Consider the following 115343-nt stretch of genomic DNA (forward strand, 5'->3'; position numbering starts at 1 on the left):
ACAACTCCCCAGCCTCATCCACAGGGCGCCACCCTGTGGTTGTCCACATCTGTGGATAATCGTGTGGAATTCGGACCGAGAGAACTGGGGAGGACGCGACGTGACCGACGAGCCGAACGCGCTGGCCGACGTGTGGCCGGACGTCGTCGCGGAGCTGACCGCCGACGGCGAGGGCCTCAGCAAGGGCCAGAAGGCGTGGCTCGCCCTGGTCAAGCCGATCACACTGGCACAGGGATTCGCACTGTTGTCGGTTCCGTCCTCGTTTGCGCAGGAAGCCATCGAGCGGGATCTGCGCGAGCCGATCCTTCGTGCACTCCACCGCACCCTCGGGCATCGTGTGGAAGGACTAGGCGTCCGTATCGAGCCGTCCGCGACCGTCGACGATCCCGCCGAGGACCCGTACGCCGTGCCGCGGGACACGCTGCCTCTCGAGGGTCTGCCGCCGGACCCCCGTTCGCCCGAGCCGCACTCGTTCGACACGCGGCCCATCGTCGCCGGCCCGCCCGAGTCCCGCCCGCGCGAGTCCGAGCGCCACGACATGGCGCACCCGTTCCGGCGCCGCCGCCCGTCCTCCCTCGACCACGGCATGCTCGAGGTCGACACGGGGGAACTCGAGGAGGTCGACGACGACCGGGAGGCGATGACCGCGGTCCGCGAGTCGTGGCCGTCCTACTTCACGCAGCCGCCGCCCCCGGCCACCGCGTCCCCGACCGGCAGCAGCAGCCTCAATGCGAAGTACACGTTCGACACGTTCGTGATCGGAGCGTCCAACCGGTTCGCCCATGCGGCCGCGGTGGCGATCGCCGAGGCCCCCGCCCGCGCATACAACCCGCTGTTCATCTGGGGCGCCTCCGGATTGGGCAAGACGCACCTGCTGCACGCTGCCGGGCACTATGCACAACGACTGTTCCCGGGGATGCGGGTCAAGTACGTCTCCACCGAGGAGTTCACGAACGACTTCATCAACAGCCTGCGCGACGACCGCAAGGTGGCGTTCAAGCGCAGGTACCGCGAGACGGACATCCTCCTCGTCGACGACATCCAGTTCATCGAGGGCAAGGAAGGTATCCAGGAGGAGTTCTTCCACACCTTCAACACCCTGCACAACGCGAACAAGCAGATCGTGGTGTCGTCCGATCGTCCCCCGAAGCAGCTCGCGACGCTCGAGGAGCGCCTGCGGACCCGGTTCGAGTGGGGCCTGATCACCGACGTCCAGCCGCCCGAACTCGAGACCCGCATCGCGATCCTCAGCAAGAAGGCCCGCATGGATCGGCTGGACGTACCCCACGACGTCCTCGAGTTGATCGCCAGCAGGATCGAACGCAACATCCGGGAACTCGAGGGTGCGTTGATCCGGGTGACGGCCTTCGCGTCGCTCAACCGGCAGCCGCTGGACCTGACGCTGGCCGAGGTGGTGCTCCGGGACCTCATCCCGGACTCGACGGCTCTCGAGATCAACTCCGCCACCATCATGGCGGTGACAGCCGAGTACTTCGGTACCTCGATCGACGACCTGTGCGGGCCCGGCAAAGCGCGACCGCTGGCCCAGGCCCGGCAGATCGCGATGTATCTGTGCCGGGAGCTCACGGACCTGTCCCTGCCCAAGATCGGGCAGACCTTCGGCCGGGACCACACGACGGTCATGTACGCGGACAAGAAGATTCGCAAGGAGATGACCGAGCGGCGAAAGGTCTACGACCAGGTCCAGGAGCTGACCGCGCGCATCAAGCAACGCTCCAAGCGCTGAGTCCCGCCGAACTGGCGCACAGGGCCCGGACGATCGTGTCCGGGCCCTTCTTCGTATCCGGAACCCAGCCGGCGGCCGGCGGCGCGCGTGATTCTCGAGACGAATCGACGGTGACTCACACCTGTGGACAACGGTGTGTACAACGTGGGATCTTTGTGGACGGACGGTGTACCGATGTTGAACACTCTCGAGCTGTCCACATCCGTCCTCGAGAATTCCTCGAGTTCATCCTCGAGAGTCCGGGTCTCGAGAAGCCCGCCCCACCAGCGTAGACGGTCGTCCGTCCACAGATTCCACAACCCCTATTACTACTTCTGTGTTTTCTCTCTGAGACTTCTCTTTCAAAACAGGGTTGTGGAGGACTCGAGTGCACAGGGTCTCGAGAGCCATGTCCCCCTCGAGGCTCCGGCTTTCCAACTGATCGACGAGCGCATACCGTGGAGCGACGTCCCCGCTGCCGACGTCGGTGTCGGGGCCTTGTGCCAGACTTCGTTGAATCGATCGACAGCCAGGAACAGCGAAAGGATCCGCGGGGCGATGGAGCTTGGAAGCATGAAGTTTCGTGTCGCTCGCGAGGACTTCGCCGACTCCGTCGCGTGGGTTGCGCGCAGTCTTCCGTCGCGACCGCCGGTGCCGGTGCTCGGTGGCGTCCTCCTCGGCGCGGACGACCAGGGACTGACCGTCTCCGGATTCGACTACGAGGTCTCCGCGCAGGTCCACGTCTCCGCCGAGGTCATCACGTCCGGGCAGGTGCTCGTCTCGGGCCGCCTGCTCGCCGACATCACCCGCGCGCTGCCCAACAAGCCCGTCGACGTGGTGCTCGACGGAACGCGAGTGCTCATCAACTGCGGCAGCGCGAAGTTCTCCCTGCCGACGATGCCGGTCGAGGACTACCCGCAGCTGCCCGAGTTGCCGCAGCAGACCGGTTCGCTGCCCGTCGAGATGTTCGCCGAGGCGATCAGCCAGGTCGCCGTCGCGGCGGGCAAGGACGACACACTGCCGATGCTGACCGGCATCCGGGTCGAGATCGACGGCACCCACATGGTCCTCGCGGCCACCGACCGGTTCCGTCTCGCGGTCCGCAAGATCGAGTGGATGCCCACCGTCGAGTCGGCGAGCGCCGCGGTGCTCGTGCCGGCCAAGACACTCTCCGAGTCTGCGAAAACCGTTGGCGGATCCTCCAATTCGCCTGTCCAGCTCGCACTGGGCGCCGGCTCGTCGGTCGGCGCGGAGGGCCTGCTCGGTATCGTCGCGGACGGCCGTCGTACCACCACCCGTCTCCTCGACGCCGAGTTCCCCAAGTTCCGTCAGTTGCTGCCCACCGAGCACACCGCGATGGCGACCGTCGAGATCGCGCCGCTCGTGGACGCGATCAAGCGCGTCGCGCTCGTCGCCGAGCGTGGGGCGCAGGTGCGTCTCGAGTTCACCGAGGGCGGCCTGCTGTTGTCGGCCGGGGGTGACGACGCCGGCCGGGCGGAGGAGTCGCTCGCGGCGGAGTTCCAGGGCGAGCCGCTGATCATCGCGTTCAACCCCGGGTACCTGCTCGACGGCCTCGGTTCGCTGCACAGCGAGAAGGTGTCGTTCGGCTTCACTACGCCGAGCCGTCCCGCCGTACTGCGACCGGCGCTCGAGGAGGCGCCCGAGCCCGACGCCTCCGGCACGTTCGCCGCCCCGGACAGCGACTACACCTACCTGCTGATGCCGGTGCGCCTGCCGGGCTGACCCGGGGGAGGAAACGGTGGGCCCGTGTACGTTCGCACCTTTTCGCTACGCGATTTCCGTTCCTGGGAAGCCGTTTCGCTGAATCTCGCACCCGGACCGACGGTGTTCCTCGGCCGCAACGGACACGGCAAGACCAACCTGCTCGAGGCGCTGGGCTATCTGTCGACCCTGACCTCGCACCGGGTCTCCGGTGATGCGCCGCTGCTGCGGACCGGGACGTCGCGCGCCCTGGTGGGCGCCGTCGTCGTCAACGGTGGCCGGGAACTGGGCATCGACGTCGAGATCAACGAGGGCCGGCCCAACCGCGGCCGGATCAACCAGTCACCGACCCGGCGCCCACGGGAGATTCTCGGCATTCTGCGGACCGTGTTGTTCGCGCCGGAGGATCTGTCCCTGGTGCGGGGTGATCCGGGGGACCGGCGCCGGTTCCTCGACGAACTGCTCGCCACCCGCATCCCCCGGATGAGCGGCGTGCGTGCCGACTACGACAAGGTGTTGCGCCAGCGTTCCGCGCTGCTCAAGACGGCCGGAGGTGCGTTGCGCCGCGGCAGCCGGTCCGGCGACGGAGCGAACGCACTCGCGACGCTCGACGTGTGGGACGGTCATCTCGCGGCGCACGGTTCCGAGCTGCTCGCCGCACGCGTCGCCCTGCTGCACGAACTCGCCCCCCATGTTGCCGAGGCATACCGGTCGATCGCCCCCGAGTCGCGGCCGGCGCTGCTGCGTTACCGCAGCACGGTGGGCGAGGCGTTGCCGCCGGAGTTCGCCGACCCGGACCGCGCGCCGCTGTCCGATGACCGGGAGGTGATCGAGGCCGCGTTCCTGACCCGGCTGGCGCAGGCGCGGACGAAGGAGATCGAGCGGGGCGTGTGCCTGGTGGGTCCCCATCGCGACGAGCTCGACCTGATTCTGGGGGACCAGCCGGCCAAGGGTTTCGCCAGCCATGGGGAGTCCTGGTCGTTCGCGCTGGCGCTGCGCCTGGGCGCGTTCTCGCTCCTGCGGGCGGACGGCACCGACCCGGTCCTCATGCTCGACGACGTGTTCGCCGAGCTGGATCGCCGGCGCCGCACGGCGCTCGCCTCCGTCGCGGCCTCGGCCGAGCAGGTCCTCATTACCGCCGCGGTCCCGGAGGACGTGCCGGCCGAGCTGGCCGCGGTCCGGTTCGGGGTGCGGGCCGAGGACACCGACCGGGGACGGCTCTCGGCGCTGACCGCGCTCGACGGCGACGATCCCGCACAGCCGGATCTGGACGGAACCGTGGACGGAGCACTGCGATGAGCATCGAGAACCCGGACGAACAGCCGTCTCAGCCGCCGTTGCGCGGGATCGACCTGGCTCGTCGCGCACTGGAGGAGGCCCGGGCGGCAGCGCAGGCGAGCGGCAAGTCGGTGGGGCAGGGACGCGCCTCGCGCGGGGCGCTGCGACCACGGCGTCGCCGCCGCGGATGGTCCGGTCCGGGCCCCGATGATCGGGATCCGCAGCCGCTCGGCGCATTGACGAACGCGATAGCCAAGCAGCGGGGATGGGCAGGCCGCGTGTCGGAGGGCACCGTGCTCGGGAGTTGGGCACGCGTGGTCGGCGACGACATCGCCTCGCACGCGACGCCGACGACGCTGCGCGACAAGGTGCTGCACGTCTCGGCCGAGTCGACCGCGTGGGCGACCCAGCTGCGCATGATGCAGGCGCAGATCCTCGCGAAGATCGCTGCCGCGGTCGGGCACGGGGTGGTCGAGGAACTGCGGATCACGGGGCCGACGGCGCCGAGCTGGCGCAAGGGGGAGCGGCACGTCCGCGGCCGCGGCCCGCGGGACACGTACGGCTGAACCCACCCTGGATTTATCTGTAACCCGATGTTACGTTCAAACGCGTCGATTGTGCGCTGTTCCGCACTCCGCATCGGGAGGTTCGTCCATGTCCACATCGCTCACCGAACCGGACCGGGTGCTGCTCCAGGCCCGCGACGTCGAGTTCGACTGGAGCGCCCTGCCCCTGCACTGGGTGCCCGGTGATCCGTTCAGCACCCACGTGCTCAACGTCCTGCATCTGTTGCTGCCGGCGGGGGAGGAGTGGTTCGTCGAGACGTTCAAGGAGGCGCTGCCGCTCATCCGCGACGAACAACTGCGCGAGGACGTCGTGGGATTCATCGGTCAGGAATCGGTGCACGCCGACGCGCACCGGAGGGTACTCGAGCAACTCGAGGCGAAGGGTCTCGATCCCACCCCCTTCACGGACCAGATGCGGTGGCTGTTCGGCCGGCTGCTCGGCCGACGACCGCTCACAGGACTGCGGGCGGAGAACTACCTCGTCGAACGGCTCGCCATCATTGCCGCCGTCGAGCACGTCACCGCATTCCTGGGGGACTGGGTTCTCAACGCGAAGGGTCTCGACGCGGCGGGCACCGATCCGACCATGCTCGACCTGCTGCGCTGGCACGGTGCGGAGGAGGTCGAGCATCGCAGCGTCGCCTACGACGTGATGCGCTACTTCGACCCCGGGGAGGCGCGCCGGATCCGCACGCAGCTCATCGTCGCCCCGGTCCTGTTGTGGCTGTGGATCCGCGGTGCCCGCTTCCTGATGGCTCACGACCCCGTGCTGGCGGCTGCGCCCGGACATGCTCGCGCACCTCATCTTTCGGACTGGTCGGCGGCCAGTCGACGCGGTACGATGCCGGGGCCCGTGGACCTCGGCCGACGCATGTCGCGATACTTCCGCCGTTCGTACCACCCCAGCCAGGAGGGTTCGACCGCCCAGGCGGTCCGCTACCTGGCGTCCTCGCCCGCGGCCCGGGCGGCAGCCCGATGACCGGACTGCTGCCGCGGCACGGTCGCCCGTCGGACCTGCGGGGCCGGAACCGCCCCGATCGGGCGATGGGCGTGCTCGGATCCGTCGTGGACAGATACCTGAGCCTCGTCACGACGCTCGACTACGCCGGTGCCGCCGGCGCCGCGGACATCGATCGGCAGGTGGATCTGCTTGTGGCGGAGAAGATTCCCGTGACGGCCGACGGCGATGTGGTGCGGTTGACGCTGCGCGCCCCGGACGGTGCCGAGTTGCCGGCGTGGCACCCGGGCGCCCATCTCGACTTCCATCTGCCGTCCGGGCGGCGGCGACAGTACTCGCTGTGCGGGGATCACGAGGACCGCAGCCGTTACACCGTCGCGGTGCGCCGGATCCCCGGCGGTGGGGGAGGGTCGCTCGAGATGCATGCTCTCGAACCGGGTGACCTCGTGGCCGTGCGCGGTCCGCGCAACGGGTTCCCCTTCGTCGCCGAGGGGGCGGCCCTGTTCGTCGCCGGCGGGATCGGCATCACCCCCGTCCTGGCGATGACCCGTGCCGCACACCGAGCCGGGATGGACTGGCGGCTCGTCTACACCGGCCGTACCCGGTCCGCGATGCCGTTCCTCGACGAAATCGGAACATGGGATTCGTCAAGGGTTTTCGTGCGACCGGACGACGAGTTCGGCACGCCGACGGGGTCCGATCTGCTCGCCGGCGCACCCGCCGGCGGAGCCGTCTACTGTTGCGGGCCCACCCCGATGCTGGACGCCGTGCGGGCCGGCATCGACGCCACACCGGCGTCGGCCCTGCACTTCGAACGGTTCGGTGCCCCGCCCGTCGTCGCCGGCCGGGCGTTCGAGGTCCAACTGGCAAGCACCGGGGAGGTGCTCGCCGTCCCGGCCGACGAGTCGGCGCTCGAGATCATCCGCCGGCGTCTGCCCGGCATCGGCTACTCCTGCCGCCAGGGTTTCTGCGGAACCTGCCGGGTGCGAGTCCTGTCCGGCACCCCCGACCACCGCGAGAACCGGCTCACCCCCGAGGAACGTCGCGAGGAGATGCTCGTCTGCGTCTCCCGCGCCGACGGTGGCCGGCTCGTACTCGATCTCTGAGGAGAACGCATGACCACTCGCACCGTCACGAACGGACCCGTCCGGCTCCACGTCGTCGAGGAGGGCAACCCGGCGGGGCCGACACTGCTGCTGGTCCACGGCTGGCCCGACACCCACGCCCTGTGGGACCGCGTGGTACCCGAGTTGGCCCGCGACTTCCGGATCGTCCGGTTCGACAACCGCGGTGCCGGTGCCTCGACCGTGCCGCGCGACGTCGCGGACTACCGGCTCGAGCTGCTCGCCGGGGACCTGTTCGCGGTGATCGACGCGGTGAGCCCGGACGTGCCCGTCCACCTGCTCGGACACGACTGGGGGGCGGTGCTGTGCTGGGAGGCCGTATGCGAACCCGGGGCGGCCGAGCGGATCGCGTCCTACACCTCGGTGTCCGGGCCGAACCTCGACCATCTCGCCTCGTGGATGCGCCGTCGGCTGCGGGATCGGCGCCCGCTCGGTCCGCTCGAGCAGGCTGTGGCGTCGGCCTACACGGTGCTGTTCCAGACCCCCGGCCTGCCCGTGCCGGCGCTCCGGTGGTGGTTCTCGCGGCACTGGCCCGCATTCGTCGGATTCTTCGATCGCTCCGATCCGGCGCTGATCGGACCGGTCGCGCCCACGCTGGCCGACGACATGGTGCACGGACTGAAGCTGTACCGGGCGAACCTGCGCCGGCGTCTGCGTGCACCGCGCGAGCGGCACACCGACGTGCCCGTGCAACTGATCCAGGGGCTGCGGGACCGGGCGGTGCGGCCGGTCGGGTACGAGGACACCGAGAAGTGGGTGACCGATCTGCGCCGGGAACCACTCGACGCCGGACACTGGTCGCCCCGCTCGCACGCCGGGGAGCTCGCGGCCGCGGCCGCGCGCTTCGTGCGCGACGTCGAAGCGCGGCACACTGCCCGAACCCCTGCGCTCTAGACCCCCGCGCTCTAGCGATTCACCTTCCCGCCCTCGCGACGCCGCGCCTGCGGGCCGGTGAGCGGCGTCGACGGCCCGTTCTGTGTCGGACGGGGCAAGTACGGTCCCGGGCAGTAGGATGAATCCGAATGCGCGCGTGTGCGCGAGGCCCAGGCGGAAGAAGGAGAGCTACCAACCCGTGGCTGCCCAGAAGTCGAACAAGAGCAACAGTGACTACGGTGCTTCCTCCATCACCGTCCTCGAGGGGCTCGAGGCGGTGCGCAAGCGCCCCGGCATGTACATCGGTTCCACCGGTGAGCGCGGTCTGCACCACCTGATCTGGGAGGTCGTCGACAACTCGGTCGACGAGGCGATGGCCGGCCACGCCACCAAGGTCGAGGTGACCCTCCTCGAGGACGGCGGCGTGCAGGTCGTCGACGACGGCCGCGGCATCCCCGTCGGGATGCACGCCTCCGGTGTCCCGACCGTCGAGGTCGTGCTGACCCAGCTGCACGCGGGCGGCAAGTTCGATTCCGATGCCTACGCGGTCTCGGGTGGTCTGCACGGCGTCGGCATCTCGGTGGTCAATGCGCTGTCCACCCAGCTCCAGGTAGAGATCGACCGCGACGGCTACCACTGGGAGCAGACCTACCAGTCCTCCAAGCCCGCGAAGCTGGTCAAGGGCGAGCCCACGAGGGCCACCGGCACCACCGTCCGGTTCTGGGCGGACCCGGACATCTTCGAAACCACGACCTACAACTTCGAGACGGTCGCGCGGCGACTGCAGGAGATGGCCTTCCTCAACAAGGGCCTGACGATCACGCTGACCGACGAGCGGGTCGCACCGGAGGAGGTCACGGACGAGGTCGTCAGTGAGCTCGCCGAGGCGCCGAAGAAGGCCGAGGAGCAGGAACAGGCCGAGATCGAGCAGCAGCACAAGGTCAAGGTCCGCGTCTATCACTACCCGGGCGGCCTCGAGGACTACGTGCGGCACATCAACCGCACCAAGCAGCCGATCCACAACTCGGTCGTCGGCTTCACCGCGAAGGGCACCGGCCACGAACTCGAGGTCGCGATGCAGTGGAACTCGGGCTACTCCGAGTCCGTCCACACCTTCGCCAACACGATCAACACCCACGAGGGCGGTACCCACGAGGAGGGCTTCCGCGCGGCGCTGACCTCGGTGGTCAACAAGTACGCGAAGGACAAGAAGCTCCTCAAGGACAAGGATCCGAACCTCACCGGCGACGACATCCGTGAGGGACTGGCCGCGATCATCTCGGTCAAGGTCGGCGAACCGCAGTTCGAAGGCCAGACCAAGACCAAGCTCGGCAACACCGAAGTCAAGTCGTTCGTGCAGAAGGCCTGCAACGAGCACCTGTCGCACTGGCTCGAAGCCAACCCGGCCGACGCGAAGACCATTGTGACGAAGGCGGTCTCGTCCGCGCAGGCTCGCGTCGCCGCTCGTAAGGCGCGGGAACTGGTCCGCCGTAAGTCCGCCACCGACCTCGGGGGCCTGCCCGGCAAGCTGGCGGACTGCCGCTCCAACGATCCGAGCAAGTCCGAGATCTACATCGTCGAGGGTGACTCGGCCGGCGGCTCCGCCAAGTCGGGCCGGGACTCGATGTATCAGGCGATCCTGCCGCTGCGCGGCAAGATCATCAATGTCGAGAAGGCGCGCATCGACAGGGTCCTCAAGAACAACGAGGTCCAGGCGATCATCACCGCCTTCGGCACCGGTATCCACGACGAGTTCGACATCTCGAAGCTGCGCTATCACAAGATCGTGTTGATGGCCGATGCCGACGTGGACGGCCAGCACATCGCGACTCTGCTGCTGACGCTGCTGTTCCGCTTCATGCGCCCGCTGGTCGAGCACGGCCACGTCTACCTGGCGCAGCCCCCGCTGTACAAGCTCAAGTGGCAGCGTTCCGAGCCGGAGTTCGCGTACTCCGACCGCGAGCGCGACGGTCTGCTCGAGCGTGGGCTCGCGTCCGGCAAGAAGATCAACAAGGACGACGGCATCCAGCGGTACAAGGGCCTCGGCGAGATGAATGCCAAGGAACTGTGGGAGACCACCATGGATCCCAGCGTGCGCGTGCTGCGTCAGGTCACGCTCGACGACGCGGCCGCCGCCGACGAACTGTTCAGCGTGCTGATGGGTGAGGACGTGGAGGCGCGTCGCAGCTTCATCACCCGTAACGCGAAGGACGTCCGCTTCCTGGACGTCTGACTCGGTCTCGCGGACGCCGGAAGGGCGGTGCGAGTGGCGGTGTGACGAGGTTCACACTGTCGCTTTCGCCGCCCTTCGGCGCGTCGGCGGCGCGGGGTGGTCCCGCGAATGTTACTGGTCGGTATCGTTTTCGGCTCGGTGACCGGTTCGATACACGACTGCCGCCGGTCGGGGGAGTGATCGTGCTCCTTTCGTGATCTACGCTCGGGCGGATATGGTGCGTGCACTCAGGAACGTCTCTTCCGACCACTCCACCCGCAGACGCACCTCCTCGACGCCGAGCGGTGTGGCGCGGGTGTGGGTCGGCGGCGGAAACCGGGTGGAAAGTGAGCTGGAAAGATGAGTGACGAATCGCCACCTCGGCAGCGGTGGTGGAACATCGAAGGGTGGGGCCTTCGCTGGAAGGTGACCGCCGTTCTCGCAGTTCCCGTGACCGTGGCCATGGTGCTGGGCGGCCTGCGCGTGCAGCAGGAGCTCTCCAACGCCGTCCACTTCTCGTCCGCTGCCGACCAGGTGGCCGTCGTGCCCGACCTCGTCGACTTCGGTACCGCCTTCGGTACCGCCTCCGCGACGCTGGCGGCCGGGACCGGCGTCACGAACGAGATCGAGAACCTCGACACGGCACTGGAACGCGTCCGGGCGGTGTCGCAGAATCCGGAGCTGGATCCGGTCATCGCCGCCGACCTCACCCGCACGGTGGCTGCCGCCGAGTCGTTGCGAGACCGCATCGCGGCCGGCGACATCCCGCTGCCCGAGCTCAACGAGCAGACCAACACCATCCGCAAGGACCTGATCCGCATCGTCGAAGCCATCGTCGAGCCGATCGAGGATCCGTCCGTGCTCGCCGAGGGCACCCGACTCGTCGATGCGTGGGCTTCCCAGCGCTATCTGTTCGACCAGGTGATGGGCATCGTGGCGATCCTGCGGGACCCGGACCAGCCCGGTACCGCACTGGTGTCCGCGTCCGGCTCCGAGCTCGCCATGCTCGAGACGCTCGCCCGGTCGTACCCGGCCTCCGATGCGCAGATCCAGGAGCTGCGCAGCGGCGTCGCCGAGCGCACCGCGATGATCGACGCCGCCGGCGACGGCCCGCTGCCCATCCTGAACCTGCGCTCGTCGCTGCTGGAGAGTGTCGAGGTCTACGGCACCCTCATCGACGAAGCGTCCGACGCGATCAGCAGCACCGTTCTCGCCCGCGCCTCCGACACCCGCTCCGCCGCCCTGCGTGACACCGCGATCGTGCTCGGCGCCCTGCTCGCCGCGCTGGTCCTGGCGCTTCTGGTGTCGCGGTCGCTCGTCGGCCCGATCCGGCGCCTGCGCTACGGCGCTCTCAAGGTCGCCCGGCAGGAACTCCCCGACGCGATCGACCGCATCAAGGTGGGCGACAACGTAGAGGACATCGAGTTCACCCGGGTCCCGGTGCACACCACCGAGGAGATCGGCCAGCTCGCCCGCGCCGTCGACGACATGCACGGGCAGGCCCTGCGCCTCGCCGGCGAGCAGGCCCACCTCCGCCTGCAGATCAACGACATGTTCGAAACCCTCGCCCGGCGCAGCAAGTCGCTCGTCGAGCAGCAGCTCGGCCTCATCGAACGGCTCGAGTACGAGGAAAAGGATCCGGCCCGGCTCGAGAGCCTGTTCCGGCTCGACCACCTGGCCGCGCGCATGCGCCGTAACGGTGACAACCTGCTGATTCTCTCCGGAACCCGGATGCGGCGCGGCCATTCGGCACCCGTGCAGCTCGGTGACGTCCTCCGTGCCGCGATGTCCGAGGTCGAGGACTACCAGCGGGTCCAGATCGGCTCGACGCCGGAAGGCGCCCTCAGCGGTACGGTCGCCACGGACATCGTGCATCTGCTCGCCGAGCTCGTCGACAATTCGCTGCGGGCGTCGCCGCCGGACAGCACCGTGACGTTCAGCTTCGCGCGCGCCGTCGACGGTGGCCTGCTCGTCGAGATCGCCGACCGCGGTATCGGTATCCCGGCCGAGGAACTCGACGCGATCAACGAGCGTCTCGCCCTCGGTGGCGAGGTCGGTCCCGACACCGCCCGTCACATGGGTCTGTTCGTGGTCTCGCGCCTCGCGGCCCGGCACGGCCTCACCGTGCGGCTGCGGCCGACGTTCGACACCGCGCGCAACCCGGGCATCACCGCCAGCGTCCACATCCCCGACGTGCTCCTCGTCTCGCCGCTCGCCCTGTCGCAGACCGGGCCGCAGCCGCGTACAGGCGAGGACGGACGTCCGGCCGAGACGCTCGCGCCGCGGCCGCCCCGCGATGTCACGGCCCCGGCCGCGTCGGACCATGCTTCTGCACCGGCACTGCCGCAGCGGCAGCCGGCGTCTGCACTGCCGCAGCGGCAGCCGGCACCCGTGGCTTCGGAGTCGGCTGCGGGTCTGCCGCAGCGCCAGCCGGGTGCCACGCCGGGTCTGCCGCAGCGCCGGCCCGGCTCCACTCCAGGTCTGCCGCAGCGTCAGCCGGGTGCCGCCGCGGAGCGCCAGCCCACGCCGCTGTCCGACCTGCCCCGGCGCCAACCCGGCCCGACGCCGGTCCTGCCGCCGCGTCGCACGGAGACGGTCTCGTCCGCTTCTGCTCCCGCCCCGACGGCGCCACGGCCCCCGGGCAACGGGCTGCCGCAGCGACGGCCGGGCGCCACGCCGGGCATCGCGCCCCAGCCGACGACGGCCGCACCGAACAACGGTGCTTCGGGCAACGGTGCTTCGGGCAACGGTGCTTCGGGCAACGGTGCTTCGGGCAACGGTCTGCCGCAGCGCCGGCCGGGGAGCACCCCCGGTCTGCCGACACCGCCGGCCGCATCGGAATCCGCGCTTCCGCAACGGAATTCCGAGCCGGCCGCCGTTCGGGACGAGGCGGCTGCGGCCGACGGGCAGGCGGGCCGCGCCGCCCGGCACCGGTACCGGACGAACCCGGCCAAGACGGCGTCGTTCTTCCAGCCGCGTACCGAAGCCAACGCCTTGCGCCCGCATCCGGGTGCCGGCACGCCGATCTTCGCCGACATGATGTCGAGCTGGCTCGTCGATCCGACGACTCAGCCCGAGGACCGCCGTCCGGAGTGGAACTCACGGGCGGATGCCGGGTGGAGGGCCGCGCAGGAGGCCGCACAGGCTCCGGTGGAGCAACTCACCACCGCGGGTCTTCCGCGGCGTGCACCCGGTCATAGGCTGGTGCCCGGTGCGGTCGCCTCGCCGGCGACCGGATCCGTGCCGGCTGTCCGGCGGCGCGACCCGGAGACCATCCGGGCCAACCTGAGCCGTCACCAGCAAGGGGTTCGCAACGGGCGGGCCTCCGCGCACGCGTCCACCCAGACCGACGAACAGGGAGTTCGATGAACATTGACCATGGATCCGACGTGACTCGTCCTCTGGACTGGTTGGTGTCGAACTTCGCGCGCGAGGTTCCCGGCGTCTCCCACGCCGTGCTCGTGTCCGCGGACGGCCTCCTCATGGCGGCCAGCGCACACCTGCCCGTCGACCGTGCCGAGCAGCTCGCTGCCGTCACGTCCGGACTCGCCAGCCTGTCCAACGGCGTGTCCCAGCTCTTCGAGGGCGGCGGAGTGCTCCAGTCCGTCGTCGAGATGCAGCACGGCTACCTGCTGCTGATGAGTGTGGGCGACGGATCGCACCTGGCGGCCCTGACCGCCTCGGAGTGCGACATCGGGCAGGTCGGTTACGAGATGGCACTCCTGGTCGATCGTGTGGGGGCATCGGTCGAGGCCACTCCGCGCATCGGTCTGGGGTCCTGACGTCGAGGTGGCCATGGAAGAACGCAAGGCGGAGTCGCCGCCGGCCCAGCCCAGTCTGGTCCGGCCGTACTCACTGACCTCGGGGCGGACCAGCCCCGCGGTCGAGCTGGCGTTGGAGGCACTGATCCAGGTCCTCCCGGGCACGGACGACCGTGCCCGGGACCTGGACAACATCAACGCCACGATCGTGGCGTTGTGCAGGGAGTCCCCGTCGGTCGCCGAGATCGCGGCGCGGGTGGGTGTGCCGATCGGGGTGGCGCGCGTACTCGTGGCGGATCTCGTCGAAGCCGGGCACGTACGGATCCTGGCCACCCTGAAAGACGATTCGAGCGACGCGGAGCGTCGTGAGCTGATTGAAAGGGTCCTCAGTGGACTTCGCGAACTCTAACTCCCCGAAGCGGGTGACCTCGACGAAGATCGTGATCGCCGGGGGCTTCGGCGTCGGCAAGACCACGTTGGTGGGGGCGGTCTCGGAGATCGTGCCGCTGCGCACGGAAGCGTTGGTCACCAACGCCAGCGACGGCGTCGACAACCTGAGCGCGACACCGCAGAAGGCCACCACGACCGTCGCGATGGACTTCGGCCGGATCAGCCTCGCCGAGGATCTCGTGCTGTACCTGTTCGGCACGCCGGGTCAGCACCGGTTCTGGTTCATGTGGGACGACCTGATCCGAGGTGCGATCGGGGCCATCGTGCTCATCGACACCCGGCGGCTGGACGAGAGTTTCGCGGCGGTCGACTTCTTCGAGGCCCGGAACCTGCCGTTCATCGTCGCGATCAACGAGTTCGACGACGCCCCGCGCTACCCGACCGAGGACATTCGCCAGGCCCTCGCGGTCTCGGCGGACGTGCCGATCGTCTCGATCGACGCGCGCGATCGCGAGTCCGCCAAGTCGGCCCTCGTGACGGTGACCGAGTACGCGCTGCGCAAGCTGCACCAGCCGGTAGCGCCCTGATGGACACACACGTGCACCTGTTCGGCATGGGCACGTGGGTGCTCGTCCTGGCGTACGTGACGGCGACGATCGGGTTGCTCGTGGGGCTGGCCAGTGCCCGCAAATCGTTGACTGCCGGATCCGAACGGTCACGGTTGTACTGGCTGATGCGGGCCGCGCTCTCGACCGGTGGCGTCGGGGTGTGGCTGGCGCACTTCCTGCCGATGGCCGGGTTCACGGTGGACGGCAGCATCATTCGATACGACCTGCCCGGGATCGTCTTCTCGATGGCGGTGGCGCTGGTGTCCGCCTTCGTCGCCATGGTGGTCGTGCAGCCGAAGCGGATGTCGCGCCGTGCCCGGCCCTCGCGTGATGCCGGGGCGGTACGGCTGCTGGGCGGCTCGCTGGTCCTCGGTGCCGGGATCGCCGGCGTGCACTACTCGATCATGTGGGCGATGGAACTGCAGGGCACCGTCGCATACGACACGACCTACGTGGCGGCCTCCGTGGTGGCGGCCTGGCTCACCGCGGTGGTGATCCTGTGGCTGGTGACGGTCGCCGACCGCCGGTGGATGCGGATCGTCGGCAGCATCGTCGCCGGGGCGGCGGTGATCGGCGTGCACTTCCTCGCGATGGCGGCGGTGCGGGTGACGGTGGATCCGTCGACGGCGGCGCCTTCGGGCGTCGAGGTGTTCGCGGTCCTCTTCCCCGTGTTCGTGCTCGGCATGCTGATCCTGACGGTTCCGATCATGGCGTTGCTCATGGCTCCCGATCGGGTGGCGGCCGCCCTCGAGGCCGAGGCCGAGGCGTGGGCGCAGGAACACCGTCCGATCGACCCGCGGAGCCCGGTCGCCTGATCCGACGGCTGCGGGACCGGGACCCTCCCGAATTACATCGATGCGATACGCTCCGATGGCTGTCGAGGGGGGCGGAGTCGCAGCCCGTATCGATTCGGTGAGGCGCGCCACCACGAGCACGGACCGCTTCGCGCGCCGTGCTCGGAAGGTCACGATGTCCCACGAAATGCACCACTTCTCCATGGGGATGTGGGTGTTCTTCCTCGCCTGTGCCACCTCCGTCGTCGGATCGTTCGTCGGTCTCTCCTGTGCCCGTCAGTCGCTGACCGCGCCCACTGCCCGCGGCCATCGCCGCTGGATGGCCATGGCCGCCCTGTCGGTGGGCGGTGTGGCCGTCTGGCTCATGCACTTCATCGGGATGATGGGCTTCGACATCCCCGGTACCGCAATTCGGTACGCGCTGGGACCGACCGCCTTCTCCGTCGCGCTGTCGGTGGCCGCTACCTGGTTCGGGCTCTGGCTCGTCAGCTCACGTGCCTCGTGGGTGAATCGCGTGCCGTCCCTCGCCCGCCTGCTCGTCGGCGGCCTCGGGATGGGTCTCGCGGTCAGCCTCATGCACTACAGCGGCATGTGGGCCATCCGGATCCAGGGCTCGCTCGAGCACGACCCGAGCTTCGTCGTCGCCTCGGTGGCCATCGGTGTCGTCGCGGCCACGGCCGCCCTGTGGCTCGCGCAGACCGCGGACCGATGGGTGCTCCGCGTTCCTGCCGCCCTGCTCATGGGCTGCGCGGTCGTCGCACTGCACTACACCGGCATGGCCGGCGTACGCGTCGAGGTCGATCCGACCGTCCCGCTGCCGTCGGGCTGGACCGTCACCGCTCTGCTGTTCCCCTCGTTCGTGCTCGGCATCGCCGTTCTCGCCGTGCCGATCGCGGCGCTGCTGCTCGCCCCCAGCCGGGGCGACATGGCACTGGAGGAGGAGTTCGCCCGCTGGGCCACCGACGACGATGCCTCCGTTCCGGGGCGGTCGTGACGGAAATTTCGGGCGCCGGGACGGACCGGCCGAGCGGAATCGCCGCATCGGTCGCTGTGCGAGCTGACCTGCACCTATAGACTCGGGTGGTTGCGAGACGCGCGCCGGACGGAAGTCCGCGGCGTTCGAGCCGAGTAGAAGAAGGAGCTCATGACCGACACCACGTTGCCGCCGGAGGGGCCGGGGCACGACCGCATCGAGCCCGTCGACATCCAGCAGGAGATGCAGAGCAGCTACATCGATTACGCGATGAGCGTGATCGTGGGCCGCGCCCTGCCCGATGTGCGGGACGGTCTCAAGCCGGTGCACCGCCGCGTCCTGTACGCAATGTACGACAACGGGTTCCGCCCGGACCGCGGCTACGTGAAGTCGGCACGTGCCGTCGCCGAGACGATGGGCAACTACCATCCGCACGGCGATGCCTCGATCTACGACACCCTCGTGCGGCTCGCGCAGCCGTGGTCGATGCGCTACCCGCTCGTCGACGGCCAGGGCAACTTCGGGTCCCGCGGTAACGACGGCGCAGCCGCGATGAGGTACACCGAGTGCCGGCTCACCCCGCTCGCGATGGAGATGCTGCGCGAAATCGACCACGAGACAGTCGATTTCCAGCCGAACTACGACGGCCGCACGCTCGAGCCGGTGGTTCTCCCCAGCCGTATCCCCAACCTGTTGATCAACGGTTCGGGCGGTATCGCGGTCGGCATGGCCACCAACATCCCGCCGCACAACCTCCGTGAGGTGGCCGACGCGATCTACTGGGCGCTCGAGAACTTCGAGGCCGACGAGGAAGCCACCCTGGCGGCCGTCATGGAGCGCATCAAAGGCCCGGACTTCCCGACCGCGGGCCTGATCGTCGGCGGCCAGGGCATCAAGGACGCGTACACCACCGGCCGCGGGTCGGTGCGGATGCGCGGTGTCGTGGAGATCGAGGAGGACGCCCGGGGCAAGACCTCGATCGTCATCACCGAACTGCCGTACCAGGTCAACCCGGACAATTTGATCACCTCGATCGCCGAGCAGGTCCGGGACGGCAAGATCGCCGGCATCTCCGACATCCACGACGAGTCGTCGGACCGTGTGGGCATGCGCATCGTCGTGACCGTCCGCCGGGACGCCGTCGCGAAGGTCGTCCTCAACAACCTCTACAAGCACACGCAGCTGCAGACCGGCTTCGGCTGCAACATGCTCTCGATCGTCGACGGCGTGCCGCGCACCCTGCGGCTCGACCAGATGATCCGGTTGTACGTCACCCACCAGATCGAAGTCATCGTCCGCCGGACCCGGTACCTGCTGCGCAAGGCGGAGGAGCGGGCCCACATCCTGCGCGGTCTCGTGAAGGCGCTCGACGCGCTCGACGAGGTCATCGCGCTGATCCGCGCCTCGGCGACGGTGGAGGACGCACGCACCGGCCTCATCGGACTGCTCGACGTCGACGAGATCCAGGCCGACGCGATCCTGGCGATGCAGCTGCGTCGCCTCGCGGCTCTGGAGCGGCAGAAGATCGTCGACGAACTCGCCGAGATCGAGCGCGAGATCGACAACCTCAAGGACATCCTCGCCAAGCCCGAGCGTCAGCGCGCGATCGTGCGGGACGAGCTGAAGGAGATCGTCGACAAGTACGGCGACGACCGTCGCACCCGCATCGTCGCGGCCGACGGGGACGTCTCCGACGAGGACCTCATCGCCCGCGAGGACGTCGTCGTCACCATCACCGAGACCGGGTACGCCAAGCGCACCAAGACCGACCTGTACCGGTCCCAGAAGCGCGGCGGCAAGGGCGTCAAGGGCGCGGATCTCAAGCAGGACGACATCGTCAAGCACTTCTTCGTGACGTCCACGCACGACTGGCTGCTGTTCTTCACCACCAAGGGCCGGGTGTACCGGGCGAAGGCCTACGAGCTGCCGGAAGCCAACCGCACCGCGCGCGGCCAGCACGTGGCCAACCTGCTGGCCTTCCAGCCGGACGAGCGGATCCAGGGCGTCATCCGGCTCAAGACCTACGAGGACGCCCCCTACCTGGTGCTCGCGACCCGCAACGGCCTGGTCAAGAAGTCGCGGCTGTCGGACTTCGACTCCAATCGGTCCGGCGGCATCGTCGCGATCAACCTGCGCGGCGACGACGAACTGGTCGGTGCGGTGCTGTGCTCGTCGGACGACGATCTGCTGCTGGTCTCCGCCAAGGGACAGTCGATCCGTTTCGTGGCGAGCGACGAGGTGCTGCGGCCGATGGGCCGGGCGACCTCGGGCGTCCAGGGCATGCGGTTCAACGAGGACGACGCCCTGCTCTCGCTGAACGTGGTCCGTGAGGGCACGTACCTGCTGGTCGCGACGTCCGGTGGGTACGCCAAGCGCACTCCGATCGAGGACTACATGGCGCAGGGACGCGGCGGCAAGGGCGTGCTGACCATCCAGTACGACCGCAAGCGTGGCACTCTGGTCGGAGCGCTCATCGTGGACGACGACGACGAGCTGTACGCGATCACCTCGGGCGGTGGCGTCATCCGGACCCCCGCGAAGCAGGTGCGCAAGGCCGGCCGACAGACGAAGGGTGTGCGGTTGATGAACCTGGGGGAGGGGGACACGTTGCTGGCGATCGCACGCAACGCCGACGAGCCCGAGGAGAGCGCCGCACTCGAAGCGAAGGAGTCGTAAGTGAGCACTCCCCAGGGCCCGAACGGCGCCGAGCAGCCGCCGAAGGGGCAGAACGGACGAGAGGTGCCCGGCAAGCCGGCCGGCGGTGCGACGCCGTCGGACGGTGCTGCCCGGAACCCCGGCGCGGGAGCGAATCCCGGCGCGCCGGCCGACGGCACGGCGAAGCCCCAGACGGCGGAGGGCGGGACGTCGCGTCCCGGGCAGCAGCGTCCGGGCGGGCCCCCCACACCGCCGTGGCAGCGGGGGAACCAGCAGGAGACACCGCAGAACGTGCCGCAGACGAACTTGGCCCGACCCGGCCAGGCATCGCCCTCGACCGGACGTCCCGCGGTGCCCACACCGAGCGACACCCCCGGTGACAAGCCCGCTGCGCGCCCCGGGACGGATCCGGCCGGATCGGCGCAGCCGGGCGGGCAGACACCGGGCGGGCAGAAGCAGGGTGGACAGCAGCCGGGCCCGGCGAAGCAGGCGGCGGCACGTTCCGGCGGAAACCCGGCCGGGAACCGGCCCGGCGCCGCGACGCCCCCGACGCGGCCGGTGGTCACCGGCACCGCGGCCGCCTCGATGAACGCGCCCACAGCAGGTGCGGACCGGTCGGCGGCCAAGACGAAGGCCGCCGTCATCGACGGCCCGACGCGGCACATCGAACGCAAGGACCTGGCGAAGGACCTGCCGGACCTGTCCACCGTCAAGCATCCGCTGCCGTCCGCGCCGGCCGAGGAAGCCCCGGCCGCGCAACCGGCCGCCGCAGTCGCGACCGCGGCTCCGGTCGCAGGCGAGCCGTTGCGTGCGACGGTGCAGGTGCGCCGTATCGATCCGTGGTCGATGCTGAAGATCTCCTCGGTGATCTCCGTCTCGTTGTTCTTCGTGTGGATGGTCGCCGTGGGCCTGCTGTACGGCGTGCTCGAAGGCATGGGCGTGTGGGAACGGCTCAACAGCGCGTTCACCGACATGGTGTCCGACACCGGTGGGGGCGGCCTCATCACCGCCGGTCAGGTCTTCGGATACGCGACGGTGATCGGGCTGGTCAATACGATCCTCTTCACCGCCCTGGCCACTCTCGGGGCCTTCATCTACAACCTGTGCACCGACCTCGTCGGGGGCGTGCAGGTGACCCTCGCGGACCCGGACTGAGCTGGGAAAACGAGTCCCCACCGGGCCGATTTTGGACTTCGCGGCTCGGTGGGGTAGTGTTCCAACTCGGTTCGAGGGCCTATAGCTCAGGCGGTTAGAGCGCTTCGCTGATAACGAAGAGGTCGGAGGTTCAAGTCCTCCTAGGCCCACTCCCCGTGCCGAAAGGGCAGCGAGCATGAAGGTTCTTCTCTTTGTGGGAACCGTGGTGCTGGTGACCGTCGGACTCGCCCGGATGTTGCGGAGCGAGGACGAATGGCACGAGGTCACCGCCCGCTGAGGCGGCAGACGGGGCCTTAGCTCAGTTGGTAGAGCGCTGCCTTTGCAAGGCAGATGTCAGGAGTTCGAATCTCCTAGGCTCCACAACGATTCGACGACAGGCCCGGACAGCATCGATGTCCGGGCCTGTCGGCGTCTGCGCTCACTTCTGTTCGGCGAGTTCGTCGAGGACCGCCGAGAGCTGCCGCATCGCGGCCAGCGTGGCGGCCAGGCCTTCCGCACCCCCGGCGTCGGTCAGGCGCCGGGCGAAGGCGGCGTGCGCCGGATCGATCCCGGACACCGCGGCACGGCCCGCCGGGGTCGGCGCGACGAGCTTCGCGCGCCGATGGGCGGGGTTGGGTAGGTACTCGGCGAGGCCGCGCTCGACCAGCAGGTCGGCGATCCGCTGCACGCTCTGACGGGTGATCCCCATCGCCCGGGCGATGCCGGCGACCGGCAGGGGATCGCGCAGCACGGCACCGAGGACCTGCCACCACGCCCCCGTGAGACCCGCCGGGCGGGCCAGCGTCTCGGCGACCTCGAGGAACTGGCCGTTGAGGCGGAACGACGCCAGGGCGAGGTCGCTGAGCAGTTCCTGTTCCGGGCGCGCGCTCATCCGGCCATGAGTTCGTGGAAGCCGGCGGGGTCGCGTCGGCCGTAGAGCTTGAACCAGGACTCGAGGACGTGCGGTTCGAACACCTCCAGGCGTTCGAGGATCGCGCGGGCGAACTCGACCGGGGCCGTGGCACTCGCGGTGATCAGATTTCGATCGGTGACGGCCGGTTCGTCGCGATAGAGGCCGCCGCCGGCGTACCCCAGCCCGGCCAGGAACTCGGCGGCGTTGCTCGTGTGCGCGCGATCGTCGAGGAGGCCGGCGAGGGCGAGTCCGCCCGTGGCCCCGCAGATCGCGGCCACCGGAACACCGGCCTCGAGGAAGTCGCGCGCCCGGTCGGCGAAGGGGCTGAACTGCTCGGTGTTCCAGATGTCGTTGCCCGCCAGGATCAGCATCGCGCTGTTGTCGGGCCGCACCTCGTCCAGGGTGGTATCGGGGAGGATGCGGATTCCGCCCATGGTGGTGACAGGTTCGCGCGTGGTGCCGACGGTGGCGACGGTGTAGCGGCCGGGGTGCTTGTGCCAGAGCGGCTTGTTGATGTGGGCGATCGCATGCCCGACCTCCCAGTCGGCGAGGGTGTCGTACACGGCGACATGCACTGTCTCAGTCATGACAATATACTGTCGATTTGACAGTTTGTTGTCAATGCGCGGCTCCTGGTTTCACGTGAAACGACGCGCCGCGAATGCTGCCGCGGTCGGGTTCTTCACGATGCGGGCCGAACTGCCGGAGTATCGCTTGTGAGAGTTGTTACTACTCTCCGTAGTAACGGGCGCGTATCCTGGCTGCATGTCTGCCGAGGAGGATGTCGTCGCGCGCGTACGCGGTGCCTTCGTCGGCGGTATGTCGGGGGCGGTGAGCGTCGCCGCCCATGCCCTCGCCGGTGGTTCCGTGCCGGGGCAGGCGCCGGCGGTACTGCTGCTCGCGGCCGCCGTGACGGTGGGCCTGCTTGCCGCGGGCACTCGCGTGCCGATCGTCGGCGTGCTCGCCGCCGGTCAGGTGATCGGCCACGGCGCCCTCTCCCTCGATGCGGGACACCTCCACGTCCCCGGCCCGGGCATGCTTGCCGCGCACGCCGGGGCGATCGTGGTCGCGGCGTTGCTCGTCCGCGGTGCCGAACACGGTTGCCGGGTCGGGCTGGCCGCCCTCGTCCGCGCGGTACCCGCCTCGTTCGCGCCGGCGCCCGTCGCCGTCCCCACGTGGACCCCGGTCGCCCACCGACCCCGGCTCCGCCGGGGCCTGCTCGTCGCCGCCGGTCTCGGCACTCGCGGCCCTCCCGTCACGGTCTGAACCCATCCTTCTCGGTCGCCGCGCCCCTGCGGTGACCGCGCGCACCCGTGCGCATTCGGACCGATTTCGGAGAATCCCCATGAAGAAGACTCTGTTCCTCGCTGCCGCCGCGGCCGCGACCCTGTTTGCCGCCGGATGCTCGTCCGACGAGCCCGCCGCCGCGTCCGCGGACTCGCTCACCGTCTCCTCGGCGTGGGCGAAGACCGCCGAATCCGGCATGACCGGCGCATTCGCCGAGCTCGAGAACACCGGCGACACCGACATCCACATCGTCTCCGCTGCCAGCCCCAGCTCGGCCCGGACCGAGATCCACGAGATGGCGGCCGGCGACGGCGGCGCCATGGTGATGCGCGAGAAGGCGGACGGACTGGTCATCCCCGCGCACAGCACCCACTCGCTCGCCCCCGGCAAAGACCACCTGATGCTCATGGATCTCGTGGAGCCGGTCCTGCCCGGCACCGAAGTGACCTTCGAGCTGACCTTCGAGGACGGCTCGACGACCGAGTTCACCGCACAGGTCCGCGACTTCTCCGGCGCGCAGGAGAACTACCAGCCGAGCGCGGACGCGGGGGCGAACCACGGTGGCTGAGCTGAGCCGGCGGCGTCTCCTCGGTGGCGGCGCCGCCGTCCTGGGCGTCGCCGGCATCGGCGCGGCCGGCGTCGGGACGGGTCTCGGGTACGCCGCCACGCGGGAGCCCGAACCTACCGGTGGGCGCACGGTTGCCTTCCACGGCGTGCACCAGGCCGGCATCGACACCGAGCCGCAGGCCTTCGCCGCCTTCGTCGCCCTGGATCTGCGTCCGGGACTCGACCGTCGCGCGCTGGTCGGGATCATGAAGGTGTGGGCCGAGGACGGTCGCCGGCTGGCCGGGGGCAGTCCTGCCCTCGGCGACACCGAGCCCGAACTAGCCCTCGATCCCGCCCGGCTGACCGTGACGGTCGGCTTCGGTCCTGCCGTGTTCGATGTGGCCGGTCTCGCGGCGCAGCGACCCGAGTGGTTGCGGCCGTTGCCGGCGTTCTCGATCGATCGCCTCGAGGAACGCTGGTCGGGCGGTGATCTGCTGCTGCAGGTAGGTGCCGACGACCCGGTCACCGTCTCGCACGCGACTCGCACGCTCTCCAAGAGCGTGCGATCGCTGGCCACCGTGCGCTGGACCCAGCGCGGATTCCGCAACGCGGTGGGCACCAAGCCCACCGGCACCACGATGCGCAATCTCATGGGTCAGGTCGACGGCACCGTCAACCCGGCTGCGGGAAGCACCGACTTCGACCGGCAGGTGTGGAATCCCGGTACCCCGGCCTGGTTGGCCGGGGGCACGTCCCTGGTGTTGCGGCGAATCCGTATGGAACTCGACACGTGGGACGAACTCGACCGGCCGGCCCGGGAACTCGCGGTGGGCCGGGACCTGGCCGCCGGGGCGCCGCTGACCGGCAGCCGGGAGCACGACGATCCGGACTTCGCCGCCACCGACGTCCACGGCATTCCGGTGATCCCTCCGGAATCGCACGTCGCCCGGGCGCGGCCCCGGAACGCGAACGAGCAGTTCCTGCGCCGCGGCTACAACTACGACGATCCGGACGGTGCCGGACTGTTGTTCGCGGCGTACCAGGCCGACGTGGACGCGCAGTTCGTCCCGGTGCAGCAGCGGCTCGCCGAGCACGACGCGCTGAACCCGTGGATCACCCCGGTCGGGTCGGCGGTGTTCGCCGTCCCACCCGGATTCGGTCCCGGCGGATACCCGGGCGACACCCTGTTCGAGGGCTGACGGGCCGCGCCCCCGGCCGGGATCCGTGTGGAATCCCGGCCGGGGGAACCGCCGTACCTACAGTTTGTATGGTTCCCGTCACACCCCAGGGAAATAGGGCTACCGTCAGGACACGCGTCCATCCGCGTCGAGGAAAGGCGGCACGCTCATGACCACTGCACTGCCGGAACGTCAGGGCTTCGGGACCCTGCGCGCGGGGGGTCTGCACTGGGACGCCTTCCCTCTGCGGCTGTTCGCGAAGGGCAACGCGAAGTTCTGGGATCCGCTCGATCTGGACTTCAGCCGCGAGGCCGCCGACTGGAACGAACTCAACAGCGAACAGCACCGCAGCGCCACCTACCTCGTCGCGCAGTTCGTGGCCGGTGAGGAGGCCGTCACCCAGGACATCCAGCCGTTCCTGCGGGCGATGGCCGCCGAGGGCCGTCTCGGCGACGAGATGTACCTGACCCAGTTCTGCTTCGAGGAGGCCAAGCACACCCAGGTCTTCCGGCTGTGGATGGACGAGGTGGGCCTGACCGCGGACCTGCACCCCTACGTCGCGGACAACCCGTACTACCGGCAGCTGTTCTACGAGGAGCTGCCCCACTCGCTGCGCGTCCTCGAGACCGACCCGAGCCCCGCCAACCAGGTCCGCGCCAGCGTCACCTACAACCACGTCATCGAGGGCAGCCTCGCCCTCACCGGGTACTACGCTTGGCAGAAGGTGTGCACGAAACGCGGAATCCTGCCCGGGATGCAGGAACTCGTGCGCCGGATCGGCGACGACGAACGCCGGCACATGGCATGGGGAACGTTCACGTGCCGCCGCCACGTCGCCGCCGTCGACTCGAACTGGGATGTCGTGCAGCAACGCATGGGAGAGTTGCTGCCGCTCGCGCTCGGCATGATCCAGTGGGTCAACGACCAGTTCGAGGAACAACCCTTCGGTCTCGATCCCGACGAGTTCGTCTCCTACGCCGCCGACCGCGCCCAGCGACGGCTCGGGGCCATCGAATCCGCCCGCGGCCGGCCCGTCGAGGAGATCGATCTCGACTACAGCCCGGAAGTGCTCGAGGACAAGTTCGGTGCGGAGGATGCCGCGGAGCTGACCAGCCTCGCGGGGAACTGAACCGGGCGGTCAGAGCAGCGCGACGACCGCGAAGACCAGCAACAGGACCACCGCGACCACCGCTCCGATCGCCGAGTAGTTGCGGCTCGGCGGCGTCGCGGTGGTGGTGAGCGTCGTGCCCGCGGTGTCGTCGGCGTCGCTGTCCTCGGGCCGGGCGCCGCCGGATCGCACGTCGGCGGCGGTCGTCGCGGGAACAGGTGCGGGGCTCGCGGGTGCGCCCGCTGCCCGGTCTCGTTCCGCCGCCGCTTCGGCCCGGGCACGTTCGGCCGCTTCGAGTTCACGGATACGCGGAATGCCACCGGTGAGAACGTCGGTGACGTCGTACGACGGGGGCAGGCCGATCCGCGCCTTGACCACGCGCGCGGGTGTGAAACCGGCCGCGAGGATGGCGGCACCGAGGGCGGCGGTCTGCTCGGGACCGGGTCCGACGAGGGTGCGTACCCCGAGTTTCGCGGCGAGGCTGTCCGCGATGGACTGCACGTGCGAGCGGTCGCGCGCGACGAACCCGTCACCCATCACCACGACGGCGTCGAGGTTGTGCGAAAGCCAGCCGAAGGCGCCGAGGGCGGTGGCCAGCTGGGCCGCGGGGGACGGGGCGCTCTTGGCGCCGAACCGGAACGCCTTGCCGGCCGAGACGCCGGACCGCACGAGGTTGACGGTCGAGCCGCCGTCGTCGACGTGGAAGATGCCGACGAGCTGTCCCGGAGTTTCCGAGATCTCCGAGGCGTACCACGTCGCGGCCGCCTCGGCGTCCGAGACGAGGGCGATGTGCCGCAGATCCGCATAGTCGAGCGCGGCCCGCAGTGCGGCCACGGTGGGCTGGTCCCACCGTGACGGGTAGGTGGCGGTGACACTCGGCAGGCCGCCGTCGGGCCCGCTGTCCGGTGGCAGGGGGTGGCATTCGTGCAGCAGGCAGGCGATCGCCGTGGCCATCGAGTCCTCGGCTCGGTAGATGCGTCCGTCACTGGCGGTGACGCCGGCGGGATCGCCGACCCGGCCGAGGAATCCCGACAGGTAGCGGGCCTCACCGGCAGGATGCGGGGCGCCGCCGAGGACGGTGGTGCCGTCGGAATCGATGTGCAGGACGGTGTCCCGGGCTATGACCACGGGATCGGGACTGCCGGGGTCGTTGGAAGCGAGGACCGCGGTGGACACCACGCTCCCGATCCGGAGACCGACTCCCACAGCCATGTCAAACCTCCTGTAGACAACGATCGGCGTACATCTTGCTACCGACTCGGCCACAGCCGGGGAAGCCGCGCCGTAGCACCGCGCGGGAGATTGCCGTGACCACTAGGATTCGCGCGCCGCATCGGCACAGCCCGTGCGCGTCGCCGGGCCCGAGGCGTGCAGTCGTGGGCGGATGTCCGCGTACCCGGTGCCGTCAGGTTCTCGGCCGGATCGTCCGCCGGGGCGGGAACGCCTGCCGGGCATGGGTCAGCAGGAACAGGCTGATCACGGCCACCCACGCCGGGAAGACGAGGGTGAGCCACAGCGCCTCCGTCACCGCGAACAGCAGGATCAGGGCGATCAGGTAGGTGGGGGCGACCAGCCATCGTGGCATCAGCCCGGTGCGCATCCAGATGGTGCCCAGCGAGATCATGAAGACCGCAGCCATACGGATCGAGTAGACATTGCTGATCTGCAGGATCAGCGCATGCGCGAACGCGGCCGACTCCTGGGCGGGGACGGCCTCCGCCTGGTCCGTCAGGAGCAGGCCGCCGGCACTGGCCATCGTGACGAGGATGAGCGCCAGGAACAACAGACCACTGCCGACGAAGACCGTCGAGAAGAACTGGTCCTCGAGGTCGCCCAGCCGATGCCGGAGCACACCGATGAACCACAGGAACGCGATGCAGGCGAACTGGGACAGCGTCAGCGCGACGGTGAGCCGTGAGCGGCCGGCCTCCAGCCACTCGGTCGTGCCGAAGGGATCCGCCGGGATCGCCTGACGGACCAGGACGATGCTCGCCGTGAACAGGACCGCGAACACGATCCCGACGGCGGCGGTGTGCGGGGTGGTCAGCCGGTGCAGGTGCGGCTCGCTGCGCTCCGCGGTCATGCTCGGATTGTCCTCGACCAGCGGTGATGCGGTGGCACGAACGACGGATCGTGACCTCGAGTGCGGGTCACAAGAGGCGGACAGCGCACTTACGCGTCGGTAAGTTAGCTGTTACAGTGCGTACCGCCTGTGTCGTCCGACACACAGGCACCGACCTGTGAAGGGACCGTGGGATGGGGATACGGATGGGGCGCGCCAGAAGATGGACCGGCGCCGCGGTAGCGACCGCGGCGCTGACGGGAACGATGCTCGCGATGCCGGCGACGGCGAGCGCGGACGCGTCCTTCTACGATCCTCCGTTCGATCTGGCCGGCACCTCCGGCGCCGTACTCCGTAGCGGGCCGTCCGATCTCGCCGTCCGCGTCCCGACGCCGCAGGGCGTGTTCCCGGCACAGGGCACCCGGCTGCTCTACCGCAGCCTCGACGCGAATGGCGAGCCCAACGCCGTCGGCGGCACCTACCTCGAGCCGTCGCTGCCCTGGAACGGTCCCGGCCCGCGGCCGCTCGTCGCGATCGCGCCGGGCACCCAGGGGCAGGGCGACCAGTGTGCGCCGTCCAAGCAGTTGAACTCGATCGTCTCCTACACCCCGCCGCTCGACCTGTTCACCGAGTACGAACTGCTGTCGATCAACACCATGCTGCTGCAGGGCATCGCCGTCGTCGTCACCGACTACGACGGTCTCGGCACGCCGGGCCACCACACCTACGTCAACCGGCTGGCCGAGGCGCACGCGGTGCTCGACGCGGTCCGGGCGGCCCAGAGCCTGCCCGCCGCGTCCGTCACCCCCGACGGGCCGGTCGGCCTGTGGGGGTACTCCCAAGGCGGTGGCGCCGTGTCGGCGGCCGCCGAACTGCAGCCGACCTACGCACCCGAGTTGAACCTGGTGGGTGTCTATGCCGGTGCGCCGCCCGCGGACCTCGAGGCCACGCTGAACCAGGTCGACGGGACGGCGCTGACCGGCGTGATCGGCTACACGATCAACGGCCTCGGTGAGGCCTACCCAGAGCTCCGGGATCTCATCGATGCCGAGATCAACGACCGGGGACGCGAGATGCTGCAGTCGGTGGCGAACCAGTGCGCCCCGGAGACGATCTTCCGCTACGGCTTCCAGCGCACGAACGACTACACCCGCACGGGCGAGCCGCTGAGCGCCGTCGTCGATCGGTTGCCGGAGGCGAAGGAAGCCATCGCCGCGCAGCGGATCGGACGTCTGCAGCCGTCGGCGCCGGTGCTCGTGCAGCACGGAACGATGGACGACATCGTGCCGTTCGGTCAGGGTCGCCGGCTCGCGACGGACTGGTGCGCCCTCGGCGCCACCGTCCAGTTCTCCACGAACACCACCCCGCCCATCCTGCCGGGCCTGGCCGTCAATCACGCGCTGCCGCTGGTCGCCGGCATGCCCGAAGCGGTCGCCTACCTGAACGACCGGTTCGCCGGGCGGCCCGCACCGTCCAACTGCGGCGCCTTCTGATCGACGGCGGCGTGGGATCCACGGACAGGACGGTCAGCCGCGACAGCGATTGCTGTCGCGGCTGACCAGAGCGCGCGCCGCCGCCGGGCCGTTCACACCACCGGATGGTCGGCGCCGAGGAATCTGCGGGCGAGGTTCTGCTCCACCGACGGCCCGGGCGACCATTCGGCGATCCATGGGCCCGTGCCCTCGCTGGGATCGATCACGCCCTTCTCCAGCCAGGTGTAGCGGCCGTCGAGGACGTCGGCCGTGAGTTGCCGGTCGGCATCGTCGGTGTGCGTCCACAACGCGGCGAACAGCGAGTCCACGCGGAGCTTCGCCTGGAGACAGTAGACGTCGGCGAGTTCGTAGGCCGCATCCGTCTCGGGGTGACCGTCGGTGTGGTACATCTGCGCCCGTACGCAACTTGCCGACATCGCGAACAGTTCCGCGCCGATATCGACGAGCCGCCCCAGGAAATTCTGCCGCTTCTCCAGACCACCCTGCCACCGGGCCATGCCGTAGAACGTGGACCGAGCGAGCTTGCGCGAACACCGCTCCACGTAGCGCAGATGGTGTGCCAGGGGACCGAATTCGCCGTACGAGGTGGGCAGCTGGCCCTTGCCCGCCACCAACTGGGGCAGCCACTTGGCGTAGAAGCCGCTCGCCTTGGCGGCGGCCCGGGCCTTCGTGTCCAGAGTGGCTTTCGGATCGGCCAACTCACCCGCCACCCGCAGATGGGCATCCACGGCTTCGCGGGCGACGAAGAGCCGCATGATCTCGCTCGAGCCCTCGAAGATCCGGTTGATCCGCAAGTCCCGCAGGAGCTGTTCGGCGGGTACCATCCGCTCCCCCCGGGCCGCGAGCGACGCCGCCGTCTCGTAGCCGCGTCCCCCTCGGATCTGCATCAACTCGTCGGCGATCTCGCAGGCCACCTCGCTCGACCACAGCTTGGCGAGAGCCGCCTCGATGCGGATGTCGTTGCGGTCCTCGTCGCACATCTGGCCGGTCAGTTCCACCACGGCCTCGAGGGCGAACGTGGTGGCCGCGATATATCCGATCTTGCCGGCAATCGCATCGTGCCGACCCACCGGGCGACCCCACTGGACGCGGGCGCCGGACCATTCCCGGGCGATCTTGAGCGCCCACTTGCCGGCACCGGCACACATCGACGGGATCGCGAGCCGGCCCGCGTTGAGGGTGGTCAGGGCGATCTTCAGGCCGTCGCCCTCGCGGCCGATGAGATTCTCCTTCGGCACCCGCACCTTGTACAGCCGGGTGAGGCCGTTCTCGATCCCCTTCAGGCCCAGGAACGAGTTGCGGCGTTCGACGGTGATGCCCGGGGTGTTCGCTTCGACGACGAACGCCGAGATGCCACCGCGGTGGCCCTCGCTGCGCGGCACCCGCGCCATCACCACCAGCAGTTCGGCGACCACTCCGTTGGTGGTCCACAGTTTCAAGCCGTCGAGTTCGTACGCGTCGCCGTTCTCCACCGGCACCGCCGTCGAGGCGAGACGGGCGGGATCGGAACCCACGTCGGGCTCGGTCAGCAGGAAGGCCGAGATCGCCCCCCGCGCACACCGCGGGAGGAAAGCGCGCTTCTGTTCGGGTGTCCCGGCCAACTTCAAGGGTTCGGGCACTCCGATGGACTGATGCGCCGACAACAGGACGCCGAGGCTCGGGTGGGCGCTGGCCACGAGCATCAGCGCGCGGTTGTAGGCCACCTGCGACAGTCCCAGGCCGCCGTACTCCTGGGAGATCTTCATGCCGAAGCAGCCGAGCTCGGCCAATCCGGCGACGTATTCGTCGGGAATCCGGGCCTCGCGCTCGATGCGGCTGCCGTCCACACCCTCGCAGAAGCGGCGAAGCTCTGCCAGGAACCCTTCGGTCCGGGCCTCCTCGTCGGGAGTGGGCCGCGGGAACGGATGGATGAGGTCGAGGGTCAGACGTCCGAGAAACAACTCCTTTGCGAACGACGGCTTGTGCCAGCTGGTCTCGCGGGATTCCTCTGCGAGAGCGCGCGACTGTTCCTCGCTGGCGTGTATCTGTTGTGCCATGTGATGCCTCCCCGATAGGACTGCTACCGGCGAGTATCCACCTGTTAAGTGATGTACATCACTTGATTCGGCGGATCGGTACCCATGAGTAACCAAGGGCACGGGTGTGGGGCGGATCATGGCGCCGGGGGCCTGCCGTCGCGACAGAGCCCCCGCCCGTGTCCGTACGCTGGAGTGGTCACTGACGACGCACCCGAGCACCTCCACCTTCCCGCCCGCGCGGACCACCGCTGGAGGCCGACATGGAATTTCTTGCGTCCGTACCTGTCGTACTACTGCTGACCGTCCTGATCTACGTTGTCGCCGGCCGCATCGTCGACCTGGAACTACGCGTCATCGAACGCCGACTTCTCGAAGAAGGGCAGGCCGCGCACGACGCGACCTGCCCCGGATCCGACTCCGTCCCGTGATCCCGGGCGGACCTCAGTTCTGCTTCTTCGGTCCCCCGGCAGGACCGCTCGGCGGCTGCGGCTTCGCGGAGGTTCCCTTGCCACCGGCAGCCGCGTTCTTCGACGCGGGGGTCGGCTTGCGAGCCGGTTCCTCCTTGGCCGCGTGCTTCCCGGTCGGGGCCGCATCGGCCGTGCCCTTCGGTGCCGCGTCTGTGCTCTTCGACGCCGTGTCGGCCGCCGGGGCCGGCTTCGGGGCCGGTGTGGGCTTCGGGGCCACAGCCTCGGGTGTCGCGGTCGGCTCGGGCTTCGCCTGTGCTGCGGCTGCCGGCTTCGGTGCTGCAGTCTCGGGCTTCGGTGCTGCGGCTTCGGGCTTCGGTGCTGCGGCTTCGGGTGTCGCGGCGGGCGCGGGCTTCGCGTTTGTCGTGGCCGCCGGTTTCGGTGCGGGTGCTTCGGCCTTCGGTGCTTCGGCCTTCGGTGCGGCAGCCTCGGGCGCTGCGACCGGCGCGGGCGGAGTCGACTCGATCCGCGGCGGTTCCGGCGCGACGGGCGGGTGATCCCCGAGCCGGCTGCGGTAGAACACCACTCCGCCCGCGGCGACGACGCCGAGCGCGCCGACCGTCACCAGGAGCTTGCGGCCCCGTCCCCGGGAACCGGACTCGATCGTCGCTGCGGCCTGTGCGCGGCGGCACTCTCGGTTGCCGGCCATGTTCCGGGCGACGTCGAGACCCTTTCGGGCGACGAACAGGCCGGTGACGAGCGGCCCCCGCGCCAGGGCCGTCGCGCCTTGACCTGCAAGCTTCAGGTAGCCACCGGCACCCTTGGATTCCTTCGGGGGGCACACGAGTTCGCTACCGGTGCCGGACCCGCTCTTGGTTCTGGACTCGCTCACACTCGTCATGTACCCACTTTTGCACAGCGAACCCCCGCGTCCGTGCACAGAGGACGCTCGCGTCCGTGCACAGAGGACGCTCGCGTCCGTGCACAGAGGACGCTCGCGTCCGTGCACAGAGGACGCTCGCGTCCGGGTTCGCGAGACGGACCGCTCCGGTGTCGCAGACCCGGATGGCACGATGGAGGGGTGACTTCACCTCAAAAGACTGCAACCGCGACTCTGCACACCAACCGCGGCGACATCGTGATCGAGCTCTTCGGCAACCATGCCCCGAAGACCGTCGAGAACTTCGTCGGCCTCGCGAACGGCACCAAGGAGTACAAGACCGAGAACGCCAAGGGCGAGACCAGCGGCCCGTTCTACGACGGTGCGGTCTTCCACCGCGTCATCGACGGCTTCATGATCCAGGGCGGCGACCCGACCGGCACCGGCCGCGGCGGCCCGGGTTACCAGTTCGGCGACGAATTCCATCCCGAGCTGCAGTTCGACCGCGGCTACCTGCTCGCCATGGCCAATGCCGGACCGGGCACCAACGGTTCGCAGTTCTTCATCACCGTCGGGCCGACCCCGCACCTGAACCGGCGCCACACGATCTTCGGTGAGGTCACCGACGAGGCGTCGAAGAAGGTCGTCGACGCGATCGCCACGACGGCGACGGACCGTGCGGACCGCCCGGTCGAGCCGGTCGTCATCGACAGCATCACCATTTCCTGAGAGAGACCGAACATGACGAACCCCGGCTGGGGCCACGCGGCCGGCGGGGGCGGCCACCCGCCCCAGCCGCGGTGCGTCCGGCATCCCGATCGCCCGACGCTGCTCGCGTGCAGCCGATGCGGACGACCGGCCTGCCCCGACTGCCTGCGGTCCGCCGCGGTGGGTCAGCAGTGCGTCGACTGCGTCGCGGCCGCGCAGCGTGACGTCCCGCAGGCCCGCACCGTCGCGGGCGCACCCGCCCGGTCGCAGGCGAACACCCCGCTCGTGACGTACATCCTGATCGCGCTGAACACCGCAATCTTCGCGATCACCGCCGCCCAGTCCGGCAGCGTGATGAACAACGAGCGCTCGTCGAGCCTGTTCTTCGAGTGGGCGCTGTGGCCGCCGATGATCGCCGCTCGTGACGAGTACATCCGGGTGCTGGGCAGCGGATTCCTGCACTTCGGGGTGCTGCACCTCGCGGTCAACATGTTCGCGCTGTACGTGATCGGCCGAGACACCGAACTCGTCCTCGGCCGACTCCGGTACCTGGCCGTCTACCTGGTGTCGATTCTCGGCGGGTCCGCTGCGGTGATGCTGCTCGAGACCGACGCCGTGACCGCCGGCGCCTCCGGCGCCGTGTTCGGCCTGCTGGGAGCGCAGGCGGTGATCCTGATGCGGCTGCGGCGCAGCCCCGCGCCCGTGCTGGCGATCGTTGTCCTCAACGTCGTCATCAGCATCACCATCCCCGGCATCTCCCTGTGGGGACACCTCGGCGGCCTGGCCGCGGGTGCGGCGGCGACGGCGGCGCTGTTGTTCGCCCCGCGCGCACTGGGTGCGGGCGACGACCGCGCCCGCTTCGTCCGGACGGGATGGCTCGCGCTGGGCGGCGTCACGGTGGTCACCGTGCTGGTCCTCGCCCTGGCCGTCCTGCGCCTGCGGGCTCAGCTCGGGGTCTGATCCGGCGCCAGTCCCCGCACCGCGAGTGCGTCGTACACCGTGCGGGGATCGGTACCCAGGTCCCAGCGCCCGAAGATGAGCAGTTGCTCGTCGCCGTGGGGGTCGCGCACGTCGATCTCCAGCATCGGGACCCGCCGGCCGAGCCGCGGATACGCGACGATCCGTACCCGCGTCAGGGCTGCGCGGGGCAGCTCACGCCGTCCCGTCAGGCGGGTGACGGCCAGTCCGGCGTCGTCGGGAAGCACCTCGAGCCGCGGGCGTTGCCGGGCCGCGAGAGCCGCGACGACGAGTGCGACCGCGGCCGCGAGCCCGACGAGGGTGCGGCCGGCAGGATCGGGAGTCGTCGCCGCGGCCACCGCGAGCACGATGCCGCCCACCACCAGCGCGACGATCGCGAGCGGGGGTGTGGACCAGCGCAGGGGTTGTTCACCGGACACGGGGAGCTTTCCCCAGTTCGTCCACAGGTTTGTCCACAGGTGGGGATGAACTACACTCCTGTAACCTCACCGCCACCTCATGGTCATGATCAGGCCGACGATCATGAACCCGAAACCGATGAGGAAGTTGTACGCGCCGAGGTCGTTCATCCACGAGATCTGCTCGGCCGCGAGGTAGTAGACCACCAGCCAGGCCAGACCGATCAGCATGAAGCCGAGCATCACCGCGACGTACCAGGTGCTCGACGGTCCCGCCTTCACCTTCACGGGGGTGCGGCTCACCGGGTTGATCGTGTAGTCGGTCTTCTTCCGGACCTTCGACTTGGGCATGACGTCCTCGTTCGTGCGGTACCGCGCGGGGCGGACAGGTAGGTTGGGCAGCTACCTGGCGTGTACTACCAGTGCGTGTACTACCAGTGTGAGTACACGCTAACGCAGAATCCGGAACGGAGGGTCCACGTGTCGGACGGCCGGGCCCGCGCGCTCGGGTGGACTGCCGCCGCGCTGGCCGTGTGCCTGCTCGCCGGGTTGCTGCTCGGCACTACCCGCGGGGTCTCCGACGGCGAGGAACTGCGCGTGAGCGACTCCGCGCGGCTGTCCGACCTCGTGCGGGCAGCGCAGGCCAAGGCGGACGAGCTCGCCGCCACCCGCGACGACCTCGCGGGACGCGTCGCCGAGTTGCAGGCCCAGGCCGCGGCCACCGACGACGACGTCGCCGCGGTGCTCGCCGACATCTCCGGCCTCGAGGACCCGGCCGGGCTCACCGCACGACGGGGCCCGGGGGTCACCGTCAGCCTCACCGATGCGCCGCGCGGCGCCGACGGCAGGTATCCGACGGAGGCGTCGCCCGACGATCTCGTGGTGCACCAGCAGGACGTGCAGAGCGTGCTCAACGCGATGTGGGCCGGCGGGGCCGAGGCGATCGCGATGCAGGATCAGCGGCTCGTGGCGACCTCGGCGCCGCGGTGCATCGGCAACACCCTGCTGCTGCACGGCCGTACCTACTCTCCGCCGTACGTGATCACCGCGCTGGGCGACCCGGCGCGACTCGAGGCCGCCCTTGCGGCCGAGCCGGGCATCCGCGTGTACAAGCAGTACGCGGCGCGCTACGGGCTGGGCTACACGCAGCAGTCGTCGGAGTCGTTGTCGGTTCCGGCCTACACGGGCGGAGCAACGCTGCGCTGACGGGTCGGTACCCTTTCCGCATGCGCATCCTCGTCGTCGACAACTACGACAGCTTCGTCTTCAATCTCGTGCAGTACCTGGGGCAGCTCGGGACCCGGGCCGAAGTCTGGCGCAACGACGACGAGCGGCTCACCGGCGCAGCGGACCGGATCGCGGCCGAGTTCGACGGCATCCTCCTGAGCCCCGGGCCGGGCACGCCGCAGCGCGCCGGTGCGAGCATGGACCTCGTCCGGGCCTGCGCCGACGCGGGCACGCCGCTGCTCGGGGTCTGCCTCGGTCATCAGGCGATCGGTGCCGCCTTCGGGGCGACCGTGGACCGGGCCCCCGAGCTGCTGCACGGCAAGACCAGTTCGGTCTGGCACGACGGCACCGGCGTGCTGGCCGGCCTGCCGGATCCGTTCACCGCGACGCGCTACCACTCACTCACGGTGCTGCCCAACACGCTGCCGGACGAACTCGTCCCCACCGGATTCACCGAGAGCGGCATCGTCATGGCCCTGCGGCACCGCGAGCTGCCCGTCCACGGCGTCCAGTTCCACCCGGAATCGGTCCTCACGCAGGGCGGCCACCGGATGCTGGCGAACTGGCTCGGCGTGTGCGGTGAGGCACCGGACGAACCGCTGGTCGCCCGTCTCGAGGCGGAAGTGGCTCAGGCGCTCGCCGGGGGCGTCGCCTGAGCCGTCCGCACGGCATCCGAGCGCAGCTCAGCGGATACCCAGCACGCCCACACCCACGGTGATGGTCTCCGACTTGGAGATCTCCGACCCCGGCGGCTGCTGCTGGGCGATGACCTTGCCCACCAGCTCCGGGTCGAGGGTGGCCTCGCGGTTCTGCACGAGCTGTGCCGGCGAGCCCGTCCAGCCGGCCGCCCGCAGTTCCGCGAGTGCCTCGGACACCGTCCTGTTCGTCAACGCGGGCATCTCGATGCGGTTGCCGTTGGACACCTGGATGGTGACCGTGTCGCCCTCCGTCGCGCTGGTACCGCCCGCCGGGCTGCTCGACACCACCGTCCCGGTCGGCTGGCTGGAGTCGATCTCGTCGACCACGACGGTGAAACCGGCAGCCTCGATGTTGTCACGCGCCACCTCGGTGGCCTGACCCACGACGTTGGGCACTCGGATCTGCTCGGGTCCGCTGCCGAGCGTCACCCGCACCGCGCTGTCGCGGTCGGCGTCGGCTCCCGGGGCGGGGCTCTGGTCGACGACGGTGTCGCGTTCGGCCGCCGCCGACGGTGCGCGGGCCACGTTCGGATCGAGGCGCAGTCCGGCGTCGGTCAGGGCCTGCAGCGCCTCCTGCTGGTTCATGCCCGCCAGCCGCGGGATCTCCACCTGTTCGGGGCCGCTCGAGACCTCGAGGGTGACGGTGCTGCCCTCCTCGGCCTGGACCCCGGCGACCGGCCGGGTGTTGACGACGTTGCCGGTGGCGACCACGGCGTCGGGTTTCATCTGCACCGAGACTTCGAACCCGGCATCCTGCAGCCTGCTCTCCGCGATCTCCGCGGCGAGGTTGCGCACGTCGGGGACGGGGATCTGCGCGGCGGTCGATCCCGGGCCCGAGGTCCACAGGAACACCCCGACGATGCCGACGATCACGACCGCCGCCAGGCCCAGCAGCGTGTTGCGCAGCACCCGGGAGCGCTGGGGCGTCGCCACGGTCCCGCCGGCAGCGGCTGCGGCGGCCCCGCGGTCCGCGCCGTTGCGAGGTGTCCCGGCACCGTCGACGGCCCCGAGGATGGTGGTGCGGTCCTCGTCGGTCATCACCATGGGTGCGCTGGGCTTCTGGCCGCTCAGCACGCGGATCAGGTCGCTGCGCATCTCGGCGGCGCTCTGATACCGGTTGGCGGGGTTCTTCGCCATCGCCTTGAGGATCACCGAGTCCAGCTCCGGCGGGACGGCGGAGTTCACCGACGACGGCAGCGGCGGATCCTCCCGGACGTGCTGGTACGCGACGGCCACGGGGGAATCGCCCTGGAACGGCGGCTTACCGGTGAGGATCTCGAACAGGACGCAGCCCACCGAGTACACGTCGGAGCGGGCGTCGACCTGCTCACCGCGGGCCTGCTCCGGCGACAGGTACTGGGCGGTGCCGATCACCGCGGCGGTCTGCGTCATCGGGCTCGCGGCGTCCGAGATGGCCCGGGCGATGCCGAAGTCCATGACCTTCACCGCGCCGGAACGGGTGATCATGACGTTGGCAGGCTTGACGTCGCGGTGGACGATCATGTTGCGGTGGCTGAAGTCCAGGGCGGCGCACACGTCCGCCACGACCTCCATGGCCCGCTTCGGGGTCATCGGCCCCTGGGAGCGCACGATGTCGCGCAGCGTGTCGCCCTCGACGAACTCCATGACGATGTACGGCAGCGGGCCGGACTCGGTCTCCGCCTCACCGGTGTCGTACACGGCGACGATCGCCGGATGGTTCAACGCCGCGGCGTTCTGGGCTTCGCGGCGGAACCGGAGATAGAACGTGGGGTCGCGCGCGAGATCCGCGCGCAGCACCTTGATCGCCACCTCGCGGTCGAGCCGCAGATCCCGGGCCAGGTGCACCTCCGACATGCCACCGAAGCCGAGGATCTCACCCAACTCGTAGCGGGAAGAGAGCTTGCGGGGTGTGGTCATGACTGTCCTCGGGTGACTGGCTCGATCGGGGTGAACGGGTTGTCTATGGCTCCGGGTTCGAGACCACCCTCACCGTCACCTGGCAGGGAGACGGTGGTGGTGGTCGTCTCGGCCGTCGTCGTGGTGGCGGCTGTCGTCGTGGCCGTCGTCGTGGTGGGCGCCGTGGTGGTGGTCGGCGCCTCCGTCGTCGTCGGCGGTGGGGTGGTCGTCGTCGGCTCGGGGGTGGTCGTGGGGGCCTGCGTCGTGGTGGGGGGTGCCGTCGTGGTCGGCTCCACCGTCGTGGTGGTGGTCCGCGGCGGCCTCGTGGTGGTCGTCGTGGCACGGGTGGTGGTCGTCGGTGCCTGCGTGGTCGTGGACCGTGCGGGTCCCGCGTCCCCGGAATTGTCGCCGCCCAGCAGCACCAGCGCCAGCGCAACGAGTGCGAGGGCCACAGCCGCCCCGGCCGCCCAGGCGATGGCCTTCGGGCTCGGTGAGCGTTTGTCCCCGGACGGGGCGGAGCCGGTGGGGGGCTGGTCCCCGCCGTTCGCGTACGCCGGGGCGTAGTACGGCCGCGACGGCGGTGGCGGCGGGGTGGGCCCGAGCGCGCGGGTCGCGGCCGGGGACGTGGTGCCCGGCACGCCGGGCGGCAGGATCCGCGTGGCACCGGTGACCGGCGGCACGTTGCCCGGCGGCGGCACCGATCGGCCGGACCGCACGGCGGCGACGGCGTCGGCGAACTCGCCGCCGCTGGTGTACCGGTGCGCCGGGTCCTTCGTCATGGCGATCTCGATGAGCTCACGCACCCCCGCCGGCAGATCGGTGGGCAGCGGAGCGGGCGTCTCCTGCACATGCTTCATCGCGACGGTGACGACGCTGTCGCCGAGGAACGGCCGCCGGCCCGCGAGGGCCTCGTATCCGACGACGCCGAGCGAGTACACGTCGCTCGCCGACGTCGCCTCCTGGCCGAGGGCCTGCTCGGGGGCGATGTACTGGGCGGTGCCCATGACCATCCCGGTGCGCGTCACCGGTGACGCGTCGACGGCCTTGGCGATGCCGAAGTCGGTGATCTTGACCTGGCCGGTGGGGGTGATGAGGATGTTCCCGGGCTTGACGTCGCGGTGCACGACTCCGGCGTCGTGCGCCGCCTGCAGCGCCCGTCCGGTCTGTTCGAGCATGTCCAGGGTGTGCGGCAGCGACAGGCGGCCCACCCGGGCGAGCACGGCATTGAGGGGTTCGCCGTGCACCAGTTCCATCACCAGGTACGCGATGGACTGTCCCTCGGCGTCGGTGGTCTCGCCGTAGTCGAACACACCCGCGATGCCGGGGTGGTTGAGCTGTGCAGTGGTGCGCGCCTCGAACCGGAATCGGGTCAGGAAGTCCGCGTCGCCGGAAAGTTCGGCCTTGAGGACCTTCACCGCCACCCGGCGGTCGAGGCGGGTGTCGAGCCCTTCCCACACCTGTCCCATGCCACCGGTGGCGATGAGCCGTTGCAGCCGGTAACGGTCGGCGATCATGGCGCCGCTGTGCAAAGCCATAATCAGCCTCTCTGCATTCCCGCCGCGATCACGGCACGTCCGATCGGCGCGGCAACCGAGCCTCCCGTGGCGGCGAGAGCGCGGTCGCCGCCGTCCTCCACGATGACCGCCACGGCAACAGTGGGCTGCTGGGCAGGCGCAAAGGCGATATACCACGTGTGCGGGGGAGTGTTACGGGGGTCGTCGCCGTGCTCGGCGGTGCCGGTCTTCGACGCGATCTGGACCCCCGGGATCTTCCCCTCGCCGCCGGAGAAGTTCTCGGATCCGATCATCAGGTCGGTCAGGGTGGCCGCGACCTGCGGCGACATCGCCTGCCCGGCCGAGACCGGTGAGGTCTCCGCCAGCACCGACAGGTCCGGCGACTGCAACTGGGACACCAGGTGCGGCTGCATCCGGACGCCGCCGTTGGCGACGGTGGCGGCGATCACGGCGTTCTCCAGCGGGGTGAGTGCGACGTCACGCTGACCGATGCTGGACTGGCCCAGCGCGGCGCCGTCGGGGATCGGCCCGATCGTGCTCGCCGCGACGGGGACGGGGATGTCCACGGACTCCCCGATGCCGAGCGCCTCGGCCTGCTCGGCGAGGGCCTCCTTGCCGGTCTCGATGCCCATCTCGACGAAGGCGGTGTTGCAGGAGCGGGCGAAGGCTTCGCGCAGGGAGGCCGTGGGGCCGCCACCGCATGTCGCGCCGCCGTAGTTCTCCAGCGTGGTCGCGGTGTCGGGCAGCGTGATGTTGGGTGCGGCGGTGAACTGGTCGTCGGGGGTGGTACCCGCGGCGAGCGCCGCGGCGGTCACGACCACCTTGAAGGTCGAGCCCGGCGGGTAGGTCTGCGAGATGGCACGGTTGAGCATCGGTTTGTCGGGGTCGGCGTTGAGTTCCTCCCAGGCCTGCGAGGTGGCTGCGCCGTCGTGGCCGGAGAGCCGGTTGGGGTCGTAGCTCGGGGTGCTCACCATCGCCAGGATGCGACCGGTGCTCGGTTCGATGGCGACGACCGAGCCGGTGTAGCCCTTGGCGGTGAGTTCGTCGTACGCCACCTGCTGCATGACGGGGTCGATGGTGGTGACCACGTTGCCGCCGCGCGGGTCCCGTCCGGAGACCAGATCGAAGAAGCGCCGGCCGAACAGCCGGTTGTCGGACCCGTTGAGCACCTCGTCCTCGGTGCGCTCGAGCCCGGTGCTGCCGTACTGCATCGAGTAGAACCCGGTCACGGGTGCGTAGGCGAGCGGACTCGCCGGCTGCTCGGGGGCGGCCGGGTAGGTGCGCAGGTACTTGTAGCGGCTGTCGGTGGGGACCGACACCGCCAGGACCTGTCCGCTCGCGGAGATCTGTCCGCGCTGACGCGAGTACTCGTCGATGAGCACCCGCGAGTTACGCGGGTCGGTGCGCAGGTCGTCGGCTTTGATGACCTGGACGTAGGTGGCGTTGGCAAGCAGCGCGACGACCATGAACATCACCGCCATCGCGACTTTGCGGAGCGGTGTGTTCATCCGCGCCCCAGCATTTCCGTCGGCGCGTCCGCAATCGGTGGCGGTGCCTTCTTGCGTGGGGCGGCGGGCTCGCGGGCCGCGTTGGAGATCTTCACCAGCAGTGCCAGCAGGAGGTAGTTCGCCAGCAGCGACGAACCACCGTAGGACATGAACGGCGTGGTGAGACCGGTGAGCGGGATCAGCTTGGTGACGCCGCCGACGACGACGAACAGCTGGATCGCGATGGTGAACGACAGGCCGGCGGCCAGCAGCTTGCCGAAGCTGTCGCGGACGGCGAGCGCGGTGCGCAATCCCCTCGTGATCAGGATCAGGAAGAGGACGAGAATGGCACTGAGGCCGATGAGCCCGAGTTCCTCACCGATCGTGGCGACGATGAAGTCGGTCTTGGCGAACGGCACCTGCGCGGGACGTCCGCTGCCGAGTCCGGTGCCGGCGACACCGCCGGTGGCGAGACCGAACAACGACTGCGAGATCTGGTAGCCGGTGTTGTTGTAGTCGGCCAGCGGGTCGAGCCAGGTTTCCACGCGCACCCGCACGTGACCGAACATCTGGTACGCGAAGTAGAAGCCGACGACGAGCAAAGCGCCACCGATGAGCAGCCAGCCCACCCGTTCGGTCGCGATGTACAGCATCACCAGCACTGTGCCGAACAGCAGCAGCGACGTGCCGAGGTCCTTCTCGAACACCATGACGCCGATCGAGAGGATCCATGCCGCGAGGATCGGGCCCAGGTCGCGGGCGCGGGGGAAGTCCATGCCGAGCACGTGTTTGCCGGCGGTGGTGAACAGGTCGCGCTTGGCCACCAGCACGGACGCGAAGAAGATGATGAGCAGGATCTTGGCGAACTCGCCGGGCTGGATGCTGAATCCGGGCAGCCTGATCCAGATCTTGGCGCCGTTGACCTCGGAGAAGCGGGACGGCAGCAGGGCCGGTACGGCGAGCGCGACGAGGCCGATCAGGCCCAGGGTGTAGCTGAACCGGGCGAGGAGCCGGTAGTCGTGCAGCAGCGCCAGCACCGCGACGAAGCCGGCGATGGCGAGCGCCGTCCACAGCACCTGCTGGTTGGCGTCGGGGGAGGGGATCGGCTGACCGAGGTAGCGCGCGTTCTCCTCGTCGGCGAGGTCGAGCCGGTGGATCAGGACCAGGCCCAGGCCGTTGAGCAGCGCGACGATCGGCAGCAGCAGCGGGTCGGCGTAGGGCGCGAACCGGCGCACCGCCAGATGCGCGGCGAGGAACAGCACCGCGTACGTCAGCCCGTACTTGGCCAGGTCCATGGTCAGGGTCTGTTCCTGGCTGGCTTCGACCAGCATCAGCGACACCGTGGTGATCGCGATGGCGGCGACGATGAGCAGCAGCTCCGTGTTCCACCGCGTGGACACGGCGGGAGCCGGGGCGAAGCCTCCGGGAGGACTGGGGAAGGAGGCTCCGGGTGCGTGGGACACCGACATCAGGCGCCCACCCGGCAGTTCTGGCCCGGCACCTGCGGGACCGCCGGCTCGGGCGCCGGGGCCGGTGCGGGGGCGGGTGTCTCGGCGGATGCGGGTTCCGACGCGGGAGCCGCCGGAGGGGCCGGGGCGGGGGCCGGCTCGGGCGCCGGAGCCGGGGCGGGCAACGGAGCCGCCTGTTCCTCGACGCACACCGGGAGCAGGTCGTTTTCCGCGAGCCGGTTCATCTGCGTGCGCGCGTCGTCGAGAGACCCGGACGGCAGGCCCGCCCGCACCTGCTCACGGGCCGCCGGCTGCAGATCGTCGACCAGCATGACGCGGCAGTCCGCCTCCTGCGGAGAGGTCAGGGTCAACGTTCCGTCGTCGGCGAGACAGCCGACGAGGGACTGTTCCTGCAGGGAGTAGCCGAGGATGTTGCCGGGCACGCCGCGCAGCACCGTGACACGGCCGTCGTCGTCGCCGACGTAGTAGTAGCTGCGGATCATCGTCCGGCCCACGGCCGCACCGGCGACGAGCAGTCCGAGCACCACGATCGCGACGAGCGGCCACCACATCCGGCTGCGCTTGCGCGCGGGCTCGGGATCCTTCTGCACGACGACACGCTTGGGCGTGGCGCGGGGCGGACGCATCGCGGCGGCACGGCCCGCGGCGGTGTTGGGCGGCGGGGTGTCCTCGTCGTCCCCCGAGGCGGCACCGGCGACGATCGGATGGCTCTGTCCGTAGTCGAGATCGATGACGTCGGCGACGACGACGGTGACGTTGTCGGGTCCGCCGCTGCGCAGGGCGAGTTCGATGAGCCGATCGGCGCACTCGTCGTGCGTGCCTTCGCTCATGGTGTTGGCGATGGTCTCGTCGCTGACGACGTCGGACAGGCCGTCGGAGCAGATGAGGTAGCGGTCGCCGGCGCGTGCCTCGCGCACGGTGAGGGTCGGTTCGACCTCGCTGCCGGTGAGAGCGCGCATGATGAGCGAGCGCTGCGGGTGGCTGTGTGCCTGCTCGGGCGTGATGCGTCCCTCGTCGACGAGGGACTGCACGAAGGTGTCGTCGCGGGTGATCTGGGTGAGCTGGCCCTCGCGCAGCAGGTAGGCACGCGAATCGCCGATGTGGGCGAGGCCGAGTTTGCTGCCGGCGAAGAGGATGGCGGTGAGCGTGGTGCCCATGCCGTCGAGTTCGGGTTCCTCCTCGACCTGATCCGCGATGGCGGCGTTGCCCTCGCGCACGGCGGCGGCGAGCTTGCCGAGCAGGTCCCCGCCGGGTTCGTCGTCGTCGAGGTGGGCGAGAGCCGCGATCATCAGTTGCGAGGCGACCTCGCCGGCGGCGTGGCCGCCCATGCCGTCGGCGAGGGCGAGCAGGCGAGCCCCCGCGTACACGGAATCTTCGTTGTTGGAACGCACCAGGCCACGGTCGCTCCGGGCGGCGTATCGCAGTACAAGGGTCACGGGCGGAGCTCGATCACGGTCTTCCCGACCCGGACAGGAGTGCCCAGGGGTACGCGGACGGCGGTGGTGACCTTGGCACGGTCCAGATACGTGCCGTTGGTCGAGCCCAGATCCTCGACGTACCAGTCCGACCCGCGCTGCGACAGGCGGGCGTGCCGGGTGGATGCGTAGTCGTCGGTGAGGACCAGGGTCGAGTCGTCGGCCCGGCCGATCAGGACCGGTTGGGAACCGAGCGTGATGCGGGTGCCTGCGAGAGCGCCCTGGGTCACCACCAGGTACTTCGCCGACTTGCCGCGGCCCAGCGACGGCAGCACCGACTGGTTGCGCGGCGAGTAGCGCGGGACCGGACGTGCGGCACCGGCGTAGATGTCCGATCGCAGCGTGCGCAGGATCGCCCAGATGAACAACCACAGCAGGAGCAGGAACCCCGCCCGGGTCAGCTGCAGAATCAGCCCCTGCACGGCTCGCCCTCCTTCTGCGTATCGGCCCGGTGCGGTGTCGTCCGGTGCACTGCGGTCACCCACAATACGGACCCCGGGCGACGAGACGCATCGTCCGGCGCGTCGCCGACGCGTCGGATGGGTCTCGGGCCGGTTCCGATCGGGTCTCGGTCCTCGGCGCTCAGAGAATGCGCACCAGGATCTCCGAGTGACCCGCCCGGATCACATCGCCGTCGGCGAGCTGCCAGTCCTGCACGGACGCACCGTTGACGGTGGTGCCGTTGGTCGAGCCGAGATCCGAGAGCATGGCCACCTGTCCGTCCCAGCGGATGTCGATGTGGCGGCGGGAGACGCCGGTGTCCGGCAGCCGGAACTGGGCGTCCTGCCCACGTCCGACGATGTTGCTGCCCTCCCGGAGCTGGTAGTAGCGTCCGCTGCCGTCCTCGAGCTGGAGCGTCGCGGTCAGCACCCGGCCGGCCTGCGGAGGCTGGTACGCACCGGCGCCGTAGCCCTGGTCTGCGTATCCCTGCTCGGGGTAGCCCGGCTGTCCGTAACCCGGGTCCGCGTACCCCTGGTCGGGGTAGCCCTGTCCGGCATATCCCTGCTGGCCGTAGCCCTGATCCGGGTAGCCCTGGTCGTAACCACCGGGCTGGGCGTATCCGCCCTGGTAGCGGTCGTCGCCGTAGGCCTGCTGGGACGGGTACTGCGGTGAGTAGTCACGGCCGTAGTCCTGGCTGTACGCCTGTCCGGAGTAGCCGCCGTAACCCCGGTCTTCGCCGTAGCCCTGCTGGTCGTGCCCGCCGGGCGCGCCGTAGCCCTGCTGGTCGTACCCGCCGGCGTCGTAACCGCCCTGCTGCTCGCCGCCGTACGGTGCCTGCGCGGAGGGATACCCCCCGCCGTTCCGCTGGCCCTGCTGGTAGCGCTGATCCTGGCCTACGTGTGCGTGACCGTTCCGCGCGTACTGCGGCTCGGCGCTCTCGGCGGGGTCACGGCTTGGGTCGTAGCCTGGATTCTGCGTCATCGAGCCAACTCCTGGGTCGGGGGTCACGGTTGAACGGTGGTGCGGTGTCCGTGAGGCCGGGGCGCGCCCGACGTCGGGGTCGACCGACCCGTGCGTGCGGAACTGCCCGGTGTGCAGCGCCGCCGACGATTCGAATCCGACCTGGATCTGACCGTAGGTCTGCCACCCCTGCTCGCGGATGAAGTCCTCAAGGTGACGCGCGAACGCCTTCACCGTCAAGTCCCGATCCGCGGCGAGGGCTTCGTGATCGGATTCGCTGATCGTGATCACGTACCGGTTGGGGGCCAGCATGTGGCCCCGGTCGAGCTGCTGGACGCCGTCGGTGGCCTCGCGCTGGAGCGCGGCCTCCACCTCCTGCGGGACGACGCCGCCACCGAAGACGCGCGCGAACACGTCGCTGACGGCAGCCTGCAGCTTGCGTTCGAATCGCTGCGCGATACCCACGACGACCCCCTTTCCGGTCTGCGTGTCGCAATGCAGAGCTCGCTTCTGAATGGTATCGACTTTTCGTCCGATCCGGCCGGGTGGTGGTGGCGGCCCCGCTCCCACGGCCCGGCGCAGCGTCCGGAAAGGCCTCTGTGCAGGCGAATCGTTGTTCGCCGAGGGGGTGTGTTACTGTTTTCCAGTCGCTCGGGCGAGTGGCGGAATGGCAGACGCGCTGGCTTCAGGTGCCAGTGTCCTTCGGGACGTGGGGGTTCAAGTCCCCCTTCGCCCACCACATCGGGCCCCCGATCCTCGCGGATCGGGGGCCCGAGTCGTTGTCGGGCCGCTCGGTGTGTCCGCTCAGGATCCGGACGTCGCGAAGCGCGCCCGCAGGTTCGCGATCATGCAGTGCAGCTCTCGTTGGGTCTCGCGTAACCGCCGGACCTCCGACTCGTATCGCTGTGCGGCGGCGACGGAGCCGCTGCCGCGTTCGATCCGTGCGCAGGTCTCGGCGGTCGTGAGTGCCGCGCTGACGCTGTCGTTCTCGCGATGGAGGATGCCGAGGAACACCTGCCCCTGGTGGACGTCGGCGACGGTGTGCTCGTCGGCGGCGGCCGCGAGATCCGTCAGGCTCGTCGCGCCGTGGCGTGGGTTCGGGACTGCGGTGCGGGTCGTGCTCATGGCGAGCAGTCTGGCATCTCGGATCGCATTACATGCAGGATGCACGGTCTGTTCTGCCCGATTCGGGACGTTTTCCCAGATAGTTGAGTGTTCAATCAGTCGTTACGTGACGGACGTCTCCGCGCAACTGTCCACGGGACGGTTCCCGGTGTCGGCCAGGGTCAAACCTGCTGTGACTCACTTCACGGAACTTTTGTTTCCGTACCCTAACAACTGCCTGTTACCCTTTCGATACCGCTGACCGCAGCTGATTTACTCGCTGCGGTCAGTTGTTATTTGTGGGGTTGTCACTTTCCCGTGGGGACGGGGATGTCGACGGATCCGCGAGACGCCCCGCAGCCTGCTGTGAGCCGAGAGGGAGGATCTCGCGGCATCGGCCGAGTGGGTTCGACGACAACCTCCCGCTGGACGCGGAATCCGTCCGCTCACCGCCGCTGTGGCCGACCTCGAAGTTGTCCACAGCCCGGCCCACAGGTTTCGCCCGCGCTCAGATTCCGGTGGTGCCCCGCGGATACGCCGCAGCGACGTCCGTCAGCACGTTCACCAGGTACGGCACCCCGGACGCGAATGCCCGGTCCAGCGCCGGACCGAGCTCCCGCGGATCCGTCACCAGCTCGCCGCCCGCGCCCAGCGCCGTCGCCACCAGGTCGTACCGCGTGCCGGGTGCCAGGTCGGCGGCCACGTCGTAGCCGTACAGCAGCTGCATCGGGCCCTTCTCCAGCCCCCACGCCGAGTTGTTGCCCACCACGATCACCACGGGCAGTTCGTGCCGCACCAGGGTGTCGAGGTCCATCAGGGACAGCCCGGCCGCGCCGTCGCCGAGCAACAGCACCACCTGACTCGCCGGCCGTGCCACGCGCGCCGCGACGGCCGCGCCGAGCCCGGCGCCCAGACATCCGTACGGCCCGGGATCGAGCCACTGGCCGGGCCGCTTCGGTTCGACGAACTTGCCCGCGAACGACACGAAGTCGCCACCGTCCCCGATGACCACGGCGTCGTCGGCCAGCCGCGGCAGCAGTTCCCCGTAGATCCGGGCCGGGTGGATCGGGTCGGTGTCGGCAGCCAGAAGGGTCGCGTCGCGCTGAGCGGCGGCCGTCGCTTCCTCGCGCAGGCCCCGCACCCAGGCGTCCGTGTCCGGACGCGAGGGCAGCGCCGAGAGGATGCCGTCGAGGCAGGCCGTGAGATCGCCGGATACCGAGGCGGCGAGTTCGGCGTGTGCCGACACCTGCCCCGGTGAGTCGGCCACGTGCACCACCCGGGCCGCGGGCGCGCCGTCGCGTCCACCGAACCGGCCGTAGCCGAGGCGGAAGTCCAGCGGCGTGCCCACGACGATCGCCAGATCGCAGGTCCCCACCGCGGTGCCGCGGGCCTTGGTGACGAGTAGTGGGTGCCCACCGGGGACCACGCCCCGGCCCATGCCGTTGGTGATCACCGGGATCCCGACCTCGTCGACGAACCGCAGCGCCGCCTCCTCGGCGTGATCGGCCCACACGTCGGTGCCCAGCACGAGCAACGGCCGCTGCGCCCCGGCGAGCAGGGCGGCGATCTCCGCCTGTGCCTCGGAATCGGGCTCGAGCCGGACCACGGTCGGCGGCGACGGCGACGGCAGCGTGGCACGTCCGAACAGTTCGTCCATCGGCACGTCCACGAATGCCGGCCCCCGGTGCGACGCGCGGGCCGTACCGAACGCCTCGTCGACCAGTGGACCCACGCGGTCCAGCGTCCTCGCCGTCTCGGACAGCTTGGTGACGGTGGACAGCAGCGGCGGCTGGTCGAGTTCCTGCAGGCTGCCCGTGCCCCAGCGGGCGTTGGGTGCGCGGCCGCCGAGCACGACCAGCGGTGAACCCGCGAAGTACGCCTGGGTGACGGCACTGACACCGTTCGTCACTCCGGGCCCGGCGGTGAGCACGGCCAGTCCGGGGTGCCGGAGGAGCTTGCCCGTGGCCTCCGCGGCGAACACCGCGGTCTGCTCGTGTCGCACGTCGATCAACCGCATGCGTGCCGCGCCTTTGACGGCGGCGTCGTACAGGGGGAACACGTGCGCGCCGGAAAGGGTGAACATCGTCTCGACACCGTGGGCGCGGGCCACCGCAGCGGCGTGGTCGCCGCCGTGGCCCTCGAGGTCCGGGCTCATGGCGCGAAGGGTACGGGTGCGGGCAGTGCCGTGGGGCGGGTTCGGTGAACTCCGTCCGCGCCGGACCGCGAACACGTATCGAAAAGCGTTGTAGTACAGGTGGATACAATGACGCCGACGGAGTGTCACGTCCGCGGCGGCGCGAGTCGCAGCACGGCGTCGCGCAGGGCCGTCCCGCGTTCGGCGGTCGCCACCCGGCTCGCGGCGTACGACGCCCGCACGAGGAGCCGGGTGGTGCGGCGCCGCGCCCGGTCGTAGCGGACGAGCGCTTCGGGCACCTCGAACCGGGCGAGCAGCTCCGCGAGGGTGGCCGCGTCGACGATCGCCTCGCAGGCGCCGCGGCCGAGATTGGGCGTCATGGCATGGGCGGCGTCGCCGAGCAGCGCGACGTTGCCGCGCACGTACGACGGCAGCGGCGGGGACTGGTAGATCTCGTGGTGGAGCACGGTTGCGGGGTCCAGACGGTCGAGTACGTCGCGCACGGCCGGATGCCACTCGCCGAACCGGGCGGCGAGGTCGTCGGCGCCGCCGGTGGTGCCGACGGGCGCGCGGACCGCGGCGAACCAGTTGATCAGGCCGCCCTCGCGGGGAGTGATCCCGAAGAGTGCGCCCGCGCCCCATGTTTCGGTCGCGGTGTCCGCGGTGCCGTCGACCCAGCCGCGCCAGGCCGCGAGGCCCGCGTGGACGGGCCGGTGACCCGGGCCGAAGAGTGTGTCGCGGGTCTGGCTGCCCAGGCCGTCCGCGCCGATCACGACGTCGTAGCCGCCGAGCTCGGTCAGTGGCGGGGCGGGCCGGCCGAGCCGCAGCACCTCGCCGGGCAGACTCGCGGCGAGCAGACCCAGCAGTGCCGGTCGCGAGAGCAGTACGGCCGGCCGCCGGGTGCGCATCGTCGCGAGCGGGCGTCCGTCGGGCCGGACGATCGCGCCGCGGTCCAGGGCGACGCCACGGAGCTCGACGGCGCCGGCGAGCCCTGCCGAAGCGAGAGCGTCGAGTGCGGCCGGCCACATCCCCAGTGCTGTCCCGGTGGCCGGCAACGCGGGGGAGCGCTCGAACACGTCGACGTGCCAGCCCCGCCGGACGAGTGCGTTCGCTGCGGTGAGCCCACCGATGCCTCCGCCGAGGACCGCGGCCTTTCCGCTGTTGCTGCTGGTCATGATGTCAATCTACTACGGATGTAGTGCCGTGTCACTACTGTTGTAGTGTCGAGAGGTGACCGACAAACGTGCCGCGGTCCTCGACGCCGCGATCGAGCTGCTCGGCCGGGAGGGGTTGCGCGGGCTCACCCATCGCGGCGTCGACGCGGTCGCCGGCGCGCCGGCCGGTTCCACCTCGAACTACTTCCGCACGCGCCGCGCCCTGCTCGAGGGCGTCCTCGACCGTCTCGTCGAGCGCGACCGGTCCGACATCGCCGCCCTGGGGGGTGGAAACCTCCCGCGCACCGAGGACGAACTCGTCGACGTGCTCGCGGGATACGTGATGTTCGCGACAGGTCCCGATGCACTGCGTACCCGGGCCCGGTTCGCCCTGTTCGTCGAGGCCACCGCCTCGCCGTCGCTGCGACGGTCCGTGCAGCGACGGCGCGACGAACTGCAGGGCATGGGGCTCACGGTGCTCGCCGCTCTCGGCTCCGCGGATCCCGCCGGCGGGTCACGCATCCTCGCCGACCACCTCGACGGGATGATCCTGCACCGGCTGACCTCGGAGAATGCGGATTCCGACCCGCGCGACGACCTCCGCCGGCTGGTGCGCGCGCTGCGGTGACGCCGGGTGCCGCATGGGCCTGCGTCAACCGCGTGTTAACGGGCGGTCACCGGGTCGTTAGGGATGGATAGGATAGCCTTGGTTGCGTCGTCCCCCAGCGGCTGACATATCGTTGTATGCAACACGGTGGACACACGACGTCCAAGCCGACCGGGAGATCCGGCCCGAGCTGCCTAAAAATGGCACCCGCATCGTCGCGGAAGGGCGGATACTGAACGGTGATCGGTGCCGATCCACCAGGTGTCGGTACTTGCTCACGCAAGTAGATGGCCATCAGCGCTGCTGGTCGTCGCTGCAGTCAAACGCAACGAAGGCTAGGTATGAAGCATCTTCCCGGGCCGCAAGGGCTCTACCACCCGGCGAACGAGCACGACGCCTGTGGTGTCGCATTCGTCGTCGACATGCATGGTCGCCGCAGCCGGGACATCGTGGAGAAAGCGATCACCGCGCTGGTGAACCTCGAGCACCGCGGTGCCGCGGGTTCCGAGTCGAACACCGGCGACGGTGCCGGCATCCTCATCCAGGTTCCGGACCGCTACCTCCGTGAGGTCGTCGACTTCGACCTGCCGCCGGCCGGCTTCTACGCCACCGGTATCGCGTTCCTGCCCCAGGACGAGAAGGCTGCCGACGAAGCCGTCGCCGCCGTCGACGCGATCGTCGCCGAGGAGGGCCTGCAGGTCCTCGGCTGGCGCGAGGTTCCCGTCGATCCCTCCGACCTGGGCACGCTGGCGAAGCAGGCCATGCCGAGCTTCCGTCAGATCTTCCTCACCTCGCCCGACCGCACCCTCGGCGGACTCGACCTCGAGCGCCGGGCCTACGTGGTCCGCAAGCGCACCGAGCACGAGCTCGGCAGCAAGGGCGCCGGCCAGGACGGCCCCGGCAGCGAGACCGTGTACTTCCCCAGCCTCTCGGCGTCGACCTTCGTGTACAAGGGCATGCTCACCACGCCGCAGCTCGAGGGCTTCTACCGCGATCTGCAGGACGAGCGCGTCGAGTCGGCACTGGGCCTGGTGCACTCGCGCTTCTCCACCAACACCTTCCCGTCGTGGCCGCTGGCGCACCCGTTCCGCCGCGTCGCCCACAACGGCGAGATCAACACCGTCACCGGCAACGCCAACTGGATGCGTGCCCGCGAGGCGCTCATCGATTCCGACGTGTTCGGCGGCCGGGAGAAGCTCGACAAGATCTTCCCGGTCTGCACCGAGGGCGCGTCCGACACCGCCCGCTTCGACGAGGTGCTCGAGCTCCTGCACCTCGGCGGCCGCAGCCTGCCGCACGCCGTGCTCATGATGATCCCCGAGGCGTGGGAGCGGCACGAGTCCATGGACCCGGCCCGCCGCGCGTTCTACGAGTACCACGCGGCACTGATGGAGCCGTGGGACGGCCCGGCGTCGGTGTGCTTCACCGACGGCACCGTCGTCGGCGCCGTCCTCGACCGCAACGGCCTGCGCCCGTCGCGGGTGTGGGTCACCGAGGACGGCCTCGTCGTCATGGCCTCCGAGGTGGGCGTGCTCGACATCGAGCCGCAGAAGGTCGTGCGCAAGCTGCGCATGCAGCCCGGCCGCATGTTCCTCGTCGACACCTCGCAGGGCCGCATCATCGACGACGAGGAGATCAAGAGCGCCCTCGCCGCCGAGCACCCCTACCAGGAGTGGATCGACCAGGGCATCGCCCGGCTCGAGGATCTGCCCGAGAGCAAGTACACCTACATGTCGCACGAGCGGGTCGTGCTGCGGCAGCAGGTGTTCGGGTACACCAGCGAAGAGGTCAACCTGCTCGTCAAGCCGATGGCGGCGACGGGTGGTGAGGCGCTCGGTTCGATGGGCACCGACACTCCCATCGCGGTGCTCTCCTCGCGTCCGCGCATGCTCTTCGACTACTTCTCGCAGTTGTTCGCGCAGGTCACCAACCCGCCGCTCGACGCGATCCGCGAAGAGGTCGTCACCAGCCTCGGCGGCATGCTCGGCCCCGAGGGCGACCTGCTGAATCCCACCGCCGAATCGTGCCGGCAGATCCTGATCTCGGCCCCGGTCATCGACAACGACGACCTGCAGAAGCTGATCCACGTCAACGACGACGGAAAGTTCCCCGGCTTCAACAGCGTCATCGTCCGCGGTCTGTACCCCGTCGCCGAGGGCGGCGAGGGTCTGCGCCGCGCGCTCGAGAACATCCGCGCCCAGGTCTCCGAGGCCATCGACAAGGGCGCTCGCCTGATCGTGCTCTCGGACCGGGAGTCCGACGAGAACCTCGCCCCGATCCCGTCGCTGCTGCTCACCTCGGCGGTGCACCACCACCTCGTCCGCGAGAAGACCCGCACCAAGGTGGGGCTGCTGGTCGAGGCCGGCGACGCCCGCGAGGTGCACCACATCGCCGCGCTGTGCGGTTTCGGTGCGGCCGTGGTGAATCCGTACATGGCCTTCGAGACCATCGACGAGCTGCTGCAGAACGGCGACCTGCCGGACGGCATCACCCTCGACAAAGCCCTCGCGAACTACATCAAGGCCGCGTCCAAGGGCGTGCTCAAGGTGATGTCCAAGATGGGCATCTCCACCCTCGCCTCCTACACCGGTGCGCAGCTGTTCCAGGTGATCGGCCTGTCGCAGGAGATCGTCGACGAGTACTTCACCGGGATGCAGTCGCAGCTCGGCGGCATCGGCCTCGACGAGATCGCCCAGGACGTCGCCGCCCGGCACTCGCTCGCCTTCATGGACCGTCCCTCCGAGCACGCCCACCGCGAGCTCGAGGTCGGCGGCGAGTACCAGTGGCGCCGGGAGGGCGAGTACCACCTGTTCAACCCGGACACGGTGTTCAAGCTCCAGCACGCCACCCGCACCGGGCAGTACTCGATCTTCAAGGAGTACACCAAGCTCGTCGACGACCAGTCGGAGCGGCTCGCGTCGCTGCGCGGCCTGTTCCAGTTCCGTACGGGAGAGCGCCCGGCGGTGCCGCTCGAGGAGGTCGAGCCGGCCAGCGAGATCGTCAAGCGGTTCTCGACGGGCGCGATGAGCTACGGCTCGATCTCCGCGGAGGCACACGAGACCCTCGCGATCGCGATGAACCGTCTCGGCGGCCGCTCGAACTCCGGTGAGGGCGGCGAACATCCGGACCGCTTCACCCCCGACGAGAACGGTGACTGGCGGCGCTCGGCGATCAAGCAGGTCGCCTCCGGCCGGTTCGGTGTCACCGCGCACTACCTGACCAACTGCACCGACATCCAGATCAAGATGGCGCAGGGCGCCAAGCCGGGTGAGGGTGGCCAGCTGCCGCCGCACAAGGTGTACCCGTGGGTCGCCGAGGTGCGTGGCTCGACGCCGGGTGTGGGTCTGATCTCGCCCCCGCCGCACCACGACATCTACTCGATCGAGGATCTCGCGCAGCTGATCCACGACCTGAAGAACGCCAACCCGCAGGCCCGCATCCACGTGAAGCTGGTCTCCGAGATCGGCGTCGGCACCGTCGCCGCGGGCGTGTCGAAGGCGCATGCCGACGTGGTGCTGATCTCCGGTCACGACGGCGGCACCGGCGCGTCCCCGCTGACCTCGCTCAAGCACGCGGGTGCGCCGTGGGAGCTCGGTCTCGCCGAGACGCAGCAGACGCTGCTGCTCAACGGTCTGCGCGACCGCATCGTCGTGCAGGTGGACGGGCAGATGAAGACCGGCCGCGACGTCGTCGTCGCCGCCCTGCTCGGCGGTGAGGAATTCGGTTTCGCCACCGCTCCGCTGGTGGTGTCCGGTTGCATCATGATGCGCGTGTGCCATCTCGACACCTGCCCGGTGGGTGTGGCAACGCAGAATCCGGTGCTGCGCAAGCGATTCACCGGCAAGCCGGAGTTCGTCGAGAACTTCATGCTCTACGTCGCCGAAGAGGTGCGCGAGTACCTGGCCGAGATGGGCTTCCGCACCCTCGACGAGGCGATCGGGCGTGTCGACATGCTCGACACCACCAAGGCCGTCGACCACTACCGTGCCTCGAAGCTGGACCTGTCGCCGCTGCTCGAGCAGACTCGTTCGCCGATCTTCTGCGAGCAGGACCTGCACTGCACCAAGGAACAGGACCACGCGCTGGACAAGGCGCTCGACAACGAGCTCATCACCCAGGCTCGGCCGGCTCTCGAGTCGGGTACGCCGGTGACGATCGAGACCAAGATCGCCAACGTCAACCGCACCGTCGGCACCATGCTCGGTCACGAGCTCACCAAGGTGTACGGCGGGGAAGGTTTGCCGGACAATACGATCGACATCACGTTCACCGGTTCGGCCGGCAACAGCTTCGGCGCGTTCGTGCCCAAGGGCATCACGCTGCGGCTGTTCGGCGACGCCAACGACTTCGTCGGCAAGGGCCTGTCCGGCGGTCGGATCGTCGTCCGCCCGCCGCTCAACGCGGCGCTGGGCTTCGTCGCCGAGGACAACATCGTCGCCGGCAACGTGATCCTGTTCGGTGCCACCAGTGGCGAGGCCCTCATCCGCGGCGTGGCGGGTGAGCGGTTCGCGGTACGTAACTCGGGTGCCACGGCCGTCGTCGAGGGTGTCGGCGACCACGGCTGCGAGTACATGACCGGTGGCAAGGTCGTCATCCTGGGCAAGACCGGCCGCAACTTCGGCGCCGGCATGTCGGGCGGCGTCGCGTTCGTGTACAACCCGGACCGCGACTTCGAGGCGAACCTGAACACCGAGCTGGTCGACCTCGAGGACCTCGAGGGCGAGGACTTCCTCTGGCTCAAGGGCGCCATCGAGCGCCATCGTGACGAAACGGGCTCCGAGGTTGCAGCCCGCATCCTGGCCGACTGGTCGCAGCAGGTCAGCCACTTCGCGAAGGTCATGCCTCGCGATTACAAGAAGGTACTCATGGCTATCAAGGACGCCGAGATTCGAGGCGCGAACGTGGACGAGGCGATCATGGAGGCCGCTCGTGGGTGATCCAAGCGGCTTCCTCAAGCACGGCTCGCGGGAGACGCCGGTTCGCCGGCCCGTTCCGCTGCGGCTGCTCGACTGGAAGGAGGTGTACGAGCCGTTCCCGCTCGACACCCTCCAGGTCCAGGCCAGCCGCTGCATGGACTGCGGTATCCCGTTCTGCCACAACGGTTGTCCTCTCGGAAACCTGATTCCCGAGTGGAACGACCTTGCCTACAAGGGCAAATGGGACGACGGCATCGAACGTCTGCACGCCACCAACAACTTCCCGGAGTTCACCGGCCGGCTGTGCCCCGCGCCGTGTGAGGCCTCCTGCGTCCTGGGCATCAATCAGGATCCGGTGACCATCAAGCAGGTCGAGGTCGAGCTCATCGAGAAGGCCTTCGACGAGGGCTGGGTCGCACCGGTCATGCCGTCGAAGCTGACGGGCCGGAAGGTCGCGGTCGTCGGCTCCGGTCCAGCGGGTCTGGCTGCGGCGCAGCAGCTCACCCGCGCCGGCCACGCGGTGACCGTGTTCGAGCGCGAGGACCGCATCGGTGGTCTCCTGCGCTACGGCATCCCCGAGTTCAAGATGGAGAAGGCCGTCATCGATCGCCGTCTGGCGCAGATGGAGGCCGAGGGAACCGTCTTCGAGACGGGCGTGAACGTCGGTGTCGACATCACCGCCGATCAGCTGCGCGAGCAGTTCGACGCGGTCGTGCTCGCCGGTGGTGCCACCGAGGCTCGTGACCTGCCGATTCCGGGGCGTGAGCTCGACGGCATCCACCAGGCGATGGAGTTCCTGCCGATCGCCAACCGGGTGCAGCTCGGCGACCTGCCGGAGCCGACCATCACGGCGAAGGGCAAGAAGGTCGTCATCATCGGTGGCGGTGACACCGGCGCCGACTGCCTCGGTACCTCGCACCGTCAGGGCGCGGCCAGCGTGCACCAGTTCGAGATCATGCCGCGCCCGCCGGAGGAGCGCGCCGAATCGACGCCGTGGCCGACCTACCCGCTGATGTACCGGGTGTCCTCCGCGCACGAGGAGGGCGGCGAGCGCGTGTTCTCCGTCAACACCGAGGAATTCGTCGGCAAGGACGGCAAGGTTGCCGCCCTGAAGGCGCACGAGGTGCAGATGGTGAACGGCCGCTTCGAGAAGGTCGACGGGACCGACTTCGAGCTCGAAGCCGACCTGGTGCTCCTGGCCATGGGCTTCGTCGGCCCCGAGAAGCCGGGCCTGCTCACCGACCTCGGCGTGGACCTCAACGAGCGCGGCAACGTCGCCCGCTCGACGGAGTGGGCCACCAACGTCGACGGCGTCTTCGTCGCCGGTGACATGGGCCGTGGTCAGTCGCTCATCGTGTGGGCCATCGCGGAGGGTCGTTCCTGCGCGGCGGCGGTCGATCGGTACCTCGAGGGCGCAACGGTGCTCCCTTCGCCGATCACCACCACCACGATGCCGCAGCGCTGAGCGCTCGAGTGTGGCAGCGCTGAGCGCTCGATTGCGGCAGCGCTGAGCGCTCGGGGCGCGTCCGCCGGAAATCCGGTGGGCGCGCCCTTCCCGTTTCGTCCGTTCGGGACGGTTCGCGCGTTATGGTCGTGCGCATGGGTCACCGCATCACGAGACGATCACTTGCGGCGGGCATCCTCGGCGCCGGCACCGTGGCGGCCCTGGGTGCCGCCCCTGCCGGCGCGCAGGTCCCCGGCGAGTGTGTGCGCAACGTCGGCGGTGCCGTGACCGTCGACGGCGTTCCGCAGGCGCCGCCCGTGGTCGGGTACGACGGCCTTCGGGTCCTCGGAGTCGATGGGGGAGCGGGTAATTCGTGCATCACCAACCTGGGGCCTGGGGGCGTGACCGTGTCCGTGCCGCCGCGCCCGGCCGCCGCTGCGACGCCGTCCGGAGCACCGGTCGAGATGCGCGTGGAGGGCGGTAACGGCAACGTCGCGGTCACCAACCTCGGCGTCGGTACGGTGACTGTCGACCGTGACCGGGTCCTGGCGGGTCCGCCCCCGGCTGCGCCGAGTCCGGCGGCCTCACCGCTCGCGGATCTCACCCCGGAACTCACGCTCGACGCCGGGACGGACGGTGTCTACGTGACGAACATCGGTGCCGGACAAGTGACGATCGCGGACCACGATGCGGCGGCCGGTCCGCTGCCGCCGGAGGTGCTGCCTCCCGGTGTCGTGGTCACGGATCCGTTGACCGGCAACGTCTTCGTCACCAACATCGGGGATTCGGCGGTGACCGTCGTGGACCGTCCGGGGCAGCTGCAACGGGTCGTCGATCGCGGCACCGTGGGGACGGCAGTCGACTACGGGGCGGGGAACGTGTTCGTCACCAACATCGGTGGGGGAGCGGTGACCGTCCTGCGGGAGTAAAGAAGGTCTCCCGTCTCGTTCATCTCTGTGTCATATTGCATGTGCATCATTTCGTGACGACGTCGAGATCGGCAGGAGACCTCAGGGGGCTGCGGTGAGGCTGAGAAGTGCATTGACGCTGGTGGCGGTCGCCGCGGCCACCGTAGTGGGGTCGGTGGTGTCGGCTCCTGCGGTCCAGGCAGATCCGGCCGGGTGCCCGTCGCTCCAGGTCGTCGCCGTGCCGGGCACGTGGGAAACCTCGAACACGCCCGCACCGCAGCGAGGCAACGGCATGCTTGCGGCGGTCACCTCCGGACTTCCCGCCGGGACCCGGGTCGACTACGTCCGGTACGCCGCGACGGCCTTCCCGTGGGAGGGCGACGTCTACGGCGTGTCGCGGCAGCAGGCCGTCGACAATGCCCGCGGGATCATTGCCGCCACCGCGGCCGCGTGTCCCGAGGCACGGTTCGCGCTCGTCGGCTACAGCCAGGGCGCCGACGCGGCCGGCGATCTCGCTGCCGAGATCGGCACCGGTTTCGGTGTGGTCCCGCCGCATCGGCTCGCCGCGGTCGGCCTGCTCTCCGACCCCCGTCGGTCCGAGGCGGACATCCTGATCGGACCGCCCGTCGCGGGTAACGGCGCCGGCGGTCCCCGCATCGGCGGATTCGGGTTCGTCAGCGGCGACGTCCGCACCTTCTGCGCCGTGGGCGACCTGTACTGCTCGACACCCAAGGACGATTTCGTCACCCGCGCTGCGGGTTTCCTCGCGATGGCCTCCGGGGGCGACCCGTCCGCCATCGACCGGTACCGTGCCGAGGCCGACGCGATCTACCTGGACCTGATGAGCGCGGGCGGGCTGCCCATCCTGCAGTCCCAGCTCACCGAGCAGGCCAACGACGAGCGCGAGATCAAGATCCGACAGTTCTACGAGTCGCAGATCCACCAGGACTACACGAATTACGCCGTCGAGCCGAACGGCATCTCGGCGACGACGTGGCTGCGGAACTGGCTGGCGTCCAAGGTCTGACGGTGCGTCGCGAGCCGGGACGCACGGTCACGCGCGAGGCTCAGGTGTTCGGTTCGAAGCGAGCACCGAATCGCATCGCCTCCGGGGCGAGCCGGCTCACCCACCGCAGGGTCTTCGCTTCCGGCGTCACGGTCACCAGCGCGCGGTTGTGCCGCACCGCGGCGACGATCGCCTCGCCGACCTTGTACGGCGGGTAGCTGCGCGTGCGGTACAGCGCCGTGACCCGCTCGCGGAGCGTGCGCTGCTCCGGTACGCCGAGGCCCACCATCTCGGCACCGGGAACCAGGTTCGTGCCCACGAGCCCCGGACAGATCGCGCTCACGCCGATCCCGTGGACCATCAGTTCGGCCCGCAGGCACTCGGTGAACATCAGGACCGCGGCCTTGCTCGTCGAGTAGGCGACGAGTCTCTTCTGCGGGGTGAACGCCGCCGCCGAGGCGACATTGACGATGTGACCCCCGGTGCCGCGCTCGAGCATCTGGTCTCCGAACGCCCGGCACCCGTACACCACGCCCCAGAAGTTGACGTCCATGACGTGCTCGAATGTCTGCTGCGGTGTGGCGGTGAACGTGCCGATCACGCCGATCCCGGCGTTGTTGACGACCACGTCCGGCACGCCGTGCTGGGAACGGACCGTCGCGGCGAACCGCCGCACCTGCTCCTCGTCGGCGACGTCGAGTTCGTAGGCGTGCGCGCCGCCACCGAAGACCGCTCGCGAGCCGCCGCCGCCGGGGACGGGCGCGTTGAGCATCTCGGCGGTCTCGCGGGCGGTGTCGACGTTGCGGTCGGCGACCACGACGATCGCTCCCGCGTCGGAGAACGCCCGGGCCGTCGCGCGGCCGATGCCGCTGCCCGCCCCGGTGACCACGACGAGCGTCCCGGTCAGGTCGTGCAGACGCTGATGTACCACCGTCCCTGCGCGCCATCGACGCATCTCCGCGAGCCGCGATCTCATGGGCTACATCTTCCTCGTCCGAGCCGCTCGTGCACGGCAACCGCACGCGGTACCGTCGAGCAATGACGGAACTGCGTGTGGTGGCAACCATTCCGGCGAAGCCCGGTTCGGAGGACGCGGTGCGCGGCGCGCTGGTGGCGCTGGCCGCGGCGAGCCGCGACGAGGACGGCTGCGTCTCGTACGAGCTGTTCGAATCCGGCTCGGCGCCCGGCACATTCGTGACGGTCGAGGTCTGGTCGGGTCAGGAGGCGCTCGACGCACACATGACCTCCCGACATGTCACGTCCGCCCTGGCGACGGTGGGGGAGCATCTCGCGTCCGCTCCGGTGATCCATCCGCTCACGGCCGTCGCGTAGCCGCGCCGGCCGGTCATCGCTCCCCGGATTCCTGGCCCGACACGTCGCGGGCCGGTACGACGACGGTGCTCAGCAGTCGTCGGCGCCGGCCCGGACCGGGCCCCAGCTCGAGGTAGCGCGTCAGCAACTGCCGCATCTCGGTGACCAGGGCGAGAGCCTCCTCGTCGCTCAGATCGAGGGCTGCCTGCCGGTATCCGACGACGTCCTCGGCCAAATCCCGCCGCGCCGGGTCGTCGAGGTACGCGTCGAAGTCGGCGAGCAGCTGCGCGGTGAAGGCGAGAAAGGCGCGCCGATGGTCCTCGGTGCTCATCGCCGCCGCCTCCTGTCCGTCTATGTGCGCGCGTTCGGCAACGAGACGGTAGGTGCGTTCGACCGCGCCGCGGACGCGGCGCTGCGCGACGACTTCGAGGACTCCGGCACCGGTGAGGGTCGCGATCTGCCGGTAGAGGGTGGCGGCGGGGACGTCGTCGACGAGGGCACGTAGCTGCGCGGTGGTGGCGGTGCGGTCGCCGAGCAGTGCCTGGACGATCCGCAGGCGCACAGGATGCAACAACAGTTCCGCGGTGGTCATGTCTCCTCCCACGCGTCAATGCTCTCATGATTGACATTGTTCTCAACAATGAGAACAATGAGAGTCATGACGACGCTCAGCATCGACCACGGAACCCTGACACTGCGCTTCACGCGCTTCGAGAAGATCGCGGGACTGATCCGCGACGTCGACGTCCCCCTGGATGCCGTCCGAGACGTCGAGGTCCACGTCGACGGTCTCGCCGCGACGCGAGGAATGCGCGCTCCCGGGCTCGGGCTGCCGGGCGTCCGCAAGATCGGCACCTGGCGCGCGCGGGGTCGCAACGAACTCGTCGCCGTGCGGCGCGGGCAGCCCGCCCTGCGCATCGAACTATCGGGGCACAAGCGCGACGCCCTGGTCATCGGCGTGGACGACGCCGAGCGGTGGGCCGAGCGGCTGCGAACCCGCGCGGCGCGCGCCTGATCTCACCCGTTCTCGACGTCGGTGGACGGGCCCTCGTCGGTGGCACCGCCTTCCCCGGCCCACTCGGCCGGATCGGACAGGACGTCGTCGTCGGCACCTCGGGAGCCGCTGTCGGTGTCTGCGGTGGCAGGGTCGCCGTCGCCGTCGGGTCGGGTCATGTCGCCTCCTGAATCGATGGTGTAAGGCGGGCCGGTCGCCCCGCCTGCGTGGGCTCGGTGTGCCCGTACGCGAGTACACCCGGCGGTGCCGCACCGGAACTCACCCGATGCGGCCCCGGACCGGTATGCGTCCGGGCGCTAGAGGGAGTGCTTGCCCTCGGTCGGAGGCGGGACGATCGGTGCGCCCGCGGCCGGGGGAGTCACAGCCGGTCCGCCCCCGGCGGCGTCGGGAGCCATGTTGCCGCCACCCGAGATGTTCGCCTTCTCGGCGGCCTTCTTCGCCAGGTCACCGGCCTTCTCCTGTACCTGGGGCGCCTTCTCCTGCACGGTCTCCTTCGCTTCGGTGACCTTCTGCTGCACCTCGGGCTTGTTCCACAGCTGAACGGACTGATCGCGCATCTTCTCGTAGGTCTCACGCCCGGCCCTGGTGCCCAGCACGAAGCCCAAGGCGGCACCGGCGGCGAAGGTCAGAGCTCTCATCATGGCAATCTCCTGCTCGTCGAATCTCGGGGCCCGGCGTCGTCGACGCCGGGCGGTGGTCGCGGCCCGACGGCTACCTACCGCCCGGCTGCTACGCCCTCGCGGCGGCCGCCTCGTCGCGGTTCCGCCCACGTCGTACCGATACCCGGATCCGAGCCGGTTCACACCGGTTACAGCGAACGGATCAGACGCGCAGCATGTCGCGCACGTGCCCGGTCTCGTTGACCGAGGCCGCCCGCCGGGCACCGGTGCGGGAGACGAGGATGCGGGTCACCGACGTGTACTCGATGGGGAACATCAGCGGCCGGTCGAGTCCGAGCAGGTCCTGGAGCAGAACGTTGACGACACCGCCGTGAACGAACACGGCGACGGTGTCGTCGTGCGCGCAGGTGTCGACAATGTGCTCGGTGGCGGCGAGCACGCGGGTGCGGAATTCGTCCGCATCCACGAAGTCGGGTAGGTGACCTGCGCGGATGCGTGCTACGGCATCCGGGGCGAGTTCCTGCGCGAGGTGGAACGGAATGTAGTGGTCGAGGTGGTAGTCGTACTCCGCCAGGCCCTCGAGCTGGGTGACGGGGAGCCCACGGGCCTCGGCGAGTGGCGCGGCGGTCTCCAGGGCGCGGCGTTGCGGGCTGCTGAACACCCGCGCGATCCGGTAGGGCTCGAGTGCGGCGGGCAGCCGCGCGGCCTGCGCGCGGCCCTCGTCGGTCAGCGACGGGTCGGCGCGTCCCTCGCTGACCCGGGAGATCTCGGGTAGGGCGTGTCGAATCAGGAGAAGCTGCACGTCACCACGATCGCACGGCGACCGATCGCGCGCTCGGTCGGCCCGGTGTTTCACGTGAAACCGGCACTCACCGCCGTGCGCGGGGCTTGGCGAGGGGGAAGGCGAGGGACTCGCGGATGCTGCCGCCCGTGATCAGCATGACGATCCGGTCGACCCCCATCCCGAGACCCCCGGTGGGCGGCATGGCGTGCTCGAGCGCCTGCAGGAAGTCCTCGTCGAGTTCCATCGCCTCCTCGTCGCCCCCCGCGGCGAGCAGCGACTGCTCGGTGAGCCGCGCCCGCTGATCGATCGGGTCGGTCAGTTCGCTGTACGCCGTCCCCAGCTCGATTCCCCACGCGACGAGGTCCCACTTGGCGGCGACGAGCTCTTTGGTGGGGTGCGGGCGGGTGAGCGGGGAGACCGACGTGGGGAAGTCGGTGTAGAAGGTGGGGAACTCGGTGCGGGATTCGACGAGGTGCTCGTACATCTCCTGCGCCGTCGCACCGGCATCCCACTCGGGGTTGTACGGGATCTCGTGCTCGTCGCACAGCCGGCGCAACTCCTCGACGGGGGTCTGCGCGTCGATCTCGGTGCCGAGCGCCTCCGAGACCGCCCCGTGGAACGTCTTCACCGGCCACTCGCCGGAGATGTCGACCTCGACGGGCGTCCCGTCGGGGCCGGGCCGGACGATCACCTCACGTCCGTGTGCCGCGACGGCCGCGGCCTGGATCAGCTCGCGGGCCAGCACCCGCATGACCTCGTAGTTCGCGTGTGCCTCGTAGGCCTCGAGAATGGTGAACTCCGGGTTGTGCTTGAAGTCCGCACCCTCGTTGCGGAACACCCGGCCGATTTCGAAGACCCGTTCCATGCCTGCCACACACAGACGTTTGAGGTACAGCTCGGGTGCGATCCGCAGGTACAGGTCGAGGTCGTAGGCGTTGATGTGGGTGGTGAAGGGGGCCGCGTTGGCGCCGCCGTGCACGGGCTGCAGGATCGGGGTCTCCACCTCGAGGTAGCCCCGCGCCTGCAGCTCATCGCGCAGCGACCGCACCACCGCGCTGCGGGCCGCGAGCAACCGGCGCGCGGTGCGGTTGATCGCGAGGTCGACGTACCGCTGCCGCACCCGGGCCTCCGGATCGGTCAGGCCGCGCCACTTGTCGGGCAGCGGGTGCAGGCACTTGCCGTCGAGCCGCCAGTCCTCCGCGAGCACCGAGAGCTCGCCGCTGCGGCTGCGGCCCGTCACCCCACTCACCTCGACGAGGTCGCCGAGGTCGAACACGAACCGACGCCTGCCGACGCGGCTGCGGTCGACCAGGATCTGCACGTCCCCCGACCAGTCCCGCACCACCGCGAACAGCACGCCGCCGAAGTCGCGGAGCCGCAGGATACGACCGGCGATCCGCACTGCGGTGCCCTCGGGGGCGGCCAGGGCCGCCGCGCAGGTGTGCGACGGCGGGTTCGCCACCGGATACGGGTCGACGCCCATCTCGACGAGCCGTTCGAGCTTCGCCATCCGCACCCGCACCTGCTCCGGACGGCGGGGGCCGGTGCGCGACTCCGGCGCCGGCAGGGCGGCGGGGGTGCTGCCGTCCTCCCGCAGCATGCCGGTCTCGACGAGCGCCGGAGGAGCGGACGTCTGGGTTCCGGTGTGGCGGCGGGCGCTCCGCTCCCGGCCGAAGCTGGGCAACGTGAGGAAGCCCTCGGCGATCGCCGACGCGATCCCGACCCGGGGCAGCACCCGGTTGTCCGCGAAGCACAGGAACCGGGGCACCCACTCGGGCTGGTACTTCACGTTCGATCGGTACAGCGCCTCGAGTTGCCACCAGCGGGAGAAGAACACCAGTACCGAACGCCACAGCCGCAGCACCGGACCGGCGCCGATCCGTGCGCCCTCCTCGAACACCGAGCGGAACACCGCGAAGTTCAACGAGATCCGGGTGATCCCGAATTCGCCGCCGTGGGCGGCGAGTTCCGAGACCATCATCTCCACGACGCCGTTGGGGGCCTGCGGATTCCGCCGCATCAGGTCGAGCGACACGCCGTCGGCTCCCCACGGGACGAGGGACAGCAACGCCACCACCTCGCCGTGGACCGTCGCCTCCACGAGCAGGCACTGCCCGTCGAGCGGATCACCGAGCCGCCCGAGCGCCATCGAGAATCCGCGTTCGGTCTCGGTGTCGCGCCAGTCGTCGGAAAGGCGTATCGCCTGCGCCATTTCGGCCTCCGGAACATCCCGGTGCCGGCGGATGCGCACCGTCACGCCCTGCTTGTGCGCACGCGTCACCGCTTGGCGTACGGGCCGCATCTCCCGGCCGGACAGCGAGAACCCCGTGGTGTGGAGAACGGCCTCGTCACCCAGTTGCAGGACCGTCAGACCGGCCCGGCGATAGGCGGTGGCACCGGCCTCGCTCGCCCCCATCACCGCCGGAGCCCAGCCGTATCCCCGGGCGAGCGCGAGCCACTCGTCGATTGCGTGCGGCCACGCCTCCGGATTTCCGATGGGATCGCCACTGGCGAGACACACGCCGACCTCCACGCGGTAGGTCACCGCGGCCTTACCGCTGGGCGCGAAGACCACCGCCTTGTCGCGGCGGGTCGCGAAGTAGCCCAGCGAATCGTCGCCGTTCCGCTCGAGCAGCCCCCGGATGGCGGACTCGTCGTTCCCGGTCAGCGCGTTGGTCGCCCGTTGCGACCGGAACAGCACGATCACGGCCGCGATCAGCGCCAGCGCCCCCAGCAGGCCGAGCAGGGTGTTGACCAATCCGTGTGGGCGCCCGCTGAACTGATCGTTGTCGAGCAGGGACAGGGCGGTGACCCGGTTGACCGCCCACAGCAACCGCTCGTCGGGCGGCAGGGTGCCGGGAAACAGTTCCACCAGGCCCCACCCGATCAGGGTCCCGGCGGCCAGGCCGGCGACGAGGACACCCAGCGATTTCCACACCGCGCCGCGCCGGACCCGCGTGTAGAACTCCGGGTACGCCGCGAGCAGGATCCCCACCACCGCGACCTGTACCACGAGAGCGATCGCCGCGTCGATGTCGCGCTCCGACACCGCCACGTACCCGTTGTAGATCGCGAATCCGGCCAGGTACACGGTGAGGATCCACCATGCGATCCGCTTGCGGCTGGCCAGGGCCGCCGCGAGCAGACCGAGCACCAGTGCATACGACAGGCTGGTGTCGGGAGCGTCGAACAGGTAGGTGTCGACGTATTCGCGTGGGGTGTGGACGAAGTAGCGCAGGGTGGGGGAGATGGACCACAGTGCCACCGCGAAGGCGAAGATCCCGAGGGTCAGGCCCGCCACGTGCGGGACCGAGTTCAGGCGGCCGCGGGGCCGGGCAGACAGGTGGGGGTGCGCCGCAGGTGCCGCAGCAACGTCCGCTGACATGCGTCGACGGTAGCGCCGCACAGGACCTCGTGCTGCTCGGAACCGACAATTCGGTGTGAATCCGTCGTGCTACCCGCCCTGGCGCTCGGACCGTCGGCGTCGTCTCGTGCAGTCTGTCTCAAGGTTCGAAGCGGTATCCCATCCCCGGTTCGGTGAGCAGATGCCGGGGATGGGCAGGGTCCGGCTCGAGTTTGCGCCGCAGCTGCGTGAGATACACCCGTAGGTAATGGGTCTGGGTGGTGTAGGACGGTCCCCACACCTCTTCGAGCAGTTCTCGCTGACCGACGAGCTTTCCGCGGTTGCGCACCAGTACCTCGAGCATCCCCCACTCGGTGGGAGTCAGGTGAACCGGTGCGCCGTCGCGAGTGACCTTCTTCGCGGCGAGGTCGACGGTGAAGTCGTCGGTGTCGATCGTCGGTTCGGTCGTGCCCGAGATGGTGCCGGCTCGGCGGGCCGCGGCGCGGATGCGGGCAAGGAACTCCTCCATCCCGAACGGCTTCGTGACGTAGTCGTCGGCCCCGGCATCGAGTGCGGCGACCTTGTCGAGGGCATCGGTGCGTGCCGAGAGGACGATGACCGGGGCCGTGCACCAGCCGTGCAGCCCGGCGAGCACCTCGATCCCGTCGAGGTCGGGCAGTCCGAGGTCGAGGACGATCACATCGGGACGCTGCTGGGCGGCGGCCCGCAGGGCGGAGCGTCCGTCGCCGGCGGTGATCACCTCGTACCCCCGGGCGGTGAGGTTGATGCGCAATGCACGCAGGATCTGAGGTTCGTCGTCGACGACGAGTATGCGGGTCATCGCGGCACCCGCGGCCGAGCGGACGCGAGTTCGACGACCATGGTCGTCCCGCCGCCGGGCGTCTCGGTGGTGGTGACGGTTCCGCCCATCGCTTCGGCGAATCCTCGCGCGACGCTCATCCCGAGCCCGGCCCCGCCGCTGCTGCGGTGGTCCCCGGTTCGGGGGAAGACGTTGCCGGCGTCTCCGAATCCGGGGCCGCAGTCCGCGATGGTGACGGTGGTGCGGTCGCCGGAAGTGACGGCACCGACCCGGATCGGACCGGTGGGTGCGTAACGCAGGGCATTGTCGAGAAGGTTGGCCAGGACTCGTTCGAGCAGTCCGCTGTCCGCCTCGATCATCGTGTCGCCGACGTCGACCTCGAGTCGTTCCCGCACCCGGCGGGCGGCGTCGGACCCGCCGCTCGTGAGTGTGACCACGGCCCGGTGCAGCACCTCGTCGAGGTAGAGCGGCTGCAGGACGGGCGTGACGACCCCGGCGGCGAGCCGGGAGGAGTCGAGCAGGTTCGATACGAGGGCGGTGAGCTGGTCGGTGGATTCCTCGATCGTCGCGAGCAGTTCCGCGGTGTCCTCGGGGGAGAATTGGACGTCGGTGCTGCGCAGACTGGACACGGCGGCCTTGACGGCGGCGAGCGGGGTGCGCAGGTCGTGGCCCACCGCCGACAGCAACAGCCGCCGCAGACGGTCGGTTTCGGCCAGGGCCGCAGCTTTCCCCGCTTCGGCGGTGAGTTCGTCCTGGCGGATCAGCCCGGCGATCTGCCCGGTGACCGCGGTGAGGATCCGGCGGTCGCGGGGTCGCAATCCTGGGCCGGACAGCAGCAGCGCGAATCGGCCGTCGTCGATCTCGCACACGGTATCGGCCTCGTCGACGGAGCCGGGCGGGGTGGTTCCGGTGCGGTCGACGACGTGGCGGTGGCCGTTCTCGGAACGCAGGATCGCGACGCCGGACTGCCCGTAGGTTTCGCGGACCTTGTCGAGCAGGCCATGGACGTTCGCGCCGCGCAGCACAGCGCCGGCGAACAGGGCGAGCAGTTCGGCCTCCTGGGCGGCGAGCCGCGCCTCGCGGGCCCGGGCCGCGGCGGCGTCGACCAGCGCGGCGACCGCCACGGCGACGACGAGCAGCACGACGGTGGTGACGAAGTTGTCCGGTTCGGCAATGGTGAAGCTGTACCGCGGTTCGGTGAAGAAGAAGTTGAGCAGCAGGCCGGACAGCAGGGCTGCGACGACGGCCGGACCGATTCCGCCGAACAGCGCGACGGCCAGCACGACGACGAAGAACAACGCGTTCTGGCCGGCTACCCCGGTGAGGCGGTCGATCACGGCCATCAGCGCGGTCGCGACGAGGGGGATGACGACTGCCGCGATCCAGGACTGCAGTCGCCGATCGTGGCGGCCCAGCAGCGCCATCTTCGGCCCCCGGGCCGTGTGCTCGTGGGTCACCATGTGCACGTCGATCTTGCCGGAGTCGCGGACGACCGCCGCCCCGATGCCCTCGTCGAGGATGCGTGCCCACCGCGCGCGCCGCGACGTGCCGAGCACGAGCTGGGTTGCGTTCACCTCCCGCGCGAAGTCGAGCAGCGTGGTGGGCACGTCGTCGCCGACGACGCTGTGCAGGCTGGCGCCCAGACTCGCGGCGAGGGTCCGGACCTTCCCCATCTGCGGCGCCGAGACACCGGTGAGGCCGTCGCCGCGGACGACGTGCACGACCATCAGCTCCGCGCTCGCCTTGGCGGCGATGCGGCTGGCCCGGCGCACCAGGGTCTCCGATTCGGGCCCGCCGGTGACGGCGACGACGACCCGCTCGCGGGCCTCCCACGTGTCGGTGATGGCGTGTTCGCCGCGGTACTTCGCGAGCGCGAGGTCGACCTGATCGGCAAGCCACAGCAGGGCGATCTCGCGCAGGGCGGTCAGGTTGCCTTCGCGGAAGTAGTTGCGCAGCGCGGCGTCGACCTTCTCCGGCGCGTAGACGTTGCCGTGCGCGAGACGCCGCTGCAGCGCCTGCGGGGTGATGTCGACGAGCTCGACCTGGTCGGCACTCCGTACGACGTCGTCGGGCACGGTCTCGCGTTGTACCACGCCGGTGATCTGTTCGACGACGTCGTTGAGGGACTCGAGGTGCTGGATGTTGACCGTGGACAGGACGTCGATACCCGCGTCGAGCAGTTCCTCGACATCCTGCCAGCGCTTGGGGTTTCGGCTGCCCGGCACGTTGGTGTGGGCGAGCTCGTCGACGAGGGCGACCGCCGGCCGGCGGGCCAGCACGGCGTCGAGGTCGAGTTCGTCGAACACGGTGTCGCGGTATGTCATCCGCCGTGGCGGGACGATCTCGAGGCCGGCCAGCTGCTCGGTGGTGCGTGCACGCCCGTGCGTGTTCACGATCGCCACCACCACGTCGGTACCTCGGGCGATCCGCCGATGGGCCTCGCCCAGCATGGCGAAGGTCTTGCCGGCCCCGGGGGCGGCGCCGAGATAGATCCGGAGCCGTCCCCGCCGTGGCGAGGCGGGGACGGCTGCGTCCGAGGTCGAGTTCACGGGGCCATCATCCGCCGATCGGTCCTCCGGTGCAGCCCGGTGCCGTGAGCCCGAGAGCGACGTTCAATTCAGGCACGTTCACCCGTTCGGTGCCGAGGAATCCGAACTGTCGGCCGTCGGTGTGTTCGGCAACCAATTCCCGCACCCGCTCTTCACCGAGTCCCGTCACCCGTGCGACCCGCGACACCTGTATCGCCGCGTAGGCAGGGGAGATGTGGGGGTCGACACCGGAACCGGGCCCGGTGATCGCGTCGACCGGCACATCCCGTACAGACACCCCCTCGCGGGCGGCGATCACCGCCCGTCGCTCCTCGACGAAGCGCGCGAGCACCTCACTGCTCGGGCCCTGGTTGGACGGCAGCGCGGCGGCCGGATCGCCCGGGGTGAAGGCATCACCGTCGGCGACGGATCCCACCACGCGCAGGTGGAAGAAGGGGTCGGGCTCACCGCGTGGTACCTGCGGATCCACGCCGATCAGACGGCTGCCGACCACGCAACCGTTCGCATCGGTCAGCGACGAGCCCTCGGCGCCGGACGCGCCGAGACGGCTGATCGCCCACACCGCCGCCGGATAGGCGACACCGACGACGGCGGTGAGAAGGAGCAGTACCACCATCCCTACCCGGAGTTGCCGCAGAAAGGTCATCACATGCATGGCGTCATCCCATTCCAGGTACGAGTCGGATCACCAGGTCGATCAGCCAGATCCCGACGAACGGGGTGATCACCCCGCCGAGACCGTAGACGAGGAGGTTCCGCCCCAGCAGCGACGACGCGTTCGCCGGCCGGTACCGCACACCCTTCAGGGCCAGCGGTATCAGCGCCACGATCACCAGGGCATTGAAGATCACTGCCGACAGGATCGCGGACTGGGGGGTGGCCAGTCCCATGATGTTCAGCCCCGCCAGCTGCGGATAGATCCCGCTGAAGAGCGCGGGCAGGATCGCGAAGTACTTCGCCAGGTCGTTGGCCAGGGAGAACGTGGTCAGTGCCCCGCGCGTGATGAGCAACTGCTTGCCGATCTCGACCACTTCGATCAGCTTCGTCGGATCGGAGTCGAGGTCGACCATGTTCCCCGCCTCCTTGGCTGCGGAGGTGCCGGTGTTCATCGCCACCCCGACGTCCGCCTGCGCCAGGGCGGGCGCGTCGTTGGTTCCGTCGCCGGTCATCGCGACCAGCCGTCCGCCCTGCTGTTCCGAGCGGATCAGCGCCAGCTTGTCTTCGGGAGTCGCCTCGGCCAGGTAGTCGTCGACCCCCGCTTCGGCCGCGATCGCGCGCGCGGTGAGCGGATTGTCCCCGGTGATCATCACCGTGCGGATGCCCATCGCCCGCAGTTGTGCGAACCGCTGCGCCATACCCGGCTTGACGACGTCGGACAGTTCGACGACGCCCACCACCGACGCGCCCCGAGCGTCGCACCGGGCCACCATCAGAGGCGTTCCGCCCACACGGGCGATGTCGTCGACGACGGCGCTCACCGCGTCGGGCGTCTGTCCGCCCTGCTCGGCCACCCAGCGGCTCACCGCGTCGGCGGCCCCCTTGCGGATACGGACCGGAGCGTCCGCGTCGGCGACGGTGTCGAGGCCGCTCATCCGGGTGTGCGCGGTGAAGGCGACGAACTCGGCGGAGCGCTCGGCGTCCGACGGGCTCGGATCGAGGTGGTACCGCTCGGCGCAGAGCTCGACGATGCTGCGTCCCTCGGGGGTGCCGTCGGACAGGCTCGACATCCTTGCGGCGGAGGCCATCTCGGCATCCGTGACGCCGGGGGCGGGGTGCAGTGCGGTGGCGCGCCGGTTGCCGTAGGTGATGGTGCCGGTCTTGTCCAGCAGCAGGGTGTCGATGTCCCCGGCAGCTTCCACAGCACGGCCGGACATGGCCAGCACGTTGCGCTGCACCAGCCGGTCCATGCCGGCGATGCCGATCGCGGACAGCAGCGCTCCGATCGTGGTGGGTATCAGGCACACCAGCAGCGCGATCAGTTCGACCGGTCCCTGCTCGACACCGGCATATGCACTCATCGGAGCGATCGCGACCACCGCGAGCAGGAACACGATCGTCAACGCCGCGAGGAGGATGTTCAGGGCGATCTCGTTGGGAGTCTTCTGCCGGGCGGCGCCTTCGACCAGAGCGATCATCCGGTCGACGAAGGTCTGCCCGGGTGGTGCGGTGATCCGCACGACGATGCGGTCGGAGAGCACGGTGGTGCCGCCGGTGACGGCGCACCGGTCACCCCCGGACTCGCGAATCACCGGCGCCGATTCCCCGGTGATCGCCGACTCGTCGACCGTAGCGATGCCTTCGATCACGTCGCCGTCGCCGGGGACGGTCTCGCCGGCCTCGACTACGACGAGATCGCCGACGTGCAGCTCGGTGGCCGCCACGGACTGCTCGCTCCCCGACTCCGCCAGGCGACGGGCGACCATGTCGTGCTTCGTTTTCCGCAGGCTCGCCGCCTGCGCCTTGCCGCGCCCCTCGGCGACCGACTCGGCGAGGTTGGCGAACAGCACGGTGAACCACAGCCATGCCGCGACGGACCAGGCGAACAGCGTAGGTTCGGCGACAGCCGCGACGGTGGCGACCATCGATCCGACCAGAACGACGAACATCACCGGGTTCCGCGCGACGTGTCGGGGGTCGAGCTTGCGCACCGCCCCCGGCAGCGACGTCACCAATTGCCGAGAATCGAACACCCCGCCGCCGACGCGCCGTGGGTGGGCGGGTGCGTTTTTCCGGGGTGGACGAACATCGACGCTCATTGGAGTGCCTCCGCGATCGGGCCCAGGGCGAGGGCGGGGAAGAATGTCAGAGCCGCGACGAGCACGGTGGTTCCGGTGAGCAGCCCGGCGAAGGCCTTACCGGTGGTGGGCAGCGTGCCCGCACCCGGCGGGGTGCGACGCTGGGCGGCCAGCGAGCCGGCCAGGGCCAGGACGAACACGATCGGCAGGAACCGCCCGAGCAGCATGCACATGCCCAGCGAGGACTGGAACCAATCGCTCGTGACGGTCAGTCCGCCGAACGCGCTGCCGTTGTTGTTCGACGCCGAGGCATACGCGTAGAGCACCTCGGTGAAACCGTGGATCGCCCCGGGCGTTCCCGGATCCCCGGAATTGCCGAGATATCCGGTCGTGGACGAGAGGACCACCGTGATTCCGGTGCCGACGAGCACCAGCGCAGGCATGACCAGGACCGTCAGCGCCGCCAGCGTGATCTCCCGTCGGCGCAGTTTCTTGCCGAGGAATTCGGGGGTCCGGCCGACGAGCAGGCCGCCGACGAACACGGCGACGATTGCAAGCACCAGCATGCCGTAGAGACCGGAGCCGACGCCGCCCGGCGCGATCTCGCCGAGCAACATGTTCAGCAGCACCGCGCCGCCTCCGAGCGGGGACATGCTGTCGTGCGCAGAGTTCACCGCACCCGTGCTCGTTCCGGTGGTCGAGACCGCGAACAGTACCGAGCCGGGGATGCCGAATCGGACTTCCTTGCCCTCCATCATCGCGCCCGCGGCGTTCGCGGCCACCCCGCGGGTGCCGGATTCGGCGGCCAGCGTGACCGTCAGGACGGTGGCGTACAGCAATGCCATCACGGCGAGAACGGTCAGCCCCTGACGCCGATTGCCGACCATGGTGCCGAACGTGCGCGTCAGCGCGACCGGGATCAGCAGGATCGCGACGATCTCGACGATGTTGCTGACCGGGGTGGGATTCTCGAACGGGTGCGCCGAGTTCGCGGCGAGGACGCCGCCGCCGTTGGTGCCGAGTTCCTTGATCGCCTCCTGCGAAGCGACCGGTGCCAGCGCGGTGGTAACCGAGTTCCCGTCCAGGCCGGTTGCGGTGAAGCCACTTCGGTAGGACTGGATCACACCCTGAGACAACAGGATCAGGGCGATCACGAAGGCCAGGGGCAGTAGGATGCGCAGCGTGCCGCGGGTCAGGTCCACCCAGAAGTTGCCGATCTCACCGCCGCGGCCGACGCGCACCAGTCCGCGGATCAGCGCCACGGCGACGGCCATCCCGACCGCTGCCGAGACGAAGTTCTGGACCGCGAGGCCGGCGGACTGGGTGAGCGGGCTCATCGTCGTCTCGGGGACGTAGGATTGCCAGTTGGTGTTGGTGACGAACGAGACGGCCGTGTTGAACGCGACGGCCGGGCTCACCCCCGCCAGCTCGTTGCTCAGCGGCAGGATTCCTTGAAGGCGTTGCAGGAGGAACAGGAAGAGCACGCTCGCCAGGGAGAAGCCGAGCACACTTGCGGCGTATCCGTACCAGGTCTGCTCGGCGCGGGGATCGATCCGGCACACCCGGTAGATCAGCGACTCGGTCCGCAGGTCCTTCCACCGCAGGTCGGTGTCGGTCGTGTAGACCTTCGCCATGTAGTCACCGAGCGGAACATAGGCCAGCGCGAGGATCACAGCGACGAGAGCGATCTGTAATCCGGCGGCAACAGCAGGACTCATCGGATCGTCAGAACCTTTCCGGATCGAGCAGCGCAATCAGCAGGTAGACCACGAGCGCCACCGCGATCACGACGAGGGCGACGCTCGTTACACCCGCCCAGGTCATCGGCTCTCACCCCGGGTGTGCAGAGCGCGTAGGACCAGAGCGCATACCAGGAACCCTGCCAGGATCAGCACCACGTACGCGGTGTCGGCCATGTCGTCTTCCCTTGTCGTAGAATCGAAACGGCGTCGATCGGCGCCCCGCACCACACTGTCGCACCGCGCCCGTCCGTGGACCGCGATCCATACGGAATCTTGACGCCCGCGGCCGATGTCCTGACGAATTCTTTACACCCCGGGTCCGGCATCACCGCAGCGCCACGTCGACCAGGCGCGCACGCACGTCGGCCACCTCGTCGAGCGCGGGGGGAGCTGCTCACGGTCGTACGAGTAGCGGGTGCGCAGGTGCCCGAGCAGCCGGCGCCGATCGGTGTGCAGGTGCGCCCGGGCGCCCACCCAGCAGATCAACACGTTCGTGCGGACACCGCACCGCTGCACCGACCGCGGCTACCGCGACCGAATCGCGGAGTGCTGCTTCGAACATGTTGTCGCAGAAGGTGATCTGAACCTGCTGCTCTACGACGTGACTACCTTGTACTTCGAGGCCGAGAAGGAATACGACCTGTTCAGGCTCCTCGCCGCCTCAGTTCCATGCGGTACGAGTACCGACGTGGATTGAAATGAGAGGATGTGAACTCGACGAACTTGCCGTCCGCGTCGTAATAAAGACGCTCGATCAGCAGTATGGCGTCTCCAGCTTGACATCCGATCAGCTCAGCCTCGTGCTCGGGGGCGTTCATGGCGGTGATCTCCTGGCGCGCGCCCATGATCGGCTTGGTGAGGAGTCTTTCGGCCGCCCCGATCACGGTTCCTTCGCCGACCGACGGGACCCCGTCCGCGGCCAGTTTCGCACCGAGTTCGGGTTCGACGTAGTGACGTGTCAGGACGAAGGGGAGTCCCTCATAGGAACGTCGAACGGTGGCCTTGCTGACCTCGATGTACGGCAATTCCAATCGGGCCGCGATGGAGGGCTCGACGACGACGGTGAATGGTTCGATCACCTCGGTGTTCGTATCGGGCCAGACGATAATTTCGTCGAGGGAGCCGATCGAGCGGATATAGCGGCCCCGGGTGTCCTGTTGACGCCCGCTCACATAGGTTCCGCTGCCTTGGACGCGGTAGATCAGCCCGTCCGAGAGCAGTATCTGGAGCGCCTCACGCACCGTGTGGCGGCTGACGTTGTGGACCGACTGCAACACGCTTTCGGTGGGCATTTTCCGTCCCACCGAGTAGACACCTGCCTCGATGTCGGCCCGCAACTTCTCGGCCAACTCTCGGTACGCTGGGACACCACGCTCCGCGGGAGCGGCCTTCTTCGTCATCACGGGCTCCTCCTTCTCCCTGATGCGATCGGCAGGGTGTCATCCACCACACTAGCGCTCGTACGGATGAATCTTCAACGTGGGAGACTCGGTAACGGGAATTTACTGCAACAAAAGCATATTCGTGGCATCAGATTGCATACTACTTCTGCTACCTCGCAAATTGATACTGATGAATCGAGTGTGGAGGTGTGACCGTCTGCGATCACACCTCCACACTCGGTCCTTCCGGCGCCGGAGTTGGCCGACCGATGGACATCTGTCACCGCAGCACGACGGACCCGATACGGATGGGGGCCCTGTCGCGGTGGTGCTGGTGTCCCCGCCATCCATGTCGGCGGGCGCCTCAGGCCGTGGTCGGTTCCACCTCAGCAAGCAGTTCGTCGTTGTGGGCGCCGAGCTGGGGCGCCGAGTCGGTGCGCGGCTCCTCGTAGGTGTCGGTCAGGAACGGTGTCCGGATCATCCTTCGGCGCCCGGCATACGGATCGTCGATCTCGAGGAACATGCGACGCGCGTCAAGGTGAGGGCACCGGTAGAGCTCGTCCACGGTCTGGGTTTCCCCGGCGGGAAGCCCATGGGCGGCGAAGCGTTCGACGATCTCGCGGCGGGTGCGCGACCGTGTCCACCGTTCGACTTCGGGGCGGATCACCGATGCAAAGTTCTCGGCCCGGTGAACGACGGTGTCCAACAGTGGATGGTCGAGCAGGTCGGTCCGCGCGATTGCCACACACAGCCGCCGCCACATTTCGTGGGTGGGCAGAATCAGTGCAACATAACCATCCTCGGCCTCGAGGGCACCGAGTGGGGAGTAGCGATCCACCCCGCGCACTCGATGCTCGCCCGTGAAATCCCACAGCATCAGTTCGCGTTCGAGCAGGGACGCCACGGAGTCGTACATGCTCTGATCGACGAACGCGCCCACACCGGTATTCTGACGTCCCTGTAGAGCGGCGAGCACGCTGACGGTGGCGTGGACCGCGGTGAAGACGTCCGCGAAACCGGTCACCGTCGGCAGCGGCGGGCCCCCGGGTTCTCCGGTCACCGCCATCAATCCGCCGACTGCCTGGATGGCGGTGTCGAAGGCCGGCCGTTCGGCAAATTCGCCTCGATGCGTCGGCAACCGTCCGTAGCCGCTGATGGCGCAGTAGATCAGGCGTGGATTGGCCTCCTTGAGCGCTTCGTATCCGACTCCCATACGGTCGACGGCACCGGGACGGAGGTTTTCCACGACTACGTCCGCGGTCGCCGCAAGGGTCCGGTATCGGGCTCGGTCGCCTTCCGTGCTCAAGTCCAGCGTGACGGACTTCTTGTTGCGGTTGTAGCTCAGGAACCCGCCGCTCATAGATCCGGTCTCGGTCTGCTCGAGCGGATCGTAGATTCTGCGCGGATCGCCGCCGTCGGGCTTCTCGATCTTGATGACCTCCGCGCCCAGGTCGGCCAGCATCATCGCACAGTAGGGGGCGGCGATGTACTGGCCCATCTCGAGCACCCGAATGCCGTCGAGGGGCCTCACGTCAGATTCCTTCGGTTGCGTGCGGGACGAGCATCGGCTTGATGTCCTCCTGTGCCCGCATCCGCGTCAGTGCCTCGGTCGCTTGGTCGAGCCGGTACCGGTTCGGGACCAGTGCGCCGAAGTCGTACTTACCATGTGTGTTCTTCATGAAGTCGAGAGCCTTGCGATATTCGGCGATGTGCCCGGACCAGGTTCCCATGATGGTCAGCTGCTGTCGGGTGATGAAGCCGGGCCGGACCGGGACTTCCTTGCCTGGACCGTCGATCTGGCCGGTGACCATGTAGCGGCCGCCTTCCTTGATCATTCCCAGACCCTCTGGGAACGCGGTGCGTGCGCCGGAGAACTCGAAGACGACTTCGGCGCCGTGCCCGCCGAGCAATTCGCGGACCGCGGCGACCCGGTCTTCGGGTTCGGGATGTTCGGCGACAGAGACGAGGTCGGTTGCCCCGTACTGCTTGGCAATGGCAAGGCGGGTATCGGGAGCGCCGACGGTGATGATTCGTCCGGCGCCGAGATGATCGGCGAGGGCGGTAGCGAACAGGCCGAGCGGGCCCGCTCCCTGGATAACGACGGTTTCCCAGGGATTCATCTTGCCGATGCGTTCGAAGGAGTGCACAACTGTGCGCAGTGCGCAGCTGGCCGCCGATGCCCAAGAGGTTTCCACCTCGTCCGGCACGCGCACTCGTCCCGAATTGGGGAAGACATAGGCGTACTCGGCGAAGCCGCCGACCAGGTACGGGGGACGCTCGCAGTTGGTGAACATGTAGTACTGCCGGTTGGTGCACAGGGTGGGCTGGTTGTCGAACCGGCAGTGGTCACATTGGTTGCATGAAGCGTGGGTGAAGCAGATGCGATCGCCGATTTCGAGCGGTGTCCCGAAGGTGTCTCGCTCGGCGCCGTCACCGAATGCGATCACCCGCCCGACCATTTCGTGTCCGGGAATGACAGGTAGGTCCAGCGCCTGGCTGCCGCCGAGGGAGCCATCCCATAGGTGCAGGTCCGAGCCGCACACCGTCGCTGCTTCGATACGGACCAGGAGTGCGCCCGGTTCCAGGGTCTGGGGTACCGGGATTTCGCGGATCTCGAGCGGCTCACTGTGCTTGGTGAGCACCGCCGCCTGGCTGGTCTTGGGAATGTCGAATGTGGTGGTCATCAGTTTCTGCTCCTGTTGGTTCAGCCGAGCTTGAACGGGTCACGGCTTTCACCGGTGAGTTCGACCCAGATGGATTTGGTCTGCAGATACGCGTCGAGGCCTTCGATGCCGTTCTCGCGGCCGATTCCGCTCTGCCCGAAGCCGCCGTACGGGACGTTGTTGGCGAGCACACGGTAGGAGTTGATCCAAATCGTGCCGGCATTGAGCCGGTGCGCCACGCGGTGCGCGCGTTGGACGTCCTTCGTCCACACCGCCGCGGCGAGTCCGTAGGTCGTGTCGTTGCCGAGTTGGACCGCCTCTTCTTCCGAGGTGAAGGTGATGACCGACAGCACGGGTCCGAAGATTTCTTCCCGTGCCACGCGCATCGAATTGTCGACGCCGCTGAGGATGGTGGGCTGGAAGAAGTACCCGTCGGCCAGTTCGGTGTCCTGCGGACGCTCTCCGCCGCACACCACTGTGGCTCCTTCGTCGACTCCGAGGTCGACGTAGTAGCGGACCTTCTCGAGTTGCTCGGCGAAGGCGATGGGGCCCATCTCGGTTTCGATGTCGAGCGGATCCCCCATCTTGATCTGGGGTGCGCGTCGTGCGAGTCGCTCGACGACGGTATCGCGGATCGATTCGTGGACCAGCAAACGGCTTCCGGCGATGCAGGTCTGGCCGGTGGCGGCGAAAATTCCTGCCATCACCCCGTTGACGGCCGAATCGATGTCGGCGTCGGGGAAGATGATGTTGGGGGACTTGCCGCCGAGTTCGAGGGTGACCTCTGCGATGTGGTCGGCGGCGCTCTTCATGACCGCGATTCCGGTGGCAGTGGAGCCGGTGAAGGTGACTTTGTCCACGCCGGGTTCGGCGGTCAGTGCGGCTCCTGTGTTCCCCGCGCCGGTGACGACGTTGAACACTCCGGGCGGGAAACCGGCTTCATCGACGAGCTTGGCGAATTCGAGGGTCGACGTCGGCGTCTGCTCTGCGGGCTTGGCGACAAATGTGCAGCCGGCGGCCAAGGCGGGCGCGAGCTTGCTCGCCAGCAGGAACAGAGGGCTGTTCCAGGGAAGGATCGCGGCGACCACGCCGACTGGCTCGCGGCGCGTGTAGGTGAAGAAGTTCGTCTGGGGCGCGGAGATGGTGTCACCGAAGATTTTGTCGGCAGCGCCGGCGAAGAACTCGTAGGTCGCCGGCAATCCGGCCATCTGGCCGCGCGTCTCGCGGATGACCTTGCCGTTGTCGGTGGTCTCGATACGCGCGAGCTCGTCTGCGTGGGGCTCGATCAGCGCCGCCAGTCTACGGATCAGGGCGCCTCGCTGCGCCGCGGACATCGATCCCCACGGCCCGGACAGCGCGCGTCGCGCGGCCTCGACAGCATTCTTGACATCTTCCGGTCCGGCGAGTGGGGCAGTGGCCCAGGCCCGCCCGTTGTAGGGGTTGACGGTCTCGAAAATCTCACCGGAGATGGCGTCGACCCATTGGCCGTCGATGTACATCTTTCGGTGTTGGAGTTCGCTGTTTCGCCGTTCGGCGATGGCGACGTTCTCGGTCATAGTGCTCTTTCTCGTTTCTCGGCCGGATCGAGTGCCCGGCACTGTTGAATTGGGAGCGTCGGTTTCGGGTTTCGATGTACCCCGCGTGTCGAGGGGGACGACTGGAAAAGAGCTGTCCTCACGTTCTGACGGAGATACCCGCCAAAGTCGCACGGATCAACGGGTCGACGGACGGCGCGTCGGGCAACGTGGCCACGCTGTCGATCAAGGTTTCCAGTTCCTTTGTAGACAGCGGAATTTCGTCTGCGAGGCGTTCGGCATTGCGTACGACGCCGTCGGTGTCCCACGACAGCATCGCATCGGAGTCCTCGATGGCGTCTTGGACCGCGGTCCCGTCGATCAGGCCCACAGTGGCGTGTGCGGTTTTCGCCGGGCGTGCCGACTCGGCGACGAGGTCGATCTTGCCGATGAGGTCGAGCACCTGGGGATCGGTGAAGTGTTGCAACAGGCTGTAGGTGATGTCGCCGTGGACGAGCCCGGTTGCGAAGGCGAATCTGGCGCTCATCAGTGTCTGTGAGGTACTGGTGAAGGGCCCGCGCGAGGGCATGCCCGGATAGGTTGCCTCGCGTTCGTTCATCTGCAGCCGGATCGATGCGACCTCGTCAGCGGGGAGACCGGACTCGCGCAGCCGCACCGCGAGCATGGCCGGCGCCTGATTGAACGCACACACCGGGTAGGGCTTGAAGGTTACTTCGAGCATGTTCCAGGACCGCCCTAGGTCGCGGGCGATCATTTCCGCTGCCTCACGCGATCGCGAGAAGCAGTCGAGGAATCCCGCTTCGGCTTCGAAAGCGGCCCGCGAGCCCGCAACTCCGGCTTCGGCAAGTTGCGCTGCCATCAGTCCACTCGTCGCCGCAATTCCCGACTGGAAATGCCATTCGTCAGTTCCGGCACCGAACGATTCGGACGTGCCACCCGAGATCGATGCGGCGATTGCCAGCGCGGAGGTCGTGCGTTCGCCGCTCAGGCCGCGGATTCGTGCGACGGCGGCAGCGGCAGCTACCGGTCCGAACACCGCCGTGGCGCGAAAGGGCGGGGTGGTCAGGTCCGTGAGTGGCTTCGACAGCGCGATGCCCACCTCGTAACCCGCGACGACCGCTGCAAGCAGAGTCCGACCGTCGACAGCGCTGGCCTCTGCTGCCGCCAGAGCGGCGGGTACGACGCTTACGCCTGGATGGAACGTGCCATGTGTGTCCTCCTGCGCCCGGGCATGTAGATGCACTCCGTTGATGAAGGCCGCCGTCGAGGCCGGATGCCACTGGCCGGTCACCAGCGAGCGGGCGTATCCCCGGCGGTTCGGTGGCGAGCTCACTCCAGGGGTAACCTGCTCGGCCCGTCGCCCGAAGCCAGCGGCCGAGCCGGCCATCCCCACCGCCAAAGCGTGGATGAGGCACCCTTTCGCCCGCTCGACGACTGGTAGTGGAAGCGCATCGACCTCCAGATCTGCTGTGAAGGCGCCGAGTCGTTCGGCGATCGTGCTGCCAGCCATGCGCACATCCCTTCCGTGATTCGTGGACACGTCAGTTGCAGTTCCTGCCGGAGCTGCCCGCGGAAGCGGATCCGACCACCACCGTTTCAAAATTTGTCCGTATGACTTGCGACACTATTGCGCAACGATGCGTCTGTCAATCACGACGCGAATCGAACCCGTCCACCTCCAGGATCCGACCACGACGGTTCCGTTATTTGACGGTAATTGCCTGTTCAAGACGTTCCCGTTGTCCAAGTTCCACGTAGCGGCGAACCCGCCTGCTCCAAAGGGTTGACGCAAGCGTCGTCCATGACTACCTTCCAGTCATCCGTACAACTGTGGCTGATCTCACTGTGGGCCGCCAGGGCGGAGGATCATGGGCGCGCCAGAAACACCATCAGATTCGCGCAGGACCAAATTCACGTCGTTGCGAAAGAAGTCCACGACGCTTCCCGAGGAGACCTCGATGACGAACCCACCCCCCGTATTGCCGTCACCCCCCACCACTCCGGGAGAGGCGCCGACGACTGATGCGCTGACCTCATCGGGGACGCTGGCACCCCGGGTGTCTCGACGCGTCGCCGTCGCCGCGGGCATCGGCCACTTCCTCGAGTGGTTCGACTTCGCGGTGTACGGGTTTCTGGCCGCGACCATCGGACAGCTGTTCTTTCCGTCCGGCAACGCCACGACGTCGCTGTTGGCCTCCCTCGCCGTTTTCGGCGTCGCGTTCCTCTTTCGTCCGCTCGGCGGGCTGCTGATCGGGGCTTTCGGCGATCGTGCCGGCCGCCGCGCGGCGCTCTCGTTCGCGATCGTCGTCATGGGCATCTGCACGATCGGCATCGGCGTCCTGCCGACGTACGCCACAATGGGCGTCGCTGCTCCCGCTCTTCTGGTGCTCCTTCGGTGTGCCCAAGGTTTCTCTGCGGGTGGCGAATACGCGGGCGCGGCTGCCTTCCTCGTCGAATATGCACCGGCCCGCCGGCGCGGGCTGTGGAGCAGTGTGGTCTCCGCCGGCGCCGGCATCGGGGTCATGGCCGGGGGTGCGGTGACCTTGCTGTTGACGGCCCTGCTGTCCGACGACCAGATGACGAGCTGGGGGTGGCGTGTCCCCTTCCTCGTCGCCGGCCCACTGGCCGTCCTGGGTCTCTACGTCCGGCTCCGGCTCGAGGACACTCCCGTGTTCCAGGAGCTCCAGCGCGCTCACGAGGTCGAGCATGCCCCGCTGCGCAACGCCGGCAAGCACAGTCGATCCGGAATCCTGTTGGTGTTCGTCTGCACCGCGGTGACCGGCCTCGGTTTCTACTACCTCGCAACATTCGTGGTCACCTTCCTCAGTGTCGAGGTCCACATGGCCAAGACCTCCGCCCTCGAACTCGCGGTGCTCGGATTGCTCATCTACTCACTCATGTGCCCCGTCGCAGGCATGATCGGCGACCGCATCGGCCGCCGACGCACGATGCTGCTCGGCGCCGTCGGCATTGCTCTGACCGCGGTCCCTTGCTTCGCGCTGCTCTCGACCGGCACCTGGTACCTCGCACTGATCGGTCTGGCAATCCTGGCAGCGTTCGAGGCACTGGTCAATGTCATGCTCGGAGTTCTCATGGTCGAGCTCTTCCCGGCCCGACTGCGGGTGACGGGTAGCTCGATCGGCTTCAACGTCGCGCAGGCTCTCATCGGCGGGCCCGGCCCGTTCATCGCTACCGCCATCGCGGCGGCGGCCGCGCTCATCGTCGCTCCCGCCTTCTATCTGGTCGCGGTTGCAGCGCTGTCGTTCTTGATCCTGCTGCGGTATCTCCCCGAGACTCGCGGAGTGTCGCTGTTCAGTGACGAAGCACCCTCGGTGAGGGACTGACAGGCAGGCATGATTGTGGAGACGCATTCGTATCTGAAGCGTCCCGCGTACCGGCTCGTCGCCGAACAACTTCGGCGGCGAGCCGAACGCGGTGAGTACGCCGTGGGTGACAAGTTGCCTACCGAGGATCAACTTCGACACACTTTCGGCGTCAGCAGGCACACGATCCGGCAAGCAATCGGACACCTGGTCGAGGTGGGCATGGTGCACCGTGTTCAGGGCAGCGGCACGTATTTGATTGGATACGAGACGAACTCCGTTCGCTATCAGCGTGCGATCGGATCGCTCGACGAGATCATGAGCTGGCCCGGCACCACCACTCGGTTGCTCGAGCCTTTCCGGCGGGGGGTGAGCGAGCCTGCGATCGCTCGTGACCTCGGCGCGGACATCTCAGATGTTCGCTGTGCCCTCGTCCAACGCTGCTACAACGATGCGCCCTTCGCCCTGACTCGGCACTACATGGTTTCCTCATTGGCGGACAACGTGATCGATCGGGCAGCATGGGAGACCGACAGCACGATCATTCAATCGGCGGAGCGGTTACTGCCCGAGGGCATCGTCTCGGCGACCCAGAGCATCCACGCCACTCGAGCCGAAGAAACTGAGAGCGAACTGATCGGATGCTCGGTAGGGGACGCCGTCTTGCTCATCGAGCGGCTGTACCACGACGCCGGTGGGCGGCCGGTCGAGTTCACCGCCTCCCGCTTCAATCCCCGCCGCTACAGCTACCGGATGGACCTGCGCCGGCACCGCTGATCGGGACGTCCGCGGTCCGCACTGAGCCACCACGAAGTGGTCGGGGTGGCAATCGATTACACGGTTGACCTACCAGGAACGCACGAAGGAGGCGGTGTGGGTCGAGAGACGAGCACCGATATCGGTTCGATCGACGTCGTCCGGGATCGGTATGTCCCGCCCCGGCGAGTGATTATCATTCTCACCGCCACGGCTGTCACCGCGGTAGGACAGATGTACTCGGTATTGGCGCTGTTACCGCAGATGGCCGCTTCCTTCGATGTCAACCCTGCACAGGTGACGGCGACCTCCACTGTGTTCGGCGTCGCCTATGCTGTCGGGTTCCTCGCGGCGGGGCCGCTGGCGTCGCGGTTCGGTTCCCATACCGTGATGTCTGTGGGTCTGTGCACCGCTGCCGTCACCACGCTGCTGGCAGCCCTTCCTTCCACGCTGCTTCTCGAACTGATCGCTCGCGCGGGGCAGGGCTGCGCGGCAGCCGCCTTCGCCCCCGCCGCGTTCACGTATATTGCCGAGAACATCGATCCGCGCCAGCGTCTGCTGGCTTTGAGCTGTTTGACCAGCGGTTTCCTCGGAGCGGCGGCAGTCGTTCCCGTCGCCGCACAGGTGATCGCTGTTGCGGCCGGTTGGCGCGCGGTCTTTGTGCTCGGTGCGGGTGCGCTCGCGGTGGCCGCCGTGGTCGTTGTTGTGTTCGTTCCGAGGGCGCGGGCCATCGGCCACCCCCGTGGTGCGCGGCTCTTCGGGGTCTTGGTGACGATTCTGGGCAGGTGGCGGTTGGTCGCGCTGTTCGGTGCTTCGGCCACATTCCTCGGAGGGTATGTCAGCGTCTTCACCACCATCTCGCTGGTGGGCCCGCCGTCGGTTGCCGGAAATCCCGAGGCCCTGCAGATGCTGCGCTTGATCACCGTGCCAGCACTTCTCGTCATTCCATTTCTGGGTCGAGTACTGAGGCGGTGGCGACCGGCCCGCCGGGGCGCGGCGGCGTTGGGTGTGGCGGCTATGTCCGTGGCCGCCGGATCGGTGTCGTCGGACTACCTGATAGGACTGTCCATAGCGGTGTTGCTGCTCGTGGCGGCGATTTCCGCTACGGCGTCAGCCATTGTCGAGTCACTTCTGGTGCAGGTGCGTCCGGAGGAAACGGGCGGTGCAACGGCACTGTACGGATCCTTCACCTTTCTCGGTGCCAGCGCCGGACCAGCCCTCGCCTCGGTGGTCAGCCCTTGGGGTTTCCGGATCGGCATGCTTGCCGCTGCCATCTGGCTCGCCATCGGGGCGGGGTTGATCCTCGTCTCTTCCGCAGGAGCCGGGGCCCGACGATCGATTCAACACAGCACCGAGGGCGCTGTGTCATCCCTGCGGTAGGGAGCTCAGGGCAGGCCGGCATCAGCCGCGAGCGCGGCCGACACGAATTCGTCCGGCAGGTCCGACGACAGCGGCGGACGGCTGGGGGGATGGGCGTTGTCGGCGATTTGTCGGAGGGTGTCCATGACGTGTACTCCTCCATCGGCGAGAAACCGCACCAGCCCGGCTTTCGCGCATTGGGCTGCTACTCCGGTGAGCAGGCTTCCAGCCTCTTCGGTACGGCCGGATGCGGCGAGGCAGCCGGCCAGCAGCCTGCGGGCCCGTAGCTCAGCCCGGTGGCGTTCGCTGCCCGCAAGTCGCTCCACCCACTCTCTGGCCCACCGGCATGCGAGCTCGGTATTCGCCAGGGATCCGGTTCGCACCAATCGTGTGATGGCCGCCTCCTCCCGGTTCTGCGCGATAACCTCGTCGAGACCGGACACCTGCTCCGCACGTTCGGCGTATGTGAGATCTGCAGTTTGCGAGGCATCTGAGGATGGTAGGACGAGATCCAGGCGCGCCGATTCGTTGACGATGGAGCTGTAGAGCCTCGGCAGTTCCATCTGCATGGAGAATCGTGCTCCCTCGTCCAGTCGTGCAACGGCCGCTGACCGGTCGCCGAGTATCACTTTGATTCGGGCTCCGACGATGTACCGGGCAATCTTCAAGTCGACAGCGCCCGCGTGTGGTCCGAGGTCGTATCCGTCGTCGAGTAGTCGCTCGGCCTCGGCGGTGTGTCCCTGTTCGTACAGAACTTCACCGAGGAGCCCGCCGGCTAACCGAGCGGTGTAGGAGCGTCGACCATCCACTTGCTGAGCGATCTTCATCGCGGTGCGGAAACTCGCTTCCGCCAGCTTCACATCCAGTTGCTCGAAGGCCGCTATACCCACCCAGCAGTGTCCGTGTACCGAGTTGTACGGTCCGTTGTTCCGCTGGTGATACGCTGCGGCCCAGCGCTGAAGGGCATAGGCGGCGCGGTAGTCCGCCCGACAGATCTTGGCGAACGTCGCAACGTTCGCTGCGACGGATACGACCCACGGCCGGAGGTCATCGGGACGATCGAGACACGGACGCACCAAGTCGTCGATTCGCGAGGCTCGGTCTGCACGCAATTCCACGACTGCTCTGATCACCGAGGCTTCGGCACGCAGCGCGAGGGTCTCCGACGCGCTGAGGTGGGTGAGCGCGGTATCGACGCGGTCAAGTGCCTGCAGAGCGGGGCCGGGGTTGTAGAGCAGGATGTTCGACCACGCGGCGGCGAGTTGCAGCCGCGGATTGGACATTGTGCTGTCTGTCGGCAGCTTGTCGACAAGTCCACGCAACGTCGACATCTGCGAATGCTCGAGCAGATACGTCCCGTCGCGTTCGACCAGTTTCACTGCACCGGCCGTATCGCCGGCACGCAGTGCGTGATCGACTGCTTCGCTGAGAAAGCGGTGCTCGGCGAACCAGGTGGATGCGGATCGATGCAACTGCGCCGATCGCCCGGGGAACTCGGTGTCGAGTCGGCCACGCAGAAATTCTGCGAACATGTGGTGGTATCTGAACCAGTGCCCTTCGTCGTCGACTCGGCGCAAGAAAAGGTCACGCGCTTCGATCAGCTCGAGCATCGCCTGACCGCGTCGCACATCGGTCAGGGTCGAGGCCAGGTCGGCGCAGATGCGGTCGGGGATGGCGGTGGCCAGTAAGAATGCGCGCGTATCCGTATCGAGGGAATCGAGGACGTTCTCGGCTAGGAAATCACCGATCGCGTGGTGGCGGCCCGAGAGGTGTGCAATGAACTGGGCAGGGTCCGCGGACGAGCGCAGAGAAATCGACGCCAGCTGTATGGCGGCGGCCCAGCCGTCGGTCGACCTCGCCAGGTCGGCGATGTCCTCTGTGGCCAGGTCCAGTCCCGAGGCTTCCATGAGGAAGCTGCGTGTTTCGTCTTCGTCGAATCGCAATACTGCCGAATCGATCTCGACTAGTTCGTTGCGAACGCGCATCCGGCTCATCGGCAGTCCAGTTTGCGTGCGACTGGTCACGATGATCTGGACGTGGTGGCAACCGTTGTCCAGTAGGTACGTCAGCGTAGCCACACTCGAGGGATCCGAGACCCGATGCCAGTCGTCGAGGACGAGAGCCAGGTGTTGGTCTTGATCGTGCAGTGTGTTGATCAACGTTGTCAGCACGTGTGGGCACGCGCGGTCACCGTGTGCTTCGAAGGTGTCACGTAATTCGGTCGCCAAGGCCGGCAACGCGGTGGTGATGGCTTCGATGAGATGTGCGAGAAACCAGAGAGGATTGTCGTCGTCTCGGTCGATGGTCAGCCATGTGGTGGCAATGCCCTCGTCGGCGAGCTGATGGAGCCACTGTGCCGCTGCGGTGCTCTTTCCGTAGCCGGTGGGTGCGTGGATGACGGTCAGGCGTCGCCGTCGATCGGTGTGAAGGGCCTGCATCAGACGGTCCCGGGTGACCAGCGTACGGCTCGGTGGTGGGGGTCGGAATCTGGTGGCGGGTGTTGGGGGTGCCGAGTACCGGCCGGAGGGCATCGGGGTCCGTGAGTGCGGTGCCGGGAATCCGAATCCGAACGCTGGTGAAGTGTAGTCCGGAGCGGCACCTGAGTCTGTCGCGCTCCCTTCGGCGTTGTGGTGGGCGCGGCGTAATTGGTCGGCGAAGTCGGCTGCCGTGCGAGGACGATTGCCGCGATCGCGTGCCATCGCGTGCTCGATCACAGTGCAGACCTCCTCCGGAATCTCTCCATACCAGTCGCGTAGCAGGGAGCCGCTCGGATTGGTGATGCGCCGAAACTGGTCGATCAGAGGCTCTCCGCGGCGCCGCTCGAAGGCCGCGTGCCCGGTGAGCGCGCAGAACAGAGTGGCTCCGAGGCTATAGAGATCGCTCGCCGGGCTGGGGGGACGCCCGAGTAACACGTCGGGGTCGGTGTAGGCGGGTGACCCGGTGACGACACCGGCCGCGGTCTCGAATCCGCCGGCGATGCGCGCGATGCCGAAATCTGTCAGCTGCGGCTCTCCGTAGGTGTCGATCAAGATGTTCGCGGGTTTGACGTCTCGGTGCAGGATGGATTGCTGGTGGGCAGTCTCGAGCGCGTCGGCCACCTTGATACCGAGGTGTAGGACACGGGGCCAGGGGATCGGACCCGACTCGATCAGCGACTGAAGGGAGCCCGGCTCGTGGTACTGCATGACGAGGTACGGGTGACCGGCACCCGTCGCCCCGACGCGATAGATGGTGACAATGTTGGGGTGCCCGGATAAGCGTCCCATTGCTCTTTGCTCACGGAGAAAGCGATCCACGTCTTCCGGGTCGTGATCGGTCGTGAGCACCTTGATCGCTACGACGCGATCAAGAGCCCGCTCTTGGCAGCGATAAACCACACCGAAGCCGCCCCGTCCAATCTCGGTGGCGCCCTCGAATCCCTCCGCAGCCAGCTCCGTGGCGATGGCTGCAGTCTGGTCGCGCTGCGTTGCCCCCGGATCGGTCTCGGCCACCTACGACCTCGAACCGGCACCTGGTGCCTTGAATCGGCTCATCACCCACCTCGCGCCTACTGAATCAAGGATAATCTGGTAGCCGACCGAACCGGCCCTGAACGCGTCAATACACGCTCGATGACCGCGATGGTGGCTGAGGAGGGGTCAAGCAGAATTCGCGGCCTCGTCCGCGGCACTACCCGTCATCCCCCACCCTGTGTGGGCGGGTGCGGAGCATCGAATCGAGGGCCATAACCGTGTCAATCGTTACTGGGAGAACGATGGCGCTCCCAGCACCGCATCTCTGAAGGACCGACGACCTGTCATCGAAGCCTGTGTGAACCTCGACCCCGTCTCCCGCAGCACGATGGCCCTGTCGGCTCCGACCCCGCCGGCGTCGTCGATGGCGGCAGTCGAGCCAGACGCGTACAGCCACCGTGCGGTGCAAGATCGCGGTCAGTGCGTTGGCCAGGTAATAGCGGTGGCACGGCACGGGACCGCCACGAGGGGTCAGGTGGCCGTCAACTGCGAACGTTCACCTCGAGCAGGTGCCGCGGTGACCTGCGTTTCGATCCGGTCCATGCCGACCTCGGTCGGGTGGCAGAGAGGGACTGTTCGGTCGCTCTGCTGCCCGTGGGGCACGCGGACGGGATCTCGCGTGCGCTGGGCCGCAGTATGCCGGTGCTGCTGGGCGGTAGGTGGCGCCCTCGGATCGGGCTGGTGTGCATGGATCGGATTGTGGTCTACCTCGGGACGGACACCGATGTCATGGAAGGAGATCGTGCGGTGTTGTTCGAGGAACTGAGGGCACCACCGGGGGCGCGCATCGGTGGGCTCGCGCGTTCGGGACGACCCCCGCCGAGATCCTCGGCGGACTGCGTAGTCGGATCGAGGTGTGTTATATCATTGGCGCGCAGCATATTTCCGGTTCAGAGCGCCGCGGGTGCGCTGTCCACCGAGCGGACGGAACAGCACACCCGCGGAAATTGTCGTGAGTGCAGGTCAGTTAACGTGTCGCACCGAGCCGGTGTTCCCGGTCAGTATCGGCCGGTCGCTGCCCGGCATCGTCGATCGCACATGGTCTCCTGCTGAGCGCGATCGTCGAGACGGCCCCAGCCACGCTCCAGAGTGCGAGCCAGGTGCAGATCAGCCAGGTGGAGTGCGTCCAGCTATAGAACAGCGTCGCCATGAAGGGGGCGGTGCCGCCGATGACGCTGACCGACAGCGCCTGACTCAACGCGACGCCGCTGAACCGGACATCGGCATTGAATCGTTCCGCGAGGAAGGCCGGCTGCGGGGCTTGCAGTGCCGAATGCACCACCGCCAGCATGAAGGTGATCCCCAAGAACGCGGCCCAGCCCGATCCGGTGTTCATCAGCGCGAACAGCACGAACCCTCCGAACAGGGCGGTGACGCACCCGGCGAGAAGGACAGTACGGCGTGAGAACCGGTCACTCAGATGACCGGATACCGGGAGACTGATCAAGTAAACGATCGATGCGGCGAGCAGTGCATTGAGCATCGTGGTACGGCTGATATCCAAGATGGTGGTGCCGTAGGAGACGGCATAGGTGGAAACCAGATAGAACAGGATGCCTCCGGGAGCGATGACGCCCGCGGCCCATGCGACGTCCCGCCATTGACTGCGCAGTAGTGTGCGCACCGGGGTGCTTTGCTGGGCCGATGCCGTCTGCAGTTCGGTGAAGTCCGGGGTTTCCTCGACGCCGAGGCGAATGAACATCGAGATGGCGAAGAGTCCGGCGCTGAGCAGGAACGGAATCCGCCATCCCCACGATTCGAAAGCGTCGCCGGAGATGTGGTCACTGACGGTGACGGCGATGGTCGACAACAGGAGTCCACCGGGCACCCCCATCTGGACGGTGCTGCCATACAGCCCGCGCCGGCGCGGGGGTGAATGCTCGACGAGCATCAGTGCAGCTCCACCCCACTCTCCGCCCATCGCGATGCCTTGCACGAAACGGAGAGTGACCAGCAGGAGCGGTGCAAGCCAGCCGACTTGCTCAAATGTCGGAAGTATGCCGATCAGAACCGTCGCGGTGCCCATCATCAACAGCGAGACCACGAGCGTCTTGCGCCGGCCGACCCTGTCACCCATTCCGCCGAAGAGCACGCTGCCCAATGGCCTCGCCAGGAATCCCACCGCGAAAGTCGCGAAGGAGGCGAGTGTCCCCGCCAGTGGGCTGTATGACGGGAAGAACAGGGGGCCGAACACGAGGGCTGCGGCGGTGCCGTACAGGAAGAAGTCGTAGTACTCGAGTGCGGTGCCGGCGAATCCTGCTGCAGTAACACGAAGCATCTTTGTGGTGGAGCGCTTTTCAGGCACGCTCATGATGGTTCCTCCAGAGAGAACAGTAATGCGAGGAAGCGGCAACCGTTGCGTAGTGCACGGTTTCCGGGAGTCGGGCAACGTTCACGCGGACTGTCCTCCGTCGATCATGATCGGCACCGGTGACGACGATGCTCGACGGGAGACCAGGTAGTCCACGGATGCTCGATGACCGTCCGGCCGGATCTACCAACGCGGTAGGGCATCGAGGAAGGTCGTCAGCGCGGTTGTCACGGCATCGGGGCTTTCTTCAGTCACCAAGTGACCCGCGCCTGGGATTCGGGCAAAGGCCGATCCCGGTATCCGGGCATGCATCCGTTCGGCAGCTGCAATGTCGATGCCGTTGCCGTCCTCACCGTGCACGATGAGGGTCGGGATCTCTATCTCCGGCAGGCGGGAAAGGCGTTCGTGCTTGCCGATCCACGAGTTGTATTCGCCCCACACCGACCGCGATGGTCTGGTCCGCCACTTGCGCACCCACGAATCGACCAAATCGGGACGGTTCGCGATGGCCTGCGGGCCGAAAATGATGGGAACGAAGGTCTGTGCGAAGCTTGCGGAGATGGGGGCTTCGCTCTTCATGGGTCGGAATACATCGGCGAACCGAGCCTTCTCCTCGCTGGTATAGGCGTCAGCCATCGTGTCCATCAGGACCAGGCCGGCCAGCCGTTCAGGGTGCTTCAGGGCCAGTTCGATCGCCATGAAACCGCCCACGGACATTCCCACCAGTACGAATCGGTCGATTCCTGCTCGGGCGGCCACCTCCAGGCAATCGGAGACCAGCGAGTCGAGGTCGTAGTCGGTGGCATATTCCGATGTTCCGGCCCTGCTGGTGTAGGCGATGGTTCGGTAGCGATCGGCCAGAGCAGCGGTTTGCTCGGTGTACATGGTCCGATCCAGGAGCGTACCGTGGGAGAAGAGCACCGCTGGACAGCGTCCCTGGTCTACAATGTCGAAAACCTTCATCGGCTCTTCCCTTTCATGTCATTGGGCCTGAGGCGGAGGGCCGAGGCACGGGGAGGTTGTGTTCGACAACGGCGGCGAAATCCTCCGGATCGCTCGGAGTGTGCGGGGGAGCATGTCAGTGCAGCAGGTCTTCGAGGTTGGAGTTGAGCGCCTTCGGTCGCGGAACCAGCCACAGGCCGATCAGCGCGATCAGCGGCAGTACGGCACCGAAGACGATGACCAGTACATTCCAGCTGTAGACGGTCAGCAATGGAGCGACGATGAGCGCAAGAGTTCCGTAGCTGGCCCACAACATGCCAGAACCCCATGCTCCACCCGTGCCACGAATACGGGTGGGAAAGGCTTCTTGCAAGAAGTTCGAGGATCCGCCCCATAGCCCGATGGTGATCAAGACGTAGACGACGAACCAGGGCAAGATCGTCGACGGTGTGGCCAGGTACACCATGAAGATGGCGCAGACAGATCCGAGCACCCCGACGGACGTGAGGGTGTAGTGGGCGCCTTTGCCCCGCGTGAGGAAACTGGCGGCGAGGATGGTGACGATACCGAGCCAGTTTGCCCAGGTTATTGCGCGGTTGGCCTCGAGAAACGAGATGTCCTTCGCCTGCAGGAAGCTCAGTCCGAAATAGGACATGATGGCGTATTGGGGCACGATGAAGAGGAAGAACAGAGTTACTCCGATGGTGCGGCGACGCATATCCGCTGCCCACAGCTGAGCGAGCACACTTTTCTCCGTCTTGGCGACGTCAACGTGGAACTTGCTCGCCCCCGTCCGACGGGCATGCTGGAGGTCCTGGAAGTGCGGTGTTTCCTTGATGACGAAGAAGACCGCGATACCGAAGGCCAAGGGGAGTACGCCGACGATCCAGAACACCGCCCGCCATCCCATGCTGGCTGCGATGTGTTCGGAGAAGAAGGCCGATGTTCCGAATCCGATGGCCCACCCCACTGGTACGGTCCCGGTCATCCATCCCCGGTGCTTCGCAGGTACTGACTCGGCAATGAGCACGGTGGCCAGTCCCCACGAAACGTACCCGACTGTTGCGATCGATCGCATTACACCGAATGACACAGTGTTCCAAGAGAATCCAGCAAGAATAGTGAACGCAGAGCAGATTGCGATAGCTGCGACGAAGAGTGGCTTACGACCGAAGCGGTCCGTCAACGGGCCGATGAGGAACATGGCGATGACGCCGCAGGTGAAGAATCCGGCCGCATAGATGTACCCGACGGCATTGTCGGAGAACCCTAGACTCTGCTGGATGAGGGGATAGCTCGTGGGGAAAATCGCGGCGTCGGCGGCGATGGTCGCGTAGCCGAGCACCCCGAGCACCATGACAGCCCAGTGGTAGGGCCTCAGGCGGTTGCTCTCCGCGGAAAGTGGAGTGGATGGGCGTTCGCGCAAACCATCGTCGATGGCTGTTTCTGGCATCGGGGCTCCTGGGGACATCGAGGAGGAGGGGATCACGCAGTGGCGTGCGCCACACAGTCTGCGGTTTTTTGCATCATTTATCAAGTGTGCAGCCACGAGGGAGGTCGGGAGTGGCACGTATGACCGCTCTGAACTGGTACTTTTACCGACAGGGCGGTGCGGCTAGGGTTCAGGTCGACGAATATCCCCCGGATATTTGATACAAGTTATCTGCTCCGTACGGGGAAGGAAGGTAGGGGCGTGCCGTCACCCTGGCCGATCGCTGTCACTCGCGGAACGAGACCGATCTCGGCGCAGCGGATGGTCCGTCCTCCACCGTGCCATGAGGGGCCCGGCGTTCAGACGGGCTGGATGACCGGCGGCCCGACGCGCGGCTCTTCACATCCGTGGTCAGCTCACCGCGTTTCTTCCCACGTCGATGGCGCGGGCCCTGGACGCGCTGGACATCATCGAACGGTCGAGATACGCGCGCGTACACAGGCCGAAGCCATCGCGCTGGGGTGGATGCAGCAGCAACTCGACCTGCCGAGTTTCGGACGCACTCGCCCGCCAGGTCACCGGTCGGTTCACCGTCTCAGCCCGGCCGGTGACCTGCGCCGTCTTCCGACGTGTCTGTTCGCCGTCCTCAGTCGTCGTCGGCGAGGATGCCGTCGCGCTTGAGCTTGGCTATCACGTACTCGCCCTCGAACTGAACATGTTCGCGCGACGCAGCCTCCGCTGCTGCCCCGTCCCCACGCTTCAAGGCGTCGAGCATTTTCTGGTGACTCCGAGTGGCTTCGGGACTCGCGCCGGGCGGTGCCTCGTACACGGCCCGTGGCAGGTTCTTGGCCAGCTGCCGCAGCACCGACAACAGGCGCCGGCTGCCACCCGTCTGGTTGATGAGGGCGTGGAACTCCCAGTTCAGGTTATGAAGCACGTCAGGATCGTCGCTGTTCTGCATGAGTTCGTGTAGCTCCTGCAACCGGGCAAGCGTTGGCTGGGTGATACGGGACGCGGCGCGTCGTGACGCGAGCCCCTGCACCATTCCGTAGATTCGGTAGTGATCGTCGATGTCCTCGCGCCGGATGGGGACAACATAAGAACCGCGATGCGGCTCGGAGTCGATCAATCCTTCGGCCTCGAGAGTGATGAGCGCTTCCCGAACCGGCAGACGACTGACGCCGAGATCTTTGGCGATTTGGTCCTGCGGCACTCGCTGTCCCCGAATCAGAGACCCGTCGAAGATCATATTCTTGATGTAGTCGACGACCTGACCACTCATGTTTCGTCGCGCCAGCTGCGGACGAGCGTCCTCACGCCGGCCACCGTTCTGTGCAGCACGAATCGGTAGATCGATTCCGGCGTCAGACGCAGTCATCTCGACTCCTAATTTGATCAATCATCAACACGGGCTAGTGTACTTGATCCGTAGGGGGCGCCGCTGACGCATCGCCGCGTGCAACACGCCGCCGCACGCCAATCATCCCCCAAGTAGCGCATCGACGGCTCTGAACAGCGGGTTCGTGCAGTTCGTCAGCCAGCCGCTTCTCCTGGCTCGGCACTTCGCTGTCCGCGGTGCCGGGGCCGGACTCGACTTCGAGGCCACGCGGGCGTAATGTGAGTCACAGCTGATGTATCACATATCCAATCTGAGAGGCATGATGACACCCATCGCATCGACCGATCACCTTCTCTCCTCGGCTGTCGTCAACCGTCTGAGGACCGCCCCGCACGTCTTCATCGATGGCGGACAGCGCGCAGCGCGCAGCGGCGAGGAGATGCCCGTCTTCGACCCGGCAACCGGGCGCCAGATCGCGGTTGCGGCTTCCGGAGGAGTGGACGACGTCGCCGACGCGGTCGATGCGGCCCGGCGCGCGTTTGCCGAGTCGGCCCCGTGGCGGCAGATGAGCCCCCTCGACCGCGGACGCATCCTCCACCGGATCGGCGATCTGATCTACCGGCACGCCGATGACTTCGCTCAGCTCGAGGTCCTCGATGCAGGGAAGGTCCTCGGCGCAGCACGAAACATCGATGTCGAGTTCGCCGCGCGGGCGTTTCACTACTACGCCGGCTGGCCCACCAAAATCGTCGGTTCGACCGTCCCGGTATCTCATCCGAGTATCCACGTGCGCACCGAACGCGAACCGGTCGGAGTGGTGGGCGCGATCACCGCATGGAACTTCCCACTTCTGCTGTGCGGATGGAAGATCGGCCCCGCACTTGCCTCCGGGTGCACGATGGTCCTCAAGCCTTCCGAAGAAACGCCCCTGTCGGCGTTGTGGCTGGCGGAACTCGCCGGCGAGGCCGGACTGCCCCCCGGCGTGCTCAACGTCGTTCCCGGCACCGGCGGGACCGCTGGTCAAGCCTTGGTTGCCCATCCTGGGGTCGACAAGCTCACATTCACCGGCTCGACGAAGGTCGGCAAGCACATCGCTCGCCAAGCCGCGGCCGACGTCAAACGGGTGACACTCGAACTTGGTGGCAAGTCCGCCAACATCATCCTGCCCGATGCCGACGTGACGGAGGCGGTGACCGGTTCTGCGGGCGGCATCTTCTGGCACTCCGGTCAAACCTGCAGCGCACCATCACGATTGTTTGTACACAGAGACATCCATGACGAGGTCGTCGAGCAACTCACCGCGATCGCCGGGCAGTTGAGGATCGGACATGGACTCGACGAGGGTGTCGATTTCGGCCCTTTGGTCAACAATGCGCAACTCGAGCGCGTCCGGGGATACGTCGAACGTGCAAAAATCAAGGGCGCCAAGGTCTATCAGGCTGCGCAGGTTCCCGGCGATCTGACCGGGCACTTCCACCCTCCGACGATCATCGCCAATGCGACCGACGACATGGAATGCGCACGTGAGGAGATCTTCGGTCCGGTTGTCGTCGTTCTCGCCTTCGACCACATCGACGAGGTCATCGAGCGGGCGAATGCCGGCGACTACGGCTTGGCCGCGGGTATCTGGACGACGAATGTGAATACCGTCCAGACGATGACGCGCAGACTGCAGGCCGGGACCGTCTACGTCAACGGCTGGGGGCTGACCGATCCAGCAGCTCCGTTCGGCGGGTTCCACCAGTCGGGCTACGGCCGTGACCTGGGCCCGGACAGCCTCGACGGATATCTGGAAACCAAGTCCGTATGGACCATGCACAGCTGAGAAAATCCTTCGAACGACGATCGGAAGAACAATGAAGACACGCGCCGCCGTACTGACCGCACCCCACGCCCCGTTCGAAATCATGGAACTCGACATCGACGATCCCGGGCCCGGGGAGGTCATGCTGCGAATGTCCGCGGCTGGACTGTGCCACTCGGATCTGCACATGATGGACGGAGATCTGTCGGTGCGCTATCCGATGGTGGGAGGGCACGAAGCCGCGGGCATCGTCGAGAAGATCGGCCCAGGCGTGAAGAAGGTCGCTGTCGGAGACCACGTGGTCTGCAGCTTCACCCCGAGTTGTGGCATCTGCCGGTACTGCTCGACCGGGCACCAGAATCTCTGCGATGCCGGATCGACAATTCTCGAAGGCAGCATGCCGGACGGCACCTTCCGCCTACACAAGGACGGCACCGACTACAGCGCCTTCTGTATGCTCGGCGCCTTCTCGGAACTCGCGACCGTGTCCGAGTACTCGGTCGTGAAGGTCGACGACTGGCTTCCCCTCGACTCTGCAGTGCTCGTTGGGTGCGGCGTCCCGACCGGATGGGGCACCGCCGTCAATGCCGGCAACGTTCGCCCCGGTGACACCACCGTGATCTACGGCATCGGCGGATTGGGCGTCAATGCGGTTCAGGGTGCGGTGCACGCCGGAGCGAAGTACATCGTCTGTGTTGACCCCGTCGAATTCAAGCGAGACACCGCGCTCAAATTCGGAGCGACTCACGTCTTTTCCAACGCCGAGGAAGCACATGCGAAGGTCGATGAACTCACCTGGGGCCAGGGTGCCGATCAGGCCCTCGTGCTGATCGGCACCATGGACGAGGAAACCATCACCGCAGCATTCAAGGTAATCGGGAAGGGCTCGACGGTCGTGGTCACAGGCGTGTCCAATGCCGCCAACCTCACCGTCCACGTGTCGGGTCAGGAAATGGTGTTCATGGAGAAGACCATCAAGGGCACTCTGTTCGGTTCGTCGAACCCGCAGTACGACATCGTCCGGCTATTGCGACTCTACGATGCAGGACAGCTCAAACTCGACGAACTCATCACCACCCGTTACAAGCTCGCCGAGATCAACCAGGGCTATCAGGACTTGCGAGAGGGTAAGAACATCCGCGGAATCATCGACTTCTCACTCTGAGCGCTTCTACCGCGGCCGCTTGGGGCCTTCCGGTCTTTTCACAAGGGACCGGAAGGTCGCCGTGGCATGCTCGCACATCCGGTGAACTCACTCTTAGCCCAATGCCTCAGCAGCACAAAGGTATACGGTACAACCCTCTCGTCCACCCTCTTGCGAAAACACCGCGGGCATGTCACAGTGAATTTGTCCGTACGTATCATTTATCAAATCGGGAGTTGTAGTGCAGACGCACCGTCACGCAGATCGCGCCGCACTTCGCGCGGCCACCGCAGTGGTTGGGGTCGGCACGACCGAATTCGGCAATTTCACGGGTTCCTCCGCCGACGATTTGGGCTTGACCGCCCTCGAGGCTGCACTTGCCGATGCCGGACTCAGCGCGCACGACCTTGACGGCTTGATCGTGAACCGGGTGAGTAGTTACGAGGTGGTGGCCTCGCGGATGGGAATTGAGCCCCGCTGGTCGGCGCAGCTGCCGGCGGAGGGACGCATGACCGGCGTCGCCATCCAGATGGCGGTGCTGGCCATCGCTACCGGAGTGGCCTCCACCGTCGCGCTGGTGTACGGCAACAACGGGCGCTCGGGTGGGCACACCTATGGAGGCGGCGGCGCGAGCGCCAGCGCGGCCGCCGAGGGATACGGCACCAACCCGGCGTTGACCCTGCCGTATGGGATGACCTCGCCCGGAGCCTTCTACGCGATGATGTTCCAGCGGCACTGTGCGCAGTACGGCACCACCGCCGAACAACTGGCGCAGGTTGCGGTCACCCTGCGAGAGCACGCATCGCGGAATCCGCAAGCCGTATTCAAAGATCCCATCTCACACAAGATCTACCTCGAGTCCCGTTTCATCGTCGAACCGCTGAAGATCTACGACTACTGCCTGATCAACGACGGCGGCGTGGCCATGATTCTCACCTCAGCGGACCGGGCCCGCGACTGCGCTCAACCACCCGTTCACGTCCTGGGGTTCGGACAACAAGGGCAGCTGCGCAACTCCGATTTCCCGCCGGACGACTTCTGGCGCGAGGCAATCGGCACCGCCGGGCAACAAGCGTATGCAATGGCCGATTGCACTCGGGCCGACGTGGACGTCCTGATGGCATACGACAACTTCAGCCCCAATGTGCTCTTTACCTTGGAGGGCCTCGGATTCTGCGCTCCCGGCGAGTCCGGAGCATGGATCCAGGACGGCCGCATCGGACTGCGCGGTGAACTGCCGATCAACACTTCCGGCGGACATCTGTCGGAAAGCTACATGCAAGGGTGGGGGCTGAACGTCGAGGCCATCCGCCAGTTGAGGAAAACGTGCGGCGACCGCCAGGTGCACGATGCGACCATCGCTCAGTACCTGTGCGCCGCTCCCGTGGTGACCTCGGTCGTGTACGGAGCACAGGCATGAACCCCCGCTATTCGTTGACCGCCCACCTCGAAGGACTGGCCCGGCACGAGCTGTTGATCAGCGCATGCGCAGCCTGCGAAAACCATCAGTTCCCCCCGAAAGCGGCCTGCACTCGCTGCGGAAACACGGAAAGCCCGCAGTGGACCACGGTGAGCGGTGAGGGCCGGTTGTGGTCCTACGCCGCCTTCCACAGGACTTACCTAACCGACTTCTACCTGCCGAGCCCGTACGTCGTCGCGGTCATCGAACTCGACGAGGGCGCCAGGATCTACGGCAACGTCGTCGGCGCGCCGATGTCCTCTCTCCGGATCGGGCAGCGAGTCCGCGCCGACTTCACCACCATCGACGACGGAGATTCGCACCTGATCTTCGTCGCAGCCGACAAGGAAGGCACATGACCGACACAGCCCCCTCCCTCGGCCCGCTCCGTGGACTGCGCGTCGTCGAGATTGCCGCACTCGGGTCGGCACCGTTCGCCGCGATGATGCTCGCCGACGCCGGCGCGGAAGTTCTGCGCATCAACCGGCCCGGGCAGCGCACCGACGACCCCGGCATCCTCGGCCGGGGACGGACCGCACTGAGCCTCGATCTGAAGGACCTACACGATCGCGACCGTGCTCTGGAGGCCATCGACCACGCCGACGTACTCATCGAAGGATTCCGGCCGGGCGTGATGGAACGGCTTGGGCTCGGACCCGGCACCTGCCTGAACCGCAACCCGGCCTTGATCTACGCCCGAATGACCGGCTGGGGGCAGGACGGACCACTCGCCGCTACCGCTGGGCACGATATCAACTACCTGGCCCTGACCGGTGCCCTCCGGTCCATCGCCCGCCAGGGCGAAGTCCCTGTTCCGCCACTGAACCTCGTCGGCGATTACGGCGGCGGCGGGATGCTGCTGGTCACCGGAATCCTCGCCGCACTCTACGAGCGGGTATCCAGCGGTACCGGCCAGGTCGTCGACGCCGCAATGATCGACGGAACCAGCCTGCTCATGAGCGGTATCTGGAACCGTAAGGCCACCGGGAACTGGTCGGGCGAACCCGGCACGAACAGCATCGACAGTGGTTCGCACTTCTACAACGTCTACCGCACCGCGGACGACGCCTTCATGGCCGTGGGCAGCATCGAGCCGCAGTTCTACCAGCGACTGCTCCTCGGTCTCGGGCTCGCTGACGCCGACCTACCGGCACAGCACGACCGGGCGCAGTGGCCCGCCATGAAGGACCTGTTTGCGCGAATCTTCCGGATGAAAACGCGCGCAGAATGGACACTGGTCTTCGCCGAACTCGACGCGTGCGTATCCCCCGTTCTCGCGCTCGACGAGGCGGTGACCGATCCGCATATGCAGTTTCGGAACACCCTCGTCCGTGGTGATCGCGTCGAGCCGGCGCCCGCTCCTCGCTACAGCAGAACACCGGGCACCGCCGGTGGCCGCGGCGAGAACACAGAGCCAGCCGAGACCCTGATGACGCGTTGGGCGTCGACCGTCCGCGCGGCACCGGCGACAATCAGAACAGGACAGCACTGATGGCGGCACCGACAATTATCCGCAGAACAGTCCACGACGGCCTGACACTCGGGAAGAACATCGGTTTCACCGAGGGGCCCGTATGGACCACAGACGGCCGATTGTTCGTCACGAGCGTCAGTCGAGGCGCGCTGTACGAGATCTTCCTCGACGGGCGCCCGGCTGTGGCAGTCGCCGAAACCGGTGGTGGACCCAATGGCATGACGCTCGGCTGCGACGGGCGACTGTGGATCACCCAGAATGGTGGCGGCGCGATGCCCACCCGATCACAGGTGCCGGTCTCGCCGTCCATCCAGGTCTGGGATCACCGGGCGGCCGCCGCGCCGAGCACCATCTTCAACGGAAGGGTTCACGCTCCGTCGGATTGTACGTTCGGACCGGACGGCGCCCTCTGGTTCACCGACCCGAACGGCCACGACTTCGGCAGCGCAGCCCTGCCGGGTCGCGTCTGGAGGTACGACCCCGCGGCCGATCACGCCTCAGTCGTTCTCGACGACGTCTTCTTTCCCAACGGCATCGCGTTCGGGCCCGACCCGGAACACCTGTATGTCGCCGAGACCGCTCGTAATCGGGTACGCCGCTATGTGGTCACAGCACACAGCGCGACCGTTGATCATGACTTCCCGCAAATCACCGTCTCGACCCCCGACGGCATCACCATCGACGCTCAGGGCGGTCTGTGGGTAGCAGGCAGCAAATCGGGAAAGGTCACCTACTTCGACTCGACCGGCCAGATGTGTGAGCAGTTGGCGATCGGTGTAGGAACGATGCCCACCAGCGTCTGCTTCGCCGGCGACGCGCTCGACCGTCTGATCGTCACCGTTGCCAAGGGCGGGCGCGTACTCGCCTTCCCTGTCGAAACCTCCGGCTTACCCACCCCGCCTGCTTCTCCGGCCCCACCCGATTCGTCGCCTGCACACCGCGAGGAACTCCAATGACCGCATCAGCTCCTGCCGCTCGCACCTGGGGGGCCCTGCTGCACGAAATGGCCGACCGCTTCCCCACCCGGGCCGCGATCTCGTTCGAAGGGACGGCCACCACCTTCGCCGAACTCGATCACAGGGTCAGCCAATGGTCGAAGGCGCTGCTGGCCATGGGAATCGGCCGTGGTGACTCGATCGCAATACTGGCCGGAAACCGCCCCGAATGGTTGTACACCGCGATGGCCGGGGCGCGGATAGGCGCAGTTGTCGTGCCCATCAACACCTGGTACAAGACCGATGAGCTCGCGTACGCGCTCGACCACGGTGACGTGAAGGTCCTGCTGTTCTTCGATCGGCTTCGCGATACGGACTACGTTCCCATCGTCGCGGGCACCGTCGCGGCGGTCAGCGAGGCACCCGGCCCCGACGGCGTACTCCATGACACGAAATTGCCGGCCTTGCACCACGTCGTCGAGCTCGGGCAGCACCGCCTCCCGGCTGCCGTATCGCTCCGTCAGTTCCTCGGCGGCGGAGAACAGATCAGCGACGACGCGCTGGCCGATGCGGAAGCCGCAGTCGAGCCGGACGACCTCGCGTACCTGATCTATACCAGCGGCAGCACGGCGCGACCGAAATGTGTCGCGCTCGAACATCACCACGCCATCGTCAACACCTTCAACATCGGCGAACGGCAGGCGCTCGACGAACACGACCGGTCGTTCCTCGCGACACCGCTGTTCTACGGACTCGGTGTCATCCAGGCCCTCGGCGCGACCTGGACCCACGGCGCCTGTGTGGTTCTCATGGAGGTGTACGAACCAGGCCGAGCCCTCGAACTGCTCGAACGTGAGCGCTGCACCGCGTACTACGGGCTCGGAAACATGACCCGAAGCCTCGTCGACCATCCCGACTGCGCTCGCCGCCAACTCAGCCTTCGCAAGGGTGTCCTCGGCTTGAGCAAGGCGGACCGTCGACTCGCCCGCACCGAACTCGGGCTGACCCTGGGCACCAGCATTTATGGATTGACCGAGTCCTACGGGTTGTGCGCGCTGACCGATGCCCACGACCCCGTCGAGCGGGCCGAGGACACCATCGGGCGTCCCCTCCCCGACTGGGACATCCGCATCGCCGACCCGGATACCGACGAGCCCATACCGACCGGTGAAATCGGACAGATCCTGATCCGCGGCCACGTCATGCGGGGTTACTACAAAGATCCCGACCGCAATCGCGAGGTCATGACACCCGACGGCTTCTTCCGCACCGGTGACCTCGGATACATGGACGAGCACGGATACCTGCACTTCCACTCCCGGCTCTCGGAGATGATGAAGCCCGGCGGCATCAACGTCAGCCCACTCGAAGTGGAACTTCTGGTAGGGGAGATCGCCGGCGTCCGCGAAGTGCATGCCGTGGGCATTCCCGACATCGCGCGCGGGGAGGCGATCGTTGTCTTCGTCGACGCCGACCGAGACGACGTCACCCTCGACCGGATCCAGGACCACGTCCGCAGCAGAGCCGCCAAGTACAAGGCCCCGCACCATGTGATCTACGGAACCAGTGCCAGTTTCCCGCGGGTCGCGAGCGGCAAGGTACCCAAGGCCCGCCTGCGCGAACTTGCGCTCACCGAACTCGGGCTCGACGCCGCCGGGATGCCCACCCCGGCGGTTGACACTCCGCTCTCCGACCACTGACGCAGATGGACTCTCACGTGAATATCGACATCCCCGAGGAAGAACAACTCCTCGTCCAGACCGTCCGCGACTTCATCGACCGCGATGTGAAGCCAGTCGTACACGAGATGGAACACCAGAACGAGTACCCCGAGGAATTCATCGAACAGATGAAGAAGATCGGCATCTACGGGCTGGCCATTCCCGAGCAGTTCGGGGGCGCTCCGGTTTCGATGCCGTGCTACGTCCAGGTCACCGAGGAGCTCTCGCGCGGCTGGATGAGCTTGGCCGGCGCCATGGGCGGTCACACCGTCGTCGCGAAACTGCTCACCACCTTCGGAACCCCCGACCAGAAGGCCACCTACCTTCCTCGGATGGCCACCGGCGAACTGCGCGCGACCATGGCCCTGACCGAACCCGGCGGCGGATCCGACCTCCAGGCGATGCGTACCCATGCACGCCTCGAACGGGACGAATACCTCGTCAACGGTTCGAAGACCTGGATCAGCAATGCGCGCCGCTCCGGCCTCATCGCCCTGCTCTGCAAGACCGACCCCCAGGCCACCCCGACGCACAAGGGCATCTCCATCCTGCTCGTCGAGCACGGCCCCGGACTGACCGTCTCGCGTGACCTCCCCAAGCTCGGATACAAGGGCGTCGAGAGCTGCGAGCTCTCCTTCGACAACTTCCGAGTTCCCGCTTCGGCCGTACTCGGCGGCGCCGAGGGCCACGGCTTCGCTCAGATGATGAAGGGCCTCGAGACCGGCCGGATCCAGGTCGCCTCCCGCGCCCTCGGGGTCGGCCGCGCCGCGCTCGAAGACGCGCTGCAATACGCACAGGATCGGCAGTCGTTCGGCAAGCCGATCTGGCAGCATCAGGCAATCGGTCACCAACTTGCCGACATGGCAACCAAACTCACTGCCGCGCGTCAGCTGACCATGTTTGCCGCCAGTCGATTCGACGCCGGACTTCGATGTGACATGGAGGCGGGAATGGCGAAATTGTTCGCCTCCGAGACCGCGATGGAGGTCGCGCTGTCCGCGCTGCGCATTCACGGCGGATACGGCTACTCGACCGAGTACAACATCGAGCGATACTTCCGCGACGCCCCCCTGATGATCGTCGGCGAGGGTACGAATGAAATTCAGAAGAACATCATTGCAGCGCAGCTGGTCCAGAGAGGCGGAATGTAGCCCATGACTTCCACAGGTTCACCACTGAGAAGCGACGTTGTCAGCTTGGAGCCCCAGGGCCTCAAGGGTATCGCCTGCCGGGCGTGCAGCCGGCGTTCGTTCCCGGAGCGGCCGCTGTGCCCCATTTGCGGCGCCGACGCCGTCGACAACGTCCTGCTGGCCGACCGAGGTCGAGTCACCAGCTGGACCATCGTTCACCAGGCCCCGCCCCCGTTACAGACGCCCTACACCTTGGTGACCGTCGATCTCGACGACGGTGTCCGGTTGTTGGGCGCGGCGACAGGCACCGTCGCGATCGACGACGAAGTTGCCGTCGAGTTGTTTACGTTGAAGACCGATTCCTCCGGAGAACCACTGTGGTGGTACCGATTCCGGGGCACCGAGGAGAACCGATGAGCGAGACCTACATCGCCGGCGCCGGCATGGTGCGATTCGGCAAATACCCCGTTGACATCACGTTCGAGAAACTCGCCGTCGGCGCTGCCCGCGAAGCGATGTCCGACGCGGGCGTGACCACCAAGGATATCGAATCCGTCTACGTCGGGCACGTGTTCGGCGGCCCGGTCGCCGGCCAACGCGTCGCGGCGCAGATGGGTCTTGGCGGACTTCCCGTCTCCAACCACGAAAATTACTGCGCCAGCGGGGCGACCGCGATCCGTGAAGCGTGGATCGCGATCAAGGCCGGGCTGTATGACATCATCTTGGTCATCGGTGCGGAGAAGATGACCGACCGTGTCTCCGGCGGCGTCATGCCCGACCCGACGGACCTCGATGCCATCAACGGCCTGGTCATGGCCGCCAATCATGGAATGAGTGCGCGGCGGTATATGTCCGACCACGGCGCCACTCGCGAGCAGATCGCCGCGGTGGCCGTGAAGAATCACGCCCACTCGGTGCACAACCCGTTCGCTCAATACCAGCGACCGATCAGTTTGCAGGAAGTTCTCGACGCCCGCACCATCGCCGAGCCACTGGGACTTCTTGATTGCAGTCCCATCAGCGACGGTGCCGCCGCAGTGGTTCTGTGCAGTGCGGCCGGTCTCGCCAGACTAGGGCGTTCATCAGCTCCGCGTATCGCCGGCTGCGCCCTGGTCAGCGGCAAAATCGTCACTGCCGACACCAACCTCAACGACGAGGACGTCTCTCGTCGAGCGGGTGAACAGGCGTGGAACATCACCGGATACGGGCCGGAAGACATCGACCTGGTGGAGATGCACGATTGCTTCACCATCGCCGAGATCGTGCGCCTGGAAGGCCTCGGCGTCGTCCCGGTCGGTGAGGGTGGGCGATGGACAGAGAGCGGTAACACCTCGATCGGGGGCAAACTTCCCGTCAACGCCAGCGGCGGCCTCCTCAGCCGTGGACACCCGGTGGGTGCCACCGGCGTCGCGCAGATCTGCGAGCTCACCTGGCAACTCACCCACCGAGCCGGTAGACGGCAAGTCGACGAAGCGAACGTCGGGCTCGCCTATTGCAAGGGAGGCACCGTCAGCGGCACCGACGGTGGCTCGGTCACAGTCCTGCTGGTGACGCGATGACTGCCTCCACGGTCACTACAATCGACCTCACCGATCCCGCGAACCCCGCCGACGTAGCCGCCTCCCCGGTAGTGGTGCTCGTCTTCCGCGGCGCAGACGGTGATCAGACGCTCGACACCGCAGACCTCGAGCATGCGGTGGCACATCCGCTGCTGTCCGCGTTCTCCGCCGTTCAGCATCACTGGCCGTCGATAACCGGAACACACGGTCGAGGTCGGGTGGTCGTCCTCGCCCCCGCGTCTGCGGCCTTGGGGGATCCGCTCAGACCATTGGATTGCGCGGTTACGGGGGCTCTGATCAGCTTCGTCCGGTCGGTCGCGATCGAGTTGCAGCGGCACGGCGGTGCCGCGAACGCGATCTTCTTCGACACCGACCCCAACGAACCGGCCGTTACCGAGCTGATCGCCACGGTGACCGCTGAGCATGCCACTGCGGTGACCGGCCAAGAACTTTACGCTGCCAATGGCGCCGACCTCGGGAGGCTGCACCCATGAACCCCGACCACCAGCAATCCACGCCGCGTGCTCGTGTCGCCTTCATCACCGGCGCTGCGGGCGGCATCGGACGGTGTATCGCCGAACACCTGGCCGAACTCGGATACAGCCTAGGGCTGTCGGACATCTCCGAAGTCGCGCTGCAAACCGTAGCGAACGACATCGCCGACGCAACCGGTGTAGCTGTGTCGGCCCGAGCCGCAGACCTCGCCGACCGGCAGTCCATACAAGCCGCCGTCGATGCCACCGTCGCCGATCTCGGTGGACTCGATGTTCTGGTGAACTGCGCGGGAATCCTCAAGGACGCTCGCATCGAGAAAATGGACCCCGCGGTTTTCCGCCAGGTCATCGAGGTCAATCTGATCGGGATGCTGACCACCACCGCCGCAGCTCTGCCAGCGCTGCGCTGCTCAGGAAGTGGCCGGATCATCTCGTTGACTTCGCGTGCCTGGCTGGGCAACTTCGGCTCCACCAACTATGCCGCCTCCAAGGGCGGGATCGCCGGCGTGAGTAGAAGCCTGTCGTTGTCCCTGGCGCCCGACGGCATCACCGTCAACTGCATTGCACCCGGGTTCATCGAAACACCGATGTCGAATTCGATGCCCGCCCACATCCTCGATCGGGTCCGGCACTCCATCCCGGTCGGCCGGGTAGGACGGCCCATCGATGTGGCCCGCGCGGTTGCCTTCCTCGGCGACGCCAACGCCGGTTACGTGACCGGACAGAGCCTTCCGGTATGCGGGGGTCGAAGCATCAGCGGCTCGATCAGAAGGGACACCGTCTCCGCGCAACGAGAAGACCCGTCCTGACATTGCGCAGAAGACCGCCCTTTCAGCTGAAGTCAAGACACCACGAAAGGGTCAGCATGCCTTCCAATCCCGTTTACGCGAATTCGAACGATCTTTCGAACAAGGCCGCGATCTTCACAGGCGCGGCCAACGGGATCGGCCGAGTTACCGTGGAGCTGTTCGTCGAACGTGGGGCCCGCGTCATCGCTGAGGACCGCAACGAAGACGTCGAGGCGCGTGCAGGCTCGTCGGCCCTCGCGCCGTTGGTAGCCGATGTCACCGATGACCGTTGCGCAGCGCCTGCAGGCCCCGACGCCGGAACGGCATGGGTCCGGCGGCATCACCATCTCGTCGCGGCGCCGCCAGGAACGCCACGGCCAGGGCGGCGGACACGGCGGCTGGCACGAGCGCCGTGGGAGCATATGCTGCAGCGGGACGATCAGCGCTGCCGCCGTCGCCGCTGCCGGAAGTGTGATCGCCGACAGGACGGCGGGTAGCGGCTGCGGCCGGGGGGCGAGCGATGTGCAGGCGCCGGTGCAGCACCAGGTCGGCGGTGGCGCACAGCTCGGTCAACTCGGCTCGTGCCTCGTCGACCTCGACGCTCGCCCGTTGCGCGCGCAGCGAGCGCAACCGCGTCGGCGCGATCTGTCCCGGCGCGTCGTCGGAGGGAGCGCAAAGCAGCGCAACCTCGACCAGGCGCTCACGCACCTCGGCCACCTCGTCGAGCGCGGTGAGGAGCTGCGCACGGTCGTGTGAGCGGTGGGTGCGCAGGTGCCCGAGCAGCCGGTGTCGATCGGTGTGCCCGGGCGCCGACCCAGCAGATCAGGTGGTAGAGCATCTCGCGGGTGCCGTCCCCGAGGTAACCGTGATGGTCTGCGGCGCCGAGATCGACCAGCATCGCCCGGGCGTCGTCGCGGACGCCCAGCCGTGCCCCGGTCCGCACCGGCGCATCGGCCAACGGATCCGGATGTCAGGTGCGCAACCGTCGGGATGCCCGCGACACCCCGTCGGCGAGGGAGCCGGAGCAGGGAGGTCCGACGAGCCGGCGCACCGCATCAGACCCGTCCCGGCGACCTCCACGACCAGTCCCTCGACGGTGCGCTCGGCCGCAAGCGGACGAGCGGTGCGAACGACCACCTCGCGGAGCGGGCGGTACACCGCGGGGTCGGGCAGCCGGGGGAACCTGTCGACCAGGCCGGCATCCGCGGTCATCCGGAACGGCGTCAGAAATGCGTCGAGCGCACGAGGTATCCGATGTCGGCACCTTAGAAGAGGGATCGCTGTGCCAGGTCAGCACGATACCGGGCGCCTCGGCGGTCGACTCCTCGCACACCAGCACCAGTCCGCCGCCAGGCACCTCCCGCAGGGACGCACACGCGCCGGGCGCGCCGACATGGGTCCGGCCGGCGTCCGACGGCGGAGTATCCGCCGCCGGACGCCGGACCGATCCGAAGGTGACGGGGCCGTGGCCGGGGTCCGTGAGGTGCCGGAACGCGAGCAGGCTCGGTGCCCGCTCGAGATGATCGGCACCTGGAGCGTTGGCTATGCGTGCCGGGAGGAACGGCCCCGTGCCGGCAACGGCGGGAACTGCGGGAACGGCGGGAGGAAGCCTGCTCGCTGCGACGTCCAGCGGCAGGAACATCACCTTCAGCACCCCGGCCAGAGCCTGGGACGGCATCGGTTCGGCATGCGTGGCAACAACATCGGTATACCGGCACGGCATCTGATTCTTCGCTATCGGCACGGTGGCGAGGTCGGCGCCTCCGGCGCACAGCGGTCCGCCCCGGCCCAGGGACGCAGCGCCCGGGCCGGGGCGGAGAGATCCGGGAGGGTCAGCCCGCGGCGGTGGCGTCCTCGAGTTCTGTCACGCGAGTCAACGCCTCGCGCAGTCCCCGGCGGAACCCGCGGGTGTGCTCGGCGCGGGCGAGTGTCTCCAGATCATTTTCCAGGTTCGCTCGAATTCTCCCGAGCGCGTGCCGTGCCGTGTTCACGGGAGGTGCAATTCTCTCGTCGATTTTCTGATGGTGGCAGGCAGTGCGGAATGGCGAGCCAATTCGTCGAGGACGTACAGTCGCGCGGTCCGAATTTCCCGGTGATATCCCGGAAGGGATTCGCCCCGGGGGTTCGCGAGGGCGATCTCGTTTCCGAGCTGCGCGTAGATCCTCTTGAGAACTGTTGTTGTGAAATCTATTTCGTTCGGATCGGTGGTCGTAGATCCGCGGTCAGCTCTTCCGCTTGCGGAGGAACTGGGTGGACTCGAGCGCCTTGGCTTGTTTTTCCGCGCGCCGCTCCTTCAGGGCGCGGGCGGACTGTTTGGAACTCTTGACGGCGGACTTGGCGGCCATTGTCAATCCTTTCCGAATCGACAATCGCAAACTGGCCCCGACCATACCCAACAAAAAATAAAGTCCAGTTCGCCGGAACGGCGCCCCGGCGTCGGTGCCCGCCCGCGGTGGCGGTGCCGCCGGAGACGCGCCGTTTTCGAGGCGGTGGGGTTTGGGCCGTAACACGCGCCACCGCCCGAGAAGTCCCCTCCGGGGTATTTGCCCGAAATCCGTTGGTGGTGTGACTCTTTCGAGGGTAATACACTGAGGTCGGGTCGGGATCTTCGAGGGTGAAGGAGAGTCCGATGTCTGCCGGATTCGATCTGGGCGTCGCATTCAGCGCGTTCCTCAAGTGGCTGAGCGTGACGTTCGGTCTCGGTGTCGGGTTGAGCTGAACACGCTCGGTCCCGTGGGGGCGTATCCGCGCCGGCGATACCTGCCGTGCCGGGTCGGCGGCCTCCGGCGTGTCCCGCAATGCCGTCGGGGGCGGTGTTGCGGGACACGCCGTGCCGTCCTGAACGGTCGACGGTGCGGGACGAGGAACTGCGGCGCGTGCACCGCGCCGCCGTACCGGAATTTGCTCGCCGCTCCGGAATTCACACGGTTGTTTCCCGGAGCGGATTCCGGAGCGGCGCGGCGATTCTCGTCCCGACGACTCCCGGGAGAGTCGTCTACTCGTCGACCTCCATGTGACGGATGGAGGGACCGCCCTTGTGGTCGGTCGATCGGCCGAGCTTGGAATCGAGCAGGCTGCGCAGGCGGTGGACGGCACCGTCGAACGCTTCCTTCACCGAGCCGGCGTTGTGGGTGACGACGATCGGTTGCTGACCGGCGATGCGTGCCTCGAGGAGGCACCGCTTGTCCGTGGTGCCGAACTTCCCGGCGTTCTCGTCGCTGAGATGGATCTCGAGCCGGGTGATCCGGTCGGCGAACCGCTCGACCGCGGACGCCAGCTCGCTCTCGAGGCGGTCGGCGATGTCGTCGTCGATCTGGATGTGGCTGTCCTTGTTGAGCTGGATCTGCATCGATCTGTCTCCTTCTCGGTCCGGCGATACGGCCGGGGGATTCCCGGGCTTCGCACCGCGCCCGCTTCGATTCCACCCGAGCGCGACGGCGGGCGGCAACCCGTCTAGTCGGCGTTCTCGGGTTCGCGGCGGGAGAGCGCGCTCGGCCACCACACCCGCTTGCCGATGTCGATGGTCAGGGCGGGAACGAGCAGCGACCGGACCAGCAGGGCGTCGAGCAGCACGCCGAACGCGACGATGAACGCGATCTGCGCGAGGAACAGCAGCGGGATCACCGCCAGCGCCGAGAACGTCGCGGCCAGGACGATGCCCGCCGAGGTGATCACGCCGCCGGTCACGGTCAGGGCCCGCAACGTGCCGCGCCGGGTGCCCACGCGGGCGCTCTCCTCCCGCACCCGGGTCATCAGGAAGATGTTGTAGTCGATGCCCAGTGCGACGAGGAAGACGAAGCCGAACAGCGGAACCACCGGGTCGGCGCCGGGGAAGCCGAGCAGGTGGTCGAAGACCAGCGAGGACACCCCGAGGGTGGCGGCGAAGGACACGACGACCGTCAGCATCAGCAGCACCGGCGCGACGATCGCGCGCAGCAGCAGCACGAGGATCAGCAGCACCACGGCGACGACGACGGGAATGATGACCGTGCGGTCGCGAGTGGCGGTGTTCTTGGTGTCCAGATCCACGGCCGAGTTGCCCCCGACGAGGGCTTCGGCGTTCGGGATCCCGGACACCGCGTCGCGGATGCGTTCGACGGTGTTCTCGGCGGCCAGCGAGTCGGCCGGATCCGAGAGGGTCGCCTGCAGGGCGACGCGGCCGTCGACGACGGTCGTCGCGCCGTCCGGCCCGGTCACCGGCACCACCTCGGTGACGCCCTCGACGCGGGCGGCGGCTGCGACGTCGCCGGCCGCGGACTCACGGGTGACGATCACCGCGGGCGATCCGGTGCCCGCATCGAAGTGCCGGCCGAGCACCTCCTGGCCGGTCACGGACTCGGTCTCGAGCAGGAAGATCTCGGACTGCGCGACGCCGCCGGCCTTGAACTGGGGCAGCAGCATCGCGAAGCCGACGAGCACGATGCTCGACACGACCCAGATCCGGCGCGGGTGGGCGCCGACCTTCCGGGCGAGGGCACTCCAGAACCGGTGCGCCGAGGCGAGGTCGTCGCGATCGGCATCGGGGTCGACGGTGGGCCGCTTGGGCCAGAACGCGGCGCGGCCGAGCAGCACGAGCGCGGACGGCAGGAAGGTCATGGAGGCGACGAACGAGGCGACGATGCCGATCGCGGCGACGGGACCGAGGCCGCGGTTGGAATTCAGGTCGGACAGCAACAGGCACAGCACGCCGGCGATGACGGTGCCCGCCGACGCCGCGATGGGCTCCAGCGTCGCCCGCCACGCGGTGCGCATCGCGGCGAACCGGTCCTGTTCGAGACGCAGTTCCTCGCGGTACCGGGACACCAGCAGCAGGGCGTAGTCGGTCGCGGCGCCGAAGACGAGGATGAACAGGATGCCCTGACTCTGTCCGTTGAGGGCGATGACGCCGGCGTCGGCCAGCAGGTACACCAGCAGGCTCGCCAGTGCGAGGGCGAACACCGCGGAGAGGATCACCACGAACGGCAGCAGCGGGCTGCGGTAGACGACGACGAGGATCAGCAGGACCACGCCACCGGCGACCAGCAGCAGCAGACCGTCGATGCCTTCGAACGCCGTCGTCAGGTCGGCGATCTGCCCGGCGGGACCGGTGACGTAGACCGTCAGTCCCTCGGGTGGGTTCGCAAGTTGCGTGCGCAACTCGTCGACGGCCTCGCCCACCTCTCCGGTGCTGTCGACGGGCACGATCAGCCGTGCGGCCTGACCGTCCTGCGACGGAACCGGCGGTGGGCCGACGGCCGCTCCCGCGAGGTAGGCGAGATCGTCGGGGGTGATGCCGGACGGACGTTCGGCCACGACGATCGCGGGCACGAACCGGGTGTCGGTGAAGTCCGCATAGAGTTCGCCCGCCCGCGTGGATTCCGCGGACGCCGGGAGGAAGGAGCTGTTGTCGTTCTGCTGGACGTCGCTGAGCTTGCCGGCGAAAGGCCCACCGGCGCCCGCGATCGCGAGCCACGCGATGAGCAGCACCGCGGGCAGCAACCAGCGGATGCGGCGAGGTGAACGAGCCGGCGCGGTGACGGTGTTCAATCTTCCTCCAGGAGAATGCGACTACGCCGAGCCCATTTTACTCAGCGAGCTGAACAATAGTGAAAAGGTATCTCATGACCGACGATCTCGAGAGCTGGCCTACCGGCCGGCTGCTGTCCACGGCCGCCCGGCTGGTGGAACAGGCCTGGGAATCGACTCTGCGCGCTCACGGTCTCACCCACGCCGGGCTGGTGGCCCTGCATACGATCGCCGACGGACCCCGCTCCCAGCGGGAGATCGCCCGGGCATGCCGGGTGACCGACCAGACGATGAGCCGGACCGTCGAGCACCTCGAGCGGTCCGGCCTCGTCACGCGCACCGTCGATCCCGCCGACGAGCGGCGCATGCGTGTGCAGATCACCGAGTCGGGGAACGAGCTGTACCGGGCGATGATCGAACTCGAACGCACCGATGCGCAACCGACCGCGGTGGTATCCGACCCCGGCACCCTGCGCTCCCTTCTGATCGAACTGGTCCGATCGGCACAGCGTTGACCTGCCGCACCGCGGCTGTGTCGACCTGCCGCACCGCGGCGGACAGGTTCGTCCGGCGGGTCAGCCCAGCGGCAACTGCGCGAAGATCTGCGTCGGCTGCGTCGACCCACCCGGCGGTTCGACGCTGAAGGCCAGCGCGGTCGAATGCCCGACACCCTCGAGGACGGCCGTGGTGGACGGCGCCACCGCCTCGGCGTCCATGATGCCCGCGGATTCCGGGCCCTCGGGGGTGATCAGCCACATCTGGTAGACACTGCCCTCGGCAGGCGGGGCCACGTTGTTCATCACCAGAACACCGGCGTCGGCTTCCTTCGAGTACACCACCGTGGCAACTCCGCCGCCTTCGATCTCACCCGACGTGGTGCGCACGTCCTCCGCCGCGAACACCTGCTCCGAAGTGGTCGCGGGCTCCTCCTGCAGCTGGGTCACAACGGCGAATCCACCCACGGCGACCAGGATCGCGGCCGCCGCGGTGAGCAGGAAGTTACGTCGCCGGTTGCGCCGCTCGTCCAGCGAGACCGGTGCGGCGGGCGGACCGGACTCGGCCGCGACCGCGTCGAGCAGGCGCTCACGCAGACGTGCCGGCGGCTCGGAGGCCGTCGACGCGGACACCGTCGCCATCGTCTCCCGCACCGCCGCCGTCTCCCGGTCGAACGCCGTCACCACTTCGGGATCGGCTCCGGCGAGCCGGGACTCGATGTCGCGGCGCTCGGCATCGGATACCGCATCGAGCGCATACACGACCGCGAGGTCGATCAGTTCGCGGTCGGAATCGCCGAAACCGGGCCGGGCCTCACTCCTCATCGCCCTGCACCCCCAGACACTTGCGTAGACGGAGCAGTCCGTCGCGGATTCTCGATTTCACAGTCGGTAGCGTGACCGAAAGTTGTTCGGACACTTCGCGGTACGTCAGACCGCCGTAGTAGGCCAGTTCGACGGACCGCCGCTGCAGATCGGTCAGCGTGCCCAGACAGTGGGTGACCTGCTGCTGATCCTCGCGCCGGGCCGCCTCCTCGCTGACGACGTCGAACGCCGAGTCCACGTTGCTCGCGCCGTAGCGGGCCTCGCGGTCGGCCCCGGACTGTTCGGACCGCACCCGGTCGACGGCGCGGCGGTGCGCCAGGGTGATCAGCCAGGACAGCGCGGAACCCTGCGCGGCGTCGAACCCGGAGGCCGACCGCCAGACCTGCAGGTAGACCTCCTGCGCGGTCTCCTCGCTGTAGCCGGGATCGCGCAGGACCCGCAGGATCATGCCGTACACCCGGGCGCGGGTCAGGTCGTAGAACTCGGCGAATGCAGCCGCATCCTGCGCCGCTACGCGCGCGAGCAGCGCGTCGAGTGTGTCGGTACGTCCGCCGACGCCGGTCATCGGCTCTGTCCGCTCATCGAGCGAAAGCCTAGTCGGGCGATTCGGGCGGCTCAAGCCATCCGCCGGCGGACCGTCCCGGCGGCCGGGGCCGGGGGGCGGGGCGAGGGTCGAATCGAGCACCGCGATCACCTCCGGGGCATCCGGAGGGCTGCAGTGCACGGGACGTCAGACATGGTCGCCTCCGGTGGGCCGGCCGGCCGGGGCCAGGGATTCCCGCAGGAACTCGGCGGTGACCGCATGCCACCAGCCCGGCTTGGTGAGCAGGAAGTGACCGCCGCCCGCCAGCGGCCGGAACTGGGCGTCGACGCCGCGCCCGCGGGCCCGGGCCGTCTGCACCACGCTCACGCGCGGATCGCACCACGTGTCGGCGGTGCCGTGCACGACCAGGAGCCGGCGCTCGGGCGGGATCAGCGCGCCGTCGTCCTCGGGCCACCACGGTGCCAGCGCGACGACAGCCCCGACACCCGGTTGTGCCGCGAGGTGGGCCGCCACCCGTCCGCCCATGGAGTGACCCACGAGCCCGATCCGGACGTCGCCGCGCCGCCGGTGCACCTCGTCGAGGGCGCGCAGGGCATCGTGGACGGGACTCATCCGGTCCCCGTTCCAGCCGCGGTAGGTGTAGCGCACCTGGCCGACGGTGATGTCGTACATGCTCAGCCGGGAACGCAGGGACTCGGTCAGCAATGTCATCCGCAGCGCGGACAGGTGCCACGGCCGGGCGGCGGACGTGCTGACCGGCTTGCCGCCCGGGAGAACCAGCACGTGAGCGCGGGGCCGGTTCGATGCGATCTCCATGCCCGGTGT

The 115343-nt window shown here is 68.0% G+C and carries 99 protein-coding genes and 3 tRNA genes; 54 read left to right on the forward strand and 48 right to left on the reverse strand.

The window, feature by feature from the left end:
* Positions 1-100 precede the first annotated feature (100 nt).
* The 18 genes from dnaA (at position 101) to AC2IPW_RS00090 (ending at position 21155) form a co-directional block, all read left to right on the forward strand.
* Positions 101-1747, forward strand: coding sequence for a chromosomal replication initiator protein DnaA (dnaA, locus tag AC2IPW_RS00005; protein ID WP_003936646.1), 1647 nt, complete (start codon positions 101-103; stop codon positions 1745-1747).
* Positions 1748-2284: 537 nt separating this feature from the next.
* Entirely contained in the window at positions 2285-3469 is a 1185-nt protein-coding gene (dnaN, locus tag AC2IPW_RS00010) for a DNA polymerase III subunit beta (protein WP_003936645.1), read from the forward strand.
* 24 nt (positions 3470-3493) lie between these two features.
* Complete coding sequence (recF, locus tag AC2IPW_RS00015) at positions 3494-4747, forward strand: DNA replication/repair protein RecF (RefSeq protein WP_486375966.1); 1254 nt, start codon at positions 3494-3496, stop codon at positions 4745-4747.
* Complete coding sequence (locus tag AC2IPW_RS00020) at positions 4744-5292, forward strand: DUF721 family protein (protein ID WP_003936643.1); 549 nt, start codon at positions 4744-4746, stop codon at positions 5290-5292. The genes recF and AC2IPW_RS00020 overlap by 4 nt, the downstream gene beginning before the upstream one ends.
* An 88-nt stretch (positions 5293-5380) precedes the next feature.
* Complete coding sequence (locus AC2IPW_RS00025) at positions 5381-6271, forward strand: metal-dependent hydrolase (RefSeq protein WP_054370845.1); 891 nt, start codon at positions 5381-5383, stop codon at positions 6269-6271.
* Complete coding sequence (locus AC2IPW_RS00030) at positions 6268-7356, forward strand: PDR/VanB family oxidoreductase (protein WP_486375967.1); 1089 nt, start codon at positions 6268-6270, stop codon at positions 7354-7356. Before AC2IPW_RS00025 ends, AC2IPW_RS00030 begins: the two co-directional genes overlap by 4 nt.
* Before the next feature lie 9 nt (positions 7357-7365).
* Complete coding sequence (locus AC2IPW_RS00035) at positions 7366-8268, forward strand: alpha/beta fold hydrolase (RefSeq protein WP_486375968.1); 903 nt, start codon at positions 7366-7368, stop codon at positions 8266-8268.
* 178 nt (positions 8269-8446) lie between these two features.
* The gene (gyrB, locus tag AC2IPW_RS00040) at positions 8447-10480 is read left to right on the forward strand and encodes a DNA topoisomerase (ATP-hydrolyzing) subunit B (protein ID WP_486375969.1); all 2034 of its coding nucleotides are present in this window, start codon (positions 8447-8449) and stop codon (positions 10478-10480) included.
* Between the two features lie 339 nt (positions 10481-10819).
* Positions 10820-13828 (forward strand): ATP-binding protein, encoded by a 3009-nt coding sequence (locus tag AC2IPW_RS00045; RefSeq protein WP_486375970.1) that lies wholly within the window; start codon positions 10820-10822, stop codon positions 13826-13828.
* Complete coding sequence (locus tag AC2IPW_RS00050) at positions 13825-14241, forward strand: roadblock/LC7 domain-containing protein (protein WP_003936637.1); 417 nt, start codon at positions 13825-13827, stop codon at positions 14239-14241. The genes AC2IPW_RS00045 and AC2IPW_RS00050 overlap by 4 nt, the downstream gene beginning before the upstream one ends.
* Before the next feature lie 13 nt (positions 14242-14254).
* Positions 14255-14629 carry a DUF742 domain-containing protein gene (locus AC2IPW_RS00055; RefSeq protein WP_003936636.1) on the forward strand — a complete coding sequence of 125 codons (375 nt, stop codon included), beginning with the start codon at positions 14255-14257 and terminating at the stop codon, positions 14627-14629.
* 13 nt (positions 14630-14642) lie between these two features.
* Positions 14643-15197, forward strand: a complete 555-nt coding sequence (locus AC2IPW_RS00060; RefSeq protein ID WP_003936635.1) for a GTP-binding protein — start codon at positions 14643-14645, stop codon at positions 15195-15197.
* On the forward strand, positions 15197-16033 hold the full coding sequence (locus tag AC2IPW_RS00065) for an MHYT domain-containing protein (protein ID WP_486375971.1): 837 nt from the start codon (positions 15197-15199) through the stop codon (positions 16031-16033). The genes AC2IPW_RS00060 and AC2IPW_RS00065 overlap by 1 nt, the downstream gene beginning before the upstream one ends.
* A gap of 40 nt (positions 16034-16073) precedes the next feature.
* Positions 16074-17006 carry an MHYT domain-containing protein gene (locus AC2IPW_RS00070; RefSeq protein WP_040782325.1) on the forward strand — a complete coding sequence of 311 codons (933 nt, stop codon included), beginning with the start codon at positions 16074-16076 and terminating at the stop codon, positions 17004-17006.
* Positions 17007-17156: 150 nt separating this feature from the next.
* A complete protein-coding gene (gene gyrA, locus AC2IPW_RS00075) occupies positions 17157-19661 on the forward strand; it encodes a DNA gyrase subunit A (RefSeq protein WP_450120688.1) in 2505 nt (834 codons plus the stop codon).
* Positions 19662-20795 carry a DUF3566 domain-containing protein gene (locus AC2IPW_RS00080; RefSeq protein WP_450120687.1) on the forward strand — a complete coding sequence of 378 codons (1134 nt, stop codon included), beginning with the start codon at positions 19662-19664 and terminating at the stop codon, positions 20793-20795.
* 75 nt (positions 20796-20870) lie between these two features.
* Positions 20871-20944 (forward strand) — tRNA-Ile (locus AC2IPW_RS00085).
* Between the two features lie 138 nt (positions 20945-21082).
* Positions 21083-21155: transfer RNA gene (locus AC2IPW_RS00090), tRNA-Ala, on the forward strand.
* Positions 21156-21213: 58 nt separating this feature from the next.
* Here AC2IPW_RS00090 and AC2IPW_RS00095 read toward each other — a convergent pair.
* Positions 21214-21666, reverse strand: coding sequence for a MarR family winged helix-turn-helix transcriptional regulator (locus tag AC2IPW_RS00095; RefSeq protein ID WP_486375972.1), 453 nt, complete (start codon positions 21664-21666; stop codon positions 21214-21216).
* On the reverse strand, positions 21663-22274 hold the full coding sequence (locus AC2IPW_RS00100) for a DJ-1/PfpI family protein (RefSeq protein WP_486375973.1): 612 nt from the start codon (positions 22272-22274) through the stop codon (positions 21663-21665). The genes AC2IPW_RS00095 and AC2IPW_RS00100 overlap by 4 nt, the downstream gene beginning before the upstream one ends.
* 178 nt (positions 22275-22452) lie before the next feature.
* Here AC2IPW_RS00100 and AC2IPW_RS00105 point away from each other — a divergent pair, with 178 nt between their 5' ends.
* The 4 genes from AC2IPW_RS00105 to AC2IPW_RS00120 all read left to right on the forward strand — a co-directional run bounded on the left by AC2IPW_RS00105 (position 22453) and on the right by AC2IPW_RS00120 (position 25827).
* Entirely contained in the window at positions 22453-22953 is a 501-nt protein-coding gene (locus AC2IPW_RS00105; RefSeq protein ID WP_486375974.1) for a hypothetical protein, read from the forward strand.
* 79 nt (positions 22954-23032) lie between these two features.
* A complete protein-coding gene (locus AC2IPW_RS00110; RefSeq protein WP_486375975.1) occupies positions 23033-23542 on the forward strand; it encodes a copper chaperone PCu(A)C in 510 nt (169 codons plus the stop codon).
* Positions 23535-24719: a Dyp-type peroxidase gene (locus AC2IPW_RS00115; protein ID WP_486375976.1), complete on the forward strand. Its 1185-nt coding sequence runs from the start codon at positions 23535-23537 to the stop codon at positions 24717-24719. Before AC2IPW_RS00110 ends, AC2IPW_RS00115 begins: the two co-directional genes overlap by 8 nt.
* Before the next feature lie 148 nt (positions 24720-24867).
* Complete coding sequence (locus AC2IPW_RS00120; RefSeq protein WP_486375977.1) at positions 24868-25827, forward strand: R2-like ligand-binding oxidase; 960 nt, start codon at positions 24868-24870, stop codon at positions 25825-25827.
* A 9-nt stretch (positions 25828-25836) separates the two neighbouring features.
* On the opposite strand, the gene AC2IPW_RS00125 is transcribed toward AC2IPW_RS00120, so the two are convergent.
* Positions 25837-27018 carry a DUF7159 family protein gene (locus AC2IPW_RS00125; RefSeq protein ID WP_003936624.1) on the reverse strand — a complete coding sequence of 394 codons (1182 nt, stop codon included), beginning with the start codon at positions 27016-27018 and terminating at the stop codon, positions 25837-25839.
* A gap of 193 nt (positions 27019-27211) precedes the next feature.
* On the reverse strand, positions 27212-27889 hold the full coding sequence (locus AC2IPW_RS00130) for a hypothetical protein (RefSeq protein WP_486375978.1): 678 nt from the start codon (positions 27887-27889) through the stop codon (positions 27212-27214).
* Positions 27890-28074: 185 nt separating this feature from the next.
* Here AC2IPW_RS00130 and AC2IPW_RS00135 point away from each other — a divergent pair, with 185 nt between their 5' ends.
* Positions 28075-29361 carry a lipase family protein gene (locus AC2IPW_RS00135; protein ID WP_486377066.1) on the forward strand — a complete coding sequence of 429 codons (1287 nt, stop codon included), beginning with the start codon at positions 28075-28077 and terminating at the stop codon, positions 29359-29361.
* A 92-nt stretch (positions 29362-29453) separates the two neighbouring features.
* On the opposite strand, the gene AC2IPW_RS00140 is transcribed toward AC2IPW_RS00135, so the two are convergent.
* Positions 29454-31397 (reverse strand): acyl-CoA dehydrogenase family protein, encoded by a 1944-nt coding sequence (locus tag AC2IPW_RS00140; protein WP_450120484.1) that lies wholly within the window; start codon positions 31395-31397, stop codon positions 29454-29456.
* A gap of 242 nt (positions 31398-31639) precedes the next feature.
* On the opposite strand from AC2IPW_RS00140, the gene AC2IPW_RS00145 reads away from it, so the two are divergent.
* The gene (locus tag AC2IPW_RS00145; protein WP_450120485.1) at positions 31640-31807 is read left to right on the forward strand and encodes a hypothetical protein; all 168 of its coding nucleotides are present in this window, start codon (positions 31640-31642) and stop codon (positions 31805-31807) included.
* 13 nt (positions 31808-31820) lie between these two features.
* Here the strand turns inward: AC2IPW_RS00145 and AC2IPW_RS00150 are convergent, their stop codons facing one another.
* A complete protein-coding gene (locus AC2IPW_RS00150) occupies positions 31821-32684 on the reverse strand; it encodes an alginate biosynthesis protein AlgP (protein ID WP_486375979.1) in 864 nt (287 codons plus the stop codon).
* A 180-nt stretch (positions 32685-32864) separates the two neighbouring features.
* Here AC2IPW_RS00150 and AC2IPW_RS00155 point away from each other — a divergent pair, with 180 nt between their 5' ends.
* Together AC2IPW_RS00155 and AC2IPW_RS00160 are read left to right on the forward strand one after the other, a co-directional pair.
* Positions 32865-33392, forward strand: coding sequence for a peptidylprolyl isomerase (locus AC2IPW_RS00155; protein WP_054370860.1), 528 nt, complete (start codon positions 32865-32867; stop codon positions 33390-33392).
* A gap of 12 nt (positions 33393-33404) precedes the next feature.
* Entirely contained in the window at positions 33405-34331 is a 927-nt protein-coding gene (locus AC2IPW_RS00160; RefSeq protein WP_003936618.1) for a rhomboid family intramembrane serine protease, read from the forward strand.
* Here the strand turns inward: AC2IPW_RS00160 and AC2IPW_RS00165 are convergent.
* Both AC2IPW_RS00165 and crgA read right to left on the reverse strand, forming a co-directional pair.
* Complete coding sequence (locus AC2IPW_RS00165; RefSeq protein WP_003936617.1) at positions 34316-34768, reverse strand: PH domain-containing protein; 453 nt, start codon at positions 34766-34768, stop codon at positions 34316-34318. The two genes, AC2IPW_RS00160 and AC2IPW_RS00165, sit on opposite strands and share 16 nt — an antisense overlap.
* Positions 34769-34834: 66 nt before the next feature.
* Entirely contained in the window at positions 34835-35098 is a 264-nt protein-coding gene (gene crgA / locus AC2IPW_RS00170) for a cell division protein CrgA (protein ID WP_003936616.1), read from the reverse strand.
* A gap of 129 nt (positions 35099-35227) precedes the next feature.
* On the opposite strand from crgA, the gene AC2IPW_RS00175 reads away from it, so the two are divergent.
* Positions 35228-35953, forward strand: coding sequence for a DUF881 domain-containing protein (locus AC2IPW_RS00175; protein WP_003936615.1), 726 nt, complete (start codon positions 35228-35230; stop codon positions 35951-35953).
* Positions 35954-35973: 20 nt separating this feature from the next.
* Complete coding sequence (locus AC2IPW_RS00180) at positions 35974-36630, forward strand: aminodeoxychorismate/anthranilate synthase component II (protein ID WP_003936614.1); 657 nt, start codon at positions 35974-35976, stop codon at positions 36628-36630.
* A 27-nt stretch (positions 36631-36657) separates the two neighbouring features.
* On the opposite strand, the gene pknB is transcribed toward AC2IPW_RS00180, so the two are convergent.
* The 7 genes from pknB to AC2IPW_RS00215 all read right to left on the reverse strand — a co-directional run bounded on the left by pknB (position 36658) and on the right by AC2IPW_RS00215 (position 46361).
* Positions 36658-38571 (reverse strand): Stk1 family PASTA domain-containing Ser/Thr kinase, encoded by a 1914-nt coding sequence (pknB, locus tag AC2IPW_RS00185; RefSeq protein WP_486375980.1) that lies wholly within the window; start codon positions 38569-38571, stop codon positions 36658-36660.
* Positions 38568-40085, reverse strand: coding sequence for a serine/threonine-protein kinase (locus tag AC2IPW_RS00190; protein WP_416062326.1), 1518 nt, complete (start codon positions 40083-40085; stop codon positions 38568-38570). The genes pknB and AC2IPW_RS00190 overlap by 4 nt, the downstream gene beginning before the upstream one ends.
* Before the next feature lie 2 nt (positions 40086-40087).
* The gene (locus AC2IPW_RS00195) at positions 40088-41572 is read right to left on the reverse strand and encodes a peptidoglycan D,D-transpeptidase FtsI family protein (protein ID WP_450120489.1); all 1485 of its coding nucleotides are present in this window, start codon (positions 41570-41572) and stop codon (positions 40088-40090) included.
* Positions 41569-43020 carry an FtsW/RodA/SpoVE family cell cycle protein gene (locus tag AC2IPW_RS00200; protein WP_486375981.1) on the reverse strand — a complete coding sequence of 484 codons (1452 nt, stop codon included), beginning with the start codon at positions 43018-43020 and terminating at the stop codon, positions 41569-41571. Before AC2IPW_RS00200 ends, AC2IPW_RS00195 begins: the two co-directional genes overlap by 4 nt.
* Positions 43020-44456 carry a PP2C family protein-serine/threonine phosphatase gene (locus tag AC2IPW_RS00205; RefSeq protein WP_003936609.1) on the reverse strand — a complete coding sequence of 479 codons (1437 nt, stop codon included), beginning with the start codon at positions 44454-44456 and terminating at the stop codon, positions 43020-43022. The genes AC2IPW_RS00200 and AC2IPW_RS00205 overlap by 1 nt, the downstream gene beginning before the upstream one ends.
* Positions 44453-44917 (reverse strand): FHA domain-containing protein FhaB/FipA, encoded by a 465-nt coding sequence (locus tag AC2IPW_RS00210; RefSeq protein WP_003936608.1) that lies wholly within the window; start codon positions 44915-44917, stop codon positions 44453-44455. Before AC2IPW_RS00210 ends, AC2IPW_RS00205 begins: the two co-directional genes overlap by 4 nt.
* A 160-nt stretch (positions 44918-45077) precedes the next feature.
* Complete coding sequence (locus AC2IPW_RS00215) at positions 45078-46361, reverse strand: FhaA domain-containing protein (RefSeq protein ID WP_003936607.1); 1284 nt, start codon at positions 46359-46361, stop codon at positions 45078-45080.
* A gap of 188 nt (positions 46362-46549) precedes the next feature.
* Here AC2IPW_RS00215 and AC2IPW_RS00220 point away from each other — a divergent pair.
* Positions 46550-46635: transfer RNA gene (locus AC2IPW_RS00220), tRNA-Leu, on the forward strand.
* Positions 46636-46700: 65 nt separating this feature from the next.
* Here AC2IPW_RS00220 and AC2IPW_RS00225 read toward each other — a convergent pair.
* The 3 genes from AC2IPW_RS00225 to AC2IPW_RS00235 all read right to left on the reverse strand — a co-directional run bounded on the left by AC2IPW_RS00225 (position 46701) and on the right by AC2IPW_RS00235 (position 50309).
* A complete protein-coding gene (locus AC2IPW_RS00225) occupies positions 46701-47021 on the reverse strand; it encodes a hypothetical protein (RefSeq protein ID WP_003936606.1) in 321 nt (106 codons plus the stop codon).
* A gap of 487 nt (positions 47022-47508) precedes the next feature.
* Positions 47509-49155, reverse strand: a complete 1647-nt coding sequence (locus AC2IPW_RS00230) for an acetolactate synthase (protein WP_003936605.1) — start codon at positions 49153-49155, stop codon at positions 47509-47511.
* Between the two features lie 125 nt (positions 49156-49280).
* Positions 49281-50309 carry an FAD-dependent monooxygenase gene (locus tag AC2IPW_RS00235; RefSeq protein WP_486375982.1) on the reverse strand — a complete coding sequence of 343 codons (1029 nt, stop codon included), beginning with the start codon at positions 50307-50309 and terminating at the stop codon, positions 49281-49283.
* 55 nt (positions 50310-50364) lie between these two features.
* Here AC2IPW_RS00235 and AC2IPW_RS00240 point away from each other — a divergent pair, with 55 nt between their 5' ends.
* The 5 genes from AC2IPW_RS00240 (at position 50365) to AC2IPW_RS00260 (ending at position 59190) form a co-directional block, all read left to right on the forward strand.
* Complete coding sequence (locus AC2IPW_RS00240; protein ID WP_003936603.1) at positions 50365-50916, forward strand: TetR/AcrR family transcriptional regulator; 552 nt, start codon at positions 50365-50367, stop codon at positions 50914-50916.
* A 320-nt stretch (positions 50917-51236) separates the two neighbouring features.
* Positions 51237-55832 (forward strand): glutamate synthase large subunit, encoded by a 4596-nt coding sequence (gene gltB, locus AC2IPW_RS00245; protein WP_486375983.1) that lies wholly within the window; start codon positions 51237-51239, stop codon positions 55830-55832.
* Positions 55825-57276: a glutamate synthase subunit beta gene (locus tag AC2IPW_RS00250; RefSeq protein ID WP_450120493.1), complete on the forward strand. Its 1452-nt coding sequence runs from the start codon at positions 55825-55827 to the stop codon at positions 57274-57276. The genes gltB and AC2IPW_RS00250 overlap by 8 nt, the downstream gene beginning before the upstream one ends.
* A 134-nt stretch (positions 57277-57410) precedes the next feature.
* Positions 57411-58184 (forward strand): YncE family protein, encoded by a 774-nt coding sequence (locus tag AC2IPW_RS00255; protein ID WP_486375984.1) that lies wholly within the window; start codon positions 57411-57413, stop codon positions 58182-58184.
* A 94-nt stretch (positions 58185-58278) separates the two neighbouring features.
* Positions 58279-59190 (forward strand): cutinase family protein, encoded by a 912-nt coding sequence (locus tag AC2IPW_RS00260; RefSeq protein ID WP_486375985.1) that lies wholly within the window; start codon positions 58279-58281, stop codon positions 59188-59190.
* A gap of 40 nt (positions 59191-59230) precedes the next feature.
* Here the strand turns inward: AC2IPW_RS00260 and AC2IPW_RS00265 are convergent, their stop codons facing one another.
* Positions 59231-60145, reverse strand: coding sequence for an SDR family NAD(P)-dependent oxidoreductase (locus AC2IPW_RS00265; protein ID WP_003936598.1), 915 nt, complete (start codon positions 60143-60145; stop codon positions 59231-59233).
* A 62-nt stretch (positions 60146-60207) separates the two neighbouring features.
* Between AC2IPW_RS00265 and AC2IPW_RS00270 the strand changes: the two genes are divergently transcribed.
* Entirely contained in the window at positions 60208-60501 is a 294-nt protein-coding gene (locus tag AC2IPW_RS00270) for a putative quinol monooxygenase (RefSeq protein ID WP_054370876.1), read from the forward strand.
* A gap of 13 nt (positions 60502-60514) precedes the next feature.
* Here the strand turns inward: AC2IPW_RS00270 and AC2IPW_RS00275 are convergent, their stop codons facing one another.
* Positions 60515-61072: a helix-turn-helix domain-containing protein gene (locus AC2IPW_RS00275; protein ID WP_371384516.1), complete on the reverse strand. Its 558-nt coding sequence runs from the start codon at positions 61070-61072 to the stop codon at positions 60515-60517.
* A 66-nt stretch (positions 61073-61138) separates the two neighbouring features.
* Between AC2IPW_RS00275 and AC2IPW_RS00280 the strand changes: the two genes are divergently transcribed.
* On the forward strand, positions 61139-61495 hold the full coding sequence (locus AC2IPW_RS00280; RefSeq protein WP_486375986.1) for a hypothetical protein: 357 nt from the start codon (positions 61139-61141) through the stop codon (positions 61493-61495).
* 2 nt (positions 61496-61497) lie between these two features.
* On the opposite strand, the gene AC2IPW_RS00285 is transcribed toward AC2IPW_RS00280, so the two are convergent.
* The 16 genes from AC2IPW_RS00285 to AC2IPW_RS00360 all read right to left on the reverse strand — a co-directional run bounded on the left by AC2IPW_RS00285 (position 61498) and on the right by AC2IPW_RS00360 (position 81178).
* On the reverse strand, positions 61498-61653 hold the full coding sequence (locus AC2IPW_RS00285) for a hypothetical protein (RefSeq protein ID WP_003936594.1): 156 nt from the start codon (positions 61651-61653) through the stop codon (positions 61498-61500).
* A 138-nt stretch (positions 61654-61791) separates the two neighbouring features.
* Entirely contained in the window at positions 61792-62136 is a 345-nt protein-coding gene (locus AC2IPW_RS00290; protein WP_003936593.1) for a YtxH domain-containing protein, read from the reverse strand.
* A 181-nt stretch (positions 62137-62317) separates the two neighbouring features.
* On the reverse strand, positions 62318-62917 hold the full coding sequence (locus AC2IPW_RS00295; protein ID WP_054370878.1) for a histidine phosphatase family protein: 600 nt from the start codon (positions 62915-62917) through the stop codon (positions 62318-62320).
* A gap of 67 nt (positions 62918-62984) precedes the next feature.
* Positions 62985-66284, reverse strand: coding sequence for a bifunctional lysylphosphatidylglycerol synthetase/lysine--tRNA ligase LysX (gene lysX / locus AC2IPW_RS00300; protein WP_486375987.1), 3300 nt, complete (start codon positions 66282-66284; stop codon positions 62985-62987).
* A 118-nt stretch (positions 66285-66402) separates the two neighbouring features.
* The gene (locus tag AC2IPW_RS00305) at positions 66403-67083 is read right to left on the reverse strand and encodes a response regulator (RefSeq protein WP_003936590.1); all 681 of its coding nucleotides are present in this window, start codon (positions 67081-67083) and stop codon (positions 66403-66405) included.
* On the reverse strand, positions 67080-69611 hold the full coding sequence (locus tag AC2IPW_RS00310; RefSeq protein ID WP_486375988.1) for a sensor histidine kinase: 2532 nt from the start codon (positions 69609-69611) through the stop codon (positions 67080-67082). The genes AC2IPW_RS00305 and AC2IPW_RS00310 overlap by 4 nt, the downstream gene beginning before the upstream one ends.
* A 7-nt stretch (positions 69612-69618) precedes the next feature.
* Positions 69619-70266, reverse strand: coding sequence for a potassium-transporting ATPase subunit C (locus AC2IPW_RS00315; RefSeq protein ID WP_486375989.1), 648 nt, complete (start codon positions 70264-70266; stop codon positions 69619-69621).
* 4 nt (positions 70267-70270) lie between these two features.
* Positions 70271-72367, reverse strand: coding sequence for a potassium-transporting ATPase subunit KdpB (gene kdpB, locus AC2IPW_RS00320; protein WP_486375990.1), 2097 nt, complete (start codon positions 72365-72367; stop codon positions 70271-70273).
* Complete coding sequence (gene kdpA / locus AC2IPW_RS00325) at positions 72364-74064, reverse strand: potassium-transporting ATPase subunit KdpA (protein ID WP_486375991.1); 1701 nt, start codon at positions 74062-74064, stop codon at positions 72364-72366. The genes kdpB and kdpA overlap by 4 nt, the downstream gene beginning before the upstream one ends.
* A gap of 7 nt (positions 74065-74071) precedes the next feature.
* Positions 74072-74170: a K(+)-transporting ATPase subunit F gene (gene kdpF / locus AC2IPW_RS00330; protein WP_040782300.1), complete on the reverse strand. Its 99-nt coding sequence runs from the start codon at positions 74168-74170 to the stop codon at positions 74072-74074.
* 224 nt (positions 74171-74394) lie between these two features.
* Positions 74395-74577: a hypothetical protein gene (locus AC2IPW_RS00335; protein WP_486375992.1), complete on the reverse strand. Its 183-nt coding sequence runs from the start codon at positions 74575-74577 to the stop codon at positions 74395-74397.
* 155 nt (positions 74578-74732) lie between these two features.
* Complete coding sequence (locus AC2IPW_RS00340; RefSeq protein ID WP_486377067.1) at positions 74733-75488, reverse strand: GntR family transcriptional regulator; 756 nt, start codon at positions 75486-75488, stop codon at positions 74733-74735.
* Positions 75489-75834: 346 nt separating this feature from the next.
* The gene (locus AC2IPW_RS00345) at positions 75835-77001 is read right to left on the reverse strand and encodes a CaiB/BaiF CoA transferase family protein (RefSeq protein WP_486375993.1); all 1167 of its coding nucleotides are present in this window, start codon (positions 76999-77001) and stop codon (positions 75835-75837) included.
* 1 nt (position 77002) lies between these two features.
* Positions 77003-78154: a zinc-binding dehydrogenase gene (locus AC2IPW_RS00350; RefSeq protein WP_006942121.1), complete on the reverse strand. Its 1152-nt coding sequence runs from the start codon at positions 78152-78154 to the stop codon at positions 77003-77005.
* A gap of 20 nt (positions 78155-78174) precedes the next feature.
* On the reverse strand, positions 78175-79689 hold the full coding sequence (locus tag AC2IPW_RS00355) for an aldehyde dehydrogenase (protein ID WP_486375994.1): 1515 nt from the start codon (positions 79687-79689) through the stop codon (positions 78175-78177).
* Between the two features lie 118 nt (positions 79690-79807).
* The gene (locus AC2IPW_RS00360; protein ID WP_486375995.1) at positions 79808-81178 is read right to left on the reverse strand and encodes an MmgE/PrpD family protein; all 1371 of its coding nucleotides are present in this window, start codon (positions 81176-81178) and stop codon (positions 79808-79810) included.
* Positions 81179-81626: 448 nt separating this feature from the next.
* Between AC2IPW_RS00360 and AC2IPW_RS00365 the strand changes: the two genes are divergently transcribed.
* From AC2IPW_RS00365 to AC2IPW_RS00375, 3 genes are all read left to right on the forward strand, one after another.
* A complete protein-coding gene (locus AC2IPW_RS00365; RefSeq protein ID WP_486375996.1) occupies positions 81627-83012 on the forward strand; it encodes an MFS transporter in 1386 nt (461 codons plus the stop codon).
* Between the two features lie 9 nt (positions 83013-83021).
* Positions 83022-83768 (forward strand): GntR family transcriptional regulator, encoded by a 747-nt coding sequence (locus AC2IPW_RS00370; RefSeq protein WP_486375997.1) that lies wholly within the window; start codon positions 83022-83024, stop codon positions 83766-83768.
* 96 nt (positions 83769-83864) lie between these two features.
* Positions 83865-85127 carry an MFS transporter gene (locus AC2IPW_RS00375; protein WP_486375998.1) on the forward strand — a complete coding sequence of 421 codons (1263 nt, stop codon included), beginning with the start codon at positions 83865-83867 and terminating at the stop codon, positions 85125-85127.
* A 5-nt stretch (positions 85128-85132) separates the two neighbouring features.
* Here AC2IPW_RS00375 and AC2IPW_RS00380 read toward each other — a convergent pair whose 3' ends face one another.
* On the reverse strand, positions 85133-88597 hold the full coding sequence (locus AC2IPW_RS00380) for a protein kinase domain-containing protein (protein WP_486375999.1): 3465 nt from the start codon (positions 88595-88597) through the stop codon (positions 85133-85135).
* 579 nt (positions 88598-89176) lie between these two features.
* Between AC2IPW_RS00380 and AC2IPW_RS00385 the strand changes: the two genes are divergently transcribed.
* Positions 89177-89671, forward strand: coding sequence for an alanine racemase C-terminal domain-containing protein (locus AC2IPW_RS00385; protein ID WP_486376000.1), 495 nt, complete (start codon positions 89177-89179; stop codon positions 89669-89671).
* Here the strand turns inward: AC2IPW_RS00385 and AC2IPW_RS00390 are convergent.
* The 4 genes from AC2IPW_RS00390 to AC2IPW_RS00405 form a co-directional block, all read right to left on the reverse strand.
* Positions 89586-90929: an MFS transporter gene (locus tag AC2IPW_RS00390; RefSeq protein WP_486376001.1), complete on the reverse strand. Its 1344-nt coding sequence runs from the start codon at positions 90927-90929 to the stop codon at positions 89586-89588. The genes AC2IPW_RS00385 and AC2IPW_RS00390 overlap by 86 nt on opposite strands.
* A gap of 183 nt (positions 90930-91112) precedes the next feature.
* On the reverse strand, positions 91113-91892 hold the full coding sequence (locus AC2IPW_RS00395; protein ID WP_486376002.1) for an alpha/beta fold hydrolase: 780 nt from the start codon (positions 91890-91892) through the stop codon (positions 91113-91115).
* A 115-nt stretch (positions 91893-92007) separates the two neighbouring features.
* On the reverse strand, positions 92008-93324 hold the full coding sequence (locus AC2IPW_RS00400; RefSeq protein WP_168578849.1) for an MFS transporter: 1317 nt from the start codon (positions 93322-93324) through the stop codon (positions 92008-92010).
* A gap of 625 nt (positions 93325-93949) precedes the next feature.
* Positions 93950-94681: a GntR family transcriptional regulator gene (locus tag AC2IPW_RS00405; RefSeq protein ID WP_486376003.1), complete on the reverse strand. Its 732-nt coding sequence runs from the start codon at positions 94679-94681 to the stop codon at positions 93950-93952.
* Positions 94682-94961: 280 nt separating this feature from the next.
* On the opposite strand from AC2IPW_RS00405, the gene AC2IPW_RS00410 reads away from it, so the two are divergent.
* The 13 genes from AC2IPW_RS00410 to AC2IPW_RS00470 all read left to right on the forward strand — a co-directional run bounded on the left by AC2IPW_RS00410 (position 94962) and on the right by AC2IPW_RS00470 (position 107906).
* Positions 94962-96467, forward strand: coding sequence for an aldehyde dehydrogenase family protein (locus AC2IPW_RS00410; RefSeq protein WP_486376004.1), 1506 nt, complete (start codon positions 94962-94964; stop codon positions 96465-96467).
* 31 nt (positions 96468-96498) lie between these two features.
* Positions 96499-97611, forward strand: a complete 1113-nt coding sequence (locus AC2IPW_RS00415) for an NDMA-dependent alcohol dehydrogenase (RefSeq protein ID WP_486376005.1) — start codon at positions 96499-96501, stop codon at positions 97609-97611.
* A 220-nt stretch (positions 97612-97831) separates the two neighbouring features.
* Complete coding sequence (locus tag AC2IPW_RS00420) at positions 97832-99010, forward strand: thiolase family protein (protein ID WP_486376006.1); 1179 nt, start codon at positions 97832-97834, stop codon at positions 99008-99010.
* The gene (locus AC2IPW_RS00425; protein WP_486376007.1) at positions 99007-99408 is read left to right on the forward strand and encodes a Zn-ribbon domain-containing OB-fold protein; all 402 of its coding nucleotides are present in this window, start codon (positions 99007-99009) and stop codon (positions 99406-99408) included. Before AC2IPW_RS00420 ends, AC2IPW_RS00425 begins: the two co-directional genes overlap by 4 nt.
* Entirely contained in the window at positions 99405-100541 is a 1137-nt protein-coding gene (locus tag AC2IPW_RS00430; RefSeq protein WP_072633852.1) for a CaiB/BaiF CoA transferase family protein, read from the forward strand. Before AC2IPW_RS00425 ends, AC2IPW_RS00430 begins: the two co-directional genes overlap by 4 nt.
* A complete protein-coding gene (locus AC2IPW_RS00435) occupies positions 100541-101479 on the forward strand; it encodes an SMP-30/gluconolactonase/LRE family protein (RefSeq protein ID WP_407107681.1) in 939 nt (312 codons plus the stop codon). Before AC2IPW_RS00430 ends, AC2IPW_RS00435 begins: the two co-directional genes overlap by 1 nt.
* Positions 101476-103158, forward strand: a complete 1683-nt coding sequence (locus AC2IPW_RS00440; protein ID WP_486376008.1) for a class I adenylate-forming enzyme family protein — start codon at positions 101476-101478, stop codon at positions 103156-103158. The genes AC2IPW_RS00435 and AC2IPW_RS00440 overlap by 4 nt, the downstream gene beginning before the upstream one ends.
* Positions 103159-103163: 5 nt before the next feature.
* Entirely contained in the window at positions 103164-104330 is a 1167-nt protein-coding gene (locus AC2IPW_RS00445; RefSeq protein ID WP_486376009.1) for an acyl-CoA dehydrogenase family protein, read from the forward strand.
* A 3-nt stretch (positions 104331-104333) separates the two neighbouring features.
* Positions 104334-104726 (forward strand): Zn-ribbon domain-containing OB-fold protein, encoded by a 393-nt coding sequence (locus AC2IPW_RS00450; protein WP_049904081.1) that lies wholly within the window; start codon positions 104334-104336, stop codon positions 104724-104726.
* Positions 104723-105868, forward strand: coding sequence for a thiolase family protein (locus AC2IPW_RS00455; protein ID WP_486376010.1), 1146 nt, complete (start codon positions 104723-104725; stop codon positions 105866-105868). Before AC2IPW_RS00450 ends, AC2IPW_RS00455 begins: the two co-directional genes overlap by 4 nt.
* The gene (locus AC2IPW_RS00460; RefSeq protein ID WP_486376011.1) at positions 105865-106362 is read left to right on the forward strand and encodes a hypothetical protein; all 498 of its coding nucleotides are present in this window, start codon (positions 105865-105867) and stop codon (positions 106360-106362) included. The genes AC2IPW_RS00455 and AC2IPW_RS00460 overlap by 4 nt, the downstream gene beginning before the upstream one ends.
* A complete protein-coding gene (locus AC2IPW_RS00465; protein WP_486376012.1) occupies positions 106359-107171 on the forward strand; it encodes an SDR family NAD(P)-dependent oxidoreductase in 813 nt (270 codons plus the stop codon). The genes AC2IPW_RS00460 and AC2IPW_RS00465 overlap by 4 nt, the downstream gene beginning before the upstream one ends.
* 261 nt (positions 107172-107432) lie before the next feature.
* Positions 107433-107906, forward strand: coding sequence for a hypothetical protein (locus AC2IPW_RS00470; protein WP_486376013.1), 474 nt, complete (start codon positions 107433-107435; stop codon positions 107904-107906).
* Positions 107907-108982: 1076 nt separating this feature from the next.
* Here the strand turns inward: AC2IPW_RS00470 and AC2IPW_RS00475 are convergent.
* The 4 genes from AC2IPW_RS00475 to AC2IPW_RS00490 all read right to left on the reverse strand — a co-directional run bounded on the left by AC2IPW_RS00475 (position 108983) and on the right by AC2IPW_RS00490 (position 112676).
* A complete protein-coding gene (locus tag AC2IPW_RS00475) occupies positions 108983-109141 on the reverse strand; it encodes a hypothetical protein (protein ID WP_486376014.1) in 159 nt (52 codons plus the stop codon).
* Between the two features lie 231 nt (positions 109142-109372).
* Positions 109373-109495 carry a hypothetical protein gene (locus AC2IPW_RS00480; RefSeq protein WP_486376015.1) on the reverse strand — a complete coding sequence of 41 codons (123 nt, stop codon included), beginning with the start codon at positions 109493-109495 and terminating at the stop codon, positions 109373-109375.
* Between the two features lie 650 nt (positions 109496-110145).
* Positions 110146-110499, reverse strand: a complete 354-nt coding sequence (locus AC2IPW_RS00485) for an HPF/RaiA family ribosome-associated protein (protein WP_486376016.1) — start codon at positions 110497-110499, stop codon at positions 110146-110148.
* A 104-nt stretch (positions 110500-110603) separates the two neighbouring features.
* Entirely contained in the window at positions 110604-112676 is a 2073-nt protein-coding gene (locus tag AC2IPW_RS00490; RefSeq protein WP_486376017.1) for an MMPL family transporter, read from the reverse strand.
* A 74-nt stretch (positions 112677-112750) separates the two neighbouring features.
* Between AC2IPW_RS00490 and AC2IPW_RS00495 the strand changes: the two genes are divergently transcribed.
* Complete coding sequence (locus AC2IPW_RS00495) at positions 112751-113170, forward strand: MarR family winged helix-turn-helix transcriptional regulator (protein ID WP_003936580.1); 420 nt, start codon at positions 112751-112753, stop codon at positions 113168-113170.
* Positions 113171-113230: 60 nt separating this feature from the next.
* On the opposite strand, the gene AC2IPW_RS00500 is transcribed toward AC2IPW_RS00495, so the two are convergent.
* From AC2IPW_RS00500 to AC2IPW_RS00510, 3 genes are all read right to left on the reverse strand, one after another.
* Positions 113231-113974 (reverse strand): anti-sigma factor, encoded by a 744-nt coding sequence (locus AC2IPW_RS00500; protein WP_486376018.1) that lies wholly within the window; start codon positions 113972-113974, stop codon positions 113231-113233.
* Positions 113964-114539 (reverse strand): sigma-70 family RNA polymerase sigma factor, encoded by a 576-nt coding sequence (locus AC2IPW_RS00505; protein ID WP_003936578.1) that lies wholly within the window; start codon positions 114537-114539, stop codon positions 113964-113966. Before AC2IPW_RS00505 ends, AC2IPW_RS00500 begins: the two co-directional genes overlap by 11 nt.
* 165 nt (positions 114540-114704) lie before the next feature.
* Complete coding sequence (locus AC2IPW_RS00510) at positions 114705-115334, reverse strand: alpha/beta hydrolase family protein (RefSeq protein ID WP_486376019.1); 630 nt, start codon at positions 115332-115334, stop codon at positions 114705-114707.
* Positions 115335-115343 lie beyond the last annotated feature (9 nt).

The sequence above is a fragment of the Rhodococcus sp. NS-SX18 genome (assembly GCF_057367935.1).

Bases quoted from the DNA above. Each gene is read 5' to 3' on its own strand.
- dnaN (WP_003936645.1), top strand. From the start codon at position 2,285: ATGGAGCTTGGAAGCATGAAGTTTCGTGTCGCTCGCGAGGACTTCGCC.
- AC2IPW_RS00020 (WP_003936643.1), top strand. From the start codon at position 4,744: ATGAGCATCGAGAACCCGGACGAACAGCCGTCTCAGCCGCCGTTGCGC.
- AC2IPW_RS00025 (WP_054370845.1), top strand. From the start codon at position 5,381: ATGTCCACATCGCTCACCGAACCGGACCGGGTGCTGCTCCAGGCCCGC.
- AC2IPW_RS00030 (WP_486375967.1), top strand. From the start codon at position 6,268: ATGACCGGACTGCTGCCGCGGCACGGTCGCCCGTCGGACCTGCGGGGC.
- AC2IPW_RS00035 (WP_486375968.1), top strand. From the start codon at position 7,366: ATGACCACTCGCACCGTCACGAACGGACCCGTCCGGCTCCACGTCGTC.
- AC2IPW_RS00045 (WP_486375970.1), top strand. From the start codon at position 10,820: ATGAGTGACGAATCGCCACCTCGGCAGCGGTGGTGGAACATCGAAGGG.
- AC2IPW_RS00050 (WP_003936637.1), top strand. From the start codon at position 13,825: ATGAACATTGACCATGGATCCGACGTGACTCGTCCTCTGGACTGGTTG.
- AC2IPW_RS00055 (WP_003936636.1), top strand. From the start codon at position 14,255: ATGGAAGAACGCAAGGCGGAGTCGCCGCCGGCCCAGCCCAGTCTGGTC.
- AC2IPW_RS00065 (WP_486375971.1), top strand. From the start codon at position 15,197: ATGGACACACACGTGCACCTGTTCGGCATGGGCACGTGGGTGCTCGTC.
- AC2IPW_RS00070 (WP_040782325.1), top strand. From the start codon at position 16,074: ATGCGATACGCTCCGATGGCTGTCGAGGGGGGCGGAGTCGCAGCCCGT.
- gyrA (WP_450120688.1), top strand. From the start codon at position 17,157: ATGACCGACACCACGTTGCCGCCGGAGGGGCCGGGGCACGACCGCATC.
- AC2IPW_RS00095 (WP_486375972.1), bottom strand. From the start codon at position 21,666: ATGAGCGCGCGCCCGGAACAGGAACTGCTCAGCGACCTCGCCCTGGCG.
- AC2IPW_RS00100 (WP_486375973.1), bottom strand. From the start codon at position 22,274: ATGACTGAGACAGTGCATGTCGCCGTGTACGACACCCTCGCCGACTGG.
- AC2IPW_RS00105 (WP_486375974.1), top strand. From the start codon at position 22,453: ATGTCTGCCGAGGAGGATGTCGTCGCGCGCGTACGCGGTGCCTTCGTC.
- AC2IPW_RS00110 (WP_486375975.1), top strand. From the start codon at position 23,033: ATGAAGAAGACTCTGTTCCTCGCTGCCGCCGCGGCCGCGACCCTGTTT.
- AC2IPW_RS00120 (WP_486375977.1), top strand. From the start codon at position 24,868: ATGACCACTGCACTGCCGGAACGTCAGGGCTTCGGGACCCTGCGCGCG.
- AC2IPW_RS00125 (WP_003936624.1), bottom strand. From the start codon at position 27,018: ATGGCTGTGGGAGTCGGTCTCCGGATCGGGAGCGTGGTGTCCACCGCG.
- AC2IPW_RS00130 (WP_486375978.1), bottom strand. From the start codon at position 27,889: ATGACCGCGGAGCGCAGCGAGCCGCACCTGCACCGGCTGACCACCCCG.
- AC2IPW_RS00135 (WP_486377066.1), top strand. From the start codon at position 28,075: ATGGGGCGCGCCAGAAGATGGACCGGCGCCGCGGTAGCGACCGCGGCG.
- AC2IPW_RS00140 (WP_450120484.1), bottom strand. From the start codon at position 31,397: ATGGCACAACAGATACACGCCAGCGAGGAACAGTCGCGCGCTCTCGCA.
- AC2IPW_RS00145 (WP_450120485.1), top strand. From the start codon at position 31,640: ATGGAATTTCTTGCGTCCGTACCTGTCGTACTACTGCTGACCGTCCTG.
- AC2IPW_RS00150 (WP_486375979.1), bottom strand. From the start codon at position 32,684: ATGACGAGTGTGAGCGAGTCCAGAACCAAGAGCGGGTCCGGCACCGGT.
- AC2IPW_RS00160 (WP_003936618.1), top strand. From the start codon at position 33,405: ATGACGAACCCCGGCTGGGGCCACGCGGCCGGCGGGGGCGGCCACCCG.
- crgA (WP_003936616.1), bottom strand. From the start codon at position 35,098: ATGCCCAAGTCGAAGGTCCGGAAGAAGACCGACTACACGATCAACCCG.
- AC2IPW_RS00180 (WP_003936614.1), top strand. From the start codon at position 35,974: ATGCGCATCCTCGTCGTCGACAACTACGACAGCTTCGTCTTCAATCTC.
- pknB (WP_486375980.1), bottom strand. From the start codon at position 38,571: ATGACCACACCCCGCAAGCTCTCTTCCCGCTACGAGTTGGGTGAGATC.
- AC2IPW_RS00190 (WP_416062326.1), bottom strand. From the start codon at position 40,085: ATGGCTTTGCACAGCGGCGCCATGATCGCCGACCGTTACCGGCTGCAA.
- AC2IPW_RS00195 (WP_450120489.1), bottom strand. From the start codon at position 41,572: ATGAACACACCGCTCCGCAAAGTCGCGATGGCGGTGATGTTCATGGTC.
- AC2IPW_RS00200 (WP_486375981.1), bottom strand. From the start codon at position 43,020: ATGTCGGTGTCCCACGCACCCGGAGCCTCCTTCCCCAGTCCTCCCGGA.
- AC2IPW_RS00225 (WP_003936606.1), bottom strand. From the start codon at position 47,021: ATGAGCACGACCCGCACCGCAGTCCCGAACCCACGCCACGGCGCGACG.
- AC2IPW_RS00230 (WP_003936605.1), bottom strand. From the start codon at position 49,155: ATGAGCCCGGACCTCGAGGGCCACGGCGGCGACCACGCCGCTGCGGTG.
- AC2IPW_RS00235 (WP_486375982.1), bottom strand. From the start codon at position 50,309: ATGACCAGCAGCAACAGCGGAAAGGCCGCGGTCCTCGGCGGAGGCATC.
- gltB (WP_486375983.1), top strand. From the start codon at position 51,237: ATGAAGCATCTTCCCGGGCCGCAAGGGCTCTACCACCCGGCGAACGAG.
- AC2IPW_RS00255 (WP_486375984.1), top strand. From the start codon at position 57,411: ATGGGTCACCGCATCACGAGACGATCACTTGCGGCGGGCATCCTCGGC.
- AC2IPW_RS00265 (WP_003936598.1), bottom strand. From the start codon at position 60,145: ATGAGATCGCGGCTCGCGGAGATGCGTCGATGGCGCGCAGGGACGGTG.
- AC2IPW_RS00270 (WP_054370876.1), top strand. From the start codon at position 60,208: ATGACGGAACTGCGTGTGGTGGCAACCATTCCGGCGAAGCCCGGTTCG.
- AC2IPW_RS00275 (WP_371384516.1), bottom strand. From the start codon at position 61,072: ATGACCACCGCGGAACTGTTGTTGCATCCTGTGCGCCTGCGGATCGTC.
- AC2IPW_RS00280 (WP_486375986.1), top strand. From the start codon at position 61,139: ATGACGACGCTCAGCATCGACCACGGAACCCTGACACTGCGCTTCACG.
- AC2IPW_RS00285 (WP_003936594.1), bottom strand. From the start codon at position 61,653: ATGACCCGACCCGACGGCGACGGCGACCCTGCCACCGCAGACACCGAC.
- AC2IPW_RS00290 (WP_003936593.1), bottom strand. From the start codon at position 62,136: ATGATGAGAGCTCTGACCTTCGCCGCCGGTGCCGCCTTGGGCTTCGTG.
- lysX (WP_486375987.1), bottom strand. From the start codon at position 66,284: ATGTCAGCGGACGTTGCTGCGGCACCTGCGGCGCACCCCCACCTGTCT.
- AC2IPW_RS00305 (WP_003936590.1), bottom strand. From the start codon at position 67,083: ATGACCCGCATACTCGTCGTCGACGACGAACCTCAGATCCTGCGTGCA.
- AC2IPW_RS00315 (WP_486375989.1), bottom strand. From the start codon at position 70,266: ATGCATGTGATGACCTTTCTGCGGCAACTCCGGGTAGGGATGGTGGTA.
- kdpB (WP_486375990.1), bottom strand. From the start codon at position 72,367: ATGAGCGTCGATGTTCGTCCACCCCGGAAAAACGCACCCGCCCACCCA.
- kdpA (WP_486375991.1), bottom strand. From the start codon at position 74,064: ATGAGTCCTGCTGTTGCCGCCGGATTACAGATCGCTCTCGTCGCTGTG.
- kdpF (WP_040782300.1), bottom strand. From the start codon at position 74,170: ATGACCTGGGCGGGTGTAACGAGCGTCGCCCTCGTCGTGATCGCGGTG.
- AC2IPW_RS00340 (WP_486377067.1), bottom strand. From the start codon at position 75,488: ATGACGAAGAAGGCCGCTCCCGCGGAGCGTGGTGTCCCAGCGTACCGA.
- AC2IPW_RS00350 (WP_006942121.1), bottom strand. From the start codon at position 78,154: ATGACCACCACATTCGACATTCCCAAGACCAGCCAGGCGGCGGTGCTC.
- AC2IPW_RS00355 (WP_486375994.1), bottom strand. From the start codon at position 79,689: ATGACCGAGAACGTCGCCATCGCCGAACGGCGAAACAGCGAACTCCAA.
- AC2IPW_RS00360 (WP_486375995.1), bottom strand. From the start codon at position 81,178: ATGGCTGGCAGCACGATCGCCGAACGACTCGGCGCCTTCACAGCAGAT.
- AC2IPW_RS00365 (WP_486375996.1), top strand. From the start codon at position 81,627: ATGACGAACCCACCCCCCGTATTGCCGTCACCCCCCACCACTCCGGGA.
- AC2IPW_RS00370 (WP_486375997.1), top strand. From the start codon at position 83,022: ATGATTGTGGAGACGCATTCGTATCTGAAGCGTCCCGCGTACCGGCTC.
- AC2IPW_RS00390 (WP_486376001.1), bottom strand. From the start codon at position 90,929: ATGAGCGTGCCTGAAAAGCGCTCCACCACAAAGATGCTTCGTGTTACT.
- AC2IPW_RS00395 (WP_486376002.1), bottom strand. From the start codon at position 91,892: ATGAAGGTTTTCGACATTGTAGACCAGGGACGCTGTCCAGCGGTGCTC.
- AC2IPW_RS00400 (WP_168578849.1), bottom strand. From the start codon at position 93,324: ATGCCAGAAACAGCCATCGACGATGGTTTGCGCGAACGCCCATCCACT.
- AC2IPW_RS00405 (WP_486376003.1), bottom strand. From the start codon at position 94,681: ATGACTGCGTCTGACGCCGGAATCGATCTACCGATTCGTGCTGCACAG.
- AC2IPW_RS00410 (WP_486376004.1), top strand. From the start codon at position 94,962: ATGATGACACCCATCGCATCGACCGATCACCTTCTCTCCTCGGCTGTC.
- AC2IPW_RS00415 (WP_486376005.1), top strand. From the start codon at position 96,499: ATGAAGACACGCGCCGCCGTACTGACCGCACCCCACGCCCCGTTCGAA.
- AC2IPW_RS00425 (WP_486376007.1), top strand. From the start codon at position 99,007: ATGAACCCCCGCTATTCGTTGACCGCCCACCTCGAAGGACTGGCCCGG.
- AC2IPW_RS00430 (WP_072633852.1), top strand. From the start codon at position 99,405: ATGACCGACACAGCCCCCTCCCTCGGCCCGCTCCGTGGACTGCGCGTC.
- AC2IPW_RS00435 (WP_407107681.1), top strand. From the start codon at position 100,541: ATGGCGGCACCGACAATTATCCGCAGAACAGTCCACGACGGCCTGACA.
- AC2IPW_RS00440 (WP_486376008.1), top strand. From the start codon at position 101,476: ATGACCGCATCAGCTCCTGCCGCTCGCACCTGGGGGGCCCTGCTGCAC.
- AC2IPW_RS00445 (WP_486376009.1), top strand. From the start codon at position 103,164: ATGGACTCTCACGTGAATATCGACATCCCCGAGGAAGAACAACTCCTC.
- AC2IPW_RS00450 (WP_049904081.1), top strand. From the start codon at position 104,334: ATGACTTCCACAGGTTCACCACTGAGAAGCGACGTTGTCAGCTTGGAG.
- AC2IPW_RS00455 (WP_486376010.1), top strand. From the start codon at position 104,723: ATGAGCGAGACCTACATCGCCGGCGCCGGCATGGTGCGATTCGGCAAA.
- AC2IPW_RS00460 (WP_486376011.1), top strand. From the start codon at position 105,865: ATGACTGCCTCCACGGTCACTACAATCGACCTCACCGATCCCGCGAAC.
- AC2IPW_RS00465 (WP_486376012.1), top strand. From the start codon at position 106,359: ATGAACCCCGACCACCAGCAATCCACGCCGCGTGCTCGTGTCGCCTTC.
- AC2IPW_RS00470 (WP_486376013.1), top strand. From the start codon at position 107,433: ATGACCGTTGCGCAGCGCCTGCAGGCCCCGACGCCGGAACGGCATGGG.
- AC2IPW_RS00480 (WP_486376015.1), bottom strand. From the start codon at position 109,495: ATGGCCGCCAAGTCCGCCGTCAAGAGTTCCAAACAGTCCGCCCGCGCC.
- AC2IPW_RS00485 (WP_486376016.1), bottom strand. From the start codon at position 110,499: ATGCAGATCCAGCTCAACAAGGACAGCCACATCCAGATCGACGACGAC.
- AC2IPW_RS00495 (WP_003936580.1), top strand. From the start codon at position 112,751: ATGACCGACGATCTCGAGAGCTGGCCTACCGGCCGGCTGCTGTCCACG.
- AC2IPW_RS00500 (WP_486376018.1), bottom strand. From the start codon at position 113,974: ATGAGGAGTGAGGCCCGGCCCGGTTTCGGCGATTCCGACCGCGAACTG.
- AC2IPW_RS00505 (WP_003936578.1), bottom strand. From the start codon at position 114,539: ATGACCGGCGTCGGCGGACGTACCGACACACTCGACGCGCTGCTCGCG.
- AC2IPW_RS00510 (WP_486376019.1), bottom strand. From the start codon at position 115,334: ATGGAGATCGCATCGAACCGGCCCCGCGCTCACGTGCTGGTTCTCCCG.